Source organism: Dietzia sp. NPDC055877, from assembly GCF_053615975.1.
In genome coordinates, this window is record NZ_JBSHCV010000011.1 from 1 (window position 1) to 103165 (window position 103165).

Below are 103165 nucleotides of genomic sequence, written 5' to 3' on the forward strand. Positions count from 1 at the left end.
AACCGCCGCCCTCCCGGGCAACTTCTCCAGCCTAGCAGCAACAACTCCCAGTTCCAAAACCGGGGGTTCCGCTTGCTCCTGGAGCACGTCTACTTTGAGCGACCCCGTTCCTTTCGGTCCGGGCTCGCTCTCGGCGACGTCCATTAAGTTACGCAGACATGAACTGAAACGCAAACCCGCTGGTTAACGGCCCCAAAAACACGATCACGCCGGCATGGCCGGCGTGATCGTGGTCGGAATCGCGAGGAATCAGCGGATGCGGATTCCGGCGAAGCTCTTCTTGCCCCGGCGCAGAACCACCCAGCTGCCGTGGAGCAGGTCGTCGGTGGACGGCGTCCACTCGGGATCGGAGATGCGCTCGTTGTTCACGTACGCACCTCCCTCTCCCACCGCACGCCGGGCGGCGCCCTTACTCGAGCAGAGCCCGCCGGCCACCAGGAGATCCGTGATCGTCCGTGGATCGTCCGGGGCGATCTCGGCCACGCCGGCATCGTCGAGCGCCGCCGCCAGAGTGGCCTCATCGAGCTGGCCGAGTTCGCCGCGCCCGAACAGTGCCTGGGCCGCGGCCTGAACGGACTCGGTGGCCGCGACCCCGTGAACGAGCGTTGTCATCTCCTCTGCCAGCCGCTTCTGGGCAGCGCGCAGATGCGGCTTCTCGGCGGTGAGGACCTCGAGTTCCTCGATCTCCTCCCTGCCGAGGAACGAGAACCAGCGCAGGTAGCGGACCACGTCGGCATCCGCCGTATTGAGGAAGTACTGGTACCACGTGTACGGGCTCGTCATGGCGGCGTCGAGCCATAGGCTGCCGCCGCCGGTCGACTTGCCGAACTTCTTGCCGTCGGACGAGGTCACCAGGGGCACGGTCATGGCATGGACCGCCTTGCCGTCGACACGACGGTTGAGGTCGACTCCGCCGACGATGTTGCCCCACTGGTCGGAGCCACCGATCTGGAGCGTGCACTCGTGATGACGTCGCAACTGCAGGAAGTCGTTGGCCTGCAGCAGCATGTACGAGAACTCGGTGTAGGAGATGCCGTCGCCATCCAACCGGCGCTTGACCGTGTCCCGACCGAGCATGGTGTTCAGCGAGAAGTGCTTGCCGACATCCCGCAGGAACTCGATCACCGAGAGGTGGCCGGTCCACTGCATGTTGTTGACGATGCGCGCCCCCGTGGGCCCCTCGGTGAGGTCGACGAAGCGCTCGAGCTGGCCGGAGATCCGCTCGGCCCAGTCCGCCACCGTGTCGGAGGTGTTCATGATGCGCTCCCCGACATCACGCGGGTCACCGATCATGCCGGTCGCGCCGCCGGCCAGAACGATGGGCCGGTGCCCGGCGAGCTGGAAGCGGCGCAACGTCAGGAGCGGGATGAGATGACCGGCGTGCAGGCTCGGCCCGGTGGGGTCGAAACCGCAATAGAGCGACACCATACTCTCGTCCAGATGGGCGCGGAGCGTGTCGAGGTCCGTCGACTGGGCGATCAGGCCACGCCACTGCAGGTCATCGAGGATGTTATTGGTCACGACGTTCATTGTCCCCCATCACCGGCCGGGGTCGAGCACTGGCCGCGTGACCGCGGGTGCCCTCGGGCTCCGTCGGTAGGCGGAGACCTCCCGGGCGCCGGCGACCCAGAACCGCCAGTGACGGTCGGCCTCGCGGGAGACGCCGACGCGGGGCCCGGAGCGGATCAGTTCGTCCGGAAGAGGGTCGGGACGGAAGGAGACCGACGACGACGAGTTGAGCACGTCCAGACCTCGGAACGACAGGTCGACCCCGAGTGTGCGGCCGAGATTGCCGGGTCCGCGTGCGAGCTTGTTGGACGTGATGCCCGGCCGGCGGGTCGCGACGACCTCGTGGCCTTCTTCGACGCGGGCTGCCCGGAGCAGTACGCCCCCGCCCTCACCGGGCGGCCGGCAGGTGATGTTCACGCACTGGTGGATGCCGTGACTGAGGTAGACGTACAGGTGGCCGGCGTCGCCGAACATGACCTGGTTGCGCGGCGTCGGGCCGGGCCAGGTGTGGGCCGCGGCATCGGGGTAGGCGGATCCGGCCGGCCCGCCATAGGCCTCGACCTCGAGAATGCGAACAGAAACCGGGCCGTGTGTCAGCGTCCCACCGAGCACGATCCGCGCGGCCTCGTCCGGCGCCGCCTCCCGCAGCAGCTCTCTGAGCGGGTCGGTGACGCCGGACCGGGCCCCGTGGTCGGTGTGAGGGTTGCTCACTCCGGGGACGAGCCCTCTCCGGCGCCCGCCTTGGCGAGTAACTCCGCGTGCTCGGCCTCGTCGACCTGCCGGGATTCGTCGACCAGCAGCACGGGGATGCCGTCGTCGATCCGGTAGGCGCGGCGCAGACGCTGGTTGTACAGCGTGTCGTCACCAGCGAGCAGGAGCGGGCCCTTGTCCTCGGGGCAGGCCAGGATCGACAGCAGTCGTTCGTCTAGGACGGACATGCCGTTCACCCTACCCAGGCGGCGAGCTCGTCACGGAACTCGGCTAGCCGCCCGCGCTGCTTCGCGACAGCCTCACCGGCGGTGCCGCCGCGGGCGTTCCGGGACGCGATCGATCCCGTGACGGTCAGCACCTCGCGAACCTCGGGCGTCAACGCGGGGTCGACGGCGGCGAGCTCGTCGTCGTCGAGCTCATCCAGTCCCACCCCACGTCCCTCGGCGATGCGCACGCACTCCCCCGCCGCCTCGTGGGCGACCCGGAACGGGACGCCCTGCCGGACCATCCACTCCGCGATGTCCGTGGCGAGGGTGTATCCCGCCGGGGCGAGCTCCGCGAGCCGTTCGGGGTGGAACTCGAGGGTGTCGACCAGACCGGCCATCGCCGGGAGCAGCAGGTCGAGCTGGGCCACCGAGTCGAAGACCGGCTCCTTGTCCTCCTGCAGATCCCGGTTGTAGGCCAGCGGCTGTGCCTTGAGCGTCGCCATGAGCCCGGTCAGATTGCCGATGAGCCGGCCGGTCTTGCCGCGCATCAGTTCGGCGACGTCCGGGTTCTTCTTCTGGGGCATGATCGAGCTGCCCGTGGACCACTCGTCGGCCAGGGTGACGTAGCCGAACTCGGGCGTCGACCAGGCGATGATCTCCTCCGCCAGACGCGAGAGATCCACCGCGATCTGGGCGAGCACGTAGGAGGCCTCGGCCGCGAAGTCACGCGAACTCGTGGCGTCGATCGAGTTGTCGGCGGCGCGGTCGAAACCGAGCTCGGCCGCGATCGCGTCCGGGTCCAGACCGAGCGACGAGCCGGCCAGTGCGCCGGAGCCGTACGGTGAGACCGCCAGGCGCCGGTCCAGATCACGGATCCGGTCGAGGTCGCGCAGCAACGGCTGGGCGTGCGCGAGCAGCTGGTGGGAGAGCAGGACCGGCTGGGCCGCCTGGAAGTGGGTCTTGCCCGGCATGACCGTCTCCGGGTGCGCATCGGCCTGCGCCACGAGTGCGTCGACCACATCGAGCACACCCGCGGCCACCGCGCGCACGGCATCCCGCAGCCACATTCGGAACAGGGTGGCCACCTGGTCATTGCGCGAGCGGCCGGCACGCAACCGTCCGCCGACCTCGGGACCGACCCGCTCGATCAGGCCTCGCTCCAGGGCGCCGTGCACGTCCTCGTCGGACTCGGCGGGCACGAACTCCCCGGAGTCGACGTCGGCGGCGAGTCGATCCAGACCGTCGAGCATCGTGTCCAGGTCGGCACCCGTGAGCAGGTCGGCGCGATGCAGCACCCGGGCGTGCGCCTTGGACGCCCGGATGTCGTACGGCGCCAGATCCCAGTCGAAGTGGGTGGACTTGCTCAGGGCCGCCATCGCCTCGGCGGGGCCGCCGGCGAATCGGCCGCCCCACAGGGCCCCGGTGTTGGTCCCGTGCCGGTCGTCCCGGCCCTGCTCGTCGCTCACAGTCCCAGGTCCCGCTTCGCGGCGATCTTGGAGCTCAGGCCATGGAGGTTGACGAAGCCCTTGGCGTAGCTCTGGTCGAACGAGTCACCCTCGTCGTAGGTAGCCAGGTTGAAGTCGTACAGCGACTTGTCGGAGCGGCGGCCGTTGACGGTGATCGAGCCACCGTGCAGCACGAGTCGGATATCGCCCGAGACGTGTTCCTGGGTGTTGTCGATGAAGGCGTCCAGGGCGTACTTCAGCGGCGAGAACCAGAGACCGTCGTAGACGGCGTTGGACCAGGTGTCCGAGACGCCGGACTTGTAGCGGGCCAGCTCCCGCTCGAGGGTGACGTCCTCGAGGGCCTTGTGCGCGGTGATGAGCACCATCGCGCCCGGGGCCTCGTAGACCTCGCGGCTCTTGATACCGACGAGACGGTCCTCGACCATGTCCAGTCGACCGACGCCCTGGGCGCCGCCGCGACGGTTGAGCTCTTCGATCGCCTCGAGGACGGAGACCCTACGGCCGTCGATGGCGACCGGAACGCCGGCCTCGAAGGTGATGGTGACCTCGTCCGGGGCGGCGAAGTTGATCGTCGGGTCCTCGGTGTAGTCGTAGACGTCCTTGGTCGGCGCGTTCCACAGGTCCTCGAGGAAGCCGGTCTCGACCGCGCGGCCCCACACGTTCTGATCGATCGAGAACGGCGACTTCTTGGTGACGTTGATCGGGATCGCGTTCTCCTCGGCGAACTCGATGGCCTTCTCACGGGTCCAGGCGTAGTCGCGGACGGGGGCGATCACGTCCAGGTCGGGAGCGAGCGCGCCGAAGCCCACCTCGAAGCGCACCTGGTCGTTGCCCTTGCCCGTGCAGCCGTGGGCCACGGCCGTACCGCCGTGCATCTTCGCGGCGGTCACCAGGTGCTTGACAATCAGCGGGCGGGAGATCGCCGACACCAGCGGGTACTCGCGCATGTACAGGCCGTTGGCCTTGATGGTCGGCGCACAGTAGTCGTTCGCGAACTCGTCGCGGGCATCCACGACGATCGACTCGACCGCGCCGCAGTCGAGGGCGCGCTGGCGGATGGAGTCCATGTCCTCTCCGCCCTGTCCCAGGTCGATGGCCACGGCGACGACCTCGGCACCGGTCTCCTTGCCGATCCAGCTGATGGCGACGGAGGTGTCCAGTCCACCCGAGTAGGCGAGGACGACGCGATCGGTCATGGTGTTTCTCCTTGGTTGTTGTTCAGGTGTTGTCTATCGGCCCGGGGCCGCGTCAGAGTTGGCGCCGGGCCAACGCTGCGAGGCGGCCCGCCAGCTCTTCTCCGCGCACGGGTTCGCGGGCCATCACGAATATGGTGTCATCCCCGGCGATCGTGCCGACCACGTCGTCGAGATTCGCACGGTCCAGGGCACTGGCGAGAAAGTTCGCCGCCCCGGGCGGCGTGCGCAGGACCGCCGTGTTCCCACTGTGGTCGGCGGACACGAGCAGCTCACCCAGAAGGCGTCCCACCCGGTCCGTTCCGCCGGGGATGCCCGGGACCTGACTGCCGTCCTCCGGGATGACATAGCGGCCGGCACCGCCGTCGGCAGCGCGGAGCTTGACCGCGCCGAGCTCATCGAGATCGCGACTGAGAGTGGCCACCGCGATAGCGATCCCCTCACCGGCCAACGCGTCGGCCAGTTCGGTCTGACTGCGCACGGGCCGGTCCCGGAGGATCTCGGCGATGCGCGCGTGACGAGCCGTCCGACTGACCGCGCCGACGGAGGTCACGATCGCTCCAGCAGCCAGACGAGTAGCGCCTTCTGTGCGTGCAGCCGGTTCTCCGCCTCGTCGAACACCCGGCTGCGGGGACCGTCGATGACCTCGCCGGTGATCTCCTTCTCGCGATACGCGGGCAGGCAGTGCAGGACGATCACATCGTCGGAGGCCTTGTCGACCGCGTCCCGGCCCAGCTGGTAGTCGGCGAGATCGCGCAGACGCTCGGTGGCCGAGTCCTCCATCCCCATCGACACCCAGGTGTCGGTGATGAGGACATCGGCGTCGATCACGGCCGTGTCGACCTCGGTCGTGATGGTGACCGAACCGCCGGTCTCCGCCGCGATCCGTTCGGCGTCACCCACCACCTGTCCGGTCGGCTGGTAGCCGGCCGGCGCCGCGATGGTGATGTGCATCCCCGCAGTGGCGAACCCGACGAGGTACGAGTGCCCCATGTTGTTCGCGCCGTCGCCGAGGTAGACCGCCCGCAGGCCCGCGGTGCGTCCGAAGTTCTCCCGGATCGTCAGCAGGTCGGCGAGGATCTGACAGGGGTGGAAGTCGTCGGTGAGCGCGTTGACGACAGGCACGGCCGAATCCGCCGCGAGCTCGGCCAGTCCGGCCTGCGAGTACGTCCGCCACACGATCGCCTCGACGTAGCGGGACATCACCATCGCGGTATCGGAGAGCGTCTCGCCCTTGCCCATCTGGGTGGACCCGGATTCCACCACGATCGCATTGCCACCGAGTTGTGCGATGCCCGCGTCGAAGGAGAAGCGGGTCCGCGTGGAGGTCTTGTCGAAGATCACCGCGACCGACTTCGGCCCCTCCAGCGGGCGCGCCGAGAACGGCTCCGCCTTGAGCCTGAGCCCGAGCTCCAGCACCTCGGCCTGCTCCGCGGGACTGAGATCGTCGTCTCGGAGAAAGTGACGCGGGGTCGGGCTTCCCGGGGCTGTCGTCGTGGACGACGGCGAGGTCGTACCGGTCATGACGAGGTCTCCTTCTCCGACGCGGCGTCGAGGATCGGGGGCAGGGCGGTCACGAACTGCGCGACCTGGTCTTCGGTGAGGATGAGCGGCGGGGCCAGCCGGACGACGTCCGTGCCGGTGGCGCCCACGAGGTAGCCCGCGGCGCGCGCGGCCTCCTCGACCTCCTTCGCCCGCGGCGCGGTCAGCACCACTCCGAGCAGGAGTCCGCGGCCCCGGACATGATCGACCAGCGGGTGATCCAGGCACTCGATCTCGGCGGCGAGTAACTTGCCGAGCCTGTCGACGTGGGCGACGAGGTCGTCGGTGTCGATCGTTCTCAGGACCGCCACCGCGGCCGCGCACGCGACGGGGTTACCACCGAAGGTGGTGCCGTGCTGCCCGGCGGTGAGCAACTCCCCCGCCCGGCCGATGCCCAGACACGCGCCGATGGGCAGCCCGCCGCCGAGCCCCTTCGCCAGGGTGATCACATCCGGAACCACCCCGGCCTTGCGGGACGCGAACATCGCGCCGGTGCGGGCGATCCCGGTCTGGACCTCGTCGACGATCATCAGGATCCCGTGTTCGGTGCACAGTTCCCGCACGTCCGCGAGGAAGCCCTCGGGCGGTTCCACGACGCCGCCCTCCCCCTGCACCGGTTCGACGATGACGGCGGCGGTGTCCGCCGGGGCCTGCTCGACGAGCGCCCGGAGCGCCGCGGTGTCCCCGTAGGGGAAGTACTCGACGCCGGCGGGCATCGGCTCGAACGGCGCACGCTTGGCGGGCTGACCGGTCATCGCCAGCGCCCCCATGGTCCGACCGTGGAAGCCGTTCTCCGCGGCGAGGATCCGTGAACGGCCGGTGCGGCGGGCAATCTTGAACGCCGCCTCGTTGGCCTCGGCGCCGGAGTTGCAGAAGAAGGCCCGTACCGGCGCCTCCACCGCGAGAAGTGATTCGAGACGCTCCGCCAACTCCACGACAACCGGGTGGACATAGAGATTCGACACGTGCCCCAGTTCGGCGACCTGACTGCTGACCGCCTCGACGACGGCGGGGTGGGCGTGCCCCAGGGAATTGACCGCGATGCCGGCCAGCAGATCGAGGTACTCGCGACCGTCGGCGTCGGTCACGGTCACGCCCCGGCCCGAGACGAGTTCGAGCGGAGGGGTGCCGTAGTTGCGCATCAGCGCGGTGTCCCACCGTGAGGTGAGATCAGTGGTGTCCTGCGGGCTCACTGTGCTTCTCCTACTGCTGAACGTGTCTCGTGGTCACCCTCGGTGACCATCGTTCCGATGCCGCCCTCCGTGAGGATCTCGAGCAGCACCGAGTGCTCGACGCGGCCATCGATGACGTGCGCTGCGCCGACGCCGCCCCGCACGGCGGCCAGACACGCCTCCATCTTTGGAACCATGCCGCTCTCCAGCGACGGCAGCAGTGCCTCCAGCGGCGTGGTGCCCAGGTGCGTGACGAGCGACGAGCGATCCGGCCAGTCGGTGTACAGGCCCTCGACGTCGGTGAGGACGACGAGCTTCTCCGCTCCGAGTGCCGCGGCGAGTGCGCCCGCGGCCGAATCCGCGTTGATGTTGTGGACGACGCCGTCGGCATCGGGGGCGATCGTGGACACGACCGGGATGCGTCCGGCCTCGATGAGGTCGATGACCGCCCCGGGATCGACCGCGGCGACGTCCCCGACGAGTCCGATGTCGGTGGCCTCCCCGTCGACCATCGCCGTCCGACGGACCGCGGTAAACAGACCCGCGTCCTCGCCCGAGATCCCCACCGCGTACGGGCCGTGCGCGTTGATCAGCCCGACGAGTTCGCGGCCGACCTGGCCGAACAACACCATTCGCACGACATCCATCACCTCGGGCGTCGTGACACGGAAACCGCCCCGGAACTCGCCCTCCATGCCCAGCCGACCGAGCATCGCGGTGATCTGGGGACCACCGCCGTGCACCACGACCGGCTTGAGGCCACAGGTGCGGAGGAACACCATGTCGGCGGCGAACGCGGCCTTGAGCCTCTCGTCGACCATCGCGTTACCGCCGTACTTCACCACGACGATCTTGTCGTGGAACTCCTTGAGCCACGGCAGTGCCTCGGCGAGGACGTGCGCGCGGACGAACGGCGACAGTTCGGTCGACCCGTCGTTCATCAATGTGGGCATATCAGTCGCCTCCGGCGGTGATGGGGATGGTCAGGGTCAGGTGGATCTGTGCGCCGCCGCGGTGGCGGAAGCGGAACGCGGCGCCGGCCTCGGTGGCCGCGGGTCCGGGCCACGGCCCGAGTTCGGTGTCGGGCCGCAAGACTAGGACCTCAACCGGCCCGGCCTCGACCCCCGTGCGGACGCCCACGAATCCGGCGACGCCCTCGGCGACACCGTGCACGAACGTGAAGTCCGCGCCAGGATCGCCGGATCCGGGTCCGTCGAGCAGCACGACCGCGCGGGTCGACGGCACCTGGGCGCTGAGCGCGCTCCACTGCAGCTCGACCGCGTCGGCCCCACCACCCGATACGTCGAGTGCGGCCGTCGCACCCGAGGGAGCCAGCCAGATCCCGGCGATGTTCCGGGCCGGATCCGTCCACAGTTCGAGCCCGTGATCGTGCCCGACCAACGTCGCCCCGGGCAGGACCTCCGCGCTCAAGGGGCCAGGCCGACCGTGCTGAGACCGGCGGTCTCGGGCAGCCCGAGCGCGAGGTTCATCGACTGGATGGCACCGCCGGCGGTGCCCTTGGCCAGGTTGTCGATCGCGGCGGTGAACACGGCCCGACCGGTGCGCGCGTCGACCTCGATACCCAGCTGCACGGCGTTGGAGCCGAGCACCGAGGCGGTCATGGGCTGCACCCCGGCCGGTAGGAGGTGGACGAACGGCTCATCACCGAAGGCCTCCGCATAGACCTCACGCAGCTCGTCCGCAGAGGCCGTGGTGGGCACGACCGCCGTGGTGAGGATGCCGCGCGCCATGGGGGCGAGCACGGGCGTGAAGCTGACCGACACCTCGGCGTCGGTCACCGCCCGGAGGTTCTGCGTGATCTCCGGGGTGTGACGGTGGGTGGCGACCCCGTACGCCTTGGTCGAGCCCATCACCTCGGACGCGAGCATGGGCACCTTGGCCGCCTTGCCCGCGCCGGATGCCCCTGTCACCGAGACGATGGTGATGTTCGACGCATCGACGAGCCCCTTGGCCACTGCCGGGAACAGCGCCAGGGTCGCCCCCGTCGGAAAACAGCCCGGGACCGCGACCCGCCGGGTCGACCGCAGCGCCTCGCGCGCTCCGGGGAGCTCGGGCAGCCCGTACGGCCACGTACCCGCGTGCGGGGAGCCGTAGAAGGCCTCCCAGTCACCGGCGTCCGTCAGACGGAAGTCCGCCCCGAGATCGATCACCAGCACGTCCGGCCCGAGCTGTTCGGCGATCGCCGCGGAGTGGCCATGCGGGAGGCCGAGGACCACCACATCATGACCGGACAGCGACTCGGCGCTGGTCTCCGAGAGAACCCGGTCCGCCAACGGCAGCAGGTGCGGATGGTGCCGATCCAGCGTCTGGCCGGCGTTTGACCCCGCCGCCAGGACTCCGATCTCCAGCTCATCCGAGAGGTACGAGGGATGTGCGAGGAGGAGTCTGAGGAACTCCCCGCCCGCGTAACCCGATGCACCTGCGACAGCTACCTTGATTGCCATACGCACGAGTATGCATCACGTTGCAATCTTTTGCACACAAGGTCCGTCGGCGAGCCTCGCGTTCAACCGGGAGCCGGTCCGATCACCAGCACATCCAGGTTATGCCCCGATCTGCCGTGGCGCACCGCCGAAACGCTGTTGCCCCAGGTCGACCGAACCGCCCATGCGACGCCCCTCATCGAGGCCGGACGTGCCGACGCGGCGCCTGGAACTCTTGACGGTGCGGGGGAAACGGCGACGCAGCTCCGCCTCGGCGCACTGTGAATCCGTACGCAGGACCAGCCCAGCCCCTGCCGCATCCGAACTCTCGGACACCGCCTCGGCCTCGGCCGCGGCGAGGCGCCGGCCCACTTCGAAGGCGAACCCGGTCATGAACGATTTGCGGTGGGTCACCGCTGATACCCCCGGCGCCGGGCGCTGCCGCGCGGCGCCGGCCAACATGATCCCGGTCAGCGCACCGGCCAGCATCGACACGCGCTCGACGTGTCGACGGACCCCGACGATATACACGATCCGACCCCCGTCCGCCCGCCTCGATGACACCGCCCTGCAGTGCATAGCCACCGCCAGCGACGCGACGAGACCGATCTGGTCGGGTTGGTACTTTCCGAGCACCACGTGCTCGTGGACCACCACCTCGGCCGCCGCCTGATCCGGACCGGATCTGGCCAGCGCCTCGTCGACCCCGTACTTCGCGAGCAGCGCGTAGGCCCGCTCGAGTAGCACCTCCGCCTCCGGCGTCCCGGCCACGCTCTCGGCCTTGGCGAACAGCTTGCGGACCCGGTCGAAGGCCTTCTCCGAGGAGAGCGCTGACGCGGCGCCGCCCCCGTTCTGGCCGGTCGCGCGGGAGTTGTCGGAACGAGTGTGGGTCATGGCCTGCTCCTGATCGTCTCAGCATTGATGTCGAGACGGATGTTCGCACACACGTACGACAGGGCTGTGTCGACGCCGCCGGACAGCCGCCCGGGTCGATGACCCCGGTCCGATCAGCGGTGGAGGAACCAGGTGTGGTCGAGCGGGCCGGCACCCTGCCCCACGTCGAGGGACAACCCGCCGTGCAGGGCCCCGTCCATCCATGGCCGGACCCGTCGGTACGCCGCTTCCCAATCGGGCGCACCGACACGCGCGGTGGCCAGTGCCGAGGACAGCGAGCATCCGGTGCCGTGGGTGTGCGGCGTCTCGACGCGGACGAACGGCAACCGGAGTGTCGTGCGACGGTCCGTCTCGGACTCGACCATCACGTCCTCGGCGCTGCCGTCCTCGAGGTCGCCGGTCGTCGCGAGAACCGCGCTATCGGTCTGCTCGTGGACCAGCTCCGCCTGACTGACGATCCCCTCGATGTCGGTCGCGGTGTCTGTACCGCAGAGCACACCGAGCTCGGGCACGTTCGGGGTGACGAGGTCGACGAGCGGTACGAGGTCGCGCAGCATGGACGCGGCATCCTCGCTCGCGAGACGCCCGCCGGTGGTCGCGACCATGACGGGGTCCAGGACGATGTGAGGAGGGCGACGACGACGAAGCCACGCCCCGACCGCTTCGACGAGTGAAGCCTCTCCGAGCATGCCGATCTTGACGGCGTCGATCTGGACGTCATCGGCGACCGCGTCCAGCTGGGCGATCACCGTATCGACCGGCACCGCGTGGACGCCGGCCACGCCGCGGGTGTTCTGCACCGTGACGGCGGTGACCACGCCCATCGCGTAGCCGCCCATCGCCGTGACGGACTTGGTGTCGGCCAGCAGGCCGGCACCACCCGACGGGTCGGTGCCGGCGATGCAGAGAATGCGGGGCACCCGCACCGCGTCAGCCACGAAGGCTCGCTCCCACGGCCCGTGCTGCCGCGTCCACCGCGGCCGTGCGCCACTCGCTGGCCTCGTCCTCCGTCAGCGTCCGGTCGTCGGCGCGGAAGGTGAGCGCGTACGCGAGCGACTTCCTGCCCTCACCGAGCTGGCTGCCGGTGTAGATGTCGAACAGGCGGACGCTCTCGAGCAGGTCGCCGCCTCCCGAGATGAGGGCCGCCTCCACCGCGGATGCCGGGACCACCTCATCCACGACGAGAGCGACATCCTGATTCACCGACGGGTAGGAGGAGATCGCCGGCGCGGGCAGGACCTCGCGCGTGCCGATGGCGGTCAGGTCGAGCTCCATCGCGCATGTCCGCGCGGGAAGCTCCAGACGCTCGCACGCCGCGGGGTGCAACTCACCGGCGTGGCCGACCACCGCGCCGTCGACGACGATCTCGGCGCAGCGGCCCGGGTGCCAGGGTGCGTACTCCCCCGACCTCACCTCGACCTCGACGCCGAGCGCGGCGCCGACAGTCCGGGCCGCCTCGACCGCGTCGAGCGCGTCGGCGTCGCGGCCCGGATCGAGATGGCCGGCCGGCACTCGTCTACCGGTGTAGAGGGCGGCCGTGTGCAGCGGCTGCGCGGGCAGCGAATCGCCGAGCCGCTTCTGCTCGTCCGCGGTGGGCTCACGGTCCACGGGCAGCATGTCCACCCCGGAGGTCGCGGGCGTGTGGAACGCGACCTGGGCGATCGAGAAGAGCGCGAGGTCGCGGGTCCCGCGGGTGAGGTTGCGCCGGGCGATCTCCACCATCGACGGCAACAGGGTCGTCGCGAGATGCGCCTTGTCGCTCTCCAGGGGATTGACCACGGACATCGTGTGGCGACGCTCGTCGTCGTCGCGGAGCCCCATCGCGTCGAACACGGACGGATCGCAGAACGGCGACGTGAGCACCTCGACGTGCCCGGACGCGGCGAGGGCCCGCCCCACGGCCCGGCGGCCGCGCTGGGTGGCCGTCAGGCCCCGACCGGCGGGGGCCGTGGGCAGCACGGACGGGATGTCCTCCAGCCCCTCGAGTCGCAGGACCTCCTCGACCAGGTCGGCAGGCATCGTCAGATCGGGGCGCCACGTGGGTGGGGTGACCTCGAGCAGGACGGCGTCGTCGCCGGCCACCGTGGCCCCGATCTGCTCCAGGCGCCGGCGGGTGGTCCCGACCGGGTACCCGAGCCCCGCGACCCGCGAGGGCCGGTCCGGGTCGAAGGCGATCGTGGGTGGGACGGGCGCGGCGCCGACGTCGGTGAGCGACGCCTCGACGGTGCCGCCGGTGATCTCGGCGAGCAGCGTGGCCGCGCGATCCAGCGCGGCGACGGAAGCCGCTGCGTCCACCCCTCGCTCGTAGCGCTTCCCGGCCTCACTGGGCAGCTTGTGTCGGCGGATGGTCCGGAACACGGCCAGGGTGTCCCACACGGCGGCCTCGAGCAGCACGTCGGTGGTCGTGTCCGAGACCTCTGTGCTGGCGCCGCCCATGACGCCGGCCAGCGAGACCGGGCCGGTTTCGTCGCAGATCACCACGTCCTCCGGGTCGAGCGAGCGCTCCGCGCCATCCAGGGTGGTCAGCGTCTCCCCCGCCCGAGCGCGACGCACGGTGAGCCCGCCCGTGAGCGTGGCGGCGTCGAAGGCGTGCATCGGATGGCCGAGTTCGAGCATGACGTAGTTGGTGACGTCGACGGCCGGGGAGATGGGCCGCACACCCGACATCAGCAGGCGACGGGCCAGCCACCAGGGGGTCCTGGCCGACGGGTCGACGCCGGTGACCCGGCGCAGCGCGAACCGCTGGGCGCCGGACTCCCCGCTGACCTCGAGCGGCCAGGTCTCCTTCCCCGACGGCAGCCCGAGTTCGGTGGCCGGGTCCGCGAAGTCCAGGTCGAAGCCGCACGCGAGCTCGCGGGCCAGACCGCGGGCCGACAGGCAGTAGCCGCGGTCCGGGGTCACGTTGAGTTCGAAGACCGTGTCCCGCTCGGGGGCACCGGCGGCGAGGACCGGCCCGGCCGGGGTGCCCGGCTCGGCGGTGCCCGGCGCGAGCACGATGATGCCGCTGTGATCCGACCCGATCCCGAGTTCGGACGCCGAGCAGATCATGCCCTCACTGGGCCTGCCGTAGGTCTTGCGCTTGCCGATCTCGAAGCCACCGGGCAGGACCGTACCGGGCAGTGCCACCACCACGAGGTCGCCCTCGGAGAAGTTCCGCGCGCCGCACACGATCTGCTGCGGCTCGTCGCCGCCGACGTCGACGAGGCAGAAGCGGATCGGCTTCTTGAAGCCCTCGAGTTCCTCGATGCTGCTGACCCGGCCGACGGTGAGCGGGCCGGTGATCTCCGGGAGCGTCTGCGGCTCCCCCTCCACCTCGAGGCCGACGCGCACGAACCCGGCGTCGAGTTCGGCCGGCGACACCGACCAGCCGTCGTTGGCCCGCTGCAGGATCTCGGTCAGCCAGGACTGCGCAATTAGCACTGTGGGGTCCTTCGTAGTTCTCGGTGGTCGGGTGAGCTCTGGGATCGGGCGGGCGGGGCATCGGCCCGGGCCCCGGCGGCGGCCGCCGCCCGGGCCGGTACGCCGATCAGTACCGGATGCCGAAGGGCAGCGAGAACCGCACGTCGCCCTCGACCATGTCGCGCATATCGGACAGCCCGTTGCGGAACTGCAGCGTGCGCTCGAGGCCCATCCCGAACGCGAAGCCGGAGTACACCTCGGGGTCGATGCCGCAGGCGATCAGCACATTGGGATGCACCATTCCACAACCGCCCCACTCGACCCAGCCGGCGCCGCCCTTCTTGTTAGGGAACCAGACGTCGACCTCGGCGGAGGGCTCGGTGAACGGGAAGTAGTTGGGCCGCATACGGGTGCGGGTCTCCGGCCCGAAGAGCGCGCGTGCGAAGGCGTCCAGCGCGCCGCGCAGGTGCGCCATCGTCAGTCCCTTGTCGATGGCCAGCCCCTCGACCTGATGGAAGACCGGGGTGTGGGTGGCGTCGAGCTCGTCGGTGCGGAAGGTCCGGCCCGGGCAGGCGACGTAGATCGGCGGCTCGCGATCGAGCATGGTCCGGATCTGCACCGGCGAGGTGTGGGTCCGCAGCACCTGCCGACTGCCCTCGGGTGCCACGTGGAAGGTGTCCTGGAGCGTGCGCGCGGGGTGGTCGGGGAGGAAGTTGAGCGCGTCGAAGTTGTAGTGCTCGGCCTCGATCTCCGGCCCTTCGGCGATCTCCCAGCCCATCCCGACGAACACGTCCGCCACCTGCTCGGTGATGATCGTGATGGGATGCTGGGCCCCGACCGGCGATCGACCAGACGGCACCGTCAGGTCGAGTGTCTCAGCCACCAGGACCGCCGCGTCGCGCTCGGCCTGCAGCTGCCCGAGCCGCGCCTCGTACGCCTTCTGGACACGGCCGCGCGCCACGTTGACGGCCTTGCCCGCGGAGGCCTTCTGCTCCTTCGGGAGCGAGCCGAGTGTCCGCCGACCCAGTGCGATGGGACTCCGGTCGCCCAGGTGGGCCGTCTTGGCCGCGGCCAGTGCGTCGAGGTCCGCGGCCGTGGCGAACGCGCCCTCCGCGTCCGTGGCGTATCCCGCCAGGGACTCCTCGTCGATCCCGACCTCGGCCGCGCCTCTGTCTTCGCTCACCTGTGCTGCGTCCTCCCCGTCCCGGTCAGCTCCGGCGACCGCCGGGTGCATCGCCGGACAGCCTAGTCGATTAGCGTTTGCGCCCCCTGCCCCGTGTCCTGCTCAGACCACCCCGTTCTCGTAGGCGTACACGACCACCTGAGCGCGGTCCCGCAGCCGCAGTTTCTGCAGGACCCGCCGTACGTGGGTCTTGACGGTCTCCTCCGAGATGAACAGCACCCCGGCGATCTCGGCATTGGACCGCCCGGTGGCGATCTGCTCGACGGTCTCGCGTTCCCGCGGCGTGAGGGAGGTGAGTTCCGCCGGCTCGCGGCGCGGGCGGCGGCCCCGGGTCACCACGTCCTCGATCAGCCGGCGGGTGACGGTCGGCGCCAGCAGCGCCTCACCGGTGACGGCGACCCGGACGGCCCGGAACAGCTCCTCGGCGGGCGCGTCCTTGAGCAGGAATCCGGAGCATCCGATCCGCAGCGCCTCGTACACGTAGTCGTCGAGATCGAAGGTGGTGAGCATGATGATCCGCGGGGCCGGGTCGATCCCGGAACCGAGTATGCGCCGCGCGGCCTCGAGCCCGTCCATCTCCGGCATGCGGACGTCCATGAACACCACGTCGGGGCGGAGCGCCTCCACTTTCCCGACCGCCTCGGCGCCGTCCGCCGCGTCGCCGGTGACCCTGATGTCCGGCTGCGACCCGAGCAGCGCGGCGAAACCCTGTCGCACCATCGCCTGGTCGTCGGCGATCAGCACGGAGATGGTCATACGGATCAGCCTAGACGCGACCGGGTCCGCGTCCCGGGCCCCGTCCCGTCCCTGAGCGGAACCGTCGCGGTGACGGTGAAGCCACCGTCGGAAGCCGGGAGGGCCGCGAACGCCCCGCCGACGGCCCGGACCCGGGCGGACATCCCCGCGATCCCGGACCCGCCGCCCTCACCGGGCGCGACGAGGGCGCCCGGCGCCGCCGGGCCGCTGTCCACCTCGAGGGTCACCGCGGGTGGCGCCCCGTCCGCGTCGACCGTGGAGACCGCGAGGGAGACGACGACGAGCCCGCCCGGCGCATGGCGGGCGGCATTGGCCAGACTCTCCTGGAGCACGCGGTGCAGGACCACGCCGGCGGTCTCGTCAATCGTGTCCATCTGCCCGCCGAGCTGCCAGGTGATGTCGACGCCCGAGCGGCGTGCGGCGCGGAGGGTGGGCTCGATCTGCTCGACCCCGACGGGTTCCACCATCGGGTTCTCCGCGTCTGTGCGCAGCACCCCCAGAAGGCCCCGCACCTCGTCGAGCGCCGCGCGGGCCGTCTCGGCGATCGAGTCGAACTCGGCGTGGACGGCCGGCGTGACGCCCTGGAGTCGGTACGGCGCCGACTGGGACTGGACCACGATCATGGACATCTGGTGGGCCACCACATCGTGCAGATCCCGCGCGAGGTGGTTGCGTTCCTCGGCCAGCAAGCGCAGTTCGGACTGCCGGAGGGTCCGCTCGGACTCTCGTGCCAGGCGCAGGTTCGAGTTCTCCAGCTGGCGGCGCGATACCGCCAACCACCGCACGAGGAGTACCACCGCCGAGAAGACCGCGGCCCCGATCATCCAGCCCACGGACACCTCCGCGCCGGGATTGAGCGCCATGAGCAGGATGGTCACCCCGACCGCGACCGCGACCCGCACCGGTCGTTCGACGAGGATCACCGCGGCCAGACACACGGCCAGCGCGAGATGGAACACTACCGGCCAGCCCAGGGCAAATGTCGACTCGGCCCGCAGCGGCACCGACACCGCACACGCAACGGCGACCGCACCCCAGGCGAGGAACGGCGCACGGCGCGCCGCCGCCACCGGGAGGGCCCCCAGCGCGGCGATGATCGGCACGAGCACCGTCCACGCCGAGTGGGTGATGAAGTAGGTGGGCCAGGCCACCGCGAAGAAGACGAGCGCGAGCACGACGAGGGCGAGGTCCCAGGCGTAAGGTCGCAGCACGCCGACGAGGCCGGCACGGCGACCCCGGGCGTGGGCCTCCACTGTGCGGGGCCCCGCGTTGTCGGGTTCGGCGGCGGGCCTGTCGTCTTCTGATCGCATGGCCATGACGGTATGCGTGACCTCCGTACCCGGGCATCCCCCTGCGGAGTGACCTCGCCGTCCCCCGAGCGGGCTACCCCCGGAGAGTGACCTCGAGATCACCTCCGGGGGGGATCCGCCCGGCGGGCCGGTGTTCCTAGTTTCGCCCTCATGACCCCACCTCCGAAGCACCCGAACCCGCCCGCCGTCCCGCGCACCTCGAACCGGCCGGCCGGTGACCACCGCTCGGGCACCGCGAGCCGGTCCCGCGGACCGGGGTCCCGCGCCGTTGTCGGTGTAGGTGCGGCGGTGGCGGGCGTTGTCGTCGTCATCGGGCTCTTCGCCGGTACCGTCGCCGAGGCCGCACCGGCGCCCGCGGCCGCGGGCCACGCCGCGCACACCGACCTCACCCGCCCGCACGGCACCGACGCCGACGCCGACAGCGACACGGCGATCGCCGCCCTGGCCGCCGCGCGGAAGATCGCGGACGGCACCCCGGGCGCCGACATGGTGGTCCCCGCCGTGGTTGTCGACCTCGGCTACGAACCGGTGGTGGAGCAGGCGTCGGCCGCCAAGCGCACAGGCGACTGCTCGTCCCCGGTGCCGCTCCCGCGGTCGTTCGAACCCGCCTGCCGCGTCCACGACCTGGGCTACGACCTTCTGCGCGTGGCGCACCGACACCAGGTCCCGATCCCACCCGGGCTCCGGTCCGACCTCGACGCCCTCCTCGCGCGGCAGCTGCACGACTCGTGCGAGGGGCGCACGGCGTGCACGGTGATGGCCGACATCGCCCACGCGGCCGTCCAGCTCAACACCGTGCGCCAGAGGCACGGTGCGCCCGTCGAGGAAACGCTGCCGTGGTGACCCGGGTCGTCGCGCGGGTCACGCTCGACGCCGTGATCGTGTACGCGATCGTCGGCGCGCTGGGCTCCGCCCTGTGGTGGGCACTCGACTCGGGGCCGTTGGCAGCTGATCCGCGACTCGTCCTGAACGACCGGGCCGCGTCGTCGGCCATCCGCGTATACGGCGACCACCCCGGTCTCGACCCGGACCACGCGGCGCGGCTGACCACCGACGCCCTCGTCGGCGCCGGCGGATTCGACCGGTCCGTCCTGCTGGTGACCATCCCCACCGGATCGGGTTGGGTGGACCCGGCGCAGGTGACGGCGATCGAGGACTGGTCCGGGGGCGACGTGGCGACGGTGGCGATGCGTTACTCGTCCGCGCCCTCGGCGGCCGTGTACTCGCTCCGGCCGGAGTTGGCGGCCGACTCCGCGCACGCGATCCTCGCCGAGATCACGTCGCGGCTCCGTGCACTCCCCCACGACGACCGTCCGAAACTGGTGGTCCACGGGGTGAGCCTGGGGGCGCAAGCCGGAGTGGCGGCGCTGCGTGACCCCGCGGTCGCCGGGCTCGTCGACGTCGCACTCTGGCAGGGCCGTCCCGGGTCGGCTGCGATGGCCACGGCATCAGCGGCACCGTCTGCGGCAGCAGCGCCCTCCGCGGCAACTCCGGCCGGATCCGAACCGTTGGCCCGCTGCACGGTCAGCGAGGTCAATCCCGACGACCCGGTCGCCGAGCTCGGTCGGGACCTCCTCCGCAACCCGGTGCGGGCTCTCCGTGTGCTCTCCGCACTTCCGGGGTCCGACTCCGCGGCCCCGGGGGTCCGGCACCGCTACCGGCCGGTCCTCCCGCCCTCCGGGTGTGTCTCGCCCGGCCTCTGACCGGCGGCTGTCTCAGCTCACGAGCATCCACCCGCCGCCGGGTCAGCGTTGCTCGCGGACGGTGCCCGCGTCCACCAGGAGCTCACGAGTCGACCGGAAGGCATCACGCATACGCCGGTCATGCGTCACCAGCAGGACGGTGCCGTCGAAGTTCTCGACCGCCTCCTCGAGCTGCTCGATGGCGGGGAGATCTAGGTGGTTGGTGGGTTCGTCCAGCACCAGCAGGTTCACGCCGCGGTGCTGCAGGAGAGCCAGCGCCGCGCGGGTCCGCTCACCCGGTGAGAGTGAATCGCACAGTCGCGACACGTGCTCGCCGCCGAGACCGAACTTGGCGAGCAGCGTCCGGGCCTCGGTGGGGTCGGCCCCGTCCGGGTCAGCAGCGGCGCAGAAGACGTCGAGGAGCTCATCCGGACCGGCGAACGCGGCGCGCGCCTGATCAACCCGCCCCGCCTCGACGGAGGAACCGAGGGTGACCCGCCCGGACCCCGGCGTGCGATCGCCCAGGAGGAGCGAGAGCAGTGTCGACTTGCCGGACCCGTTGGCGCCGCTGATGAGGACCCGGTCGCCGGCATCGATCTGCAGCGTCACCGGGCCCAGCACGAAGTCGCCCTGTCGGGCGAGCGCCTCGTCGAGCACGGCCACCACCGAGCCGGAACGCGGCGCCGACGCGATCTCCATCCGCAGCTCCCACTCCTTGCGGGGCTCGGCCACCACCTCGAGCCGCTCCATGGCCCGCTCGGACTGCGCGATCTTGGCCGCCTGCTTCTCCGAGCGCTGCCCGGCCCGGTTGCGGATGTGTTTGTCGCGCTCAGCGTCTCTACCGCCGGACTTGCGCATCGTGTTTCGCACGCCCTTGTCCAGCCACGTCTTCTGCGTCTGGATGCGGCTGGCGAGCTGATCAACCCGCCCCGCGTACTCCTCATACGCCTCGCGGGCGCGCTGACGCGACAGGACCCGTTCGGCAAGGTAGGACTCGTATCCGCCGTCGAACACGGTGATCTGTCGCTGCGCCGCATCGAGCTCGACAATCCCCGTGACGCAGCGGGCGAGGAACTCACGGTCATGACTGACCACGACCATCGGCCGCCGCTCGGATCGCATAAACTCCTCGAGCACGTCGAGCCCCGCCAGGTCGAGGTCGTTGGTCGGCTCGTCCAACAGCAGGATGTCGTACTGACTGAGCAGTACCGCCGCGAGGTTGACCCGGGCCGCCTGCCCACCGGACAGCGCCGCGACCGGAAGGCCCAGAACCTGCTCGTCGAGCCCGAGTCGTGCGGCCACAACCGGGATCCGATCGTCCAGGTCGCCGCCTCCGAGGGCCAGCCATCGCTCGAGGGCATCCCCGTAGGCCTCGGCGGCCGCGTCCGACTCCGCCATCTGCTCGGCCAAACCGTCCATGAGCGTCTGGGCTCGCGCCACACCGGTCACCCGGTGCAGGAGTGAACGGACGAGCTCGTCGTCGTCGCTCTCCACCTCCTGGCGCAACACTCCGACGGTCGCCTCCGGTGGGCTCACGGTGATCCGACCGGACATCTCCGCATCGGGAGCACCGGCGAGCGCGTGGAGCAGCGTGGATTTACCGGCACCGTTGGGGCCGGTCAGTCCCCAGACGTCACCGGCGGCGACGACGAGATCGAGCCCGTCGAAGAGTGTTCGTGCACCGCGGGTGGCCCCGACCCCACGTGCCGTCAACGTGGCCGTCACAACCCGGCGCCCTGCAGACGGGCGCTGGTGTGGAGACAGATCGAGGCGGCGGTGACGATGTTCAGGCTCTCCGCTCGCCCGCGGATCGGAATGCGGACCCGCACGTCGGCGGCCGCGGCCAGCGCAGCGGGCACCCCGTGCGCCTCATTGCCGAAGACCCAGGCGGTCGGGCGCGACAGGATCTCGTCGGCGTGCTCGATGTCCACCTCGCCGTCGGCGGTCGCCACGGCGATCTGTAACCCACTGGCGTGGGCGCGCGCAACCAGCCCCGACTCGGCGATGCCCCGCACGACCGGTAGATGGAAAAGACTCCCCGCGGACGCGCGGACCGCCTTGGGGTTCTCGGGATCCACCGAGCCCTCGGTGAGCCATACCGCGTCGGCGCCGAGCGCATCCGAGACGCGGATGAGGGTGCCGACGTTGCCGGGTTCGGCCAGGGCCTGCCCGATCGCCACGAGCCGTGCCGGGTGCGACCCGGCGGTGTCGGCCGGATCGTGCCCGGATTCGACAACGAGGGTCCGACACAGCGCGACGATCCCGGACGGCGTCACGGTATCCGCGAGGGACCGCATCGCCCGCGCGGTCACCATGGAGACCCGAACGCCGCGTCCGCGGGCAGTGTCGATGAGGGCGGAGAACCGATCGGCAGCGTCCTCGTCGCAGAAGACCTCCAGCGCACGGTCGGTCGCCAGGGCCGCCTCGACCGAGTTCGCGCCCTCCGCGAGGAAGCGGCCGGCCTTACGTCTGGATGCCGCCCGGTGGAGCTTCGACGCAGAAACGACCCGCGGGGTCCGTTCGGTGAACGGATCCGCGGGTCGTCGCTGCGTGCCCTGCTCGGGCGAGGTGTGATGCGTCAATTGGCGGACGTCAGGCCGCCGGAGCGTTGACGTCGGCCGGGAGGGCCTTGCGCGCGACCTCGACCAGCGCCGTGAAGGCGGCCGGGTCGGTGACGGCGAGATCGGCGAGGACCTTGCGGTCGACCTCGACGCCGGCGAGCTTGAGGCCCTGGACGAAGCGGTTGTACGTCATGTCGTTGGCGCGGGCCGCCGCGTTGATGCGCGAGATCCACAGCTTGCGGAAGTCGCCCTTGCGCTGGCGACGATCGCGGTAGCTGTAGTTCATCGAGTGGAGCATCTGCTCCTTGGCCTTGCGGTACAGCCGCGAACGCTGCCCGCGGTAGCCCTTGGTGGACTCGAGTACGGTCCGACGCTTCTTCTGGCCGTTGACGGCCCTCTTCACGCGTGCCACTGGTCAATCCTCACTGGTCTGGGGTGGCCACCTGCTGCGGTGACCGAAAGTTCTACGTATGGGAAGGGGCTCAGAGCCCGAGGAGCCGCTTGATGCGGGGCACGTCGGCCGGGGCGACGTCGGTGCGGCCGTCGAGACGACGGGTGCGCTTGGTGGGCTTCTTCTCCATGATGTGGCGGCGGTTGGCCTGCTGGCGGACCAGCTTGCCGGTTCCGGTCTTCCGGAAACGCTTGGCGGTGCCCTTGTGGGTCTTCATCTTCGGCATGATCGGTCTTCCTCACATGGTTCGTCCCGGGACCCGGTGGGGTCTCGGGGGGCGGACGGCGGACGTCCGGGGTCTGGTTCGGCGTTTCAGAGCCGGGCGGACTACTCCGAAGCGGGGTCGGTGACCTTCGAGTCCTGCGCCTTGGCGCGGGTCTTCGCGCCGCGATGGGGGGCCACGACCATCGTCATGTTGCGGCCGTCCTGCTTGGCGCTGGTCTCGACGTATCCGTAGTCGGTGATGTCGTCCGCGAGCCGCTGCAGCAGACGGAACCCGAGCTCGGGCCGTGACTGCTCACGGCCGCGGAACATGATCGTGACCTTGACCTTGGAGCCCTTCTCCAGGAAACGGACGACGTTCCCCTTCTTGGTCTCGTAGTCATGCGTATCGATCTTCGGACGGAGCTTCTGCTCCTTCACGACGGTCTGCTGCTGGTTCTTCCGGGCCTCGCGTTCCTTCTGCGCGGCCTCGTACTTGAACTTGCCGTAGTCCATGATCTTGCAGACCGGCGGGCGGGCGTTGGGCGCGACCTCAACGAGGTCCAGATCGGCCTCCAGGGCCAGACGAAGTGCATCCTCGACGCGAACGATCCCCACCTGCTCGCCCCCGGGGCCGACGAGTCGGACTTCGGGGACACGGATTCGTTCGTTGATACGTGCTTCGGCGCTGATGGGCCCTCCTCGGTAGTAACGGTGCGTGTGTGCTGTCGACCACTCGCGTGATCGCACCTGCGCCCTCGAGGGACCCCGGTCGCCCCGACGAACGTCGGGAAAACCGAGAAGGCCCCACGGTACGAATACCCGGGGCCTCTCACTCCTCACCCTCGTCGAAGACACGTCTGCCATACTTCGCAGACCCCTCGCCGGGGGTGGTGACCATCAAACAACCCTACTGGCGTCGGATGGTGGGAGATCAGGCTCCTCTTGGACGATGGACCCCATTGCTTAACGGGATCCCACAGTCGAGGTAGAGACTACCAGGTTCGGCGGGGACCCCCAAACCGGTGCCCGTGCACGCGCGACCGGGCCGTCCGTGGGACAGTATTCGCCATGACCACCGACCAGCCAGCATCCGCCGACCAGGCCTCGGACAGCCCCCTCGAGGAGCACGTCGATGCCCGTGAGGTCGAGATCGTCGATCTGGCCGACGTCTCCGCTCAGGAAGTCATCTTCCGGTCCATCGTCGTTCTCATGAGCGCGGCCGCGGAGAAGCTCGGACTCTCCGACGATGAGCCGACGGCCAGCGCCCACCTCGATCTCGACGAGGCCCGCAAGCTCGTCACCGCCCTGGCCGGCCTCGTCGCCGGGTCCGCCGAGCACCTCGGCCCGCAGGCGAGCGTGGTGCGCGACGGCCTGCAGGGCCTGCAGCGCGCCTTCCGCGAGGCCAGCGCCTACCCCGATCCGCCCGGCGAGGGACCCGGAGAGAAGTTCACCGGCCCCGTCTACTGACTCACTTCCCGCGGGACCGTGATCCCGCCCACGCACATCAGGGCCGCCCCGGGACAGAAACGCCCCGGGGCGGCCCTTGCGTGTCAGCGAAGCGACCTGGCCTTTCGCGCGGCCTTGGCCGCGGTCTTCTGCGCCGGGGTCTTCTGCGCCGAGGTCTTCTGCCCTGCCGACTTCGTTGAAGTGGACTTCTTGGGTGTCGCCTTGGCCGCGGACTTTTTCGCCGCGGTCTTGGCCGCCGGCTTCGTGGCCGGGCCCGGCGCTGAATCGCCCGCTGCGTCCTCACCGCTCGGCGATCCGGCGGGCAGGATCTCGGCGAGGAAGCGCCCAGTGTGACTCTCCGGCACCCGCGCCACCTGTTCAGGCGTGCCCTCGGCGACCACCATTCCGCCGCCTGCACCACCCTCGGGCCCCATGTCGATCACCCAGTCGGCGCTCTTGATGACATCGAGGTTGTGCTCGATGACGATCACCGTGTTGCCCTTGTCCACCAGCCCCTGGATGACCAGGAGAAGCTTGGTGATGTCCTCGAAGTGCAGGCCCGTGGTGGGCTCGTCGAGGATGTAGACGGTCCGTCCGCTGGATCGCTTCTGCAGCTCGGCGGCGAGCTTGACGCGTTGCGCCTCGCCTCCGGACAGTGTGGGTGCGGACTGACCGAGCCGCACGTATCCGAGACCGACCTGGGTGAGCGTCTTGAGGTAGCGGTGGATCGAGGTGATCGGCTCGAAGAACTCACAAGCCTCCTCGATCGGCATGTCCAGCACCTCGGCGATGGTCTTGCCCTTGTAGTGCACCTCGAGGGTCTCGCGGTTGTACCGCGCTCCGTGGCAGACCTCGCACGGGACGTAGACGTCCGGCAGGAAGTTCATCTCGATCTTCAACGTGCCGTCGCCCTGGCACGCCTCGCAGCGGCCGCCCTTGACGTTGAACGAGAACCGCCCCTGCTTGTAGCCCCGGACCTTGGCCTCTGTGGTGGCGGCGAAAAGGGTGCGGATCTTGTCGAACACGCCCGTGTAGGTGGCCGGGTTGGACCGGGGTGTCCGGCCGATCGGCGACTGGTCCACCTGCACCAACTTGTCGAACGACTCCACGCCGTCGATCCCGGAGTGCCTCCCCGGGACCTGCCGGGCCCGGTTGAGCTGGTTGGCCAGCGCCGTCGCGAGGATGTCGTTGACCAGGGTCGACTTGCCCGATCCGGATACTCCCGTGACCGCACACAGCACGCCGCCGGGGAACACCACGTCCACGTTCCTGAGGTTGTTCTCGCGGGCGCCACGCACCCGCAACTGCTTGTCCGGATCGCGTTCACGGCGAGACTGCGGGAGCGCGATGGAGCGTCGACCAGCGAGGTAGTCACCGGTGAGTGATTCGGTGTTGGCCAGCAGCCCCTCGTAGTCACCGGAGTGGACGACCCGGCCACCGTGCTCGCCGGCGAGAGGTCCGATATCGACGATCCAGTCGGCGGCCCTGATCGTGTCCTCGTCGTGTTCGACCACCAGGAGGGTGTTCCCGAGGTCCCTCAGACGCACCAGGGTGTCGATGAGGCGTCGGTTGTCGCGCTGGTGGAGCCCGATGGACGGCTCGTCGAGCACGTAGAGCACCCCCGCCAGACCCGAACCGATTTGGGTGGCCAACCGGATGCGCTGTGCCTCGCCGCCCGACAGGCTTCCGGCAACGCGGTCGAGCGACAGGTAGTCCAGCCCGACGTCGAGCAGGAAGCCCATGCGCGCCTGGATCTCCTTGAGCACGCGGCCGGCGATCATGGCCTGCCGGGCGTTCAGTTCGAGCCCGTCGAGGAAGGCTGCGCAGTCCGCGACGGACATCCTGCTGATATCGGCGATCGAGCGCTCGTGCCCGCCGTGACCGCTCAGGGTCACCGCGAGGATCTCGGGCTTGAGACGGGTGCCCTCGCACGCGGGACACGGCACCTCGCGCATGTAGCCCTGGTACCGCTCCTTCTGCGACTCCGATTCGGTCTGCTCGAGCCGGCGCTTGAGGAACGACATGACGCCCTCGAACTTGGCGTCGTACGTCCGCACCCGCCCGTAGCGGTTGCGGTAGCGCACGCGGACCTTGGTCGAGGCACCGCCGAGAACGGCCTTACGCACCTTCGCGGGCAGCTCCTGCCACGGGGTGCGGAGGTCGAAACCCATGTCGTCAGCAAGTCCGGTCAGGAGTTGCTGGAAGTAGTCCGCGCTCTGGCCGCCCGCCCACGGGGCGATCGCACCGTCCGCGAGAGAGACCTCCGGATCGGGTACCACCAGGTCCGGATCGACCTCGAGGTGCGATCCGAGACCGTCACACACCGGGCACGCACCGTACGGCGAGTTGAACGAGAACGCCCGGGGCTCCATGTCGTCCAGGGCGATGGGGTGACCGTTGGGGCAGGCCATGTGCTCGGAGAAGCGCCGACGCCGGCCCGGGTCCGATTCCTCGAGATCCACGTAGTCGATCACGATCACACCGTCCGCGAGGCCGAGCGCGGTCTCCACGGAATCGGTGAGCCGCTGCCGTGCGGACGGCTTGGCGGCGAGACGGTCCACCACCACCTCGATGTCGTGCTTCTCCTGCTTCTTCAGCGTCGGGGGCTCCGCGAGGGTGTGCAGTTCCCCGTCCACCCGGACGCGGCTGTACCCGTCAGCGGCGAGCTGGGCGAAGAGGTCCACGAACTCGCCCTTGCGTGTACGGACCACCGGCGCCAGGACCTGGAAGCGGACGCCCTCCTCGCCCTCCAGGATCTGGTCGACGATCTGCTGGGGCGTCTGCCGCGACACCTCCTCACCACAGGTGGGACAGTGCGGGACGCCGGCCCGGGCGTACAGCAACCGGAGGTAGTCGTACACCTCGGTGATGGTGCCGACGGTCGAGCGCGGGTTCCGGTTGGTGGACTTCTGGTCGATCGACACCGCCGGGGAGAGACCCTCGATGAAGTCGACATCCGGCTTGTCCATCTGGCCGAGGAACATCCGCGCATACGCCGAGAGGGACTCGACATAGCGCCGCTGCCCCTCCGCGAAGATCGTGTCGAACGCCAGCGAGGATTTGCCCGACCCCGACAGACCGGTGAACACGATCAACGCCTCTCGGGGGACGTCGATATCCACGCCCTTGAGGTTGTGCTCACGCGCGCCGCGGACGACCAGCCGGTCCACCATGGGGGTTCTCCTTCCGGGGGGAGGTCGCCACATTGCCGTACGTGCCGCATGGCCGCCGTTCCCGCACACGAAGGTACCAACGTCGTCCGACATGTTTCCGGTCCCCGACCACCGGCAGCGTCGGTAGCCTGCAGCTATGTCGACTTCCACCACGCCAATCCCTGACCGAATCACCCTCACCGAGGGTTACACCGGCCGTCTCGACGGCCGTCTCACCGGCGAGCGCTGGACCGTGGGTCCTGCCCGCCTGACCAAGATCTCCGTCGGCGAGATGGACAACAACGTGTACATCGTCGAGTCGGTCGCGACGGGCGACGTCCTCCTCGTCGACGCGGCCAACGACGCGCCTCAGCTGATCGCCCACCTGCGTGAGCACGCCCCGTCGCTCAAGGAGGTGCTCACGACCCACCTGCACGCCGACCACTGGATCGGGCTCGCGGAGACGGTGGAGGCGCTCGGTCTCACCACCATCGCCTCCCCTGGTGACGCCGGGTCGATCGACATCCCCACCGATCGTCATGCGTCCCATGGGGACCAGCTCACCGTCGGCGATCTGCGGCTCGAGGTGATCGGGTTGCGCGGGCACACCCCGGACGGCATCGCCCTGCTGCTGAGGACGGACGAGGGCACCCACCTGATCTCGGGTGATTCGCTGTTCCCAGGCGGCCCGGGCAAGACCGGCTCACCGGAGGACTTCGACCGTCTCATGAGCGACCTGGAGTCGCGGGTGTTCGCGGAGCTCGAGGACGACGTGGTGGTCCACCCCGGGCACGGCGACGACACCACCGTGGGGGCCGAGCGCCCGCACCTGGCCGAGTGGCGGGACCGCGGCTGGTGACGGGAGAAGGACATCGGTGATCGCCGCTCCAGCCGCCCGACCGAACCGTCGCGACGGCCATATCCGAATCGTTATCAATCCCACTCGTCACACGATTCCCGCAGCCCATCCCCTGTCGGACATCGTCGACACCGACCCGGGATGACGCGATCGGAGGCGCGGCACCCGAGTTCGCACTAGGTTCGAGCACGCACTCCCACTGATTCAGGAGGAACGATGATCCGACGACTCGCACGACCAATGCTCGCCTCGGTTTTCGTCATCGACGGCATCGAGACGTTGCGTAATCCCCAGGCCCATGTCGCCGATGCGGCCCCGCTGGTCGACCAGGCCACCCCGCTGGTGGAGAAGGGGGAGCAGGCGGTCAACGAGCGCGTCAACACGACCGTGCCGCCCGTCCCCAAGGACACCGAGACCCTCGTCAAGGCACTCGCCGGGGTCAAGATCGGCGCGGGCGCTCTCTTCGCGCTGGGCAAGGCGCCGCGGTTGTCGGCCCTCGCCCTGACCGCGTCACACGTGCCCTCGACGGTCAGTCGTCACGCGTTCTGGACGGAGTCCGATCCGGCGGCGCGCAGCCGTAAGACGACCGGCCTGGCAACCGATGTCGCACTGCTCGGCGCACTGCTGATCGCCTCCGCCGACACCGCCGGCCAGCCGGGGCTGGCCTGGCGCGCCGGCAAGGCCAGGGACAAGGTCGCGGCCAGGTTGCCCGGGGCGAAGGCGGAGGCCCTCACCGCCGGCTCGGCTGTCGCCGGGGTGGCGCACACCGTGGCCGACCAGGCGCGCGACGCAGCCGACACCGTCCGCGACAAGGCGCCCGAGGTGGCCGAACAGGTCCGCGAGCGGGCCCCCGAGGTGGCCGAGCAGGTTCGTGACCAGGCGTCGGGCATCGCCGGACTGGTGAAGTCCAAGGCCCCTGTCATCGCCGCTCAGGTGCGCGACCGCGTCGCCGACGCCCGTGAGCAGGTCGCCCCGTACGCGGCAGAGGCACGAGAGCGCGCCACCACCGCCGCACACCTCGCCGCGGAGGAGGCCGGACCGCTCGCCGCGCAGGCGCGTGACCGCGCCGGGTCCGTGGCGGCGAACGTGGCCGACCGGGTCGAGGAGATCGACACCTCGGCCGTGCGCAAGACCGCGAAGGACGCCCGCAAGGCGGCCGAGAAGCGGGGCGGCAAGACCGAGAAGCGCGCCCGCAAGGCCGGCGCCGACGCCCGGAAGAAGAGCGACAAACTGCGCAAGAAGGCGGCCAGGGCCATCGCGCCCTGACGCCACTCCGGCCCACCCTGGGGCCGCCCGGGTCCAGTGACGACCCCGCCCGTCGACGGGCGGGGTCGTCGTCGTCGGTCCTGTCGCGAATACCGGTAGCCTGGACGTCCTGCCCAGAGCCGTCCACCAGGGAAGGAGCGCCCGTGACGGGAAACGATGCCCTCGCCGAGGAGCAAGAACACCTCGGTCGACTCCTCGACCGGCTCGAGGAGTTGCGCAAGGACACCCGCGCGCGGCTCGACGCCGTTCTCCGCGGGACCGGAGGGACGCCCCAGGCCCGATCCGAGCGCGAGTCGTTCGCCCGCCTGTACTCGTCGGAGCTCGCGTCCTTCAACGCCGCCAACCTGGGCCTGTACTTCGGGCGCCTGGACATGGAGGACGGCGAGGTCCGCCGGATCGGCCGCGTGGGACTGAGGGACGACGACGAGGACCTCACGACGCTTCTCCTCGACTGGCGCGCCGACCACAGCCGGCCCTTCTACCTGGCCACGACGGCCCGCCCGGAGGGGGCCCACCGGCGTCGCCATCTGCGCACGATCGGCCGCCGGGTGATCGGCGTGCACGATGAGTTCCTCACCGCCCCGGTGGACGGCGACGTGCCGGAGGACCACGACGACGTGGTGGGTGAGTCCGCGCTGCTCGAGGCGCTGGACGCGGCCCGTTCCGGCCACATGACGGACATCGTCGCCACCATCCAGCGCGAGCAGGACGAGATCATCCGTAACCCACACTCCGGGGTCCTGGTGGTCCAGGGTGGCCCCGGCACCGGGAAGACCGCGGTGGCGCTTCATCGCGCCGCCTACCTGCTCTACACCCATCGCCAGCGGCTGGACCGCAGCGGCGTGCTCATCGTGGGCCCGAACCCGCGGTTCCTCGACTACATCGCCCGCGTCCTCCCGTCCCTCGGCGAGTCGGGGGTCGTTCTGCGGACTCTCGGGGACCTCTACCCCGGGGTGAGGGCGACCGGTCCCGAGTCCCTGCGCGGCGAAGAGGTCAAGGGCTCGGAGGCGATGGTCGACATCCTCAGGGCCGCGGTGCGGGCACGCCAGCTCGCCCCCGCGGACGAGGTGGAGGTCCACGTCGACGGCCACCGGCTGGTCCTGGAACCGGCGACGGTCCGTGCCGCGCGCGGCCGGGCCCGGATGACGCGCCGCCCGCACAATCAGGCGCGGGACGCGTTCGCGACGCGGATCACGGAGGCACTGACCGAGCAGTACATGGCCGCCCTGACCGATCCCGTGGGTGACGCGGAGGACGAGGCGTGGGCACCCCGGGGCGACGGCCTGGGCGATCTGGGCGATCCGGCCCGCCCCCTGTTGGACGCCGAGGACCGGGCCGCTCTCCGGACGGAAGTCGAGGAGTCCGTCGAGGTGGGCGAGGCCATCGACGAGTGGTGGCCGGTACTGCGACCCGAGCGGCTTCTCGCGGAGCTCCTGTCGAGTCGTGAGCGGATCACCGAGGCCGCCGGCGACTATGTGGCAGAGGACCAGGAGGCGCTGTTCCGCGAGGACGGTTACGCCTTCTCGGTGGCCGACGTCCCGCTGTTGGACGAGCTGGCGGAGCTCCTCGGCGACGACCCGTCGGAGGAGGGCACCGAGGCCGATCGCGCGTGGGCCGAGCAGGTCCGTCAGGCGGAGGAGGCACTCGAGATCCTCACCGGTTCCGCGGTCCAGGACATCGAGGATGATCTCGACCCCGAGGTGCTCATGGCGTACGACGTGGTGGATGCGGAGTCGCTGGCCCGTCGGCACAGCGCGGATTCCGATCTCACCGTCGCCGACCGCGCCGGTGCTGACCGGACGTGGGCGTTCGGGCACGTGATCGTCGACGAGGCGCAGGAGCTGTCGGCGATGGCGTGGCGCACTCTCATGCGCCGCTCCCCCAACCGCTGGATGACCCTGGTGGGCGATGTGGCCCAGACGTCGAGCCCGGCGGGTATCGACTCGTGGGGCGACGCGCTGTCGCCGTATGTGGACGACCGGTGGGTGCTGTGCGAGCTCACCGTCAACTACCGGACCCCGGCGACCGTGTCGGCGGTGGCCGAGGCGTTGCTCGCCGAGATCGACCCCGCGGCGACGTCGCCGCGTCCGGTCCGTCAGGGCCGGCACCCGGTGGAGTGGGCGGAACCGGACGCCGCGTCGTTGGTGGATCTGGTGGTGCAGCGGGTCACCGCCGTATCGCCCGAGCGGGCCGTGGCGGTGGTGGTCCCGGATGGGAACGAGTACGACGACGACAACGACGTCCACTCGGAGGACGGTCACGGCACAGCGGACGGTGGTCGTGTGAACGATTCCGCCGCGTCGACCGGTTATCCGGATCTTCGCGAGGCGGTCGAGCGCGTCCGCCCGGGCACGTCCGTGTTGCCGCTGGCGTTGGCCAAGGGGCTCGAGTTCGACGTGGTGGTGGTGATCGATCCCGAACAGATCCTGGCACGCTCGCCCCAGGGTCTCCAGGACCTCTACGTGGGTACGACCCGGGCGACGCAGGAGCTGGTCCTGGCCCAGCCAGGAGGTTTCGGCCCCCTGCTCGCGGAGATCCGGGACACGCTGGCCGGCAGCAGAGAGGAACTCACCGCATGAGGTCCGTTCCGGATCGCGTCCGGGTGGTGCCGGCCCTCCTCATCCTCGCGCTGGCCGCCGGCGGGTGCGGTCAGGCGGCCGAGGTGGCGTCGGAGACCGCCGCCGACTCCCCCACCTCCGTGAAGGCGAACAGCGCGCCGGCACCTGCCGACCCCGCACCGGAGACGAGGACCGACGCCGAGCAGGCGTTTCTCGATGATCTCGCGGAGTTCGGGCTGCCGACCGGCATGAGCGCCGAAACCACTGTCGAGGTGGGGATCGGGATCTGCGAGAACACCGCGGAAGGTGTCGACACCGAGACCATTCTCGACCAGATCCGCCCCCTCAGCAGCGCGATCGCCACACAGAGCAGGGACCAGGACACCGACCGCGTCGGTCGCACCATCGTGGAGGCCAGCCGGGCTCACCTCTGCGACTGATCCGGCCGGCCTCGATGCAAGACGAGCGCCCCGCCCCCGGAGTTCCGTGCCGAACGATGCCCACGGTTCCCTGGCCGGGCGTGCTGCTAGGTGGTGTGGACGATGAGCACGTCGCAGGTGGCGCGACGCGCGGCGTCGGCGGGCACCGAACCCAGGAGCCGACCGGTGAGCGAGTTGAGACCCTTGTTGCCCACGACCAGCAGGTCGGCGCCGGTCTCCTCCGCCAGGGAGATGAGCGACTCGACCGGGGCGCCCTTGACGGTGCGCACCTCGATCTCGGTGGCGCCCGCGGCGTGGGCCCTGTCCTTGGCGCCGCGGACGATGTCCTCGGCGGGATTGTCGCCACGGATCTGGTAGGCGTCCTCGCCCATCTGATCCGCCACCTGGCTGACCGACCGCTGATCGGCCGGCACGTACGCGCAGGCCACCACCAGGGTCGCAGACGCGTCGGCCGCCAGAACCGCGGCACGTTCGACCGCACGGTACGACGACTCGGACCCGTCCGTCCCCACGATCACCTTGGTGTAGGCGCTCATTCTCAGTCCTCTCCTAGGGAACACGTTTCATCCAGCGTAGACGGCAGAGGCCGCCACCGTAGGGGGTAAGCGTGTCACATCACAGATGAGCTATCACTCGATACCGGCCTCGCGCATACCCTTGAGTTCCTTACGGAGCTCGGCGATCTCGTCCCGGAGGCGTCCGGCCAGCTCAAACCGCAGATCTGTAGCCGCAGAAACCATCTGCTCGGTCATCTCCTCGATGAGCTTCTCCAACTCCTGCCGAGGACGGGCGGCATCGCCCACCGCGCGGGCGCCGACGAGTTCGGGGCGCTCCTGGGCATCGCCCGTCAGGGGCCGATCCTCCCCGACCCGATCGAGGATGTCGGCGATCTTCTTGCGCAGCGGCTGCGGGTCGATCCCGTGCTCGGCGTTGTAGGCGAGTTGCTTCTCGCGGCGCCGATCGGTCTCCTCCATCGCGTGCTGCATGGAGTCGGTGATCCGGTCCGCGTACATGTGGACCTCGCCGGAGACGTTTCGCGCGGCACGACCGATGGTCTGGATGAGCGAGGTGCTCGACCGGAGGAAGCCCTCCTTGTCCGCGTCGAGGATCGCCACCAGCGAGACCTCCGGCAGGTCGAGTCCCTCGCGGAGGAGGTTGATGCCCACCAGCACGTCGTACTCGCCGCGCCGGAGATCACGCAGCAACTCCACACGCTGCAGCGTGTCGATCTCCGAGTGCAGGTAGCGCACGCGAACGCCCAGTTCGAGCAGGTAGTCGGTGAGATCCTCGGCCATCTTCTTGGTCAGCGTGGTGACCAGCACCCGCTCGTCCCGTTCGGCGCGCGCCCTGATCTCCCCCACCAGGTCATCGATCTGGCCCTTGGTCGGCTTGACCACCACCTTCGGGTCGACCAGCCCGGTCGGACGGATCACCTGCTCGACGAACTCGCCGCCGGTCTGCCCCATCTCGTAGTTGCCCGGCGTGGCGGACAGGTAAACGGTCTGCCCCACCCGCTCGGAGAACTCCTCCCAGGTGAGCGGCCGGTTGTCCAGCGCGGACGGCAGCCGGAACCCGAAATCCACGAGATTGCGCTTGCGGGAGGCGTCGCCCTCGTACATCGCCCCGATCTGGGGGACGGTCACATGGGACTCGTCGATCACCGTGAGGAAGTCCTCCGGGAAGTAGTCGATCAGTGTCGCCGGCGAACTGCCCGCCGCGCGCCCGTCGATGTGCCTCGAGTAGTTCTCGATGCCGGAGCAGAAGCCGACCTGCTGCATCATCTCGATGTCGTAGGTGGTGCGCATGCGAAGCCGCTGGGCCTCGAGCAGCTTGCCCTGGTTCTCCAGTTCCGCGAGCCGCCCCTCCAGTTCCTCCTCGATGGAGGCGATCGCCCTGGCCATGCGCTCCGGACCCGCGACGTAGTGGGTGGCCGGGAAGATGCGCACCTCGTCGACCTTGCGCACCACGTCCCCGGTGAGCGGGTGGATGTAGTACAGGGCGTCGACCTCGTCGCCGAAGAACTCGATGCGGACGGCGAGTTCCTCGTAGGTGGGGATGATGTCGACGGTGTCGCCCTTGGCCCGGAACGTCCCGCGGGTCATCGAGACGTCGTTACGCTCGTACTGCACGTCGACGAGGAGCCGGAGCAGCTGGTCGCGGTCGACCTCCTGCCCGACGGACAGCGCCACTGAGCGGTCGAGGTAGGACTGCGGGGTGCCCAGGCCGTAGATACAGGAGACGGAACTGACGACGACGACGTCGCGGCGAGACAACAGCGAGGACGTGGCCGAATGCCGGAGCCGCTCCACATCGTCGTTGATGGAGGAGTCCTTCTCGATGAAGGTGTCCGTCTGGGCGATGTACGCCTCGGGTTGGTAGTAGTCGTAATAGGACACGAAGTACTCGACCGCGTTGTTGGGCAGCATCTCCCTCAACTCGTTGGCGAGCTGCGCCGCGAGCGTCTTGTTGGGGGCCATCACCAGTGTCGGCCGCTGCACCTGCTCGATGAGCCACGCCGTGGTGGCGGACTTGCCGGTACCGGTCGCGCCGAGCAGGACCGTATCCCGCTCGCCCCGGCCCAGCCGCTCGGCCAGCTCTGCGATCGCCGTGGGCTGGTCGCCCGACGGCGTGAACTCGCTGACCACCTCGAAACGGTCCGTACTGCGCTCGATATCGCCGATCGGACGGAACTCCGAGTAGGACAGGACAGTCGGGTCGACGGGGATCCCGTCGTCGGGGATCTCGGTCGCGAAAGCCATGACATCCAGGATACGAGCCTGCGACGCGTCCCGCTCGTCTAGTGTTTACGCCTCCACCGCCCGCATCGCCGCCCCGTCCATGAATCGGCGTGAATCGTGCTCGTCCGTCTGGAGTCGCCCTGTGTTCAATGAACCTCGTCGTCGTCGTACTTCCCACCGCCCCGGATACCGCATCGGGCGCCGACCCGCGGCGATGGCCACCGCCACCGCCCTCGCGGCGGGGACCCTCACCCTCGCCGCGCCGATCGCGGCCGCAGCCCCCTGCGACCCCTGGCCGCCGTCGGGTGCCGGCGGCGGGGGCGGCGGGGGCGGCTCGAGCAGCCTCGGCGGTTCGTCCGCGGCGCCGTCGAACCCCGCCACCCCGTGGCACAACGGCGAGTCGGGATACATCCCCGTGCTGGAGGGCCGCACCACCACCGTCGAGCTCCTGACCGGGCCCACCAGCCCCAACGACACCGTGGACCGCTTCGCGATAACCGGCACCGACCTGGGCATACTCTGGGAGAATGGCAACGCCGACGGGAAGAACCAGGTGCACATGGCGCTCGGCGACACCATGGGCGACTGCAGCGTCGACGGCGACCAGTGGCGCAGCAACATCCTCTTCCGCTCCTCGGACCGCGACCTCTCCGATGGCATGCGCATCGACGACGCCCCGATGGAACGCGCGGGCATCGCCAAGTCGATCCTGCCCCGGCAGAACGTCCCGGGTGAGACCACGGTGATCCCGACCGCGGGCGTCGCCGTGGGGACGACCCAGTACGTGCGCTACATGTCCGTGCGGACGTGGGGCGCACCCGGCGAGTGGACCACCAACTACTCGGCCCTGGCAAAGTCCACAGACAACGGCGAAATCTGGACCGAGGTCGCCGGCACCGCCCGTACGGGGACAGGCGATCCGGCGCTGGTCCCGTCCGCTCTCGGGGAACCGCACTCCGCACACACCGCCGGGCAGATGAGCGCCTTCCTCAAACACGACGGTCACGTCTACGAGTACCTGACCCCGTCGGGCCGCAACGGCTCGGCGATCCTCGCCCGCGTCGACGAGGCCTCGATCGAGGACATGGACGCCTACGAATTCTGGGACGGCACCGGCTGGGTGGCGGATCAGGACGCCGCGACGGTGGTGCTCGACGGCCGGGTGAGCGAACTATCGGTCTCCTGGAGCGAGCACCTCGGACAGTTCATCTCGCTGTACACCGACCAGAACAACGACGTCGTCATGCGCCGGGCCCCGACGCCCCAGGGACCGTGGTCGGGCAGGGACATCCTCCTGTCGTACGACCATCTCCCCACCCTTTACGGGGCGTTCGCGCACCCCTGGAGTCCCGCGATCAAGACGAACGGGGATGATCTGTATTTCACGCTGTCCACGTGGGACGCCTACAACGTCTTCCTCATGAAGACGGATCTCGATGAGCTCCCCGCGCGGACGGCGCCGTCCGCGGCGGCCCGCATGCGCGCCGCCGACGACAGCTGGACCCGCGACACCCCCGACCCCGCAGACACCGGCGAGACCGTTCTCGTCGACCGAATCCCCCTCCCGGAGGCCTAGTACATGACCCGCCCCCTCACCCCCTCCCTCGCCCGGCGCCTCGCCTCGGCGGCCGCTGTCACCGTGACCGCCGCCGCCACGGTGACGGCCGTCAGCACACTCGGCGCGGGCACGGCCGACGCCGGACCCTGTAGCGAGATGTTCGGCAACTTCGGCTCGCTACTCGAACACCGGACCGGCGCAGGGATGGCCACCGGCTCCCTCGGGTCGCTCGGCTCAACCGGCGACTCCGGGTCGCTGGGCTCGGCTTCCGGGTCGCTGGGGTCAGCGGACCGGTCCGGGTCGCTCGTGCAGGAGCTCGAGACCGGGTCGGTCGGCAACGGTCTCTCCGGATCGCTCGATCCGCTCGTGGGCTCCGTCTACGGGATGCCGCCGTGGATCACCGGCGAGGAGGGCACCGTGCCCGTCCTCCGCGGCCCCACCCAGTTCCTGCAGCTGGTCACCGGCCCGACCAGCCCCTCCGAGTCCCTCGCCGAGTACGGGGTCGGGGGAACCGACCTGGGCATCATGTGGGACAACGGCGACGCCGATGATCGCGAGATCCTCATGGCCTTCGGCGACACCATGGGCGACTGCTCCGTGCCCGGCAACCAGTGGCGCTCCAACGTCCTGTTCCGCTCCGGCGACGCCGTGCTGGACGACGGCATCACCATAGACTCCGCCGCGATGGGGGCCGACGGGCTCGCCAAGTCGATCGTGCCCCGGGCCGACCAGCCCGGCGAGGTGACGATCATCCCCACCGCGGGCATCTCCGTCAACGGGGTGCAGTACCTGCGCTACATGTCGGTGGCGCACTGGGGACAGCCGGGATCGTGGACGACGAACTACTCGGGCATCGCCTACTCCACCGACAACGGCGAGAACTGGACCCCCGTGCCCGAGATGGCCCGGCCGATCACCGACGCGGTGCCCGTCGGCGACGGCGCGCCCGCCGTCGACAGCTCCTGGCGCGGAGCGCAGATGAGCTCGTTCGTCAAGGGCCAGGACGACGACTACCTGTACGAGTATCTGACGCCCTCGGGCCGGCAGGGCGCGGTGATCCTGGCGCGGGTGGCGACGGGCGACTCCCCCACCGCTGCCGAACTCGGCGACGACGACCTCACCGACGACACACTTCTCACGGGCGTGCTCGATCCGGCGGGTTACGACTACTGGGACGGGGATGCGAAGGCGTGGGTGCCCGATATCGAGGACGCCTCCGTCGTGATGCCCGCCCCCGCCAGCGAGCTGTCGACCATGTGGAACGAGCATCTGGGAAAGTACACGGCGATGTACTCCAAGGGGTTCGACTCGATCGTCATGCGCACCGCGGACCACCCGGAGGGGCCGTGGAGCGACACCACCGCCCTGATCGACTACTCGATGCTGCCGGGCGTATACGGGGGCTTCATGCACCCGTGGGCACAGGGTGGCGATCTGTATTACCTGGTCACCACCTGGAACGCATACAACGTGTTCCTCGTGCGCACCGACCTGAACGAGCTGTTCCCGGCCCCCTCCGCTCTGCGGACCGCGAGGGCCGCGTCGCCCGCACAGTCCGAGGTCGTGCGACAGGTTCCGGTCGCCGAACTGGTGAACGGGGTAGTCCCGACCGAGTGATCCGATGAAGACACCTGAAGGCCCGGCGAAAGCCGGGCCTTCAGGTGTCCGGTCCTCGGCTACTCAGGACCGCGCGGCAGCGTTCCTTGTCAGGACCGCGCAGACGCGCATCGCGCGCGCTCCCACTGCCGCGTCTCGTCGCGATCCGCGCGTCGAAGGATGCCGGCGTACTCCTCGCGGGCCGCGGGATCATCGGCGATCACCTCCGACATGAGTAAAGAGAACTCGTGTTCCGGGTCGTCCTCCGCGATGACCGACACCTCGACGGGCCGCGCGGGATCGCACCAGTGGAACAGCGGGCGTTCGCTCGAACGGTCCCTCACCCAGCCCGCGGCGGTGAGCGCGCGCAGTGCCGCGTCCCGGCCCGCCTCATCACGGACCGTCACCTGGATATCGATGATGTCCGGCGCATCGAGTCCGCCCACCGAGGTCGGACCGACGTGGTCGATCCGCACGGCGACCTCCCCCAGGACGTGGCCCAGCCGCGCCGACGCCCGCTCCGCCTCGCCCGCCCACTCGGGACGGAACGGCACGACCGCCCGATCCCCTATCACCGGCGTGCCGGTCCGGAGATTGTGCTCGAACGGCAGCAGCCGGGACTCGACGAGCGATCGCGTCAGATCCGCGACGACCTGACGCTCCCCCGAGTTGTCGAGCAGGACGTCGGCGACCGCTCGCCGCTGCTCGTCGGTGGCCTGCCGGGACATGCGGGCCCGTGCGTCGTCCTCGGGCATTCCGCGCTGCTCGACGAGTCGCTGTAGGCGGATATCGGCGGGCGTGTCCACCACGATCACCAGGTTGTATCCCGGGGTCATCCCGCCCTCGACGAGCAACGGCATGTCGTGCACGACGATCGCGTCCTCCGGCGCCGTGCCGAACAGTTCGGCGGTGCGCTGGCCGATCAACGGGTGCGTGATCGCGTTGAGCGCGGCGGTGCGCCCCGCGTCCACGAACGCCAGCCCCGCCAGGGCCGCCCGGTCCAATGCCCCGTCCACGCCGAGGATCTGCTCGCCGAACTCGGCGACGAGCATGGCCAGGCCCGGAGTGCCCGGCTCCACGACCTCACGTGCGATCCGGTCCGCGTCGACGATCACCGCCCCGGCCTCAGCGAGCACCGCGGTCACCGTCGACTTACCGGCACCGATCCCTCCGGTCAGACCCACCATCAACATGCCTGGAGTGTAAGTGACCCATCAATGTGCACCCCAATAACCACTTCCCCTAAACTCCCCCTTATGCGTCGTCGTTCAGCGATCAACTCGCTTCTCCTCACCGTGCCCGTGGCCGTCATGTCGGTATCCCTCGTGGCCCCGGTCACCGCCGCCGCCCAGTCCTCGGGCTCGCTCGGCTCCGCTGGACTGCCCGGGTCGAGTGGCTCAGCGGGATCGACCGGATCGACGGGGTCCCAGAGCGGGCCGTGCAACAACTTCCTCGGCAACTTCCCTCCCGCCTCGCTGGGCTTGAACCTCACCACCGGTTCACTCGCCGACGCCGCGAACTCCGTGGCCGGTGTCGCGGCCTCCTCCGTGCGCGACTTCCCGCGGTGGATCACCAGTGACCAGGGCACGATCCCCGTACTCAAGGGCGCCACGTCCGTACTCCAGCTGGTCACCGGCCCCACCAGCCCCGCCAAGACCGATTCCGCGTACAACATCCACGGCACGGACCTCGGGATCATGTTCGAGCACGGCGACGAGACGATGGTGATGTTCGGGGACACTTTCGGCGACTGCACCCTGACGGACAACAGCTGGCGGTCCAACGTCATGCTCACGGCGCAGTCCGGCACACCCACGAACGGTCTGAGGATCACCGGCGCGCGGCCCTCCGACGGGAAGCAGGCAACCGCGCTGGTCCAGGGCGCCCACCAGGCGAACGGCGTGGGCGAGGTGACGGTGATACCCACCGCCGCGATCAGCGTCGGCGACACCATGTACATGCGCGTCATGTCCGTGCGGGACTGGAACGCCCCGGGTGGCTGGAACACCAACTACTCCGCACTGGTGAAGTCGGAGGACGACGGCGCCACCTGGACCGTCCTCACCGACTCGATGCGCCGCGTCACCAACTTCACTGATTGGAACCAGTCGGTGAAGTTCGATACGCCACACACCGCTGAGAACCTGCCCGCAGTCGACCAGGACCGCTGGTACGGCATGCAGATGAGCGCCTTCCTCGAGGCCGACGGCCACCTGTACGAGTACATGACCCCGTCCGGGCGTCGCGGGCTGGCCACGCTCGCGCGTGTCGATCTCGACAAGATCGAGGACCCCACCGCATACGAGTGGTACGCGGGAGAAGGCGCCTGGGCCAACGAGCCGACCGACTACGAGGTCCTTCCGCGACCGGTCGAGGAGCTTTCCGTGGCGTACAACGAGCACCTGGACAAGTACGTGTCCCTGACCTCGATGGCGAGCGGCGTCGTCTCGATGCGGGTCGCAAACGAACCACAGGGCCCCTGGTCCGAGCCCCAGACTCTGGTCAACCGGCGCATGTTCCCCAACGCCTACGCACCGATGATCCACCCGGAGTCGATCACGTCGGGCGGGAGGTACCTCTACTACACACTCTCCACGTGGGATGCCTACAACGTCTTCCTGCTGCGCACCGACCTCGACCAGTTCGACTTCAGCGCACCCACCGCAGACACCAAGACCGACGTGCAGTCCCGTATCACCGTGGGCGAGGCGGTGAAGGCCGGCGCCATCAACGACGAGGGCGTGATCGACGAGCAGCGCCTGGAGGAGGCCGCCGAGACCGCACCGGCCGCACCCGAGCCGATCACGGAACCGGCGGGCCGCTGAACCGCCCTCGGGCGGTGAACCGCGGTCCCACAGCCGTGCGCGTCTGAAGGGCGCGTACGACGAACACCCACCGGCGTCGGAGCTATATGCCTCCGACGCCGGTGAGTTCATTTCGAGCAACCGTCCGGGAACGCCGCTGCGCCCTCGCCGGCTCCTCCCCGCCTCAGTCACCCCTCGGGCAGAGCGCGGAGGACGGGCCCCGGCTGTGGGCATCCTCGGCGACCGATGACCTCGTCGTCGTATACCACCACCCGGCCACGTTGACAGGCGCCGGGAGGCGCCCTGGCTACGTTCGCTACCGCGACGCGTCACACGCCCACTCCGGCTGTGCAACGATCGCCCGAACCCGCGGGCGGGCGGCAAATAGGCGACGGCCCCGGCCGCTCTCCCTTTCAGGGAGCGCGGCCGGGGCCGTGCATAGTGCTACGAGACGGCTAGCGCCTCAGGGCAGCGAGGATCACTCGCCGCCGGCCAGCTTCGCGCGCAGGGCGGCGAGCTGCTCGTCCGACGCCAGCGAACCGCTGGTCGACTCGGCCTGGCTGGCCTCGGCGGCCGGACGCGAGGCCGGAGCGGACTCCGACGAGTAGTTGGTCGGCGCGGCCTCGGCGGCCTCCGCGGCGGCGGCGCGTCCCTTCTCGATCTGGGCGGTGTGCATCTTGTGACGACGCTCGGCCTCGGCGTAGCGGGCCTCCCACTCCTCACGCTGCTTCTCGAAGCCCTCGAGCCACTCGTTGGTCTCGGGATCGAAGCCCTCGGGGAAGATGTAGTTGCCGGCCTCGTCGTAGCTGTCGGCCATGCCGTACTTCGACGGGTCGAACTCCTCGGTGTAGTCCTCGTCCGCCTGCTTCAGCGAGAGCGAGATACGACGACGATCGAGGTCGATGTCGATGACCTTGACCATGGCGTCGTCGCCCACGGTCACAACCTGGTCCGGGACCTCCACGTGGCGCTCGGCCAGCTCGGAGATGTGCACCAGGCCCTCGATGCCCTCCTCGACGCGCACGAACGCGCCGAAGGGAACGAGCTTGGTGACCTTGCCCGGGACGATCTGGCCGATCGCGTGGGTCCGAGCGAAGTGCCGCCACGGATCCTCCTGCGTCGCCTTGAGCGACAGGGAAACGCGCTCGCGATCCAGGTCGACGTCGAGAACCTCGACGGTGACCTCCTGACCGACCTCGACGACCTCGGACGGGTGATCGATGTGCTTCCAGGACAGCTCGGAGACGTGGACGAGGCCGTCGACGCCGCCGAGGTCCACGAACGCACCGAAGTTGACGATCGAGGACACGACGCCCTTGCGGACCTGGCCCTTCTGCAGCTGGTGCAGGAACTCGGAGCGGACCTCGGACTGGGTCTGCTCGAGCCATGCACGGCGCGAGAGCACGACGTTGTTGCGGTTCTTGTCCAGCTCGATGATCTTCGCCTCGAGCTCCTTGCCCACATACGGCAGGAGGTCGCGGACGCGGCGCATCTCCACCAGCGAGGCGGGGAGGAAGCCACGGAGGCCGATATCGAGGATGAGGCCGCCCTTGACGACCTCGATGACGGTGCCCTTGACGGCCTCGTCCTTCTCCTTGAGCTCCTCGATGGTGCCCCAGGCACGCTCGTACTGGGCGCGCTTCTTGGACAGGATCAGACGTCCGTCCTTGTCCTCCTTGGTGAGGACCAGAGCCTCGACCTCATCGCCCACCTCGACGACCTCACCCGGGTCGACATCGTGCTTGATGGACAGCTCACGCGAGGGGATGACGCCCTCGGTCTTGTAGCCGATGTCGAGCAGAACCTCGTCGCGGTCAACCTTGACGATCGTGCCCTCGACGATGTCACCATCGTTGAAGTACTTGATCGTGGCGTCGATGGCGGCGAGGAAGTCCTCGGCGGAGCCGATGTCGTTGACGGCTACCTGCGGGGACGTGGTGTTGGTGGTCATATGGTGGGGTGCTCCGAGGTGGATAGGAATCGTAGGTGGGCGGGAAAAACGCGAGCGTGTACGCACGCGACCGTCAACTGTACGCTTCCAGCGTGACGTCCACAAACCCCCCTGGACATGGAGAGTCTGTCCGCGCCTCCCGCACGTGGTGGGATTCCGAGGCCACCGATTATCACGCCACCCACGGGGACTTTCTCGGCGCCCACTCCCCCGACGGCGAGTTCGTCTGGTGCCCGGAAGGCCTGCACGAGGGCGACTGGCGGTTGCTGGGCGAGGTCGAGGGCCGCGATGTCCTCGAGATCGGTAGCGGCTCGGCGCCCTGCGCTCGCTGGATCGCCGGCCGCGGCGCCCGGGCCGTGGCGGTCGACCTCTCCGCGGGGATGCTCCGCGTGGGCGCGGAGGCCGCGAGCAGGTCCACCGGCCCGGCCGCATCGGTCCCTCTGATCCAGGCCGACGCCGGGCGGCTCCCTTTCGCCGACGACAGCTTCGATGTGGCGTTCTCCGCCTTCGGCGCGATCCCGTTCGTCGCGGATTCGGCGGGCGTGATGGCCGAGGCCGCCAGGGTGCTCCGTCCGGGAGGGCGCTTCGTGTTCTCCGTCAACCATCCGATGCGGTGGATCTTCCGCGACGACCCGGGGGTCGACGGGCTCGTCGCCGTCTTCCCGTACTTCGACCGGTCGCCCTACACGGAGTACGACGACGGTGAGCTCACCTACGTCGAACACCATCGGACCGTGGGCGACCGGATCCGGGAGCTGGTCGCGGCCGGATTCGTCGTCCGGGATCTCATCGAGCCGGAATGGCCCGAGTGGCTGGACCGGGAGTGGGGCCAGTGGAGTCCTCTGCGCGGGAGCATCTTCCCCGGCACCGCGATCTTCGTGGCCACCCTGCCCTGACCTCGCGACGCCACCCGTTCGGTGGCCACCCGCGGTCCTGATACACGCGTCCCCTCGCGGGCGACAGCACACGAGGGGACGCGATCAGGCGGCATCGGCGGTCACAGGATCTTCGACAGGAAGTCCTTCGTCCGCTGCTGGGCGGGCGCCCCGAGCACGTCGGCGGGCTTGCCGGACTCGACCACGACCCCGTTGTCCATGAACGCGACGGTGTCGGCGACCTCTCTGGCGAAACCCATCTCGTGGGTCACCACGACCATGGTCATCCCGGCCTCGGCGAGATCCCGCATCACGGCGAGCACCTCGCCGACCAGCTCCGGGTCGAGTGCCGAGGTGGGCTCGTCGAACAGCATGAGCTTCGGCTCCATCGCCAGCGCTCGGGCAATGGCCACCCGCTGCTGCTGCCCGCCCGAGAGCTGGGCCGGGTAGGCGCCGGCCTTGGCCGCGAGCCCGACCGTCTCCAGCAGTCTCCGGGCCCGCTCGGTGGCCGTCGCGCGGGATTCGCCCTTCACCAGCATCGGCGCCTCGATGATGTTCTCGAGGGCGGTGCGATGCGGGAAGAGGTTGAAGTGCTGGAACACCATCCCGATCTCGCGGCGCTGCCGGGCGGCCTCCTTGGGTGAGATCTCGTAGAGCTTGTCGCCCTTCTGCCGGTATCCGACCAGCGCGCCGTCGACGTACAGGCGTCCCGCATCGACCTTCTCCAGGTGGTTGATGCACCGCAGGAACGTCGACTTGCCCGATCCGGACGGACCGACGAGACACAGCACCTCACCGGCGCCCACCTCGAGGTCGATACCCTTGAGGACCTCCAGCGACCCGAAGTTCTTCACTACCTGGTCGGCCTTGACCATCGGCGTCATCGGTTCCCCCCGGGCTGGTCGGTGACGGTCGGACCCGCGGCCCCGCTGGCGGCCAGTGACGACGGGGTCAGCCCCTCGGCATCGGCCAATGCCCGCAGCTGCTTGCCGGTCAGCTTCCGGGTCGCACCGCGGGAGAACCGCTTCTCGAGGTAGTGCTGGCCCACCATGAGGACGCTGGTGATCACCAGGTACCAGGTGGCCGCCACGAGCAGCAACGGGATGGGCTGGAAGTTGACCCCGGAGATGTCGCGGGCCTGCCCGTACAACTCCCCGGAGAACGGGATCGCCACCACCAGCGAGGTCGTCTTGAGCATCGAGATGAACTCGTTGCCCGTCGGCGGGATGATCACCCGCATCGCCTGCGGGAGGATCGTCCGACGCATCGTCTGACCCCAGGACATACCCAGCGCCGTGGACGCCTCGGCCTGCCCTTCCGGAACTGACGAGATGCCGGCGCGGACGATCTCCGCCATGTAGGCGGCCTCGTTCATCGCCAGACCGATCACGGCGAGCCAGAAGGCCGAGTAGAGGACCATCGTGTCGTCGAACCGGATGAACTGGATGTCGGTGAACGGGATCCCGAACTGGACCTGCCGGTAGATCGTGAAGACCAGACCCCAGAACAGCAGCTGGACGTAGACCGGTGTCCCACGGAAGATCCACAGGTAGACCCAGGCGACCGACTTGAGCACCGGATTGCTGCTCATCCGCATCACCGACAGGATGATGCCGAGGACCACCGCGAGGATCATCGACAGCAGCGTCAGCGCGATCGTGTAGAACGCCGCGGTACCGAACCGGGTGTCGAACAGGTACCGGCCGTAGGTGTCCCACCCGTAGGCGGGATTGGTGGCGGCGCCCCAGATGAACAGGAACACCAGGATCAGGACGACGACCGCGGAGACCCATCGCCAGGGATGCCGCAGCGGCACCGCCTTGATCGGTGTGGGCGCCGACCCCGAGGGTGTCCCGGTGCCCATTTCCGTGCTGCTCACGGAGCGGTCACTCCCGGATCTCGGACTGGGAGATCAGCCCGTTCTCGACGCCCCAGTTGGTGGCGATGGTCTCGAAGTCACCGGATTCGATGAGCTCGTTCGCGGCCGCCTGAAGGGCCACGGCCAGCTCGTTGCCCTTACGCACGGGCCAGCCGTACGGCGCGGAGTCGAACACCTCGCCGACGAGCTGCATCTTTCCGTCGGACTGCTTGACCGCGTACGCCGAGATCGGGGAGTCCGCCGACATGGCGTCGACCTTGCCCAGCGCGACGGCGGTGGAGGCCTCGTCCTGGGTGTCGAACTGGACCTTCGTGATCGCGGGCTTGCCCGCGGCGACACAGGCTTCGCTGCGTGCGGGCACATCCTCCTGGTCGGAGACGGTCGTGCGCTGGACGGCGACCCGCAGCCCGCACGCGTCATCCGGATTCACGTCGCTGCCCGCGGCGGCGGCCCACTGTATCCCGGCCTCGAAGTAGGTCACGAAGTCGACGGTCTCGAGCCGCTCGGCGTTGACCGTGAACGAGGAGGCGCCCATGTCCATGGTGCCGCCCTCGATGGCGGGGATGATCTTCTCGAAATCCGACTCGCGGAAATCCGCCTCCAGGCCCATGACCGCGGCGACGGCGTCCATCACGTCGATGTCGAACCCGACGATCTCGCCGTTCTCGTCCTTGAACTCGTTGGGCGCGTACGGGGTGTTGGTGCCGATCACGATGACCCCCCGCTCGCGTAGTTCCGCCGGGACGAGCGCGGCGATCTCGTCGTTCACCTCGACGGCCACCTCCTCACGCGGTTCACCGGAGTCTTCCGGCCCCTCGGTGTTGGTGGTGCAACCGGTGAGCACGAGGGCCGCGGTGGCGGACATGGCCAGGGCGGCACGCAGTCCGCGCCGTGAAGTGAAGGTCATGACAGGCCTTTCAGGCGTTGTTTAGCCGAATCTGCAATGAACCTAGGGCATCCGGGGACCGGCACAAAATGAATCGGCCGTATCGGATCAGGGTCAGTACGGGATCTGAACGTGGATGGATCGGGGACCCGTCCGGGGTTCAGTGCGCGGCCTCGTCCCAGTCGGGCCCTGTGCCGGTGGACACGTCGAGCGGCACGTCCAGCTCGATGGCCGAGTACATACGATCCACCACCAGGTCTCGCACCTCGTCGAGCTCCCCCTCGGCGACCTCCACCACGAGCTCGTCGTGTACCTGCAGCAGGAGCCGGCTCTTCAGCCCGCGCTCGGTGAGGTCGGCATCGACCCGAAGCATGGCAGCCTTGATGATGTCGGCGGCGGTGCCCTGGATCGGCGCATTGAGTGCGGCCCGCTCGGCGTTCTCCCGCTTGAGCCTGTTGTCCGAGTTGAGCTCGGGCAGGTACCGGCGGCGACCGAACAGGGTCTCGGTGTAGCCGTCCCGCCGCGCCTGTTCGACAACGGCCTTCAGGTAGTCGCGGACCCCGCCGAACCGTGCGAAGTAGGCGTCCATCTGCTCGCGCGCGTCCGCCTGGCTGATCCCGAGCTGCGCGGCCAGACCGAACGCGCTGAGGCCGTAGGCCAGTCCGTAGCTCATGGCCTTGACCCGGCGCCGGAGCTCCGGCGTCACCTCGTCGATCGGCACGCCGAACGCGCGCGATCCGACGAACGAGTGGAGGTCCTCGCCGGTCCGGAACGCCTCGATCAACCCCTCGTCACCGGACAGGTGTGCCATCACGCGCATCTCGATCTGGCTGTAATCCGCGGTGAGCAGGCAGTCGTATCCCTCTCCCACGACGAACGACTGTCGGATGCGGCGCCCGTCCTCGGTACGGACGGGGATGTTCTGCAGGTTGGGGTCCGTCGAGGACAGCCGCCCGGTGGCGGCGACGGTCTGGTTGAAGGTGGTGTGGATGCGCCGGTCGTCGCCGATGGTCTTGATGAGCCCCTCGACGGTGGTGCGCATCTTGGTGGTCTCGCGGTAGAGCAGCAGCGCCTCGAGGAACGCCCGGCCGGGGGTCTCGCCGGTCTCCTTCGCCAGCAACTCCTCAAGCGCCTTGGCGTCGGTGGTGTAGCCGGTCTTGGTCTTCTTGGTCTTGGGCATGCCGAGTGTCTCGAACAGCACGACCTGCAGCTGCTTGGGCGAGCCGAGGTTGATCTGCTCACCGCCGATGGCCGCGTACGCCGCCTCCTGCGCCTGCCGGCCACGGTCGGCGAACCCGTCGCGCAGCTCGTCCAGTGCGGCACCGTCCACCGCGATCCCGAGCGACTCCATCCGCGCCAGCACCGGTACCAGCGGAAGTTCCATCTCGGCGAGCAGCCGGGCGCCGTGCACCTGATCGAGCTCCACGTCGAGACGGTCCGCCAGATCGACCACCGCGCGGGCGCGGGTCGCGGCCGCGTCGGCGTTCTTCTGCTCGACCTCGGCGTCGTCCTCCTCGTCGAGCAGCGACAGTTGCTTCTCCCCCGCCTCGACCTCGGGCAGCTCCCGCTGAAGGTGGCGCTGGTACAACTCGGCCAGCCCGTAGCTCCGTTGGCCGGGGCGCACCAGGTAGGCGGCGAGTGCCACGTCCATCGTGACCCCGCCCAGGGCGAGACCGCGCCCGGCGAGGGCGTGGGTGGCGGCCTTGGCGTCGTGGAGGGCCTTGGCCACCGCCTCGTCCGAGAGCCACGCCTGTAGAGCCTGCTCGTCGGCGGGGCCGATCGCCGCGAGGTCGAGGTGACCGGAGGCGCCGCCCGCGGCGGCGATGGTGATGGTCTGCGCGTCGCCCGCGCCGGGCTTGGACGGTCCGACGACGACGACGCCATGCCGCTGCCCGGCCGGCGCGTGCGCGGCCAGCCAGTCGGAGACCTCACCGGCGTGCAGGACCGAGGCCTGCTCGAGTGCGACCTCGGCGACCGGCTCGGGTGCCCCCTCCGGCAGGAACGCCTTGAGGAAGCGGTCGCGGGCCTGCGGCCCGAACTCCAGGCGGTCGAACAGCGCGTTGACGTCCGCTCGCTCCGGGGAGTGGCGGACCAGATCCGGGAGCCCGACGCCGAGGTCCAGGTCGCGGGTCAGTTCGGTGATCCGGCGATTGAGCTGCACCTGCGGCAGATGCTCGCGGAAGCTCTCGCCGACCTTGCCCTTGACCTCGTCGGCGTGGGCGATGAGCTCGGACAGTGATCCGTACTGGGTGATCCACTTTGCCGCCGTCTTGTCCCCGACCTTGGGCACGCCCGGCAGGTTGTCGGAGGTGTCGCCACGCAGCGCGGCGACGTCCGGGTACTGGGCGGGGGTCACGCCGTACTTCGCCTCGACGGACTCCGGTGTGTACCGGGCGAGCTCCGAGACCCCCTTGACCGGATACAGGACCGTCACCGCGTCCGTGACGAGCTGGAGAGCGTCCCGATCGCCGGTGCAGATGAACGTGCTCGAGCCCGGGGCCGCCGCGACGGTCTGGGTGGCGAGGGTGGCGATGATGTCGTCCGCCTCGTGGCCCTCGAGCGACAGGGTCCGCACCCCGAGCGCGGCGAGCGCCTCCTGGATGAGCTCGACCTGCCCCTTGAACTCCTCGGGGGCGGCGGACCGGGTCGACTTGTACTCCGGGTACTCGGCCGTGCGGTGCAGCGTCGCACGGGAGACGTCGAACGCCACCGCGAGGTGCGTCGGCTCCTCCTCCGTCACGAGATTCGCCACCATGGACAAGAAGCCGTAGACGGCGTTGGTGTGCTGCCCCGATGCGGTGGAGAAGTTCTCCGCCGGCAGCGCGTAGAACGCCCGGAACGCCAGCGAGTGCCCGTCCAGGAGGAGCAGACGCGCGGGCCCGTCCTCGACGACGGCGGTTGACGGGGTACTGGCTTCGACGGTCTGACTCGTGGTGCTCACACCGCCACTCTAGGGCGGGCGTCGGACAGACGCTCGACGGTCGTCGGTTAGACTTTCCGACCAGCGGCTCGCCGCGCCCGCCCCCGTAGCCCAATTGGCAGAGGCAACGGATTCAAAACCCGTCCAGTGTCGGTTCGAGTCCGACCGGGGGCACCACGTACGGCCGACCCTCTCCCGCCCTGTCCCTCAGACGTGTCCCCCGGACCGTCATTCGACGTCGGACGGCATGGACCCCACATATACTCGCGTGGCATCCGGCTGCTCCCCGCCGTTCTCTGCGGGGCGCCGCTTCCCGGATCCCTGATCCGTAAGAGGAGACTCGTTGACGACCCCGAAATCCGTGGCACCCGACACAGGCGACGACCGCGGTGGTACCGACCAGAGTGGTTCCGACGGCAGTGAACTGAGCCGCAGACAGATACTCGTCATCCTCGCCGGCCTCATGGCCGCGATGTTCCTGTCCAGCCTCGACCAGACCGTGGTCTCGACGGCGATCCGGACCATCGCCGACGACCTGGACGGGCTCAGCGCCCAGGCATGGGTCACCACGGCGTACCTGCTGACGTCGACCATCTCGACACCCCTGTACGGGAAGTTGTCCGACATCTACGGACGCAAGCCGTTCTTCATCGTGGGCATCATCATCTTCGTGGCCGGTTCGATACTGAGCTCGTCCTCCACGTCGATGTACGAACTCGCCGCGTTCCGCGGTTTCCAGGGCCTCGGCGCGGGCGCCCTGATGTCGCTGTCGCTGGCCATTCTCGGTGACATCCTCCCGCCCCGCGAGCGCGCCAAGTACCAGGGCTACATGCTGGCGGTCTTCGCCACGTCGTCGGTGCTCGGCCCGCTCATCGGCGGGTTCTTCGCCGGTACGAGTTCCATCCTGGGCATCGCCGGGTGGCGGTGGGTCTTCCTGGTCAACGTCCCGATCGGGGCGATCGCACTGACCATGGTCATCCTCACCCTCAACGTGAAGAACGTGCGGGTGCAGCAGCGGGTGGACTGGGCGGGCGCGGCCGCCATCATCGTGGCGCTCGTCCCGCTGCTGGTCGTCGCCGAGCAGGGCAGCACGTGGGGTTGGGGCTCGCCCATCGCGCTGGTGTGCTACATCGTCGGTGTTCTGGGCATCGGCGTGTTCGTCATCGTCGAGGCCCGCGCCGGCGACCACGCCCTGATCCCCTTGAGGCTGTTCCGCGATCGCACGTTCACGATCATCACCATCGGCAGCGTCATCGTGGGCATGGCCATGTTCGGGGGGCTGATGACCCTGCCGCTGTACATGCAGATCGTGCACGGCGCCGACCCCATGAAGTCCGGTCTCATGATGCTGCCGCTCGTGGTGGGCATGATGGGCGCCTCGATCGTCTCGGGCCAGCTCATCTCCAAGACCGGCTACATCCGCGGGTACCCGATCGCCGGTACCGCCATCGCCGCGGTGGGGCTGTTCCTGCTGTCGACCATCGATGCCCACACCTCGCTGTGGCTGGTGATGACCTACATGTTCATCATGGGGATCGGCCTGGGTAACTGCATGCAGCCGCTGACCCTGATCATCCAGAACACGGCGAGACCACAGGAGATCGGCGTGGCCACCGCCGCGGCGACGTTCTTCCGTCAGCTCGGCGGCACCGCCGGCGTCGCGGTCTTCCTGTCCATCCTGTTCAGCCGCGTCGGAGGGGCGATCCGCGACCAGCTCGAGATCGCGGAGAAGAACGGCAGCCTCGCACGCGGGATCCGGGAAGGTCTGGCCGACCCGTCACTGCGGCAGGACAAGGAGGCCTACTCGATCCTGGAGGCCCTCGCGGATCCCGGCGGCGGGGCGGCGGCCGGCGCGCTCGAGGCCGCGACCAAGGATTCCGCCGTGATCAACCGTCTCCCCGCTGCCGTCGCGTACCCGTTCGAGCAGGGCTACGCGCTGAGCATGTCCAGCATCTACCTGGTGGCCGGGATCCTGGCCGTCATCGCCACGGTGGTCCTGTTCTTCCTGCCCCGCATCGTGCTGCGGACGACCTCACCGCAGGCGGACGCCGCCCGGGCCGCTGCAGCGGCCGCGGCCTCCGGCACACATCCGGAGGCCGCGGAGGTCGCCGCCACTCCAGCCCCGGTCGTGGCGGACGGTCCGGAGACTCCGGACGTGGGCGGAGCGACCGACCCCCGCGGGGCCGGAGGGGCGACGACGACGAGCAGTTCCCCGCCCGACCCGGCCCGCTGAGGCGCGGACACCCGGCGGGCCTGCCCGGGCCCCGACCGAGCAGGCCCGCCGACCGGACGAACGCTACCGTCCGGCGGGCTCCCCGTTCTGACTGCGCACCCTACTTCTCGGCGTCGGCCTTGAGGTTGGTCAGCAGCTCGTGCTGGATCCGCTTGAGGCCGGCCGGGGCGAAGGTGCGCTCGAAGAAGCCACCGACTCCCCCGGCGCCGTCCCACGAGGTGGTCATCTCGACCAGCGAACCGCCGGTGGCCTCCCGCACGGTGTAGGTCGTGGCCATGGAGGAGTTCGCGTCCTGCTCCACGAGTGACCAGTGTCCGGCGGCGTCCTCGACCGTGACGCTCACCTTGACGTCGCGGCTGCGCTTCTTGGTGGCCTGGAGGTGCCAGGCGGCGACGGTGCCCTGGCCCTGCCCGCCCTCGATAAGCCGGTAGGCGCTGAACTGCTCGGGCTGGATGCGTGGGCGCACGCCCGCATAGTCGGCGATAGCCGTGGTCACGGCCTCGACTGGCGCCTCGATGACGATGGTGTTGGTGGCGGTGACCCTGGCCATGTGTGGTGTTCCTCCTCGCGAGGCCCGACCTGGTCGCGGACCGGTGTTCGCCGGGCCGGCACCCACGGACGGGCGCGTCGGACAGGAACCATCCTGCCCGACGCGCCCGTCACTGTGCGAGGTGCGGATCAGTGCCCGCGTCGGATCCACTCCTCCAGGTGCGGGGACTCGTCCCCGACCTTGGTGCCGTCGCCGTGGCCGGTGTGCACGAGCGTCTCGGCTGGCAGGGTGAGGATGCGCTCCCGAATCGAGGTGATGATGGTCGGGAAGTCCGAATACGAACGCCCGGTGGCGCCCGGCCCCCCGGAGAACAGGGTGTCACCGGAGAACAGGACTCCCGCCTCGGGGACATGGAAAACACATGATCCCGGCGAATGACCGGGGGTGTTCATGACGTCGACCCGCGTGCCCGCGATCTCCAGCTTCTGGCCGTCCGCGAGGTCTCCGTGGGACACGTCGGGATGGGTCTCGTCCCACAGCATCTGGTCGCCGGGGTGCACCAGAATCGGGGCGTCGAGTTTCTCGGACAACTCGGGGGCCACCGTGATGTGGTCGTTGTGGGCGTGCGAACACAGGATGCCCTTGACCTTGCGTCCGGCCACCGCGTCGATGATCGGCTGAGCGGTGTGGGCGGCGTCGATCACGAACACCTCGGAATCGTCACCGAGGATCCAGATGTTGTTGTCCACCTCCCATTCGCCCCCGTCGAGCGCGAAGATCCCGCTCGTGACGACCTTCTCGATACGCAGCCCGCCGGTGTGACCGGCACTGGTGTAGGTCTCGCTCACAACGTCACCACCGATCGCAGGACAGAACCCGCCTTCATCGCATCGAACGCCGCCTCGACCGCGTCGATACCGATCCGCTCCGAGACGAACTTGTCCAACGGCAGACGACCCTGCAGGTGCAGATCGACGAGCATCGGGAAGTCGCGCTCCGGAAGGCAGTCCCCGTACCACGAGGACTTGAGGGAGCCGCCACGACCGAAGAAGTCGAGCAACGGCATCTCGAGTCGCATCTCCGGGGTCGGGACGCCGACCAGGACCACGGTCCCGGCGAGGTCTCGCGCGTAGAAGGCCTGCTCGTAGGTCTCCGGGCGACCGACCGCATCGATCACCACGTCCGCGCCGAACCCTCCGGTGAGCTCCTGGATCGTCGTCACCGGGTCCGTCCCTCGCGAGTTGACCGTGTGGGTGGCGCCGAAGTCCTTGGCCCATTCGAGCTTGGTGTCATCGATATCGACCGCCACGATCGTCGAGGCGCCGGCGAGCCGGGCGCCGACGATGGCCGCGACGCCCACTCCGCCACACCCGATGACCGCGACCGACTGGCCACGGCTCACGCCGCCGGTGTTGACGGCGGCGCCGATGCCGGCCATCACGCCGCATCCGAGCAGGCCCGCCACGGCCGGATCGGCCGACGGGTCCACCTTGGTGCACTGGCCCTCGTGCACGATCGTCTTGTCGATGAACGCGCCGATACCGAGCGCGGGCGTGAGCTCGGTGCCGTCGGTCAGCGTCATCTTCCCGGAGGCGTTGTGGGTCGCGAAGCAGTACTGCTGCTGGCCGCGCTTACAGGCCCGGCACTCGCCGCACACCGCGCGCCAGTTGAGAACCACGAAATCGCCCTCGGCCACGTGCGTGACGCGCTCGCCCACGGTCTCCACGATGCCCGCGGCCTCGTGGCCGAGCAGGAACGGGTACTCGTCGTTGATCCCGCCGTCGCGGTACGCGAGGTCCGTATGGCAGACCCCACACGCCTGCACGCGGACGATGACGTCGTTCGGTCCGGGGTCGGGGACCACGATGTCGACCAGCTCGACCTCGGCCCCCTTGCTGCGGGCGATGACGCCCTTGACGGTCTGCGACATTGATCGCCTCTCCGCTAGATCTGAATACTCCCGCACCACTGTGTCAGAAAGCCCGACCGGTGGCGCGACAACAGCTCGCGCCCCGCCTCCCGGGTGGGAGACGGGGCGCGAGATCAGGTGTCGAGCCGGGCCGAAGTATCAGACGACGACGCCGTTGCCGCGCAGCCACGGCACCGGATCGATCCACTGGCCGGCGGCGTTGCGGACGCCGAAGTGCAGGTGCGGGCCGGTCGAGTATCCGCGGTTGCCGACGGTGCCGATGACCTGGCCGGCGTTGACGCGCTGGCCGACGGAGACGTAGTTCGTGTCGTTGTGGCCGTACTCCAGCAGCTCGCCGTCATCGGTCTGGATCCGGATCCACAGGCCGTAACCGGACGCGGGCCCTGCGGCGACGACCTGGCCGGACTTGGCGGCGTACATCGGGGTGCCGATGGGCGCCCCGAAGTCGGTGCCGTTGTGGAACGTGCCCCACCGCGGGCCGAAGCCCGAGGTGATGGGGCCGTGGGTGGGTGCGTGTGCGCCCCCGACGCCCGGGACGCCCAGCGAGCCGAGCATGGACGGATCGATCGCGAAGTCGTTCGCGTAGTCGCGCAGCTGCTGCTCGTTCAGCCCGATGCCCTGGATCACACCCTGTGCCATCTCGGCGAGCTGGTCGGGATTGACCTCCGCCGACTGGGCGGAGGCGGCGGGAGCGGCGGCCATGGCGACGCCACCGGAGAGAGCTGCACCGGCGACGGCGCCGGCGACGAGGCGACCCATCCGGGCCGACGAACGAACTGCACGGTGACGGCCGGTGGCCGCAACGGAGCCATCGACACCGAGCCGGTCGGCGAGCTCGGCGAAGGGGATGCGAGTGGCGTCGGTCATCAGGGAAACCTCAAAGTCTGTTGCGGGGTAGAGCAGAGGGCCGACCGGCTTCCCCGGTGGCCTCCAAAAAGGTAACAGAACTGTATCGGTGCTGTCACGCCAAAAAAACAAATAGGCGCAAAGATGCCGGTCAGCGAACTGCTGACCGGCACCTACGCGACGTTATCCGACAGTGATCAGTGGTCGGCCTCGCCCATCCGGTGGACCAGGATGAAGTTCGTCGACCCCTCGACGCCCGGCACGTTCCCGGCCACGAGCACGATGAGATCGTCCTCGTTGTAGCCCTCGAGCGGGAGCAACATCTCATCGGTGACCTTGACGACCTCCGCGGTGTCGTTGATCCGGTCGGTGAGGAACGTCTCGGTGCCCCACGTCAACGCCAGCTGGCTGCGGATCCTCGGGTCGCCGGTGATCGCGATGAGCGGCAGGTGACTGTGCAGACGCGCCAACCGCCGCACGGTGTCACCGGTGGAGGTGACCGCGACCAGAGCCTTCGCCCCCAGCCGCTCGCCGATCTCCTTGGCCGAGTACGAGATCACGCCGCGCTTCGTGCGCGGGATGTGGACGAGGTCCGGCGCCGCGGTGGAGTCCGACTCGACGGCGAGGGCGATCGACGACATCGTCCGCACCGCGTCGATCGGGTACTTGCCCACGGAGGTCTCCCCGGACAGCATCACCGCGTCCGCGCCGTCGAGCACCGCGTTGGCCACGTCAGACGCCTCCGCCCGAGTCGGCCGGGAGTTCCCGATCATCGACTCCAGCATCTGGGTCGCGACGATCACGGGCTTGGCGTTCTCACGGGCGATCTGGATGGCCCGCTTCTGGACGAGCGGCACCTCCTGGAGCGGCAACTCCACGCCGAGATCACCACGGGCGACCATGATCGCGTCGAACGCCAGCACGATGGCTTCGAGGTTCTTGATGGCCTCGGGCTTCTCCAGCTTGGCGATGACCGGCGCATGGATGCCGACTTCATCCATGATCTCGTGCACCAGGTCGACGTCGGCCGGGGAACGGACGAACGACAACGCGATGAAGTCCACGCCCAACTCGAGCGCGAAACGCAGGTCCGCGATGTCCTTCTCACTCAGCGCGGGGACCGAGACGTTCATTCCGGGCAGGGAGACGCCCTTGTTGTTGGAGACCGTGCCGCCCTCCGTGACCAGGCAGTGCACATCCTCTCCCTCGACCCGCTCGACGGTGAGGCCGATGTTGCCGTCATCCACGAGCAGACGGTCGCCGGGGCGCGCGTCATCCGCGAGCCCCTTGTAGGTGGTGGAGACGCGCTCCTTGGTGCCCTCGACCTCCGCGACGGTGATGACCACGCGGTCGCCCTCCGCCCAGACGTGGCTGCCCTCGATGAAGCGGCCGAGCCGGATCTTGGGCCCCTGGAGGTCGGCGAGCACGCCCACGGCGCGGCCGGACTCGTCCGAGGCCTTACGGACCCAGCGGTAGTTCGTCTCGTGATCGGAATGCTCGCCGTGACTGAAATTCAGTCGCGCGACGTCCATTCCGGCGTCGACGAGTTCACGGATGCCGGCTTCGGAGGCGACGGCGGGACCCAGGGTGCAGACGATCTTCGTACGACGGTTCACCCGGACCAATCTAGTCCCCTCGGTCGGACTGCCGGTGAACCGGACGTCAACGACCGGCCAACGGGGGTGCTTCCCCCGACTATCCGGTGTTGTCGCCTCCCGCCGGGCGGTGCGAGTCGGCGCCGGCACGGCCGGGTGCCGGGTCGTCGGCGTTGTCCGAGGGGACGGTGTTGTCCGAGGCGACAGTGTTGTCCGAGGCGACGGTGTCGGCCTCGTCCGCAGCCCGCAGCTCCGCGGGTTCCTCGCGGCCCCGACGGGCCCGCCAGACGTAGATCAACGCCACCACCATCACGACCACCGAGACGATGGTGTTGATGCGGAGACCGAACACCAGTGTCGCTTCGTCGGCGCGCATGAGCTCCACCCAGAACCGACCGAAGCAGTACAGCGCCACGTACAGGGCGAAGACCCGGCCGTGGCCGAGCCGGAACCGGCGGTCGACCAATACCAGGACGACCGCCACGAGAACGTTCCACACCAGCTCGTAGAGGAACGTGGGATGGACGGTCGCGAGCACCTGGCCGGTGGATCGCCCGATGGTCTCGGAGTAGCCGTAGGTCTCGTCGTAACGTTGGTAGATCTCCAACGCCCACGGCACATCGGTCTCGCGACCGTAGAGCTCCTGGTTGAAGTAGTTGCCCAGTCGGCCGATGCCCTGCGCCAACACGATGCCGGGCGCCACGGAGTCGCCGAACGCGCCGATGGCACGGATGCCCTGTTGCCGCAGGCCGATGTAGGCACCGAGCGCGCCGAACAGGACGGCGCCCCAGATCCCGAGGCCGCCGTCCCAGATCTTCAGCGCGTCGACGGGGTTCTTCCCCTCACCGAAGTAGCGGTACCAGTCGGTCGCGACGTGATAGACGCGGCCGCCGATCAGTCCGAAGGGAATGGCCCACAACGCGGTGTCGATGACCACGCCGGCCCGACCGCCGCGGGAGACCCAGCGCTTCTCGCCCCACCAGATCGCCACGACGATCCCGAGGATGATCCACAGCGCATAGGCGCGCAGCGGCAGCGGCCCGATCTCCCACACCCCCTGCGGCGGACTGGGGATCATGACGGACGCCCCGGCCGGCGCACGCCCTCGGCGAGCTCGGCGGTGAGTCGGCCCAGTTCCCCGAGTCCCTCCGACGCGGCGGTGATCAACGCGGAACCGACGATCACGCCGTCGGCGTACGAGGCGATCTCCGCGGCCTGGTCGCCGTTGCGGACCCCGAGTCCGACGCCACAGGCCAGACCCGAGAGCTCGCGCACACGGGCCGTGAGCACCTCGGGGGCGTCCGTGACGACGTCACGGGCGCCGGTCACACCCATGACCGCCTGGACATATACGAACCCGCCGGTCTGCGCCAGCGTCATGGCGAGGCGCTCCGGCGTGGACGATGGCGCGACCAGGAATACCCTGTCCACGCCATGCGCATCGGTGGCCGCGATCCACTCGTCCGCCTCGTCCGGGATCAGGTCCGGGGTGATCACTCCGGCTCCACCGGCCTCGGCGAAGTCGGCGGCGAACCGCTCCACGCCGTACTGCAGGATCGGATTCCAGTAGCTCATCACCGCCGGCACGGCGCCGGCCTCGGCGACGGCGCGGACCACCTCGAAGGTGTCGCGAACCCGGAAGCCGGCCTCGAGCGCGGTGTTGGCGGCCGCCTGGATGGTCGGGCCGTCCATCATCGGGTCGGAGTACGGGATACCCACCTCGACGACATCGCACCCATTGGCCACCATCGTGCGCACGGCCTCGATCGATCCCTCGAGTGTCGGATACCCGGCCGGGTAGTACCCGATGAGCGCGGCCCGGTCCTCGGCCCGGCACCGCTCGAACACGTCACTGAGAACGCTCATCCCTCGACTCCCCCGTCCGCGTACGCACCCTCGCCGTCGTCGTCGGTCTGGCGTGAATCAACCCCGGCCTCGGGCGGGGCGCCCCCGTCCAACAAGCCGAACCACCGGGCGGCGGTGTCGACGTCCTTGTCTCCTCGACCCGACACGTTGACCAGGATCAGCCCGACGCCCTCGGCGGCGAGCTGGGCCGCGCCCGCGACCGCGTGCGCGGACTCGATCGCCGGGATGATGCCCTCGGTGCGGCACAGCTGGGCGAAGGCATCCATGGCCTGCGAGTCCGTGACCGGGCGGTACTCGGCCCGGCCGACCTCGGACAGGTGTGAGTGCTCCGGCCCGACACCGGGGTAGTCCAAACCCGCGGAGATGGAATGCGACTCGATGGTCTGGCCGTCCGCGTCCTGCATCAGGTGCGCGTACGAGCCCTGGAAGACGCCCGGGCGGCCGGCGTTGACGGTGGCCGCGGTCCGCCCGGTGTCCACACCGTCCCCGCCGGCCTCGCAGCCCACGAGTCGTACCGAGGCGTCGTCGATGAACGGATGGAACAGGCCGATCGCGTTGGAGCCGCCGCCGACGCACGCGACCGCCGCGTCAGGGAGCCTGCCGGCCTGGTCGAGCATCTGCGCTCGCGCTTCCGTTCCCACGATCCGCTGGAAATCACGGACCATCGCCGGGAACGGGTGGGGCCCGGCTGCCGTGCCGAAGGCGTAGTAGGTGTCATCCGCACGGGACACCCAGTCCCGCATGGCCTCGTTGATGGCGTCCTTGAGCGTGGCCGAGCCGATCTCCACCGCCTCGACCTCCGCGCCCAGCAGCCGCATCCGGGCCACGTTCAGCGCCTGGCGCCGCACGTCGACCGCGCCCATGTAGACCTTGCACTCGAGCCCCAGCAGCGCGCACGCGGTGGCCGTGGCGACACCGTGCTGACCGGCGCCCGTCTCGGCGATCACCCGCGACTTGCCCATCCGCTGGGCCAGCAGCGCCTGCCCGAGAACGTTGTTGATCTTGTGCGAGCCCGTGTGGTTGAGATCCTCACGCTTGAGGAACACGCGGGCGCCCACCTCGGCACCGAACCGCTCCGCCTCGTACAGCGGTGACGGGCGTCCGGAGTAGTGACGCTGCAACCGGTCCAGCTCCCCGAGGTATCCCTCGTCTGCGCGCGCCTTGCCGTAGGCGTCGGTCACCTCGTCGATCACCGCCATGAGCGCCTCGGGGACATAGCGTCCGCCGAACAGCCCCCAGTGGCCCTTCTGATCGGGCTCGTGGTCGGTGGGGGTACGCAGAACGTCCCCCATCGTGGGAAGTGGTGGCAGATCGTAGGAATTCACGGTCCCAGTCTGCCGGAAGCCTGCGCAGAAGGCCTACCGGGGTCCCTGCGGGCAGGAGGGGTGCGCACCCGCCGTGGCCAGCGAGTTGCACGCCGCCCGCGGATCGCCCTGGGTCACCAGGCCCTCGCCCACGAGGACCGCGTCCGCGCCCACACTCGCGTACGCCAGCAGATCCGAGGCGTCGCGAACGCCGGACTCCGCGATCTTCACGACACCCGACGGCAGGCCAGGTGCGATGCGGGAGAACACGTCACGGTCGACCTCGAGGGTCTTGAGGTTGCGGGCGTTGACCCCGATGACCGTGGCACCGGCCTCGAGAGCGCGGTCCGCCTCCTCCTCGGTGTGCACCTCCACCAGTGCGGTCATGCCCAGGGACTCCGTACGGTCGAGCAGCGAGACCAGCGCCTCCTGCTCGAGCGCCGCGACGATGAGCAGGACCAGGTCCGCTCCGTGCGCCCGGGCCTCGTGGATCTGGTACGGACCCACGACGAAGTCCTTACGCAGCACGGGGATGTCCACGGCACGGCGCACGGCGTCGAGATCCGCCAGGCTGCCGTTGAACCGGCGCTCCTCGGTCAGGCAGGAGATGATCCGCGCGCCACCGTCCTCGTACATCCGGGCCAGCACGGCGGGATCCGGGATGTCGGCGAGCTGCCCCTTGGACGGGCTCGCCCGCTTCACTTCGGCGATGACCCCGACACCAGGGTCACGCAGCACCTTGAGCGCGTCGCGCGGTGCGGGGGCGGATTTGGCCGCCTTCTTCACCGACTCCAGGTCGATAACCGCCTCGCGGGCCGCGACGTCCTCGCGGACCCCGTCGAGAATCGAGTCGAGCACGGTGCCCACCGTGACCTCCCTCAGTAGAAATGGGGGAAAAGTGTGATCGAGATCAACAATAGAGGTCCGCGGCGAGGTTCCCGAATCGGGTCCGCCCCGCGGGTCCGTCACACTGTCGGATCGCGCCCGTCATCCAGGTCCTGCCACAGGTCACGGCCGGAGTCGGGATCCGACTCAACAGTCGTAGCGGCGTCCTGTCGACGGGCGGCGGGCGTGACGTACCGATCGTCGCGGCTCACCGCCCGCGCCGGCCGGAGGATGACGACGACGCCGGCGGCCAGGAGCGCGAACGCGCCAGCGCCGGTCGCCGCGGGGCCTGCCGCCCGCGCGGAGATCTCGGTGATCTGCGACCACTCCGGGACCGCTGCCGCCCCCTCGGCACCCGGTCCCGCGTCCGTACGGGCCTGCCCCTCGCTGCTCGTGACGACCGAGTGGGCTCGATCAGTGTCGATGTCGCCCACGCCGGAGAGCACCAGCAACACCGCTGCGAGGCCCAGCAGTGCGATGACCGCGCCGATAACCCGTGCACCGATTCCCCGCACCAGGGCGACGGCGGCGATCGCCGCTACCGCACCGAGCGCCAAGGGCACCAGGGCGGGCTGCCAATCGCTCCCGGTCAGGCTCCGGACGACCTCGCCCGACTGGTCGTTGAAGGCCACCACCTCGAGCCAGGTGGCCCGGGAGGCCAGCCACAACAGAACCGCGGCCACGAGAAGCAGGACGACGGGGACCAGAAGGCGGGCACGCTGCGTCACCGCGACTCCCCCTCGTCGATCCGGTCCGCGGAGCCCGGGTCCGCGGCGTCCCGCAGCGTCTCCGCGGACGCCACGGCGCGCAGGACCGCCATCGCCTTGTTGCGGCACTCCTCGTCCTCGGCGGCCGCCACGGAGTCCGCGACGATCCCCGCGCCCGCCTGGACGTAGGCGGTGCCGTCCTTGATCACCGCCGACCGGATAGCGATCGCCTGATCGGTGTTGCCCGCGAAATCGACGTATCCGACCACTCCCCCGTACACCCCACGGCGGGTGTCCTCGAGATCCTCGATGATCTGCAGTGCACGCGGCTTGGGCGAGCCGGAGAGGGTGCCGGCCGGGAAGCAGGCGGTCACCGCGTCGATGCCCGAACGTCCGTCGGCCAGCCTCCCGGTCACCGTGGACACGAGGTGCATGACGTGGCTGTACCGCTCCACCTGACGGAACTCGGTCACGGTCACCGTGCCCGGCTCGCAGACCCGGCCCAGGTCGTTCCGGCCGAGGTCGACGAGCATGAGGTGCTCGGCATTCTCCTTGGCGTCGTCCACCAGATCCTTGGCGAGCAGGGCGTCGTGCTCGTCGTCGTCGCCCCGGGGCCTCGTTCCCGCGATCGGGTGCGTCGTCGCCATCCGGTCGGTGACCGTCACCAACGCCTCGGGACTCGAGCCGACGATCGTGAACGCCGTGCCACCGAACCCGTCCTCGCCGGAGCCGTCCGGGATGGTCATCAGGAACATGTACGGGCTGGGGTTGGTGGTACGCAGGATCCGGTAGACGTCCCGCGGCGAGGCCGAGGTGTCCACCTCGAACCGCTGGCTGATCACCACCTGGAACGACTCGCCGGCGTGGATCTGCTCGATGATGTTCGCGACGCGGGAGTGGTAGGTCTGCTCATCGGTGCGGCGTCGGACCTCGGGCGTCGCGGCGTCGAACACGCTGACCCCGCCGCTCCCGGGAGCGGCGAGTCGGGCCGTCATCGACTCCACTCTGGCCACCGCGTCCTCGTAGGCCTGCTCGATCCGCTCATCGCTACCGTCCCAGTTGACGGCGTTGGCGATGAGATGGATGCGCCCCTCGTGGTGATCGAACGCGGCCAGGTCCGTGGCCAGCAACTGCACCAGTTCGGGCACCTGCAGGTCGTCTGTCGTGTCCGGCTCGATCCGTTCGAGCCTGCGCACGATGTCGTAACCGAGATAGCCCACCATGCCGGAGGTCAGCGGCGGCAGGCCCTCGATCTGGTCCGTACGCAGCAGTTCGAGAGTGCGGCGCAGCGCCGTCAACGGGTCGCCGCCCGTCGGCGCCCCGGCGGGCACGCTCCCCCACCAGGTCGCCTCACCCGCCTCATCGACCGTCAGCGCAGCGGCCGCACCGCAGCCGATGAACGACCACCGCGACCACGACCTGCCGTGCTCGGCCGACTCGAGCAGGAACGTGCCCGGCCTGTCGTCGGCGAGCTTGGCGTAGGCCGACAGCGGGGTCTCGGAATCGGCGAGGACCGTACGGACGACCGGCACCACACGGTGTCCGGCCGCCAGGGCCCGGAACTGCTCGAGGGTCGTGGTCCGGGTGCTCATCCGAGAACCCTGCCCCCCACGCCGAAGGAGTCGTGAGGCATGTCGGCGACATGGACCCACACCTTGGCAGCGTCCTTGCCCGCTGCCTCGGCGTAGGCCGCGGTCACCGCGTCGATGACACGGGCTTTGTCCGCGGCGGGCATGCCGGCGAGCTGGTTGATCTGGATGAAGGGCACTGGGCTCAGTCCTCCCGGAGAAGTGTGGCGGTGTCGAAGCAGCTGGTGGTGCCGTTGTGGCAGGCCGCACCCGTCTGGTCCACGCGCAGCAGCACGGTGTCGCCGTCGCAGTCGATCTCGACGCTGCGCACGGCCTGGACGTGCCCGGAGGTCTCGCCCTTCACCCACCGCTGCCCGCGGGAGCGCGAGAAGTACACCCCGCGACGGGTCGCGAGGGTCTCGGCGAGGGCGGCGTCGTCCATCCAGGCCATCATGAGCACGCGATTCGACGTCGCGTCCTGGACGACCGCCGCGACAAGGCCGTCTTCCGTGCGGGAGAGTCGCCCGGCGATCGCCGGGTCGAGGACGTGGTCGCTCATCGGACCGTGATCCCCTCGGCCGCCATCGCCTTCTTGACGTCCCCGACGGTCATGTCCCCGAAGTGGAACACGCTGGCCGCGAGCACCGCATCGGCGCCCGCGTGGACGGCGGGCGCGAAGTGCTCCACCGCCCCGGCCCCGCCCGAGGCGATGACGGGGATGCTGACCGCCTCGCGGACCGCGCGCAGCATCGCCAGATCGAAGCCCGCCTTGGTGCCGTCCGCGTCCATCGAGTTGAGCAGGATCTCGCCCACTCCGAGCTCCTGGCCACGCTTCGCCCACTCGACCGCGTCGATGCCGGTCCCCCGGCGCCCGCCGTGGGTGGTGACCTCCCAACCGGACGGGGTGGGCTGCTCACCCTCCGGCACGGTGCGTGCGTCGACCGACAGGACGATGCACTGCGAGCCGAAGCGGCGGCTGAGCTCACCGAGCAGCTCGGGGCGGGCGATGGCGGCGGTGTTGACGCTGACCTTGTCGGCGCCGGCGCGCAGCAGCTGGTTCACGTCGTCCCCGGTCCGGACGCCGCCCCCGACGGTGAGCGGGATGAAGATCTGCTCGGCGGTCCGCCTGACCACGTCGATCATGGTGCCGCGCCCGGACGACGACGCGGTCACGTCGAGAAACGTCAGCTCGTCGGCTCCCTGCTCGCCGTAGGCGGCCGCCAACTCGACCGGGTCGCCGGCGTCTCGCAGGTCCAGGAAGTTGACCCCCTTGACCACACGGCCCGCGTCGACGTCCAGACAGGGGATCACTCGGGTTGCAAGAGTCATGATCGGTTCACCGTCCTCCCTCGAGCCACGGACGAGGGCTCTCGGGTTCCGGGGCCGCCCGTCGACGACCCGCTTCGAAGAAATTGCCCGGCTCGCCGAGCTGCGTGACTGTATCCAGGACCTCGGCATGGGCCCGCGGGGACGCCGCCAGGATCGACTGCGACCGGGTGGACCACTGCTCGCCCGCCAGGTCCGTGACCACACCCCCGGCGGCCCGGATATGCGACGCGCCCGCCGCGTTGTCCCAGGCGTAGTTCCCGAAGCTCACCGCGGCCGACAGCCTGCCCGAGCCCACGAACGCGAGGTCCACCCCGGTGGAACCGAACTTCCGTGTCCGGGCGGCGGCCAGTGTAAGCTGCTCGAAGACCTCGCGGCGGTAGGCCGGAGGGTAGGTGGCCCGGGCCCCGGTGTTGAGGGAGCCCAGACCGAGCGCGACGTCGCGGATCGACACGTCGGGCAGGGCGGGCACGATCTCGTCGTTCTCCCGGAGCGGGCCGCCGGCCACGGACGTGAAACGCAACCCCAGCAGTGGCAGCCACGTCAGGCCCAGAACCGGCTGGCTCTCGTGGACCAGCGAGACCAGGATTCCCGTCGTGGGGATGCCGAGTGAATAGTTGGCGGTGCCGTCGATCGGGTCGACGACCCACAGCGTGCCCGTGTTGATGGGAGGGCCGCCGTACTCCTCCCCGTGGACCTCGAGCCCGGTGCCTTCACGCAGTTCATCGGAGATGCGGCGCTCGAGCTCCAGATCGAACTCGGTGGCGAAGTCGGTGCGACTGCTCTTGGTCTGGACCCCCGGCGCTCCGAGGCCCTCGATGAACCGGGGCGTGGCCTCGTCGAGGACCCGGGTGGCGAGCGCGAGCGCCTCGACCGGGTCGACGGCGAGATCCGTCGGCAGGGTGTTTCCGGGCTGATCTTCCATCTCGGGCCTCCTGCTCGAGGTCATGCTGCGGGTGCCTACCAGGTGGTCGGGGCGCTCAGCGGGTGCTCACCGCGGCGAGTGCCTCAGGCAGCGTGAAGCGGCCGGCGTACAACGCCTTCCCGACGATCGCCCCTTCGACGCCCTGCGGGACGAGCGAGGCGATCGCCTCGAGGTCCGCGACCGAGGACACGCCACCGGAGGCGACGACCGGCGCGTCGGTGGCGGCGCACACCTGCGAGAGCATCTCGAGGTTGGGGCCGCCCAGCATGCCGTCCTTGGAGACGTCCGTCACGACGTAGCGTGCGCACCCGTCACGGTCCAGGCGCTCGAGCACCTCCCAGAGGTTGCCGCCGTCGGAGACCCACCCGCGGCCACGCAGCCGGGGGTCCCCGTCCACGACTCGGACATCCAGCCCCACGGCGATCCGGTCACCGTGGCGGGCGATCGCCGAACGGCACCAGTCGGGGTTCTCCAGGGCGGCCGTGCCCAGGTTCACGCGCGCGCAGCCGGTCGCCAGAGCGGCCTCCAACGACTCGTCGTCGCGGATACCGCCGGACATCTCGACCTTGACGTCGAGCGTGCCCACCACCTCGGCGAGGATTTCCCGGTTACTCCCGCGGCCGAACGCCGCATCGAGGTCGACGAGGTGCACCCACTCGGCTCCATCGCGCTGCCACTGCATCGCGGCATCCAGCGGCGATCCGTAGGAGGTCTCTGTCCCCGCCTCGCCCTGGACGAGGCGGACGGCCTGCCCGTCAGCGACATCGACAGCGGGCAGGAGTTCGAGGTAAGAAGCGTTGCTCACGGGGGTCAGCCTAGTCCGTGCGGGCCGGGGTCACCGTCATCGGCCACCTCGCCCGTGGAGACGTCCCCGTACTCCGCGCGGATCGCGCGGTCGGTGACTCTGCTCGACGCCACACCCATCGCCACGATGGTCAGGACGATCCCGGCGAGCGCCGCCACCGCACGGCCGACCGGGCCTACCGGGAGCACCGCCACCACGACCGCGGTGAGTGCGAGCCCGAGCACGCCCGCGCCCGCCACCCACAGCGCGAGCGCGGCGAAAGACACCGGCGCCGGGGACCTTCCTCCCCTAGCCAATGGCGCGGATCCAGTTCTCGAGAAGCTGCAGTCCGGCATCCCCGGATTTCTCCGGGTGGAACTGGGTGGCGGTCAGTGGTCCGTTCTCCACCGCGGCCACGAACCGGGTCCCGTGCGCCGCCCAGGTGACGTCGGGCGCGCGGAGGTGATCGGACGGCTCCATCACCCAGTCCCTGACCCCGTAGGAGTGGACGAAATAGAAGCGCTCGTCGGCAGGCATGCCGGCGAACAGGACGGAGTGCTCCGCCGCCTCGACCGTGTTCCAGCCCATGTGCGGCAGGACGGGCGCCTCGAGCCTCTCGACGACCCCCGGCCATTCCCCGCAGCCCGCGGCCCCGGCGGACTCCGCGTGCTCACCGTCGGCGAACTCCAGCCCGCGGTCGAACATCACCTGCATACCCACACAGATCCCCAGGACCGGGCGGGAGCCGGCGAGACGCTCGCCGATGATCCGAGGGCCTCTGACGGCCTCCAGACCCTGCATGCACGCGGCGAACGCACCGACACCCGGGACAACCAGCGCCTCTGCCTCGGTGGCCACACGCGGATCGGAGGTGACGTCGACGGTCGCTCCGACACGCTCGAGGGCGCGCCGGGCCGACAGCAGGTTGCCGGATCCGTAGTCCAGAATCGCCACCCGCGTGGCCGTTGAGCTCATCCGTTCACCTTATCGCCGGAATCGGGCAGGGGCAGTTCGCGAGGGGGTCTGGTGCGCCTGGCGTTCACGGCGGCGGGGCCGCCCACGACCAGGACGATCCCGGCGGCCACGGTGAACAGGACCACGTAGCCGAAGCCCGCGAGCCCGCCCATGACGATCGAACCGAGACCGGTCCCCGTGTCGAACGAGATGTTCCACGAGGCCGACGCCGTCCCCAGCCGGGACCGCGGCATCCGTTCGAACGAGCCGACCAGGGCGTCGTTCTGTACCGCGCCGAACCCGAGTCCGAAGACCACGGTGGGCACGAGGAACCACCACGGATTCACCCCGATCGACAGCAGCACGGCGATGCCGGCCATGCCGAGAGCCGCGAAGCCCAGCCCCGGCCAGACCAGGGCGCCCGGGCCCTGCCGGTCCGAGATCAGCCCCGCGAAGGTGCGACCGATGATCACACCGACCCCGAGGAGACCGAGTCCCACACCGGCGACGACCGCCCCGCTGCCATGGACGATCTCGTCGAGCGCGGGAGACAGGAACGAGGCCGCGGCCCCGTAGGGAAGAGAGACCGCGAGCATCACCAGGAACGGCCCGGCCAGAAGCACGAGGACCTGTCTCGAACTCATGGCGGCGAGGTCCGACGGCTCCGGTGGGGTCGGGTAGACCCGCGGCAGGCGGGCCGCGGCAACCAGCCCGACGACCCCGAACGCCGTCGCGCTCCAGGCGACCGCAGGGAGACCGAACCCATCGAGAAGCCACAGTCCCGCCGGGAGGAACAGCGCCTCGGAGATCCCGATCGCCAGGCCGATCAGCGAGGTGGCTCGGCCGAGCATGCCCGGCGGTGCGAGTTCGGCCACCAGGGCCGAGCCGGCGACGGTCATCATGCCGAAACCGGCCCCGCGGACCCCGCTGATCGCGAGAACCGCGAACGGACCGTCGAACACCGCCAACAGCCCGGAGGGCAGACCGAGGAGCGAACTACCGATCGCGAGAACCCAGCGATAGCCGATCGCCGCGGTGATCCTCGGGGTGATCAGCTGGAACAGGACGGTGACCGTCATGAACACGCCGGTCGTCGCGCCGGCGACGACCTCACTGCCGCCACCGCGGACCACCGCGAGCGGCACGACGGGCAGCAGCAGCGAGAACCCACCGAAGGCCAGCAGGACCAGGGCGAAGGCCGCGAGGACCCCGGGGGTCCGGGTCAGTTGCGACAACGCACCCGGTTTGGCGGCACGCGGGGTCACGCCGGCATCACAGTGCACCCTTGGTGGACGGGATGCCGGTGATGCGCGGATCGGGCTCGACGGCCGCGCGCAGCGCGCGGGCCACCGCCTTGTACTCGGCCTCGGTGATGTGGTGCGGATCGCGGCCGTAGTGGACGCGGACGTGCAGTGCGATCCGGGCGTTGTAGGCCAGTGTCTCGAAGACGTGCTTGTTGAGCACGGTGCCGTACGGCGCGCTGTCGTGGCCGATCACGACGTAGCCGATCATCATGTCGGGCTCGCCGGTGTGGACGCAGTAGGGACGCCCCGAGACGTCGACGACGGCCTCGGCGAGCGTCTCGTCCATCGGCAGGGAGCACTGTCCGAACCGACGGATCCCGCGCTTGTCGCCCAGCGCCCGGCCGAGGGCCTGGCCCAGCACGATGGCGGTGTCCTCCACGGTGTGGTGGGCCTCGATGTCGACGTCACCGGTCGCCCGGACGGTCAGATCGAACGCGCCGTGCTGGCCGAAGGCGGTGAGCATGTGGTCGAAGAACGGGACCCCCGTGGAGATGTCCGTCTGTCCGGTCCCGTCGAGGTCGATATCCACGACGATCGACGACTCCCTGGTCGTCCTCTCGACCCGGCCCCGCCGCGTGGTCTGCTCACTCATCGCTTCTCCTCTGTCAGTGGCCCGAGTTCCTCGGCCGCCAGGTTGGCGCTCACCTGCAGCAGCCGGTCGTTCTCTTTCTCGAGCCCGATGGTCGCACGAAGTCGTCCGGGGATGCCCACGTCGCGGATGAGCACGCCGGCGTCGAGATACCGCTGCCACGCGCGCGCGGCGTCGGTGAAGGGGCCGTAGAGCACGAAGTTGGCCTCGCTCGGCAGCACCTCGTACCCCTGTTCCTCGAGGCCTGCGGTCACCCGCTTGCGTTCGTCGGCCAGCAGCGCGACGGAGGCGAGCGTCTCCTCCGCGTGACGTAGCGCGGCACGTGCGGCCGCCTGCGTGACCATCGACAGGTGGTACGGCAGCCGCACCAACAGCACGGCCTCCACGAAGGAGGGGTCCGCGGCGAAGTAGCCGAGCCGCCCGCCGGCGAACGCGAACGCCTTGCTCATCGTCCGCGAGACCACCAGCTTGGCCGGGTATTCGGCCAGCAGAGTGCACGCGCTCGGCGACGGCGAGAACTCGGCGTACGCCTCGTCCACCACCACGATCCCCGGCGCCGCGTCGAGCAGGCGCCGCAGGTCGTCGAGGTCCACGACGTGCCCGGTCGGATTGTTGGGGGTCGTCACGAACAGCACGTCGGGGCGGCACTCCACGAGGGCGGCCTCCGCGGCGTCGATGTCGATCGACAGATCCGCGGCGCGCTCGACCGGGATCCACCGGGTGTTGGTGCCGGCCGCCAGGATCGGGTGCATCGAGTAACTGGGGACGAATCCCATGGCGCTGCGGCCCGGCCCGCCGAACGCCTGGAGCAACTGCTGCAGGATCTCGTTGGAGCCGTTGGCCGCCCACACCATGTCCGCATCAAGCGGCACCCCGGTCTGGCGGGCAAGGTACCCGGCCAGATCGGTGCGCAGCCCCACCGCGTCCCGGTCCGGGTAGCGGTTGAGATCGGCGGCCGCCTCGGAGACGGCGGCGGCGATGTCCGCGACCAGCTCCGCACTCGGCGGGTGCGGGTTCTCGTTGGTGTTGAGCTGTACCGGGACCTCGAGCTGCGGGGCGCCGTAGGCACTGCCACCCCGGAGGTTGTCCCGCAGCGGGAGGGCGTCCAACCCGACGCCCGGGCGGGGCGCGGCGGTCACTGCTCCTCCCCTGCGGTGAGGTCCTCGAACCGCGCGCGGACGGCTTCGCCGTGCGCGGGCAATCGCTCGGCGTCGGCGAGCGCGATCACGGTGGGCGCGATCTCCTTGAGCGCCGCCTGGTCGTAGTCCACGACGTGGATCCCTCGGAGGAAGGTCTGCACGCTCAGTCCCGAAGAGTGACGGGCGGTGCCGGAGGTGGGCAGGACGTGGTTCGAGCCGGCGGCGTAGTCCCCGAGCGGCACCGGCGAGTAGGCGCCGACGAAGATCGCGCCGGCGTTGCGCACCCGGGCGGCGTCGGCCGCGGAGTTGCGCGTCTGGACCTCGAGGTGCTCGGCGGCGTACGCGTCGACCACCTTCACTCCGCTATCGATGCCGTCGACCAGCACGATGGCCGACTGGGGCCCCTCGAGGGCCTCGCGGACGCGGTCGGCGTTGAGGGTGACCTCGTAGCGGGCCTCGATCTCACGGTCGACCGCGTCGGCGAAGGCCTGGGAATCGGTCACCAGGACGCTGGCCGCGTTCGGGTCGTGCTCGGCCTGGCTGATGAGGTCGTACGCCACGTGCACCGGGTCCGCCGACTCGTCGGCGAGCACCGCGATCTCGGTCGGGCCCGCCTCGGAGTCGATCCCCACCACGCTGCGGCACAGCCGCTTGGCCGCGGTCACGTAGACGTTGCCGGGCCCGGTGACGATGTCGACCGGCTCCAACTGCGCCCCCTCGGGGTCCTGCCCGCCGTAGGCCATCAGCGCGACCGCCTGCGCACCGCCGACGGCCCACACCTCGTCGACCCCCAGCAGCGAGCACGCCGCGAGAATCGTGGGGTGCGGCCATCCGTCGAAGTCCGCCTGCGGCGGCGAGGACACGACGAGCGACCCGACGCCTGCGACCTGGGCGGGGACGACGTTCATGATGACGCTGGACGGGTAGACAGCCTTGCCGCCCGGCACGTAGAGCCCCACGCGCTCGACCGGCACCCAGCGCTCGGTCACGAAGCCACCGGGGGCGACCTCGGTGACGGTGTCGGTGCGCTTCTGGGCCGAGTGGACGATGCGCGCGCGACGGATGGCCTCGACGAGCGCGTCACGGATATCCCTGTCCAGTTCCCCGGCCGCGCGGGCGATGACGTCCGCGGGCACCCGCACCGACCGCGGGCGGACGCCGTCGAACTTCTCGCCGTAGTCGAGCGCGGCCGTGGGGCCGTGCTCCCTGACCGCCTCGACCACCGGGCGCACCGTGTCGATCACCGAGTCGACATCGGCGGCGCCGCGCGGGAGTGTGCGACGCAACTCGGCGGTGCCGAGCGTGCGACCGCGCAGGTCGATGCGGGAGAGCATGGGCATGGCCTTTCCTCGGGTTCACCAGGTCACGGGCGGCCCCGGGTCGGTCGAGATCCGGGAGGCCGGCGCGAAGCGCCCACGAGGCACGCGACCACCGCGAAACAGTCTAGTTGCGCTGTCGGCCATCGCGATCCGGCACACCTGAGAGGGTGCCCGGGGACGGTGGTCCCGTCAGACCACGGCTCCGTCGACGAGCCCCACCTGCGCATCGCACCGTGCGGCGTTGCGCGCGTCGTGGGTGACCAGCATCAGGGCCACGTCGAACTCGCGCGCGGTCCCCAGCAGGAGGTCCATGACCGCCTCACCGGATTCTGAATCCAGGGCGCTCGTCGGCTCGTCGGCCAGGAGCAGGGACGGCCGCCCCATCAGCGCGCGGGCGACCGCGACCCGCTGCCGCTGCCCGCCGGACAGCGCTCCGACGGATCGCCCGGCGGCGCCGCCGAGACCCACCACGTCGAGCAGCTCGTCGGCCCGACGCCGTGCGGCACGACGTGTCCGACCCGTCGGCCGGGCACCCAACCAGACCATGGCCTCGAGCTGTTCGCGCGCGGTGAGCGAGTCGATGAGGTTGGCCTGCTGGAACACGATCCCGATCTCGGTGCGTCGCAGCTCGGCGGCGCGGGCGCGGTCGACCATCGCCAGGTCGATGAGCGAGTCGGAGGTCCGGAGCCACACCTGTCCGGAGTCGGGGCGGGTCAGCGTGGCGGCCACCGCGAGCATGCTGGACTTGCCCGATCCCGAGGGGCCGGTCACCGCCAGGCTGCGGCCGCGATCGATCTCCAGGCTCACGTGGTCGACGGCGGTGACGCGTCCCTGTCCGTCCGGGTAGGTCAGGACGACGTCCTCCATCCGGAGGGTGGGGCCGGTGTCACCGGCCCGGTCTGTGGGGGCGGCGGTCGCGGCGTAGGCGGTGGTCATGGCGGTTCTCCTGATGGTGTCGATGGACGAGGAGTGGGTCGGGGAAGGTGAGGTGGGGCGCGACGGGGTGGCATGCGACGACGACAACGACGACGTCTGCAGCCGGCCTGCAGGGACCGGACTCATCGCGCGGCGCCCAGGGCGGAGTTGGGGTCGGCGGTCACGACGGGCCGCAGCGACACGGCGGCTCCGGCCAGGCCGAGGGCCACGAGGATCGCGGCCGGGAGCAGGGTCGTTCGGGCGGACACCACGAACGGCACGGCTCCGCCCACCGCGAGTCCGAAGAGCGCGGCGATCGCGACCCCGCCGCCCACTCCCACGACCAGCACGATCGCGGCCTGTCCGACCGAGTCCCTGACCACCGCGACGGTGGACGCGCCGAGGGCCTTGAGCACGGCCACGTCCCGGCGCCGCTGCATCCCCCACACGGCGAAGAACGCACCGACGACCAGTGCGGTCACGGCCAGCAGCATGTAGGTCATCGTGGTGAGCGAGGTGTTCTCGGCCCGGTGCGAGGGCAGTGCGCCTACGAGCCCGTCGCCGTCGACGAGCGCCAGCCCCGAACTATCGACCACCAGGTCCGGGTCGACCGCGTCCGCGTTCACCGCCACCGCCGTGGCGGGCCCGCCCCTGGGGGCCAGGCCGCGCCAGGTCTCGAGATCGGTCACCACGACCGGGGTGTGTGAATGCCAGAGGTCACCGGCCTGACCGGCCACTGCGAGGTCCGTTCCGTCGGCTCCGATCGAGCGGACGTCCGCGCCCAGCTCGTCGTCGATCCCGTCGGAGACCAGGGCCTGGCCACCTGCGGGCGGAGACACCGATCCCACCGGTGCGGACAGACCCACGGCGACGGCCGAGACGCCCGTCTCCGTCCCGTCGTCCAGGTTGATCCGCGCGATCCCCACGGGCACCGCGGTGGGGTCCGACGCGGTGACGGCGTCGATCTGCTCGTCGGTGAGGGCGGCGCGGTCGAGATCGACGGGCCCGGACTCGTCGGCCGGGAGCACGAACGACGCGCCGCCCGATCCGAGAGACCGGAGCGCGGACACGCTCTGGTTGGCCAGGCCGGCGGTGAGGCCGAGAAGGCCGGCGACGAGGACGGACAGCAGCAGGACGACGCCCGTGATGAGGGCGAAGCGCCACCGGGCAGTTCGCAGGTCACGCAGTGCGAAGAACATCGGGTTTCCTCTCGTGAAGGTCTGTCTCCACCCTCGTCGCGTCCGCGCGGATCCGAATCGGCCGTGGGGTTGGTTCCGCGGGCACGAACGGAGGACGCCCCGCTCCACCTTTCGATGGATGCGCGGGCCTCGCCGAAGCGACTAGCGTCGTCGGCGTGACCTCTGTGCCCGCGCCCGACATGGAGCTCCCGCCCGAATCCGCGGGGGTGCGCGCGGTGTTGGCGCAGCTGCAGGTGGCGTTGCACACGTTGGTGGCCGCGTTGCTGGTCCTCACGCTGGTCAGCGCGCATCGTGACGCAGCCGGCGAGCCCAATCTCCCGGCCGTGGCCGCGGCGATCGGGTTTGCGGCCGCGTACGTGGCCGGGACGGTGTGGGAGCGGCGGCGGCACACCGGCCGTGCCGCCCGGCTCGGATGGTTGGCCGCCGTCCTCGCCTTGTGGGCGGCATTGGTGGTGCAGGTCCCGGAGGCCGCCTACCTGGTTTTCCCGCTGTTCTTCCTCGCGCTGTTCCTGCTCGGTTCCTGGGCCGGGGCGGCGGCGGTCGCGGGCCTGGCCGCGGTCGCGGTGGTCGCACTGGGCGTGCATAACGGCTTCACACCCGCCGGCGTGGTGGGGCCCGTCGTCGGCGCACTCGTCGCCCTGGGGCTGGCCGCCGGGGTCCGGGCGCTGTACCGCGAGTCCCAGGCACGTCGCGAGGTGATCGCCGAACTGGTGGCCGCCCGATCCGAGCTCGCCTCGAGGGAGCGGGAGGTGGGCCGTGAGACCGAGCGGGCCCGTCTGGCGGGCGAGATCCATGACACCGTGGCGCAGGGCCTGGCCAGCATCGGGATGCTGCTGCACGCCGCCGAGCGCGCCGACCCGGGGCATCCCGCGATCGAGCAGATCCGCCTGGCCCGCGAGGTGGCCGGTGAGAACCTCACCGAGACCCGGCGGCTGATCGAGGCACTGCGACCGGCACCGCTGGAGGGGGTCTCGCTCGACGGCGCGCTGCACCGGGTGGCCGGGCGGGTCCGTGCGGAACACCCGCGGGTGGAGGTGTCGGTGACGGGCGAACTGCCCGCGGAGCCGCCGGCCGAACTCGCTGCGGTGTCAGTGCGTGTGGCGCAGGAGGCCCTGACCAATGCGGTCAAGCACGGTACGCCTTCGCGGATCGGGATGACGATCGCCGAATCCGCCGACCACATCGCGCTGACGGTCACGGACGACGGCCGCGGATTCGACCCGGAGGCCCCGCGGGCGGCCGCCTCCTTCGGCCTCGACGGTATGGCGCGTCGCGTGGCCGACCTGGGCGGGACGCTCACCGTCGACTCCGAGGTGGGCCGGGGCACGACGGTGCGAGCGGTGTTGCCGTTGCCGGTGGAGAGGACGAGATGACGACGACGATCCGGATTCTGATCGCCGACGATCACGCGGTGGTACGCACCGGCCTGCGGGCGCTGCTGGCGTCCGACCCGGCGATCGAGGTGCTGGCCGACGTCTCCGAGGCTTCAGCCGCGGTGGAACGTTCGCGGGTCGGGGACGTGGACGTGGTCCTCATGGATCTGCGATTCGCCGGCGATGCCACCGCCGGCGTCCGCGCCACGGCCAGTCTCCGCGAACTGCCCGACCCGCCGCAGGTATTGGTGTTGACCAGCCACGACACCGATGCAGACATCGTGGGCGCGATCGAGGCAGGGGCGTGCGGATACCTGCTCAAGGACGCCGGGCCCGACGAGCTCCTCGGCGCGGTCCACGCCGCGGCGGCCGGGGAGAGTGCGCTCTCCCCCACCGTCGCGGCGACTCTCATGGGCCGGTTACGCAACCCCCGGCCGGCCCTGACCGAGCGCGAGGCGGAGGTCCTGCACGCGGTGGCCGAGGGGTCGACCAACCGGCAGGTGGCGGCCTCTCTACATGTGTCGGAGGCGACCGTGAAGACCCATCTGGTGCATGTTTTCGACAAGCTCGGGGTGACGTCTCGGACGGCCGCGGTGGCCCGGGCCCGCGAACTCGGCCTGCTGTAGGCGGCTCCTAGGCGATCGTAAGCGACAATGCCGACCCCGATCGTCAGCATGCCCCGCCCGTCAGGCCGGGCATCATCGGTGCGAGCCTGTCGGCCATCGTGGTCAGCGCCGCGGCCCCGGCCTCGAATGTGGGGGCCTCGACGGCCATTGCCACCGCCAGATCGCCGCCTGCACCGGGCACCACGCCGAACTGCCGGACGAGATACCCGCCATCGTCGCCCGGCCCCCATCCACCCTTGAAACGGGCCCCTGGGATCCCGCCAAGCCCCCAGCGCTGATCAGATGAGATCTGCGCCATCAGATCCACGACGCGGGCGGAGCCCTCGAGGCATGGCAGTCCCGCCGCGAATCGGGCCTGGTCGACCAGCGACCACCGGGTCTGACCGAAAATCGAGTAGCCGGCGCGGATAGGGACCGACGGCACCTGTGAGACCGTGTCCCCACCTTCTGCCAGAACGGCCATGAGGGTCGAGGCCGCAGATTGCCCCCCGCCGAGAGCGGACCACAGCGATTCAGCGGCCTGGTTGTCCGACGTCGTGATCGTCGACGCCGACCATTCCAACAACTGTGGGTCGGAGCGAGCGACCGCGACGGCGAGCGGCACCTTGATGGTCGACCAGGCGACCCCTGTCTGCCATGTCCCCGCAGCAGTGACCCCTCCGTGGTCGCCAACCGGAGCAACAGCCACTCCGGCCGGGAGAGAGATCGGAGCCACCACCGTCGCGAGCTCGGCATCGACCACATCGGCCGACGGAGCGGGTGTGGGCCCGCCGGTCGCAGAGGGCACCACCGGCGGGGTCTCCGCGAATTCCGCCGGAGCGCCCACTCCACCCTGGACCGGGGCTCCCGTCACGGTGGCCACGGTCTCGGTGACCACCACGGGCTCCCCCGAGCCGCCGGGGCCGGCACAGCCCGCGGAAGCGAGAACTGCGGCCAGGGCGAGCGCCACTGCGCGATTATGGGGCATCAGTAGATGTAGACGACCGCGTTGTTCCCGCCGGTGCACGTGACGACGGCACCGCCGGAGCAGGACATCGTGTATCCGGATCCGGTCACCGGACTGTATGCCCGAACGGTCATGGACCCGCCGTTGCCGCCAGACCCGATGTACTCTCCCCAGACCGATTCGGCGAACTCGCACGAGGTCACTGACGAGCCCACGGCCACGGAGTTATATCCGGCCGACCCGCTGGTCCAGCACTCGTATGCACCCGCCGGCCGACCCGCCGGCGCCGGCCGGGCGGGCTGGACGGGCTGTGCGGGCTGGACGGTCGGTGCCGATTCCCCGCCGGGCTCACCCGCCGACTCAGCGGGCGCGGTCGCCGTCACGGAAACCGTCGAGGTGGCCGCCCCCTCCGAGCTGCCCATGAGACGTGAGGTGACGAAGAACGCCGCGGCGACCAGCAGACCGACCAACAGCGCGACGAGCAGAGTGATCACCACGACCACCGGGGTCGACATCCCCGGCCTGGGCGGCAGTGGCCCGTACCCCTGCGGATTCTGCTGCACGGGACCGAACTCGGACGTGGGCGGGTTGTTGTTCGGCCCACCGGACTGGCCGTTCCACCCCTCCGACGAGTATTGGTTCATGTCGTTGCTCCCTGTCTACGGTCGTGCACCGACCCGGGGACCGGGAGCAGCGCCGTCGATGACCGACCTCTTACGAAAAATGAGCTTATGTCAGCAGGGTATATAGGACATTGCAACTGCCATTTCGGCGGCGGAACTGCGGTCTATCCAGCCGGGCGTCGCGGCCCGGACCAGGACCGATTGTTAGGCTCGGTGCACGCGTTTCCGTTCTGACCAGTCATCCCGGGAGCCATCTGATGCCGATGTTGACGACCCCGTCTCGTGTCGCAGCATGGCGCATCACCGCGTTCGCCATCGCGGTGACGGCCGCCGCGGGGGTGGGACGGGTGGGCTTCTATCAGGAATCCGGTCTCGCGCTCTACTGGCCCGCCGCGGGAGTGATCGTCCTCTGGGCTCTCACCATCAGGTCCAGGATCGAATACGTCGCCTTCGTGGCTCTCACGATGGTGATCCTGTCGATACTCAATCTCCGGACCGGGTTCGAGCTCTCGGAGGCGCTGCTGCTGTCGCTGTCGAACGTGGCGCTGGGCCTGATCACCCGATGGACCTCGCTGGCATTAGTTCCGCTCGGTCGACGTTTCGGGCTGCGGGCCGCGGTGCCCAGCTCGGATCGCTCGCACACGATCATCGCCCGGATGGCGGTCACCTACGACGTGTTCCGACTCTTCGGCGCCGCCTTCGTGGGGGCGTCGCTCGCCTGGGGCGTCACAGCGCTCGGCCTCATCGCCGACGGCAGAAGCCCGACGTTCGTCGACGGCGCGGTCTGGGTGGTCCGGAGCCTGGCCTCCGTCATGCTCATCACCAGTACCGGGCTCGCCCTGATGCATCGTCCCGGATACCGGCGCGAAACCAAGGCCGTCGATACGATTTTCGCGTTCGCCCTCACGATCGTGTTCGCCGCCATCGCACAGGTGATGAGCCCGTATCTCCCGTTGGCGATGATGATCCTGATCCCCCTCTTCTGGAGTGGGGTCCGCTCCACCACGTCGGTGGCCGCGCTGCACGCCGTTTTCACCACGGTGACCCTCCTCGCGATGGTCGCAGGCACCCGTGGCGCCGTGTTCGGACTCGAGTACAGCACGCTGGCGTTGTCGGCCCGCCTGCATCTGATGGTGATCCTGACATTCCTCATCTCCCTGGTGGTGGCCACGGCGGTCAACGAGTTCGTCCGGCTCAACGCCGATCTGACCGCTCTCGCGGACACGGCCGGTCGCCGCGAGACCGCACTGCGGACCGTCACCGAGACGATCCCGGACGCACTGCTGACGGTTGACCAGCACGGCAGGGCCACCCCGCTCAACACGAGCGGCACGACGTTCGTCCGCGCTGACGGTGAAGGGCACCTGCAGCTCGTATCCTGGCCAGGGCACCGTCCCGCAGAACAGCCGGACCTCACTCCCTCAGCGCGCGCGCTCCGCGGTGAGACCGTGGTAGCCGAACCGTTCATCTTCACCGACAGGTCCGGGACACAGCGGACCTTCGAGCTGACCGCCGCGCCGCTGTTGCCGGAGGAGAGTGAAGATTCCGAGCGGGCGCTGCTCCTCATCCGGGACGTCTCGGAGAACCATCGGTTCCTGAGCGAGCTCGAACGACTTGCCAACAGTGACCCGTTGACGGGGCTGCCCAACCGCCGACGCTTCGACAAGGCCCTCGCGGAGCACATCGCCGACCGGGGCCCCACCGGCGGAGTGCTCGTCTTCGACCTGGACGGCTTCAAGAACATCAATGACACCTTCGGTCACGCCTTCGGCGACGGAGTGTTGATCGATATCGCCGGAATCCTCACAGACACGACCGACGACGCCGACGTCCTCACCCGTCTCGGAGGCGATGAGTTCGCCATCCTGGTCCCCGACGGCGACAGAGAACGCCTCGAGTCGCTCGCCACCGCGCTGGTCGACCGGACCCGGGAGTACTCGCGCACCCTGGACGGGGCGGGCCGGGAACTGTCCGTCTCCGTGGGCGGGGTGACGATCGCCTCCGCCATGGCGAGAGGGGTCGCGCCGTTGGTGGCGGCCGACCGGCTCATGTACGACGTCAAATACTCGGGTCGAGACAACATCGTGATCCTCGGCGACCACGATGCGCCGGAGGACCGGATAACCTCGCCGTACGAGTGGAAGGTGCGGCTGGAGAAGGCACTACTCGGCGACGATCTGCAGCTGCACCTCCAGCCGATACTCGACGTCGAATCGGGCCGGATCGTGGGTGCGGAAGCCCTCGTCCGCCTGCTCGACGACGGCCGGGTGGTCCCACCGTCCCAGTTCGTTCCGATCGCGGAACGATCCGGAATCATCACGCAGATGGACATCTGGGTGGTCAGAGAGGCCATCCGCATGATCGCGCGGCTCCGGGAGCTCGACGAGGACCTGTCCATCTGGATCAACTTCTCTGCCCACTCGATCGGCAGCACCGACCTCGAGCGGGTGTTGTTCGAGGAGTCCGACGCGCGCGGTGTTCCGCCGTCCGCGGTGGTGCTCGAGCTCACGGAGACGGCGAAGCTCGACGAAGTAGCGGCAGCTCGGACCTATGCGAAACGCGTGCGCGACCGCGGGTTCCGGCTCGCGATCGATGACTTCGGTACCGGCTTCGGCTCGCTGCTCTACATGAAGATCATGCTCTTCGACTACGTGAAGATCGACGGAGAGTTCATCGCCAACCTTGATTCGTCCGCGACGGACAGGGCGATCGTGCGTTCACTTGTCGATCTGGCCGGCAAGCTCGGCATGGACGTGGTGGCCGAGCACGTGGGCTCGGACGCCGTCCTCGACGTGGTCCGAGACGAGGGGATCCACCTCGCCCAGGGCTTCGGGATCGGCCACCCCTACCCCGAAGCCGAATTCGTGCGCAGATTCCTACAGGGCCGCTGATACCCACACCTCATTCATGTCCCGGGCAGTCCGATACCGCCGGTGGACACCACGACGAGAACGTCCGTCGCCCGGGACAGCCCGACGTAGACGCGCTCGCGCAGGCTGTCCATGCCCGCGTGGTGGTTGCACACCAGGACCACGGCGGGGCGCTCGAGACCCTTGAAGCCCAGGACGTGACCGTAGAAGATGTCCTCGCCGTCCCAGAAGGTCTCCCAGTAGGCGTCGTTTCCCTCCTGCTGGAGTTCCACCTGCATCGGGTGGCGGGATCCGGTGGTCAGCAATGCCACATCACGTGGCTGCCAGCCCCCGTCGAGCAGTCGTATCGCCTCGTCATCCGCCGCGGCGATGAGGTCCCGGCCCTCGGGCACGTCGACGTGCCTCACCGCCGGCCCCGTTCCTCCGCGTAGCTCCATCCGCTGTCCGACAAGCGGCAGGAATTCCGAGGCGATCTGGCGGGTGTTCCGCAGGTTGTGGTCGAGCACCAACGGCACCAGGTCGACGGGCGGGCGACCGGGGCGCTCGAACACGCTCTGACCGGCGTCACCGACGATCATCAGCCGACCGTTCTCCCGGTCCCGGAGTGCGCCGATGACGGGCCGCCACCACTCATCGGCGAAGTCCTGGGCCTCGTCGACGATCACCGCGTCGAACTTCTTGCCCTCGGGCAGCCGGTCGGCGAGCTCCGCCATCAGTCGCGGAAGTTCCACCTCCCACCAGTGCACGGTCTCCTCCGAGCGGACGCGCTCGTCGGGACCGGCGGGCGCGCCCCACTCCACGCCGAGCGCATGGAATTCGCCCACGTAGGCGGGCTGCTCACGCCGACGCCACCCGGCGGTGACGCGCTTGAGGTAACCGGCCAGGCCGTGCGAGTAGCAGATCAGGGCGACCCGCTGCCCCGACCGCGACAGCCGTCGAGCCTGTTCCAGCGCGAGAAAGGTCTTGCCGCTCCCGGCCCCGCCGCGTATCTCCACGCGCGGCAACGCATCGACGGCCCGGAGCAGCACCGACTGTTCGCGGGTGAGGGCATCCGCGATGTCGGCGTTCTCCGAAGCCCTGGCCACCACGTCACGCTGCGGCAGCCCTCGTCCGCCGAGCACCTCCGCGAGACGGTCGACCGTGGCCGGCTCCAGGAACGGTCTGTCCTGGGGACCCGAGTCCCGGGCGAGGCGGTAGGCGATGGTCGCGACGTGATCCAGCTGGCCGCGGTCGGCGATCCGGTTGCGTTGGATCTCGGGAAGAGCGAAATCGTCGGGGATCGAGGCGTTGGGGAACACGAGCATGTGGGTCCAACGCTGATACTGATCCGGCCACCGGGGGTCGGCGCTGACGAAGCCCCGGAGCGCATACAGCGCGTCCCTGCACTGCGTGACCGGATCGATCAGGTACTGCTTGGTGCCGCTCCCCTGCACCCACCGTCCGTCCTCCACCGTGATCTGGCCGGCCTTGACCTCCATCGCGACGATCCCCGCGCCGGGCATCGCGACAAGGATGTCGACTTCGTGTTCCTTCTCGTCCGTGGAGATGCGCTGGCCCACGATGACGAGACTGTCCTCGGACAACTGATTTCTCAGGAGCTCGACGACCGTCTCCTCGGACGGATGACCGTAGACGGGATGAGCGGGAAGGACTCGAGCCATACAACAGGGATACCCCAGCCCTGCCCGGTGGCGCCGTGGCGCCGTGAACTCCTCAGCTACGTCGGGTGGCCCTGACGACGACGTCGTGCACCGTCACCGCACGCCCTCCGGGACCTCGCATCTCGCGCGGCCCCTCCTCCGCGGTGGCGATCACCCAGCGGTCGGCTGTCAGCCGCTCGGCGATCGCGGCCCCGGACGCCGAGGCCTCGGCGGGCGGGGTCGACTCGCCTTCGTGGCCATGCCCGCCGCTTCGGCTGTGGTTGTGGCCGTCGCCATGGCCGTGCCCGTGCCCGTGCCCATGGCCGTGGCCGTGGCCGTGATCTTCCCGGTGCAGATGCCCCACGATGAACAGTGTCCCGCCGGGCTTGACCCAGTCCGCGATCCGCTCGTAGAAGTCGAGCTGCGGCATCGCCGGATGCGCATAGTGGGTGGTGACCAGATCGAAACGAGTCCCAGGCTCCCACGTCGACAGGTCCGCCCGCACCCAGGAGATGCGGTCCCCGGCATCGGTGCCCGCGGCGCGAACGGCTGCCCGCTCGAGCGCTTCGGCGGCGATGTCGGCCGCAGTGACCTGCCATCCCTGCGAAGCCAGCCAGATGGCTTCCGCGCCGGCCCCGCATCCGGCTTCGAGCGCCGACCCCGGGCGCAGCCCCGAGACCTCGCGGATCAGATGCGGATTGGGCGCGCTGCCGGTCATCACCGACGCTCGACCATCATCCTCGCCGCCCGACCAGACGTCGTCCCAGTACTGACGATCGAAGTCGTGTGTCATCGGTGTGCCCCACTTCCCCGTGCCTCGACGGCGCGCTCGAGATCAGCCATGATCAGCATGGCGTTGATGTGCTGCGCCGCCCGGGTGCCCTGCGCGGCCGACAGTCCGACCTGCGCCATGACGTCCGCACAGTTTCCGGCGGCCCAGACTCCGGGTACCGAGGTGGCGCCGAAGTCGTCGACCTTGATGAACGAACCCACCGGGTGATCGTCCACCTCCAGCCCCAGAGCGCCGAAGGAATCGGTCCGGACGTCCAGCCGGGTGCTGACCACCACCGCGTCGAGGTCTGTCACCCCGCCCTCGGCGGTGTCGTCGTCGACCCTGACGCCGACCACGCGCCCACCGTCGGACTCCACCCGCGAGATCTCCCCCTCGACGATCGGGATCCCCAGCGCCTCCATGTTGCGGCGGTCCCCGTCGTCGACCGGTCGGCCGCCGGCGAAGTAGGTGACGCGGGGACTCCACTGGTGGAACATCACGGCCTGGTGACCGGACATCGGGCCGGTCGCCAGGACACCGATCCGCCGGTCGCGGACCTCCCAGCCGTGGCAGTAGGGGCAGTGCAGGACCCCGTTGCCCCACTGCTCGCGCAACCCCGGGATCGCGGGCAGCTCGTCCGCGACGCCGGTCGCGATGAGCAGGGTCCGGGCCGGCAGGACGGTGCCGTCACGCAGGGACACCTCGAAACCGTCACCGACGGCGCGGGCGTCGACAACCTCACCGGCGCGGATCTCGCCGCCGTACCCCTCGACCTCCTCACGGCCGCGCGCGACGAACTCGGACGGGTTCATCCCCTCCCGCGCGAGCAGCCCGTGCACGCCTTCGGCCGGAGCGTTGCGCGGCTCGCCCGCGTCCACCACCGTCACACTGCGGCGAGCGCGCGCCAGTGTGACCGCTCCGCTCAACCCCGCAGCGCCTCCGCCGATCACCACCACATCCCTGGTTTCGTCTCCCCTGCCAGACATAGACACTCCCGTCACCCTGGGCCGCCTGATGCGCGCCGCTCCACTGACAATGGCCCGCGTAGCCAGAATGTGCAAGATCCCTTGCCGGAGTGGCAAACTGTCAGCATGAGCGCCATTGACGACAGGTCAGGCCCCGCCACGGGCGACCCGGACATCCGGACCCTCGACGCGGTGGGACCGCGCCTCAAGCAGTTGAGACAGCGCCGGAACCTCACCCTCTCCGACCTCACCGAACGGACCGGAATCTCCAGCAGCACGCTGTCCCGGCTCGAATCCGGCGGACGCAGGCCCACCCTCGAACTCCTCCTCCCGCTGGCCCGCGCGCACGGCGTCACCCTGGACGAGCTCGTCGACGCCCCGCCCACCGGCGACCCACGCGTGAACATGCGCCCCATCGCGACCGACTACGGCGCGACCGTGATCCCCCTTAGCCGGCGGCCCGGCGGGATCCAGGCCTACAAGTTCGTACTACCGCGGGGAAGGGACGACGACGAGCCGCATATGCATGTGCATGACGGATACGACTGGGTGTTCGTCCTCGACGGGCGCCTCCGGCTGGTCCTGGGTGAGCACGATCTGATCCTCAAGCCCGGCGAAGCCGCCGAGTTCGACACCCGCACCCCGCACTGGTTCGGCGCCACCAGCGCGGGCCCCGTGGAGTTTCTCAGCCTCATCGGCAAGCAGGGCGAACGGGCCCACGTGCGCGCTTCCCCGGCACACTGATCGCGGCCGGGGCGCGGCGATGCGTCAGCCCGACGGATCCACCCCGGATGTGCGCTGCACCACTGCATCCTGACACAATGAACACTGTTCAGGTCGCGCCGCGGCCGCCACGCGTCCAAGGAGTGTCATGAGCATGTCGATCGACAGGGCTCCCGCCCGCAGCGCCACCCGCGATCTCGCGCAGATCGCGGTGTTCGCCGCCCTCATCGTCGTCCTCGGCCTCCCCGGCCAGATCAGCATCGGCTCGGCAGGCGTCCCCATCACCCTCCAGACGCTCGGCGTGATGCTGGCCGGCTCATTGCTCGGCTGGCGGAAGGGAGTGCTCTCGGTTCTCGCCGTGATGGTGATCGGCCTGGCACTGCCCGTGCTCGCCGGCGGCCGCACGACGCTGACGTCCCTTGCCAGCCCGACCGCTGGCTTCCTCATCGGCTGGATCCCCGCGGTCATCGTGATCGGTCTGCTGACCGCCTGGCTCATGCCGCGCTACCGCCTCATCCCGGGCCTGCTCATCAACATCCTCGGCGGCATCGTCGTGATCTACGCCTTCGGTGTGGCCGGCATGCTGCTGCGCACCGACCTCACGATGGGCGCCGCCATCGCCGCGAACGGCGTGTTCCTGCCCGGCGACCTGGCCAAGGCGATCGTCACCGCGGTGGTGGCCCAGCAGGTCCACAAGGCGCGCCCGGGTCTCATCGCGCCGCTGCGGCGACGCCGCCCGGCGGCGGCGTAACGTACCCGGCGTGACCGATCCCAGCTCGCCGCGGCCCGCGTCGTCGAATCAGGCGGAACCGACGGACACCGGGGTCGAGATCCGGTTCAGCGACGTCGGCCACGACTACGGCGACCGCACGGTCCTGTCCGGCGTCGACCTGAGCCTGGCCGAGCGCCGAATCGGGATCGTCGGCGTCAACGGCGGCGGCAAGTCCACCCTGGCGCGGATGATCAACGGACTCGTCGTCCCCACCTCCGGCACCGTCACCGTCGATGGACTCGACACCCGCCGCAAAGGCGCGAAGGTCCGTCGCAAGGTGGGCTTCTGCTTCACGGATCCGGACACCCAGATCGTCATGCCCACGGTGGCGGAGGACGTGGATTTCTCCCTCCGCCGTTCGGGATTGTCGAAGGAGGAGCGACGACGACGCGTCGACCGGGTACTCGACACCTACGGCCTGGCCGGGCACGCCGACCATCCCTGCCATCTGCTCTCCGGCGGCCAGAAACAGCTGCTCGCCCTGGCCGCGGTCCTGGTCATGGAGCCCGCGCTGGTCGTTGCGGACGAGCCCACCACGCTGCTCGACCTACGCAACCGGGCGCTGGTCGCGGAAACGTTCGCCGCCCTGCCCCAGCAGCTGGTCGTGGTCACGCACGACCTGGACCTGGTCGCCGACTTCGACCGCGTTCTTGTGGTCGACGGCGGGCGCGTGGTGATCGACGATTTCCCCGGCCCGGCGCTGGCCGGGTATCGCCGCATCGCGCTGGAGCGCTAGATGTTCGCCACCTACCAGCCGGGGAACTCGCTTCTGCACCGGCTTCCGGCGGGATGGAAGATCCTGCTGGTGTGCCTCCTGATCGTGGCGGTCTCGGTCATGGTCCGCGAGCCCTGGCATGTCCTCCCCGCCCTGGCCATGACGGTGGCGTTGTACGCGATCGGTCGGATCCCGCCGCGCGCCGCATGGGACCAGGTTCGCCCCGTGCTGCCGATGCTCATCGCGATCCTCGCTCTGCAGTGGATCGTCGCCGATCTCGATACCGCCCTTCGCGTGACCGGGGCACTGCTGGTCGCGGTCGCGGTTGCGGGGCTCGTGGCGCTGACGACCCGCGTCTCGGACATGCTCGATGCCGTCACCCGCGCAGCCGGGCCGCTTCGCCACGTCGGCGCCTCCCCGGACCGGGTCGCCCTCGTACTCGTCCTGACGATCCGCGCGATCCCGCTACTGGCTCGGCAGCTACGCCAGGTCACCGAGGCCCGGAAGGCCCGCGGCCTGGGGATGTCGATCCGTGCGCTCGTCGTTCCCACCGTTCTCGGCGCGCTCACCACCGCGGATCAGCTGGGCGATGCGCTGGCCGCGCGCGGCGTCGACGACTGAACCTCCTCGGCCGCCGAGCCTGACCGGTGTCCTTTCACACGAGGCAGGCCTACCGTGGGATGTGACTGAACTCACTGGAAAGGCGACCGGCGGCTCGGAGACCCCGGCCGCCCCGGCTGTCGCCGGACGCATGGAAGGTGGACGTGCGATGTCACTGAACAAGGCGGAAGCAGGGCCCGACAGCTTCGGGGCCCGAGGCGAACTCTCGGTCGGTGGGACCTCCTACGAGATCCACCGGCTCGACCGGATCGAGGGTTCCGGGCGACTCCCGTATTCACTGAAGGTCATGCTCGAGAACCTCGTGCGCAACGAAGACGGACGCCTGGTGACCGCCGCGCAGATCGAGGCGCTCCGCGACTGGCAGCCGGAATCCGAGCGCAATCCCGAGGTCCAGTTCACACCGGCACGTGTGCTCATGCAGGACTTCACCGGCGTGCCCTGCGTGGTCGACCTGGTCGCCATGCGCGACGCGATGACCGAACTCGGCGGGGAGCCGTCCACGATCAATCCGCAGATCCCGGCCGAGCTGGTCATCGACCACTCCGTGATCGCCGATTCGTTCGCCAGGCCCGACTCTTTCGGCATCAACGCCCAACTCGAATTCGAGCGCAACCAGGAGCGGTACCAGCTACTGCGCTGGGGGCAGCAGTCCTTCGACGACTTCCTCGTGGTTCCGCCCGACACCGGCATCTGTCACCAGGTCAACCTCGAGTACCTGTCCCGCGTCGTCTTCACCCGAGAGGGAGCCGGGAAGCGGCAGGCGTATCCGGACACCCTCGTGGGCACCGACTCACACACCCCGATGGTCAACGGTCTGGGAGTGCTGGGCTGGGGTGTCGGCGGCATCGAGGCCGAGGCGGCCATGCTCGGACAGCCCATGAGCATGCTGATCCCCCAGGTCGTCGGTATCCGGCTCAGCGGCGAGCTGCAGGAGGGCACCACCGCGACCGATCTCGTACTCACGGTCGCCGAGCTTCTGCGCGGTCTCGGTGTGGTCGGCAAGTTCGTCGAGTTCTTCGGGCCCGGTGTCGCCAATGTCCCGCTCGCCACGCGAGCCACCATCGGCAACATGAGTCCGGAGTACGGCTCCACGGCCACGATGTTCCCCGTCGACGCCGAGACGCTCGACTACCTGCGCCTGACCGGCCGTGAGGACCACCAGATCGAGCTGGTCGAAGCCTACGCACGCGAGCAGGGCCTGTGGCACGACCCCGACCACGTACCCGATTTCACGCGCGTGGTGGACCTGGACCTGGCGACCGTCGAGCCGTCCATCTCCGGTCCTCGACGCCCCGAGGACCGCATCCCCCTCGGCGACGCCCCCCGGACTGTCCTCGGACTGCTCGCGGGCGAGTACGAGAAGTCCGACTACGACGAAGGCGGCGTCGACGACACGTCGGCCGACTCCTTCCCTGCCTCCGATCCGGTCTCCCCGGGCGCCAAGCCCGGAAGAGACGCGCCTCCCCGGCACCTGTCCGAGGAGCAGCTCACCGCGAACGAGAAGCTCGGTTGGCCGAGCGACCCGACCGAGGTGGTCATCGACGGCACCGAGGCGATCGTCGACCACGGAGACGTGGTGATCGCCGCAATCACCTCGTGCACGAACACGTCCAACCCGTCGGTCATGCTCGGTGCGGCCCTGCTGGCGAAGAAAGCCGTCGAGCGCGGACTGCGGACCCGGCCGTGGGTCAAGACCACCCTCGCGCCGGGCTCACGCGTCGTCACCGACTACTTCGAGCGCTCCGGGCTCACGCCGTATCTCGAGGAGCTCGGATTCCACCTGGTCGGCTACGGCTGCACCACGTGCATCGGAAACTCCGGACCGCTCATCCCCGAGGTCAGCGCCGCCGTCAACGACAAAGACCTCAACGTCTCGTCGGTACTGTCGGGAAACCGCAACTTCGAGGGTCGGATACACCCCGAGGTCAAGATGAACTTCCTCGCCTCCCCGCCGCTGGTGATCGCCTATGCACTCGCCGGCAGTCTGCACACCGACCTCCTCACCGAGCCGCTCGGCAGGAACAACGACGGCGAGGAGGTGTACCTCCGCGACATCTGGCCCAGCAGCGCGGAGATCAAGGAGGCTGTCGAGGCCAACGTCGAGGCGGCGATGTTCACCGAGGGCTACTCGGATGTCTACGCCGGTGACGACAACTGGCGCGGCATGCACATCCATGAGGGGGACGTCTACGACTGGGACGACACGTCCACCTATATCCAGCGGCCGCCGTACTTCGACGGGATGGAGGCCGAGCCGGCACCGATCCGCGACATCGCTGGCGCACGGGTGCTCGCCAAGCTGGGTGATTCGGTGACCACTGACCACATCTCCCCGGCCGGCGCGATCAAACGTGACAGCCCGGCCGGGAGGTATCTCATCGACCAGGGCGTCGACCCGAAGGACTTCAACTCCTACGGTTCGCGCCGCGGCAACCACCACGTGATGATCCGCGGCACGTTCGCGAACATCCGGCTCCGCAACGAGCTCGTCCCGGGTGTCGAGGGCGGCGTCACCAAGCACTGGACCAGCGGCGATCAGATGAGCATCTTCGACGCCGCAATGGCCTACCAGGACGAGGACGTCCCCCTGGTCATTATCGCGGGCGCCGACTACGGCTCCGGTTCCTCCCGTGACTGGGCCGCCAAGGGGACCACCCTGCTCGGCGTCAGAGCGGTACTCGCGGTCTCCTACGAGCGCATCCATCGTTCCAACCTCATCGGGATGGGAGTGCTGCCGCTGCAGTTCCCCGACGGGCAGGACGCGGAGTCGCTGGGACTCACCGGCGACGAGGTGTATTCCGTCACCGGACTGGAAGGTGCCGACGGCGTCCCGGACGAGGTCACGGTCACCGTCGAGAAGGACGGGCAGTCCCGCGAGTTCTCGGCCACCGTGCGGATCGATACCCCGGCCGAGGAGGCGTCCTACGTCAACGGCGGCATCCTGCCCTACGTGGTGCGTCAGCTGCTCCGCGCGTGACCTGAGCCGACCGGCTCCACCGCCGGCCGGCTCCACCGCGGCCCGCGCAGCTCGCTGTCGCGGTTACGTGCCACGTCGTCGTCCCGGGCTGTCGCTCACCCCGCCCGCGCCGCCGGCGCCACGAACTCGAGCGGCGCATCGTGGTGGTTGTGCTCGTACGGGGCGAGAGCCTCGTCAGCGCCGCGAGCCGCGAGCTGGTCCGCATACTGCTCGAGCGGCGTGCGCGGATCGCCGAACTTCTTGCGTGCCTCCGAAGGCGAATAGACGCTCGAGGACTCGGCCGGCAGCCCACGGATATGGCCCGTGAGCACCGGGCCCCCGCGCGGGGCGACCCGTTCGAGGAACCACATCTGTACCCGTGGACTGCGGGCGAGGGCGGCCATCCCGGGCCGGATCACAGCGGTCACGGCGGTGTCGGCGAGCCTCGACTGCCGCACGCCCATGAGCGGCCGCATCCACCGCGGGTACGTGGCGATCACGCCGGAGCGGATCACCGGTCCCAGCACCGCCCGCATCGGTGCCGGCAGCGCGGCGAAGATGGTCCGCATGCCATCGAGGATGAAGTCGATGTTGTGCACCGCGATCTCCGACGAGGCGAGCCGGTCGCGCCAGTCGTCGAAGTACTTCTGGACCTCGCCCCGGGACGTCGGGACGTCGTCGAGGCGGATGGGCTGCACGGCAGCGGCGATCGCGCACTCTCGCCAGTACTCGGTCTCCTCGGCGCGGGAGAGCCTGCCGGGGCCGTACTTCTCGTAGACGTAGAGGATCGAGTGCCAGGCCGTCATGTGGATCCACAGCTGGGAGTCCGGGTCGTTGGAGTCGAATGTCCCGCCGGTCACGGGGTTCGGGCCGTGGGCGCGGGCGTGGACCTTCATGAGGACGTCCGAGGACTTGATCACCGACGCGGCGTCCCCGAACAAGACCGTGGCGAAGTACTGCACGGTCCGGTCGTAGCGCAGTGCGGGCCGCTGGAGCACCTGGCCACTGGCGTCGACCGCCGCGGTGAGATCGGGATCGAGGTGCTCGATGGTGACCGCGCGGATGAAGCCGAGCAAAGCGGAGGTCGGGTACGCCCACACCCGGCGCGCCACCGAATCGGCGGGGAAGAGGCCTTCGTCCGGGCGAAGGTACTGACTCGTCATGGTTGACACCACCCTAGGTTTTGTCCAGACGGTCACGTGACCGTAGCACCGTGGAGTGGTCTACGCCACTACTCGCGCCACTACTCCCACCACTGGCCGGGCCCCCTAGGACTCGGCGGCACCGCGCCGCCAGTAGCCCATGAAAGCCACAGAGCCCTTTGCGATCCCGGCCGCGTCCACGGCGAGCCTGCGCATCGCCTTGACCAGCCCGGCCTCGCCGGCGAGGAACACATACGGGTCGCCCTCCGACACGGCCGTGGCCGGCTGCCACTCACGCTCGGAGGGCCGGTGACCACCCATCACGGTCTCGACGCACCCCGCGCTCAGATCGAGGACGCCCGCCAGGTGACGGAGCACTGCCTCACCGGGCTCACCCGACCGTGCCAGGACAGTGACGAACCCGGGCGCGCCGTCCGCCATCGCGACCACATCACCCTCGGTGGGCACCTCGATCACGATGCTCACCTGGCGCGCAGCCGAGGCGCCGGCATGCTCGGTCCCGGCCGGTCCTGCCGCGAGCTCGTCGGCGATCGCCAGCAATGCGGGCGCGGCGGTCTCGTCCCCCGCGCACACGATGCTTCCTGCCTGTCCGGGCGCCCAGGCGGCCCACGGCGCGTGCCCCCGCCCGGGGCCGGCGATCCGCAGCTCGTCCCCTACCGCGACGCCGCGTGCCCAGCCGGAGCCGGGCCCCTCGTCGTCACCGGGGTGGACAACCATATCGATGGTCAGGGCGGGCACCTGCTCGCCGTCGAGGTCCACCGTGTCGGCCCGCCGCACCGTGTACGTACGCATCCAGCCCCGCTCTGCCTCCGGCAGGGCGAGCCAGGCCCGGATGTCCTCCGGATTTGGAACGACCCCGGGCCCGCCCGGCGGCGGGATGAAGAGCTTGACGTACGCGTCGGCCACGGTTCCCGGGTCCACCACATCGGCGGACCACCTCAGCAGGTCGGGACCGGCCACGACGAGCCGGATGTACGACTGACCCATACGTCGCACGTCGATCACCCGGGTCTCCGAGCACACGATCGGCGCCTCTACAGCCATAGCGGTCATGCTGTCCCCTTCCGTCGGCTCCGTGGCAGCACCACGGGATGTCCCGTCACCGGGTCGGTGATGATGTCTGCGTCGAGGTCGAACACCCTGCGCAGGGTCTCGCGCGTGATCACCTCGTCGGGCGGCCCGGCGGCCACCACGCCGCCCTCGGCGACCGCCACGAGATGATCCGCGACGCGCGCGGCGAGACTGAGCTCGTGCAGGACGGCCACCACGGTTCGCCGTCCGGCACCGGGCTCGCGCGACCCGCCGGGCATCGGCAGATCGTGGACCAGGTCCAACACGTCGAGCTGGTGCGCGAGATCCAGGAACGAGCACGGCTCGTCCAGCAACAAGGTGGGCGTCGACTGGGCCAGCACGAGCGCCACCCAGACGCGCTGCCGCTGCCCGCCGGACAGCTCATCGACCCGGCGATGCGCCAGTCCGGCCGTGTCGGTCAGCGTCAGCGCTTCGGCGACGACCCCCTCGTCGTCGTCACCACCTCCCCACCACCGGCGGTGAGGATGCCGCCCCCGGGCGACCAACTCGGCGACCGTGAGCCCCTCCGGCACCAACGGCGACTGCGGCAGGAACGCCACCGACCGGGCATGCTCGCGCGCCTTGATCCTGGCCAGGTCCCGCCCGGCGACCTCGATCGTTCCCGACATCGGGTGCAGATGGCGGCCCAGCGCGCGCAGGATGGTGGACTTGCCGCAGCCGTTGGCGCCGATGAGGACGGTGGTCCGGCCTGCGGGGATATCGAGGTCGAGATCGCGGATCACCGGGTCTGCGCCGTATCCGAGCGTCAGACCCCGCATGCGGAAAGCGGGCTGTGCCTCCGGCCCGGCCGCGGATGCCGGACGAGAGGATGTCTCTGCGACGGGCGTGGACGTCGGCGCGCGGTCGGCGGTGTTCGCGGGAAGGGTCATCAGACCACCTTTCTCGAGCGCAGGAGGATCCACAGCATGGCGGGGGCGCCGAGTGCGCCGGTCACCACGCCGGTGGGCAGGTCGACGGTGCTCAACGCCTCGGAGGCCACGATGTCGGCTGCCACGACGATCACAGCGCCGACCAGCGCGGCGGTGAGCAGGCGGGGCCGTCCGCGGCCGAGCGCACCGGCGATGGGGGTGGACAGTAGTGCGACGAAGGCGAGCGGCCCCGCTACAGCTGTAGCGGCAGCGGCGAGCATCGTGCCCACCCCGAGGGCCGCGGCGCGGGTCGGCGCGGGGCGTGAGCCCAGGCCCACGGCGAGTTCGGGGCCCAACTCGGCGGGCCGGAGCGCCGAGTGCAGCCACACCCCCGCAGGGATGAGCAGGACCAACGTCGCGGCGAGCCAGGTGATCCGCTGGCCGGAGGCACCGGAGAGCGATCCGACCGTCCACACCGCGGCCTCCTGAGCGCCGCTGAGTGTCAGACGGGCGATGAGCTGGGTGACCACGGCGGTGCCGAGCGCGGCGACGGCCACGCCGCCCAGCAGGAACCGTTGGCCGACGATCCCGGTGTGCCTGCCGGCGGAGGCGGCCAGCACGATCGCCAGCGCCACGCCCGAGCCGACCAGCGCCGCGGGCACGATCGCGATCCCGCGTAGGCCCCACAGGGCCATGCCGGCGACCGCACCGGCCGAGGCCCCGTGCGCGATGCCGAGGATGTCCGGGCTGGCCAGGGGGTTGCCGAGCACGCGGCGGAACAGCGCTCCGGACGCGCCGAACGCGAACCCGGCGAGCGCTCCGAGAACAGCACGCGGAAGCTTGTCCTCCATGACGACGAATGTCGCGCCGGGGATCTGCGCCCCGCCGAGTATCGCCAGGAAGTCGGGGATGGTGACGGTGTAGCGGCCGAGCAGGATCCGCACCGCCATGACGGCGAGGAGTACCACGAGCAGACCGACGACGACACGGAACGCGTGACGCCGTCGGCGCGCGGAGAGCGCGCGGACGATCTGAGCCGTATCGGCGTGCGTCGTCGGCTTGTCGAGTACTGCGGTCACGAGGTGCTCACCCCCTGGCCGGCGCGAAGGAGGGCGATGAGGAACGGGACGCCGATCGCGACGGTCATCACGCCCACCGCGATCTCACCGGGCGGGGCGATGACCCGCCCGGCGGTGTCCGCGATGAGCAGGACGACGGGTCCGACGATCACCGACAGCCCCAGGACCACGCGGTTGCCGACACCCACCAGGCGACGGAGCAGGTGCGGGACGAGCAGTCCGAGGAACGCGATCGGGCCGGCGAGCGCGGTGGCGACCCCGGACAGGATCACCACCCCGGACAGCACGACCGCCCGGCCGGCGGCCGGGCCCACGCCGAGCCCGCGGGCGAGGTCGTCGCCGAGCGCGAGCGCGTCGAGAGTGGCGGCCCCGGCCAGGACCAACACCAGGCCGAGCAGGATGAACGGCAGGGCGGCCCCGATCTCCGGGATCCCGGAGCGGTCCACCGACCCGAGGCCCCAGAAGCGGAAGCGGTCGAGAACTGCGGGCAGGGCGATGACCAGTGACGAGGTCACGGCCGTGCAGCCGGCGGTCACCGCGGCCCCGGCCAGTACGAGACCTGTGCCCGAGTCCGCCCCGAGCCTTCCCGCGCCGGTCACCACCAGTCCGGCGGCGAGGGCGCCCGCAACGGCGAACAGGGAGACGGCCGACGGCGCTGCGGCGGGCGCGAGAGCGAGCCCCAGCACCACTCCGAGCGCGGCGCCGGCGGTGAGGCCGAGCAGCCCCGGGTCACCGAGTGGGTTCCGGGTGGCGCCCTGGAGGCCGGCCCCGGCTACCGCGAGCGCCGCTCCCACGAGGATGGCGGTGATCGTGCGCGGCACCCGTGCGGCCACCACGACCTCGTCCATCGAGGCGTTCGAACCGGGAGCCAGCGCCGCGGCCAGATCGCCGGAGAGCACCTGACCCGGCAGGGCGGTGAGGGCCGACCACACCACCACCGGGTCGACCGTGCGGGCACCGATGAACAGCGACCCCGCGATCGCAACGGCGAGCAACGCCACCGACACCACCGTGCCCACCACTGCCCGACTCGGGCCGTGGTGTGGCGGCCGCGCGGTCACCGGTGTGGTGACCGACGGCGTGGTGGGATCGTCGATGGTGGTCACGTGATCAGGACTGCTGTGCTGCGGTGATGATGTCGGGAACAACGTTGTCGAGCGCCCACGGCAGGCTCAGCGGGGATGCCGCGGAGATCGAGAGCACCTGCTGCTCGTCGGTCTGGAGGACCATCCGACCGGCCTCGACGGCGGGGATCCGGCCGAGCAGCGGGTCGGACTCGATCGCCTCACGCACCTGGGGCGAGGTCGCGTATGTCACGAGGATGTCCGACTCCAGCTCGTCAGCGCGCTCGGGCGACCAGGACACGGCGAACTCGTCGGGCGACCCGCTGGAGGCCTCGGAGACCACCGGGGACTGGACCATCCCCAGCTCGGTGAGGAATCGGGGGCGGTTGTCGACGTCGGTGAAGGCGTAGATCTTCTCAGCGGCCTCGGGGTCGACGGTTCCATACACGAAGGTCGTCCCCTGGATGTCCGGGTTATCCGTCGCGACCTGCTCGATCTGGGATTCGACATCGGTGATGAGCTCCTCGGCCGCCTCGGACCGCCCGAGGGCCTCACCGATGAGCCGGGTGGAGTCCTGCCACGCGGTGCCGAACGCCACATCGCCCTCGGGCATCGCGATTGTGGGGGCGATCTTGGAGAGCGTCTCGTACTCTTCGGCCGTCATACCGGAGTAGGCGCCCAGGATGAGGTCGGGCTGCAGTGCGGCGATCGCCTCGGTGTTGATGCCGTCGGTCTCGGAGTACAGCTCGGGCATCGTGCCGCCCATCTCCTCGAGCTTCGAGTCGAACCAGTCCGTCGAGCCGGCGGCGTTGGCCCCGAACGAGTTGCGGGGCATCCCGACCGGGACGACGCCCAGCGCGAGCGAGGTGTCGGCGTTGACCCACGAGACGGTGGCGACGCGGGTCGGCGCCTCCGGGATCTCGGTCTCGCCGTAGGCGTGGGTGACGGTCCGTGGGAAGCTCCCCTGGCGCTCGACATCTCCCGTCACCGCCTGGTCACCGCCACCGTCGACCGCACCGGTCGAGCAGCCAGCCACCAGCGCGATGAGGGCGACCATCACACCGAGAACGAGCAGGATGACCCGCCCGCCGGGGCGCGCGGCGCCGGATGGGGCGACGTCGAGCCGGGATCGTGCGGCGGGTGTGGTCATGGGTTCTCCGTCCCTGAGTGTCGCAGCCAGTCCGCTTAGGCTTGGCTAACCTTGGTGTGCGAAACAGTAGAGGCCAGACGGCGCCCGACGCAAGCGCCTTAATGCGCATTCCCACTTCACCTCCCCAATAATGTGATTCATCCCACCCCACCCTTGCTTAGGCAAGCCTAACCTCCCTACCGTTCGCCGGTATCCAAGTCCCCGAGTAGGTCGGAGAGCCTGTGAACGATCCATTGTTGAGCCGCCACAGCCGCGAGGAGCATGCCGCTGCCCTGGCCGCGGCAACCGCTGAAGTGGGTCGATATCTCGATGACCGGGCGACTCCCCGGTCCGCGGCGTCGCCGTCGCACCTGGCCGCACGCACCGCCGCCGTCGACCTCTCGGTACCGCTCGGCACTCTCGACAAGGCCTTCGAGGAGGTGCGCGAACTCTATCTCGACCACGCGGTGGGATATCACCATCCGCGCTACCTGGCCCACCTCAACTGCCCCATCACCATTCCGGCCATCGCCGCGGAGGCTCTCGCCACCTCGGTCAACACCGCGGTCGAGACTTGGGACCAGGGGACATCGGCCTGTCTCATCGAACAGAAGCTCATCGACTGGGTCGCCGACCTCATCGGATTCGAATCCCGGGAGGGGACGACCTCGCCGGACGGGGTGTTCACCACCGGCGGCACCGCCTCCAATCTGCAGGCGTTGTTCACCGCCCGCGAGAACCGGCTCGGACGCTCGGGCGACCGCTGCTCGAGGCTCGCCCACCTGCGCATCGTCACCGGCGAGCACGCCCACCTCAGCGTGGTCAAGGCCGCCCGACTACTCGGACTGGCACCCGACGCGGTGATCGCCCTGCCCGGCGACGGCGACCGCATGGATCCGGCGACCCTCGACCGCACTCTGGCCTCACTCGCCGACGCCGGTCACGAGGTCGCGGCCGTCGTGGCCCTGGCCGGCACCACCGACCACGGCGCGATCGATCCGCTCCGTGCGATCGGCGAGGTCTGCGACCGACACGACGTGTGGCTGCACGTGGACGCGGCCTACGGCGGCGGGCTACTCGTCTCCCCCGCACACCGTGCACTCCTGGACGGGATCGGCGCCGCCGACTCGGTGACGGTCGACTTCCACAAGACCTTCTTCCTCCCCGTCGCCGCCTCCGCTCTCCTCCTGCGCGACGGTGCCGGCTTCCGCCACTCCACCGTGAGCGCCGACTATCTCAACCCGGCTGACGGCGACCACCACGCCTCGGGCAGCGGAGATCTCGCCGCCGTCGACAAATCGCTGCAGACCACCCGCCGCTTCGATGCCCTCAAGCTCTGGATGACGCTGCGGGTACTGGGCGCCGACGGCATCGGACGCCTACTCGACGCATCGATCGATTCGGCCCGCAGAATCGCGCGGATCATCGAGGAGGATCCCGAGCTGGAACTGGTGCGCCGGCCGGACCTGTCGACCGTGCTGTTCCGGCCGTGCCCGCGACCCGACGGCCCCCTCGACTCCCTGGTCCGCCCGGTGCGCGACATCCTCTTCGCCGAGGGTCACTCGCTCGTCGCGGCGACGGTGGTCGACGGCCGCCCCTGCCTCAAGCTCACCGTGCTGGACCCGAATCTGACCGACGTCGATGTCGAGATCGTCCTCGCCGATGTCCGCGCCGCCGCCCGCCGCATCGCCGACGGACTGCGCCCGGCCCCGGCCGCGGAGGTGCTCACGTGAGCGAGAAGATCCACGACCTTTTGGGAATCGGCGTCGGCCCGTTCAACCTCGGCCTGGCCTGCCTCGCGGAACCACTGGGCCTGGACGCCGTATTCCTCGACGCCCGCGACGGTTTCGCCTGGCACCACGGGCTCATGTTCGACGACGCGACCATCCAGGTGCCGTTTCTCGCCGACCTGGTCACCCTGGCCGACCCGACATCGCCGTACTCGTTCCTGGCCTACCTCAAGCAGGCCGGCCGACTGTACCCCTTCTACATCCGTGAAGACTTCCAGCCGCTGCGCGCCGAGTACGACGCCTACTGCCGCTGGGCCGCCGAGCGTGTGGGTGGCCTGCGCTGGGGGCGGGAGGTGGTCGACGTCCGCCGCGAGGATGAGCCCACTGCACCGGGCGAGAACAATGATGACGACGGTTATGACGACGACAACCGCGTCGACCCGGCGCCCGTCTACCGGGTCACGGCCATCACCTCCGAGGGCACCGAGGTCTATCGGACCCGGCATCTGGTGCTGGGAATCGGCACCACCCCGTGGACCCCGATCGACCCGACCCCGCTGGACACCGGTGGGGCGGTGGCACTGCACGCCTCCGACTACCTCCACCGGCGCGATGAACTGCTGGCGCTGGAGTCGGTGACCGTGGTGGGCAGCGGCCAGTCCGCAGCGGAGGTCTACCACGATCTGTTGTCCGCGTCCGGCGGTGGTCCGCACTCCGACGCAGGAGGTCCACGCGTGGACTGGGTGACCCGCTCCCCGAGGTTCTTCCCGATGGAGTACACCAAGCTCACCCTCGAGATGACCTCTCCGGAGTACATCGACCACTTCCACGCCCTGCCCGTCGACCGGCGGGACCGCATGCTGCGCGAGCAGCGCTCGCTCTACAAGGGCATCGACTCCGATCTGATCAATCGAATCCACGACCTGCTCTACCAGCGGTCCGTCCACGGACTGGAGCCCGGCCTCCTGGCGGCCGCCACCACGCTCGACGGAGCCGGGGTGGACCGATCGATCCGGCTCGACCTGCACTGCAACGACACAGGTCGACAGTGGTCACACCACACCGCCGGGCTCGTGCTGGCCACGGGTTACTCCCCCACGCCGCCGCGATTTCTCGAAGGTATCGCCTCCGACATCGACCGCGAGCCCTCAGCAGACGCCGGCCCCGGCCGCTACCGCGTGGCCCGGGATCACACCATCGACCGCGCGCACTCCTTTATCCACGTCCAGAACGCGGAGGAGCACACCCACGGGCTGACAGCACCGGATCTGGGCATGGGCGCCATGCGCAACAGCATCATCCTGCGCACCATCTGCGGCCACGAGGTGTACCCGATCGAAACCAGCATCGCGTTCCAGCAGTTCGGCGCACCCGCTGCGGAACCCGGCCGGCAGCGCGCCCCGTCCTTCGTTCCGGCGACCCGACCCCAGGAGGTCCGATGAGCATCACCGACCAGACCGACGCCGCCCCGCTTCGCGCCACGCACCGCCCCGCGGGCGGCAACCCGGTCAGCGCGCACCGCACGCCGGCGGGCATCGTCACACTCGAACCCCTGGACCTCACCCGCCCCGACGGCACGGTACGCACCCTGCACGCCTGGCTGAACCACCCCGAGTCCGAGTACTGGGGGATGCGCGGTACGACGCCCGAGCAGGTCGAGGAGTTCTTCGCGGACTGGACCGCCTCGCCCCACCGTCGGGTACACGTGGTCCGGATCGACGGCCTGCGTGTGGGCCTGGCCGTCTTCTACGACCCGGCGATCCTCGAGCTCGCGGGCCACTATCCGCACCAGCCGGGCGACCTCGGGATGCACCTGCTGGTCGCGCCTACCCGCACCCCGGTGCCCGGCACCACGGCCGCCGTCATGGGGGCGATCTGCGGCACCGCGTTCGCGGAGGCCCCCGCTTCCGAGCATGCCGGTGCGCCGGATCATGCCGCCGCGCCCGATCCCGCGATCCCGGTCGGGCCGCCTGTCCGCCGGCTGGTGGTCGAGCCAGACCTCCGGAACACCGCAGTGCACCGGCTCAACGCCCGGGCCGGCTTCCGGGAGGAAGGACCGGTGGCCCTGCCCGACAAGACCGCCCTACTCTCCGTTTGTAGAGACGACGATTTCGCGCGGTCCGAGATCGGGCGCGGGACGTGGCCGTTGGTGCCGGGGGCGACGTTGTCGTCGTCGTACTCACACGCGCCGTCACACACCCACCTGACGGGCCACGCGATGCGGCGCGCCCACCGCCACCTGTGCGCGAAGATCCTCGCCGAGTTCTCCCACGAACGGCTCCTCTCGCCCACGCCCATCGCCGAGGCTGCCGCCGGAACCTGCCGGTACGAGGTCCGCGCCGGTGACGAGCGCTGGACCTTTCTCGCCCGGCTGTTGCCGCTGGAACACTGGGTGATCGACGCCGGATCACTGCGCCGCGAAGTCGACGGTGGCGGCGCTGCAGATCTGGGACCCGGAGCTGATTCCGGGATCGGAGACGGCGCCGTTGCCGAACCGGATGCGCAGGCGCTGGTGATCGCGCTCGCGCCGTCGCTGGGGATCCCCGCCGATCTGATGGGCACCTACCTCGAGGAGATCGCTGCCACCCTCGGCTCGGCCGCGTTCTGCCTGCACCACCGCGACCGGCCCGCCCAGGAGCTCGCCGAGGCCGGGCTTCAGGAGGTCGAGGCGGCGATGACCGAGGGACACCCGGGGTTCGTGGCCAACAACGCGCGGATCGGGCTCGGGCTCGGCGACCGGCACCGCCTGACCCCGGAGTCCCCCGCCCCGACGCGCCTGGTGTGGCTGGCCGCGCGCCGCGACCTGAGCCACCTGGCGACCGTCGACGGCCTCGACGAGGACACCCACTACCGGCGCGAGTTCGGCGACGACACCCTGGATCGCTGCCACGGACACCTCCGGGCGCTGGGCCTGGACCCCGGCCACTACCGGCTCCTGCCGGTCCACCCGTGGCAGTGGGAGCACAAGATCGCCGTGGCGTTCGCGCCGGAACTGGCCCGGCGTGACCTCGTCCACCTGGGCGAGTCCAAACACGAGTATCGGCCCCAGCAGTCCGTGCGCACATTCTTCGACGTCACCGACCCGCGGCGCGGCTACGTCAAGACCGCGCTGGCGGTGCAGAACATGGGCTTCACGCGCGGGCTGTCGCCGAAGTACATGCGCGACACCCCGGCGGTCAACGACTGGGTGGCCGACATCGTCGACTCCGACCCCGTGCTGCGACGGCTCGGACTCGGGCTCCTGCGCGAGGTCGCGGCCGTCGGCTACACCGGCGACGCCTACCACCGGGCCGCCGCGGCCGGCGTCTCCGACGAGGGGCCCCACACCAAGATGATCGCCGCCCTCTGGCGTGAGAGTCCGATCCCTCGGCTGGCCCGGGGCGAGCGTGCGTTCACACTGGCCTCGCTCCTGCACGTGGACCTCCATGGGCGGCCGCTCGTCGTCGAACACATCGAGCGTTCCAACCTGCCCGCGCGCACGTGGGTGCGGGCGCTGCTCGACGCCTACCTCGCCCCGGTCGCCCGCTGCCTGCTCGCGCACGGGCTCGTGTTCATGCCGCACGGCGAGAACGTGATCCTGGTGATCGACTCCGCGCATCGGCCGAGGCGCGCGCTGTTCAAGGACATCGGCGAGGAGGTGGCCGTGGTGCGCGAGCGGGACCTGCCCGAGCGGATCGGCCGGATCAAGCACGTGCTGGACGCCGAGACCGCCGCGCTCTCGGTCCACACCGACGTGATGGACGGGGTACTGCGCCACCTGGCGGGAATCCTGGACGGCGCCGGTGTGCTCGCCGCCGACGCCTTCTGGGACGAGGCACGGCGGTGCCTGGAGGATCTCGACGACGACGACGGACGCGTGCATGAACCCACACGCGACGCGCTCTTCTCGCCACGGTTCGAGCACTCGTGCCTCAACCGGCTGCAGCTGCGCAACACCCGACAGATGGTCGACCTCACCGACCAGGCGGGCTCACTCCAGTTCGCGGGGCATCTCGACAACCCGTTGGCCCGGTTGGGTGCCGTAACCTCCTAGGCCATGAACGGACAGGAACTCCAGCGTCGGGCGGCGGAGCGGGCACGCGAGCTACCCGCCTCCACGTTGGAGTTCCCGTTCGGGTCCGAATACGAGGTGTACAAGGTCGCCGGGAAGATCTTCCTGTTCCTGGTTGACCACCGCGGTGAACCGATCGTCACCCTCAAGGCGCTACCGTCGGACAGCATGGCGCTGCGCGAGGCCCACGCCGACATCACGCCCGGTTATCACATGAACAAGCGGCATTGGATCTCGCTGCGTCCGGGCGGGTCCCTGACAGCCGACGAGGTGTCCGAACTCGTGACCGAGTCCTACCGACTGGTCGTGGCGGCTCTACCCCGGGCGAAGCAGCCGGTTGAGCCGCACGCCTTCGGCCGGGGCCAGCGCTAGACGCGACTCGGGAACACCCGATCGCGTCACGTTTTCTGACCGAGCCCGCCCCGCGGCGCCCCTAGCTACCGGGCAGCTGGGAGGAGATCGAGTCGAACGAGAGCTGCCCCGTCGTGCCGCCGGACCCCTGGTTCGCCGCGGTCCCCACGGCGTCGACCGCCGAATCGGTGGGCACCACCTCCGCCAGGAGGCTGCCGACGTACGGCACTCCGCTGATCATGGTCTCCACGGACCCCTGGTGGTCACCGTTCATGAAGTGGTCGATCGACTCGCCGATCGCCGGCCCGACCATACAGACGGGCTGGACGCTTCCCGGCACGCCGACTCCCGCGAGGCCGGCGACGCTACCGGCGTTGCAGACCGCGGTGGCGACGGAGCCGACCGGCCCGGTGGCGTAGCCCGGCAGCGATCCGGTCACCGATCCCGGGAGAACCTCACCCATCGAGCCCAGGTAGTCGTCTGGGACATCCGAAGAGAGCTGGGCGTGTGCTGGCGCGCTGGACAGCGCGAGTAGGCCCGCTGCTATGGCTCCTACAACCGCGGTGGATCTGAACATGGTCGACCTCCAGGTGGAACATTCTGTGTGCGACCCCAGGTGTGGACCGCACCTGACCTGGACCAACCCTAATCAGACCCCGCCACAATGAACAGTGTTTTACTGTTTTGAGGTAGCCGGACGGCCGCCGGGCCAAACGGGCCCGGCGGTTGCCGATACGACTTTCGTTGAGTCAGTTCTGCGGTGACAGCGAGGTCTCCGCGAGGGACCCGAGACGGTCACCCACGATCTCCTCGACCTGCTCGGTCACCGAGGAGGTGTCCACGTGCTTCGTGACCGAGGTGCCGACGACCGGGACGCCCCCGATCACCGCGTCGACCGATCCCTGGGTGTCGCCACCCATGAGGGCATCTCCCGACTTCGCCAACGGGTTGACGACCGAGCAGATACCACTGATCGGGATCGGCAGCGGCACGCCGGCCAGCCCGGCGGCAGCGGTCGCGGCGGATCCGACGTTGCACGTGAGAGTGGCCGTGGAACCGAGGACGCCGGTCGCGTAGCCGGGAAGCGAGCCGGTCACCGACGCCGGAGCCATCTCACCGACCGAGCCCAGGTAGTCACCGTCCATGTTGGACGAGCCCATCAGTGATCCCAGCGACCCCGATTCCAACCCGGAATCGGACCCGGACACCGATCCGGTCGCCGACCCGATCAACTCGGAGCTCTGTGCGCCCGCGGTTCCCGCCGAGGCGACGAGCAGCGCGGCGGCGAGTGCGCCGACATAAGCGGTGGTCTTGGACATGGACTGGGACATGGACTGCCTCCGTTGTGGGAATTCGGGACGTCCGCCCCGGCTCGCAAAATATTAGGCCCACCACATATACCTCAGCACAAGCTGACCGTTACCCATACAGCCGAACTCAGCCCCCACACGGACTCCAAATAACCATTGCACAGCACGAGCGAGGGGCGTAGACTAGAACACACATTCGATATAGGTGCGAAGCGGGACGGAGGTGGGGGCTGATGGAGAGGGATGACGACGACAAG

General features: G+C 69.7%; 92 protein-coding genes and 1 tRNA gene. 25 read left to right on the forward strand and 68 right to left on the reverse strand.

Annotation, left to right across the window (positions count from 1 at the left end; genetic code table 11):
- Positions 1–249: 249 nt before the first annotated feature.
- The 17 genes from tyrS to ACWGLC_RS12095 all read right to left on the reverse strand — a co-directional run bounded on the left by tyrS (position 250) and on the right by ACWGLC_RS12095 (position 17785).
- Positions 250–1521 (reverse strand): tyrosine--tRNA ligase, encoded by a 1272-nt coding sequence (gene tyrS / locus ACWGLC_RS12015; RefSeq protein WP_452100125.1) that lies wholly within the window; start codon positions 1519–1521, stop codon positions 250–252.
- Between the two features lie 18 nt (positions 1522–1539).
- Positions 1540–2220, reverse strand: a complete 681-nt coding sequence (locus tag ACWGLC_RS12020) for a DNA-3-methyladenine glycosylase (protein ID WP_452100126.1) — start codon at positions 2218–2220, stop codon at positions 1540–1542.
- Positions 2217–2447, reverse strand: a complete 231-nt coding sequence (locus ACWGLC_RS12025) for a Trm112 family protein (protein ID WP_230931353.1) — start codon at positions 2445–2447, stop codon at positions 2217–2219. Before ACWGLC_RS12025 ends, ACWGLC_RS12020 begins: the two co-directional genes overlap by 4 nt.
- Positions 2448–2452: 5 nt before the next feature.
- Entirely contained in the window at positions 2453–3892 is a 1440-nt protein-coding gene (gene argH / locus ACWGLC_RS12030) for an argininosuccinate lyase (RefSeq protein ID WP_452100127.1), read from the reverse strand.
- Positions 3889–5088 (reverse strand): argininosuccinate synthase, encoded by a 1200-nt coding sequence (locus tag ACWGLC_RS12035; RefSeq protein WP_230931351.1) that lies wholly within the window; start codon positions 5086–5088, stop codon positions 3889–3891. Before ACWGLC_RS12035 ends, argH begins: the two co-directional genes overlap by 4 nt.
- A 52-nt stretch (positions 5089–5140) precedes the next feature.
- Positions 5141–5638 carry an arginine repressor gene (locus ACWGLC_RS12040; RefSeq protein WP_230931350.1) on the reverse strand — a complete coding sequence of 166 codons (498 nt, stop codon included), beginning with the start codon at positions 5636–5638 and terminating at the stop codon, positions 5141–5143.
- Positions 5635–6609, reverse strand: coding sequence for an ornithine carbamoyltransferase (gene argF / locus ACWGLC_RS12045; RefSeq protein ID WP_452100128.1), 975 nt, complete (start codon positions 6607–6609; stop codon positions 5635–5637). Before argF ends, ACWGLC_RS12040 begins: the two co-directional genes overlap by 4 nt.
- Complete coding sequence (locus ACWGLC_RS12050; protein WP_452100129.1) at positions 6606–7820, reverse strand: acetylornithine transaminase; 1215 nt, start codon at positions 7818–7820, stop codon at positions 6606–6608. Before ACWGLC_RS12050 ends, argF begins: the two co-directional genes overlap by 4 nt.
- The gene (gene argB / locus ACWGLC_RS12055) at positions 7817–8752 is read right to left on the reverse strand and encodes an acetylglutamate kinase (protein ID WP_452100130.1); all 936 of its coding nucleotides are present in this window, start codon (positions 8750–8752) and stop codon (positions 7817–7819) included. Before argB ends, ACWGLC_RS12050 begins: the two co-directional genes overlap by 4 nt.
- A 1-nt stretch (position 8753) precedes the next feature.
- Entirely contained in the window at positions 8754–9230 is a 477-nt protein-coding gene (locus ACWGLC_RS12060; protein WP_452100131.1) for a hypothetical protein, read from the reverse strand.
- Complete coding sequence (gene argC, locus ACWGLC_RS12065; protein ID WP_452100132.1) at positions 9227–10264, reverse strand: N-acetyl-gamma-glutamyl-phosphate reductase; 1038 nt, start codon at positions 10262–10264, stop codon at positions 9227–9229. Before argC ends, ACWGLC_RS12060 begins: the two co-directional genes overlap by 4 nt.
- A gap of 99 nt (positions 10265–10363) precedes the next feature.
- Complete coding sequence (locus tag ACWGLC_RS12070; protein WP_452100133.1) at positions 10364–11137, reverse strand: DUF2786 domain-containing protein; 774 nt, start codon at positions 11135–11137, stop codon at positions 10364–10366.
- A gap of 113 nt (positions 11138–11250) precedes the next feature.
- Positions 11251–12075 carry a bifunctional hydroxymethylpyrimidine kinase/phosphomethylpyrimidine kinase gene (thiD, locus tag ACWGLC_RS12075; RefSeq protein WP_452100134.1) on the reverse strand — a complete coding sequence of 275 codons (825 nt, stop codon included), beginning with the start codon at positions 12073–12075 and terminating at the stop codon, positions 11251–11253.
- Complete coding sequence (gene pheT, locus ACWGLC_RS12080) at positions 12068–14557, reverse strand: phenylalanine--tRNA ligase subunit beta (RefSeq protein WP_452100135.1); 2490 nt, start codon at positions 14555–14557, stop codon at positions 12068–12070. The genes thiD and pheT overlap by 8 nt, the downstream gene beginning before the upstream one ends.
- 106 nt (positions 14558–14663) lie before the next feature.
- Entirely contained in the window at positions 14664–15770 is a 1107-nt protein-coding gene (gene pheS / locus ACWGLC_RS12085; RefSeq protein ID WP_452100136.1) for a phenylalanine--tRNA ligase subunit alpha, read from the reverse strand.
- A 51-nt stretch (positions 15771–15821) separates the two neighbouring features.
- On the reverse strand, positions 15822–16475 hold the full coding sequence (locus ACWGLC_RS12090; RefSeq protein WP_452100137.1) for a response regulator: 654 nt from the start codon (positions 16473–16475) through the stop codon (positions 15822–15824).
- Positions 16476–16480: 5 nt separating this feature from the next.
- The gene (locus ACWGLC_RS12095; protein WP_452100138.1) at positions 16481–17785 is read right to left on the reverse strand and encodes a sensor histidine kinase; all 1305 of its coding nucleotides are present in this window, start codon (positions 17783–17785) and stop codon (positions 16481–16483) included.
- A gap of 150 nt (positions 17786–17935) precedes the next feature.
- Here ACWGLC_RS12095 and ACWGLC_RS12100 point away from each other — a divergent pair, with 150 nt between their 5' ends.
- Together ACWGLC_RS12100 and ACWGLC_RS12105 are read left to right on the forward strand one after the other, a co-directional pair.
- Positions 17936–18628 (forward strand): hypothetical protein, encoded by a 693-nt coding sequence (locus tag ACWGLC_RS12100; RefSeq protein WP_452100139.1) that lies wholly within the window; start codon positions 17936–17938, stop codon positions 18626–18628.
- Positions 18622–19488: an alpha/beta-hydrolase family protein gene (locus ACWGLC_RS12105; RefSeq protein ID WP_452100140.1), complete on the forward strand. Its 867-nt coding sequence runs from the start codon at positions 18622–18624 to the stop codon at positions 19486–19488. The genes ACWGLC_RS12100 and ACWGLC_RS12105 overlap by 7 nt, the downstream gene beginning before the upstream one ends.
- Before the next feature lie 42 nt (positions 19489–19530).
- Here the strand turns inward: ACWGLC_RS12105 and ACWGLC_RS12110 are convergent, their stop codons facing one another.
- The 5 genes from ACWGLC_RS12110 to infC form a co-directional block, all read right to left on the reverse strand.
- Complete coding sequence (locus ACWGLC_RS12110; protein ID WP_452100141.1) at positions 19531–21192, reverse strand: ABC-F family ATP-binding cassette domain-containing protein; 1662 nt, start codon at positions 21190–21192, stop codon at positions 19531–19533.
- Positions 21189–22049 (reverse strand): TrmH family RNA methyltransferase, encoded by an 861-nt coding sequence (locus tag ACWGLC_RS12115; protein ID WP_452100142.1) that lies wholly within the window; start codon positions 22047–22049, stop codon positions 21189–21191. Before ACWGLC_RS12115 ends, ACWGLC_RS12110 begins: the two co-directional genes overlap by 4 nt.
- 10 nt (positions 22050–22059) lie before the next feature.
- Complete coding sequence (rplT, locus tag ACWGLC_RS12120; protein ID WP_182632080.1) at positions 22060–22440, reverse strand: 50S ribosomal protein L20; 381 nt, start codon at positions 22438–22440, stop codon at positions 22060–22062.
- A 70-nt stretch (positions 22441–22510) separates the two neighbouring features.
- The gene (rpmI, locus tag ACWGLC_RS12125) at positions 22511–22705 is read right to left on the reverse strand and encodes a 50S ribosomal protein L35 (protein ID WP_007630819.1); all 195 of its coding nucleotides are present in this window, start codon (positions 22703–22705) and stop codon (positions 22511–22513) included.
- 101 nt (positions 22706–22806) lie between these two features.
- Entirely contained in the window at positions 22807–23430 is a 624-nt protein-coding gene (infC, locus tag ACWGLC_RS12130) for a translation initiation factor IF-3 (RefSeq protein ID WP_230931334.1), read from the reverse strand.
- 321 nt (positions 23431–23751) lie between these two features.
- Here infC and ACWGLC_RS12135 point away from each other — a divergent pair, with 321 nt between their 5' ends.
- Positions 23752–24150: a DUF1844 domain-containing protein gene (locus ACWGLC_RS12135; protein WP_230931333.1), complete on the forward strand. Its 399-nt coding sequence runs from the start codon at positions 23752–23754 to the stop codon at positions 24148–24150.
- Positions 24151–24233: 83 nt separating this feature from the next.
- Here ACWGLC_RS12135 and uvrA read toward each other — a convergent pair whose 3' ends face one another.
- Positions 24234–27302: an excinuclease ABC subunit UvrA gene (gene uvrA, locus ACWGLC_RS12140; RefSeq protein WP_452100143.1), complete on the reverse strand. Its 3069-nt coding sequence runs from the start codon at positions 27300–27302 to the stop codon at positions 24234–24236.
- 136 nt (positions 27303–27438) lie between these two features.
- Here uvrA and ACWGLC_RS12145 point away from each other — a divergent pair, with 136 nt between their 5' ends.
- From ACWGLC_RS12145 to ACWGLC_RS12160, 4 genes are all read left to right on the forward strand, one after another.
- The gene (locus tag ACWGLC_RS12145; protein WP_452100145.1) at positions 27439–28140 is read left to right on the forward strand and encodes an MBL fold metallo-hydrolase; all 702 of its coding nucleotides are present in this window, start codon (positions 27439–27441) and stop codon (positions 28138–28140) included.
- Positions 28141–28356: 216 nt separating this feature from the next.
- Positions 28357–29406, forward strand: a complete 1050-nt coding sequence (locus ACWGLC_RS12150; RefSeq protein WP_452100146.1) for a DoxX family protein — start codon at positions 28357–28359, stop codon at positions 29404–29406.
- A gap of 143 nt (positions 29407–29549) precedes the next feature.
- Positions 29550–31985, forward strand: coding sequence for a HelD family protein (locus ACWGLC_RS12155; protein WP_452100147.1), 2436 nt, complete (start codon positions 29550–29552; stop codon positions 31983–31985).
- Positions 31982–32404, forward strand: coding sequence for a DUF732 domain-containing protein (locus tag ACWGLC_RS12160; RefSeq protein WP_452100148.1), 423 nt, complete (start codon positions 31982–31984; stop codon positions 32402–32404). The genes ACWGLC_RS12155 and ACWGLC_RS12160 overlap by 4 nt, the downstream gene beginning before the upstream one ends.
- A gap of 86 nt (positions 32405–32490) precedes the next feature.
- On the opposite strand, the gene ACWGLC_RS12165 is transcribed toward ACWGLC_RS12160, so the two are convergent.
- Positions 32491–32940, reverse strand: coding sequence for a universal stress protein (locus tag ACWGLC_RS12165; RefSeq protein ID WP_230931327.1), 450 nt, complete (start codon positions 32938–32940; stop codon positions 32491–32493).
- Positions 32941–33033: 93 nt separating this feature from the next.
- Positions 33034–35163, reverse strand: a complete 2130-nt coding sequence (gene uvrB / locus ACWGLC_RS12170) for an excinuclease ABC subunit UvrB (RefSeq protein WP_452100149.1) — start codon at positions 35161–35163, stop codon at positions 33034–33036.
- Between the two features lie 121 nt (positions 35164–35284).
- Here uvrB and ACWGLC_RS12175 point away from each other — a divergent pair, with 121 nt between their 5' ends.
- Positions 35285–36718: a DUF4185 domain-containing protein gene (locus ACWGLC_RS12175; protein WP_452100150.1), complete on the forward strand. Its 1434-nt coding sequence runs from the start codon at positions 35285–35287 to the stop codon at positions 36716–36718.
- A gap of 3 nt (positions 36719–36721) precedes the next feature.
- Positions 36722–38317, forward strand: coding sequence for a DUF4185 domain-containing protein (locus tag ACWGLC_RS12180; protein ID WP_452100151.1), 1596 nt, complete (start codon positions 36722–36724; stop codon positions 38315–38317).
- Positions 38318–38406: 89 nt separating this feature from the next.
- Here the strand turns inward: ACWGLC_RS12180 and coaE are convergent, their stop codons facing one another.
- Positions 38407–39489 (reverse strand): dephospho-CoA kinase, encoded by a 1083-nt coding sequence (gene coaE, locus ACWGLC_RS12185; protein ID WP_452100152.1) that lies wholly within the window; start codon positions 39487–39489, stop codon positions 38407–38409.
- Between the two features lie 63 nt (positions 39490–39552).
- Between coaE and ACWGLC_RS12190 the strand changes: the two genes are divergently transcribed.
- Positions 39553–41121, forward strand: a complete 1569-nt coding sequence (locus tag ACWGLC_RS12190; protein WP_452100153.1) for a DUF4185 domain-containing protein — start codon at positions 39553–39555, stop codon at positions 41119–41121.
- A gap of 457 nt (positions 41122–41578) precedes the next feature.
- On the opposite strand, the gene rpsA is transcribed toward ACWGLC_RS12190, so the two are convergent.
- The gene (gene rpsA / locus ACWGLC_RS12195; protein ID WP_452100154.1) at positions 41579–43051 is read right to left on the reverse strand and encodes a 30S ribosomal protein S1; all 1473 of its coding nucleotides are present in this window, start codon (positions 43049–43051) and stop codon (positions 41579–41581) included.
- Positions 43052–43143: 92 nt separating this feature from the next.
- Between rpsA and ACWGLC_RS12200 the strand changes: the two genes are divergently transcribed.
- Positions 43144–43947 carry a class I SAM-dependent methyltransferase gene (locus ACWGLC_RS12200; RefSeq protein ID WP_452100155.1) on the forward strand — a complete coding sequence of 268 codons (804 nt, stop codon included), beginning with the start codon at positions 43144–43146 and terminating at the stop codon, positions 43945–43947.
- Between the two features lie 101 nt (positions 43948–44048).
- Here ACWGLC_RS12200 and ACWGLC_RS12205 read toward each other — a convergent pair whose 3' ends face one another.
- The 4 genes from ACWGLC_RS12205 to polA form a co-directional block, all read right to left on the reverse strand.
- Positions 44049–44810 carry an amino acid ABC transporter ATP-binding protein gene (locus tag ACWGLC_RS12205; RefSeq protein ID WP_452100156.1) on the reverse strand — a complete coding sequence of 254 codons (762 nt, stop codon included), beginning with the start codon at positions 44808–44810 and terminating at the stop codon, positions 44049–44051.
- Positions 44807–45790, reverse strand: coding sequence for an amino acid ABC transporter permease (locus ACWGLC_RS12210; RefSeq protein WP_452100202.1), 984 nt, complete (start codon positions 45788–45790; stop codon positions 44807–44809). Before ACWGLC_RS12210 ends, ACWGLC_RS12205 begins: the two co-directional genes overlap by 4 nt.
- 22 nt (positions 45791–45812) lie before the next feature.
- Positions 45813–46712, reverse strand: a complete 900-nt coding sequence (locus ACWGLC_RS12215; protein ID WP_452100157.1) for an ABC transporter substrate-binding protein — start codon at positions 46710–46712, stop codon at positions 45813–45815.
- A gap of 139 nt (positions 46713–46851) precedes the next feature.
- Entirely contained in the window at positions 46852–49632 is a 2781-nt protein-coding gene (gene polA / locus ACWGLC_RS12220) for a DNA polymerase I (RefSeq protein ID WP_452100158.1), read from the reverse strand.
- A 79-nt stretch (positions 49633–49711) separates the two neighbouring features.
- Between polA and ACWGLC_RS12225 the strand changes: the two genes are divergently transcribed.
- Both ACWGLC_RS12225 and ACWGLC_RS12230 read left to right on the forward strand, forming a co-directional pair.
- Positions 49712–49788 (forward strand) — tRNA-Leu (locus tag ACWGLC_RS12225).
- A 247-nt stretch (positions 49789–50035) separates the two neighbouring features.
- Positions 50036–51844 carry an MDR family MFS transporter gene (locus tag ACWGLC_RS12230; protein WP_452100203.1) on the forward strand — a complete coding sequence of 603 codons (1809 nt, stop codon included), beginning with the start codon at positions 50036–50038 and terminating at the stop codon, positions 51842–51844.
- A gap of 100 nt (positions 51845–51944) precedes the next feature.
- On the opposite strand, the gene ACWGLC_RS12235 is transcribed toward ACWGLC_RS12230, so the two are convergent.
- The 24 genes from ACWGLC_RS12235 to ACWGLC_RS12350 all read right to left on the reverse strand — a co-directional run bounded on the left by ACWGLC_RS12235 (position 51945) and on the right by ACWGLC_RS12350 (position 73489).
- Positions 51945–52394 (reverse strand): SRPBCC family protein, encoded by a 450-nt coding sequence (locus ACWGLC_RS12235; RefSeq protein ID WP_230931270.1) that lies wholly within the window; start codon positions 52392–52394, stop codon positions 51945–51947.
- Positions 52395–52522: 128 nt separating this feature from the next.
- Entirely contained in the window at positions 52523–53182 is a 660-nt protein-coding gene (locus tag ACWGLC_RS12240) for an MBL fold metallo-hydrolase (protein ID WP_295651611.1), read from the reverse strand.
- The gene (locus ACWGLC_RS12245) at positions 53179–54264 is read right to left on the reverse strand and encodes an S-(hydroxymethyl)mycothiol dehydrogenase (RefSeq protein WP_452100159.1); all 1086 of its coding nucleotides are present in this window, start codon (positions 54262–54264) and stop codon (positions 53179–53181) included. Before ACWGLC_RS12245 ends, ACWGLC_RS12240 begins: the two co-directional genes overlap by 4 nt.
- A 138-nt stretch (positions 54265–54402) precedes the next feature.
- On the reverse strand, positions 54403–55131 hold the full coding sequence (locus ACWGLC_RS12250; RefSeq protein WP_452100160.1) for a M23 family metallopeptidase: 729 nt from the start codon (positions 55129–55131) through the stop codon (positions 54403–54405).
- 176 nt (positions 55132–55307) lie between these two features.
- Entirely contained in the window at positions 55308–56726 is a 1419-nt protein-coding gene (gene pyk, locus ACWGLC_RS12255) for a pyruvate kinase (protein WP_452100161.1), read from the reverse strand.
- Positions 56727–56805: 79 nt separating this feature from the next.
- Positions 56806–57783, reverse strand: coding sequence for a prolipoprotein diacylglyceryl transferase (lgt, locus tag ACWGLC_RS12260; protein WP_452100162.1), 978 nt, complete (start codon positions 57781–57783; stop codon positions 56806–56808).
- A complete protein-coding gene (trpA, locus tag ACWGLC_RS12265) occupies positions 57780–58571 on the reverse strand; it encodes a tryptophan synthase subunit alpha (protein WP_452100163.1) in 792 nt (263 codons plus the stop codon). The genes lgt and trpA overlap by 4 nt, the downstream gene beginning before the upstream one ends.
- The gene (trpB, locus tag ACWGLC_RS12270; protein WP_452100204.1) at positions 58568–59863 is read right to left on the reverse strand and encodes a tryptophan synthase subunit beta; all 1296 of its coding nucleotides are present in this window, start codon (positions 59861–59863) and stop codon (positions 58568–58570) included. Before trpB ends, trpA begins: the two co-directional genes overlap by 4 nt.
- 66 nt (positions 59864–59929) lie before the next feature.
- Positions 59930–60742 carry an indole-3-glycerol phosphate synthase TrpC gene (trpC, locus tag ACWGLC_RS12275; protein WP_230931277.1) on the reverse strand — a complete coding sequence of 271 codons (813 nt, stop codon included), beginning with the start codon at positions 60740–60742 and terminating at the stop codon, positions 59930–59932.
- A gap of 98 nt (positions 60743–60840) precedes the next feature.
- Entirely contained in the window at positions 60841–61488 is a 648-nt protein-coding gene (locus tag ACWGLC_RS12280) for a TIGR02234 family membrane protein (protein ID WP_452100165.1), read from the reverse strand.
- Entirely contained in the window at positions 61485–63059 is a 1575-nt protein-coding gene (locus tag ACWGLC_RS12285; protein ID WP_452100166.1) for an anthranilate synthase component I, read from the reverse strand. The genes ACWGLC_RS12280 and ACWGLC_RS12285 overlap by 4 nt, the downstream gene beginning before the upstream one ends.
- Positions 63056–63235 carry a tautomerase family protein gene (locus tag ACWGLC_RS12290; protein WP_230931280.1) on the reverse strand — a complete coding sequence of 60 codons (180 nt, stop codon included), beginning with the start codon at positions 63233–63235 and terminating at the stop codon, positions 63056–63058. Before ACWGLC_RS12290 ends, ACWGLC_RS12285 begins: the two co-directional genes overlap by 4 nt.
- A gap of 5 nt (positions 63236–63240) precedes the next feature.
- Positions 63241–63594, reverse strand: a complete 354-nt coding sequence (gene hisI, locus ACWGLC_RS12295; RefSeq protein ID WP_452100167.1) for a phosphoribosyl-AMP cyclohydrolase — start codon at positions 63592–63594, stop codon at positions 63241–63243.
- Positions 63591–64364: an imidazole glycerol phosphate synthase subunit HisF gene (gene hisF, locus ACWGLC_RS12300; RefSeq protein ID WP_452100168.1), complete on the reverse strand. Its 774-nt coding sequence runs from the start codon at positions 64362–64364 to the stop codon at positions 63591–63593. Before hisF ends, hisI begins: the two co-directional genes overlap by 4 nt.
- Positions 64365–64371: 7 nt before the next feature.
- Positions 64372–65286 carry an inositol monophosphatase family protein gene (locus tag ACWGLC_RS12305; RefSeq protein ID WP_452100169.1) on the reverse strand — a complete coding sequence of 305 codons (915 nt, stop codon included), beginning with the start codon at positions 65284–65286 and terminating at the stop codon, positions 64372–64374.
- Between the two features lie 55 nt (positions 65287–65341).
- Positions 65342–66091 (reverse strand): bifunctional 1-(5-phosphoribosyl)-5-((5-phosphoribosylamino)methylideneamino)imidazole-4-carboxamide isomerase/phosphoribosylanthranilate isomerase PriA, encoded by a 750-nt coding sequence (priA, locus tag ACWGLC_RS12310; protein ID WP_452100170.1) that lies wholly within the window; start codon positions 66089–66091, stop codon positions 65342–65344.
- Between the two features lie 5 nt (positions 66092–66096).
- Positions 66097–66357 (reverse strand): hypothetical protein, encoded by a 261-nt coding sequence (locus ACWGLC_RS12315; RefSeq protein WP_452100171.1) that lies wholly within the window; start codon positions 66355–66357, stop codon positions 66097–66099.
- Positions 66358–66379: 22 nt separating this feature from the next.
- On the reverse strand, positions 66380–67045 hold the full coding sequence (gene hisH, locus ACWGLC_RS12320) for an imidazole glycerol phosphate synthase subunit HisH (RefSeq protein ID WP_452100172.1): 666 nt from the start codon (positions 67043–67045) through the stop codon (positions 66380–66382).
- Entirely contained in the window at positions 67042–68289 is a 1248-nt protein-coding gene (locus ACWGLC_RS12325; protein ID WP_452100173.1) for an MFS transporter, read from the reverse strand. The genes hisH and ACWGLC_RS12325 overlap by 4 nt, the downstream gene beginning before the upstream one ends.
- A gap of 7 nt (positions 68290–68296) precedes the next feature.
- Positions 68297–68920 (reverse strand): imidazoleglycerol-phosphate dehydratase HisB, encoded by a 624-nt coding sequence (gene hisB, locus ACWGLC_RS12330; protein WP_452100174.1) that lies wholly within the window; start codon positions 68918–68920, stop codon positions 68297–68299.
- Positions 68917–70056 carry a histidinol-phosphate transaminase gene (locus tag ACWGLC_RS12335; protein WP_452100175.1) on the reverse strand — a complete coding sequence of 380 codons (1140 nt, stop codon included), beginning with the start codon at positions 70054–70056 and terminating at the stop codon, positions 68917–68919. Before ACWGLC_RS12335 ends, hisB begins: the two co-directional genes overlap by 4 nt.
- Positions 70053–71390, reverse strand: coding sequence for a histidinol dehydrogenase (gene hisD, locus ACWGLC_RS12340; protein ID WP_452100205.1), 1338 nt, complete (start codon positions 71388–71390; stop codon positions 70053–70055). The genes ACWGLC_RS12335 and hisD overlap by 4 nt, the downstream gene beginning before the upstream one ends.
- 174 nt (positions 71391–71564) lie before the next feature.
- Entirely contained in the window at positions 71565–72311 is a 747-nt protein-coding gene (locus tag ACWGLC_RS12345) for an ABC transporter ATP-binding protein (RefSeq protein ID WP_452100176.1), read from the reverse strand.
- 122 nt (positions 72312–72433) lie between these two features.
- A complete protein-coding gene (locus ACWGLC_RS12350; RefSeq protein WP_452100177.1) occupies positions 72434–73489 on the reverse strand; it encodes an FtsX-like permease family protein in 1056 nt (351 codons plus the stop codon).
- 155 nt (positions 73490–73644) lie between these two features.
- On the opposite strand from ACWGLC_RS12350, the gene ACWGLC_RS12355 reads away from it, so the two are divergent.
- Together ACWGLC_RS12355 and ACWGLC_RS12360 are read left to right on the forward strand one after the other, a co-directional pair.
- Positions 73645–74862, forward strand: a complete 1218-nt coding sequence (locus tag ACWGLC_RS12355; protein ID WP_452100178.1) for a sensor histidine kinase — start codon at positions 73645–73647, stop codon at positions 74860–74862.
- Positions 74859–75488, forward strand: a complete 630-nt coding sequence (locus tag ACWGLC_RS12360; protein ID WP_452100179.1) for a response regulator — start codon at positions 74859–74861, stop codon at positions 75486–75488. The genes ACWGLC_RS12355 and ACWGLC_RS12360 overlap by 4 nt, the downstream gene beginning before the upstream one ends.
- A 43-nt stretch (positions 75489–75531) precedes the next feature.
- Here ACWGLC_RS12360 and ACWGLC_RS12365 read toward each other — a convergent pair whose 3' ends face one another.
- Together ACWGLC_RS12365 and ACWGLC_RS12370 are read right to left on the reverse strand one after the other, a co-directional pair.
- Positions 75532–76437, reverse strand: a complete 906-nt coding sequence (locus ACWGLC_RS12365) for a hypothetical protein (RefSeq protein ID WP_452100181.1) — start codon at positions 76435–76437, stop codon at positions 75532–75534.
- 17 nt (positions 76438–76454) lie between these two features.
- Complete coding sequence (locus ACWGLC_RS12370) at positions 76455–77078, reverse strand: hypothetical protein (RefSeq protein ID WP_452100182.1); 624 nt, start codon at positions 77076–77078, stop codon at positions 76455–76457.
- Positions 77079–77314: 236 nt separating this feature from the next.
- On the opposite strand from ACWGLC_RS12370, the gene ACWGLC_RS12375 reads away from it, so the two are divergent.
- The gene (locus tag ACWGLC_RS12375; RefSeq protein ID WP_452100183.1) at positions 77315–79948 is read left to right on the forward strand and encodes a putative bifunctional diguanylate cyclase/phosphodiesterase; all 2634 of its coding nucleotides are present in this window, start codon (positions 77315–77317) and stop codon (positions 79946–79948) included.
- A 14-nt stretch (positions 79949–79962) separates the two neighbouring features.
- Here the strand turns inward: ACWGLC_RS12375 and ACWGLC_RS12380 are convergent, their stop codons facing one another.
- From ACWGLC_RS12380 to ACWGLC_RS12390, 3 genes are read right to left on the reverse strand one after another with little or no spacing between them, the layout of a single operon-like run.
- Positions 79963–81588, reverse strand: a complete 1626-nt coding sequence (locus tag ACWGLC_RS12380) for an NERD domain-containing protein (protein WP_452100184.1) — start codon at positions 81586–81588, stop codon at positions 79963–79965.
- 52 nt (positions 81589–81640) lie between these two features.
- Positions 81641–82360 carry a class I SAM-dependent methyltransferase gene (locus ACWGLC_RS12385; RefSeq protein ID WP_452100185.1) on the reverse strand — a complete coding sequence of 240 codons (720 nt, stop codon included), beginning with the start codon at positions 82358–82360 and terminating at the stop codon, positions 81641–81643.
- Positions 82357–83325 (reverse strand): NAD(P)/FAD-dependent oxidoreductase, encoded by a 969-nt coding sequence (locus ACWGLC_RS12390; RefSeq protein WP_452100186.1) that lies wholly within the window; start codon positions 83323–83325, stop codon positions 82357–82359. Before ACWGLC_RS12390 ends, ACWGLC_RS12385 begins: the two co-directional genes overlap by 4 nt.
- 105 nt (positions 83326–83430) lie before the next feature.
- On the opposite strand from ACWGLC_RS12390, the gene ACWGLC_RS12395 reads away from it, so the two are divergent.
- From ACWGLC_RS12395 to acnA, 5 genes are all read left to right on the forward strand, one after another.
- Positions 83431–84048, forward strand: coding sequence for a helix-turn-helix domain-containing protein (locus ACWGLC_RS12395; protein ID WP_452100187.1), 618 nt, complete (start codon positions 83431–83433; stop codon positions 84046–84048).
- 127 nt (positions 84049–84175) lie between these two features.
- Positions 84176–84778, forward strand: coding sequence for a biotin transporter BioY (locus tag ACWGLC_RS12400; protein ID WP_452100188.1), 603 nt, complete (start codon positions 84176–84178; stop codon positions 84776–84778).
- 79 nt (positions 84779–84857) lie between these two features.
- On the forward strand, positions 84858–85535 hold the full coding sequence (locus tag ACWGLC_RS12405) for an energy-coupling factor ABC transporter ATP-binding protein (protein ID WP_452100206.1): 678 nt from the start codon (positions 84858–84860) through the stop codon (positions 85533–85535).
- Positions 85536–86135, forward strand: a complete 600-nt coding sequence (locus ACWGLC_RS12410) for an energy-coupling factor transporter transmembrane component T family protein (protein ID WP_452100189.1) — start codon at positions 85536–85538, stop codon at positions 86133–86135.
- 148 nt (positions 86136–86283) lie between these two features.
- Complete coding sequence (gene acnA, locus ACWGLC_RS12415; protein ID WP_452100190.1) at positions 86284–89112, forward strand: aconitate hydratase AcnA; 2829 nt, start codon at positions 86284–86286, stop codon at positions 89110–89112.
- 95 nt (positions 89113–89207) lie between these two features.
- Here acnA and ACWGLC_RS12420 read toward each other — a convergent pair whose 3' ends face one another.
- From ACWGLC_RS12420 to ACWGLC_RS12445, 6 genes are all read right to left on the reverse strand, one after another.
- A complete protein-coding gene (locus ACWGLC_RS12420; RefSeq protein ID WP_452100191.1) occupies positions 89208–90254 on the reverse strand; it encodes an oxygenase MpaB family protein in 1047 nt (348 codons plus the stop codon).
- A gap of 105 nt (positions 90255–90359) precedes the next feature.
- A complete protein-coding gene (locus ACWGLC_RS12425) occupies positions 90360–91307 on the reverse strand; it encodes a siderophore-interacting protein (RefSeq protein WP_452100192.1) in 948 nt (315 codons plus the stop codon).
- Entirely contained in the window at positions 91304–92104 is an 801-nt protein-coding gene (locus ACWGLC_RS12430) for an ABC transporter ATP-binding protein (protein ID WP_452100207.1), read from the reverse strand. Before ACWGLC_RS12430 ends, ACWGLC_RS12425 begins: the two co-directional genes overlap by 4 nt.
- Positions 92105–92214: 110 nt before the next feature.
- Complete coding sequence (locus tag ACWGLC_RS12435; RefSeq protein ID WP_452100193.1) at positions 92215–93273, reverse strand: FecCD family ABC transporter permease; 1059 nt, start codon at positions 93271–93273, stop codon at positions 92215–92217.
- Positions 93270–94379 carry a FecCD family ABC transporter permease gene (locus ACWGLC_RS12440; RefSeq protein ID WP_452100194.1) on the reverse strand — a complete coding sequence of 370 codons (1110 nt, stop codon included), beginning with the start codon at positions 94377–94379 and terminating at the stop codon, positions 93270–93272. The genes ACWGLC_RS12435 and ACWGLC_RS12440 overlap by 4 nt, the downstream gene beginning before the upstream one ends.
- 4 nt (positions 94380–94383) lie before the next feature.
- Positions 94384–95487 (reverse strand): iron-siderophore ABC transporter substrate-binding protein, encoded by a 1104-nt coding sequence (locus ACWGLC_RS12445; RefSeq protein ID WP_452100195.1) that lies wholly within the window; start codon positions 95485–95487, stop codon positions 94384–94386.
- Positions 95488–95708: 221 nt separating this feature from the next.
- On the opposite strand from ACWGLC_RS12445, the gene ACWGLC_RS12450 reads away from it, so the two are divergent.
- From ACWGLC_RS12450 to ACWGLC_RS12465, 4 genes are read left to right on the forward strand one after another with little or no spacing between them, the layout of a single operon-like run.
- Positions 95709–97199 carry a pyridoxal phosphate-dependent decarboxylase family protein gene (locus ACWGLC_RS12450; protein WP_452100196.1) on the forward strand — a complete coding sequence of 497 codons (1491 nt, stop codon included), beginning with the start codon at positions 95709–95711 and terminating at the stop codon, positions 97197–97199.
- The gene (locus tag ACWGLC_RS12455) at positions 97196–98638 is read left to right on the forward strand and encodes a lysine N(6)-hydroxylase/L-ornithine N(5)-oxygenase family protein (RefSeq protein WP_452100197.1); all 1443 of its coding nucleotides are present in this window, start codon (positions 97196–97198) and stop codon (positions 98636–98638) included. The genes ACWGLC_RS12450 and ACWGLC_RS12455 overlap by 4 nt, the downstream gene beginning before the upstream one ends.
- Positions 98635–101229 carry a GNAT family N-acetyltransferase gene (locus tag ACWGLC_RS12460; protein WP_452100198.1) on the forward strand — a complete coding sequence of 865 codons (2595 nt, stop codon included), beginning with the start codon at positions 98635–98637 and terminating at the stop codon, positions 101227–101229. Before ACWGLC_RS12455 ends, ACWGLC_RS12460 begins: the two co-directional genes overlap by 4 nt.
- 3 nt (positions 101230–101232) lie before the next feature.
- The gene (locus ACWGLC_RS12465) at positions 101233–101619 is read left to right on the forward strand and encodes an MmcQ/YjbR family DNA-binding protein (protein WP_452100199.1); all 387 of its coding nucleotides are present in this window, start codon (positions 101233–101235) and stop codon (positions 101617–101619) included.
- A 61-nt stretch (positions 101620–101680) separates the two neighbouring features.
- On the opposite strand, the gene ACWGLC_RS12470 is transcribed toward ACWGLC_RS12465, so the two are convergent.
- Positions 101681–102175 (reverse strand): hypothetical protein, encoded by a 495-nt coding sequence (locus ACWGLC_RS12470; RefSeq protein ID WP_452100200.1) that lies wholly within the window; start codon positions 102173–102175, stop codon positions 101681–101683.
- A 172-nt stretch (positions 102176–102347) separates the two neighbouring features.
- A complete protein-coding gene (locus ACWGLC_RS12475) occupies positions 102348–102929 on the reverse strand; it encodes a hypothetical protein (protein WP_452100201.1) in 582 nt (193 codons plus the stop codon).
- Positions 102930–103165 lie beyond the last annotated feature (236 nt).

What these genes read in the sequence shown, in the direction of transcription:
- ACWGLC_RS12025 (WP_230931353.1), bottom strand. Translation starts at nt 2,447, where the DNA reads ATGTCCGTCCTAGACGAACGACTGCTGTCGATCCTGGCCTGCCCCGAG.
- ACWGLC_RS12035 (WP_230931351.1), bottom strand. Translation starts at nt 5,088, where the DNA reads ATGACCGATCGCGTCGTCCTCGCCTACTCGGGTGGACTGGACACCTCC.
- argF (WP_452100128.1), bottom strand. Translation starts at nt 6,609, where the DNA reads ATGACCGGTACGACCTCGCCGTCGTCCACGACGACAGCCCCGGGAAGC.
- argB (WP_452100130.1), bottom strand. Translation starts at nt 8,752, where the DNA reads ATGCCCACATTGATGAACGACGGGTCGACCGAACTGTCGCCGTTCGTC.
- argC (WP_452100132.1), bottom strand. Translation starts at nt 10,264, where the DNA reads ATGGCAATCAAGGTAGCTGTCGCAGGTGCATCGGGTTACGCGGGCGGG.
- ACWGLC_RS12070 (WP_452100133.1), bottom strand. Translation starts at nt 11,137, where the DNA reads ATGACCCACACTCGTTCCGACAACTCCCGCGCGACCGGCCAGAACGGG.
- pheS (WP_452100136.1), bottom strand. Translation starts at nt 15,770, where the DNA reads ATGCACCCGGCGGTCGCCGGAGCTGACCGGGACGGGGAGGACGCAGCA.
- ACWGLC_RS12090 (WP_452100137.1), bottom strand. Translation starts at nt 16,475, where the DNA reads ATGACCATCTCCGTGCTGATCGCCGACGACCAGGCGATGGTGCGACAG.
- ACWGLC_RS12095 (WP_452100138.1), bottom strand. Translation starts at nt 17,785, where the DNA reads ATGCGATCAGAAGACGACAGGCCCGCCGCCGAACCCGACAACGCGGGG.
- ACWGLC_RS12100 (WP_452100139.1), top strand. Translation starts at nt 17,936, where the DNA reads ATGACCCCACCTCCGAAGCACCCGAACCCGCCCGCCGTCCCGCGCACC.
- rpmI (WP_007630819.1), bottom strand. Translation starts at nt 22,705, where the DNA reads ATGCCGAAGATGAAGACCCACAAGGGCACCGCCAAGCGTTTCCGGAAG.
- ACWGLC_RS12135 (WP_230931333.1), top strand. Translation starts at nt 23,752, where the DNA reads ATGACCACCGACCAGCCAGCATCCGCCGACCAGGCCTCGGACAGCCCC.
- uvrA (WP_452100143.1), bottom strand. Translation starts at nt 27,302, where the DNA reads ATGGTGGACCGGCTGGTCGTCCGCGGCGCGCGTGAGCACAACCTCAAG.
- ACWGLC_RS12145 (WP_452100145.1), top strand. Translation starts at nt 27,439, where the DNA reads ATGTCGACTTCCACCACGCCAATCCCTGACCGAATCACCCTCACCGAG.
- ACWGLC_RS12150 (WP_452100146.1), top strand. Translation starts at nt 28,357, where the DNA reads ATGATCCGACGACTCGCACGACCAATGCTCGCCTCGGTTTTCGTCATC.
- ACWGLC_RS12160 (WP_452100148.1), top strand. Translation starts at nt 31,982, where the DNA reads ATGAGGTCCGTTCCGGATCGCGTCCGGGTGGTGCCGGCCCTCCTCATC.
- ACWGLC_RS12165 (WP_230931327.1), bottom strand. Translation starts at nt 32,940, where the DNA reads ATGAGCGCCTACACCAAGGTGATCGTGGGGACGGACGGGTCCGAGTCG.
- uvrB (WP_452100149.1), bottom strand. Translation starts at nt 35,163, where the DNA reads ATGGCTTTCGCGACCGAGATCCCCGACGACGGGATCCCCGTCGACCCG.
- ACWGLC_RS12180 (WP_452100151.1), top strand. Translation starts at nt 36,722, where the DNA reads ATGACCCGCCCCCTCACCCCCTCCCTCGCCCGGCGCCTCGCCTCGGCG.
- coaE (WP_452100152.1), bottom strand. Translation starts at nt 39,489, where the DNA reads ATGTTGATGGTGGGTCTGACCGGAGGGATCGGTGCCGGTAAGTCGACG.
- ACWGLC_RS12190 (WP_452100153.1), top strand. Translation starts at nt 39,553, where the DNA reads ATGCGTCGTCGTTCAGCGATCAACTCGCTTCTCCTCACCGTGCCCGTG.
- rpsA (WP_452100154.1), bottom strand. Translation starts at nt 43,051, where the DNA reads ATGACCACCAACACCACGTCCCCGCAGGTAGCCGTCAACGACATCGGC.
- ACWGLC_RS12205 (WP_452100156.1), bottom strand. Translation starts at nt 44,810, where the DNA reads ATGACGCCGATGGTCAAGGCCGACCAGGTAGTGAAGAACTTCGGGTCG.
- ACWGLC_RS12210 (WP_452100202.1), bottom strand. Translation starts at nt 45,790, where the DNA reads ATGGGCACCGGGACACCCTCGGGGTCGGCGCCCACACCGATCAAGGCG.
- ACWGLC_RS12215 (WP_452100157.1), bottom strand. Translation starts at nt 46,712, where the DNA reads ATGACCTTCACTTCACGGCGCGGACTGCGTGCCGCCCTGGCCATGTCC.
- ACWGLC_RS12235 (WP_230931270.1), bottom strand. Translation starts at nt 52,394, where the DNA reads ATGGCCAGGGTCACCGCCACCAACACCATCGTCATCGAGGCGCCAGTC.
- ACWGLC_RS12245 (WP_452100159.1), bottom strand. Translation starts at nt 54,264, where the DNA reads ATGTCGCAGACCGTCAAGGGCGTCATCGCCCGCAGCAAGGGGGCCGAG.
- ACWGLC_RS12250 (WP_452100160.1), bottom strand. Translation starts at nt 55,131, where the DNA reads ATGACCGACGCCACTCGCATCCCCTTCGCCGAGCTCGCCGACCGGCTC.
- lgt (WP_452100162.1), bottom strand. Translation starts at nt 57,783, where the DNA reads ATGATCCCCAGTCCGCCGCAGGGGGTGTGGGAGATCGGGCCGCTGCCG.
- trpA (WP_452100163.1), bottom strand. Translation starts at nt 58,571, where the DNA reads ATGAGCGTTCTCAGTGACGTGTTCGAGCGGTGCCGGGCCGAGGACCGG.
- trpB (WP_452100204.1), bottom strand. Translation starts at nt 59,863, where the DNA reads ATGGGGGACGTTCTGCGTACCCCCACCGACCACGAGCCCGATCAGAAG.
- ACWGLC_RS12285 (WP_452100166.1), bottom strand. Translation starts at nt 63,059, where the DNA reads ATGAGCACCCGGACCACGACCCTCGAGCAGTTCCGGGCCCTGGCGGCC.
- hisI (WP_452100167.1), bottom strand. Translation starts at nt 63,594, where the DNA reads ATGAGCGACCACGTCCTCGACCCGGCGATCGCCGGGCGACTCTCCCGC.
- hisF (WP_452100168.1), bottom strand. Translation starts at nt 64,364, where the DNA reads ATGACTCTTGCAACCCGAGTGATCCCCTGTCTGGACGTCGACGCGGGC.
- ACWGLC_RS12305 (WP_452100169.1), bottom strand. Translation starts at nt 65,286, where the DNA reads ATGGAAGATCAGCCCGGAAACACCCTGCCGACGGATCTCGCCGTCGAC.
- hisH (WP_452100172.1), bottom strand. Translation starts at nt 67,045, where the DNA reads ATGAGCTCAACGGCCACGCGGGTGGCGATTCTGGACTACGGATCCGGC.
- hisB (WP_452100174.1), bottom strand. Translation starts at nt 68,920, where the DNA reads ATGAGTGAGCAGACCACGCGGCGGGGCCGGGTCGAGAGGACGACCAGG.
- hisD (WP_452100205.1), bottom strand. Translation starts at nt 71,390, where the DNA reads ATGCTCTCCCGCATCGACCTGCGCGGTCGCACGCTCGGCACCGCCGAG.
- ACWGLC_RS12345 (WP_452100176.1), bottom strand. Translation starts at nt 72,311, where the DNA reads ATGACCACCGCCTACGCCGCGACCGCCGCCCCCACAGACCGGGCCGGT.
- ACWGLC_RS12350 (WP_452100177.1), bottom strand. Translation starts at nt 73,489, where the DNA reads ATGTTCTTCGCACTGCGTGACCTGCGAACTGCCCGGTGGCGCTTCGCC.
- ACWGLC_RS12360 (WP_452100179.1), top strand. Translation starts at nt 74,859, where the DNA reads ATGACGACGACGATCCGGATTCTGATCGCCGACGATCACGCGGTGGTA.
- ACWGLC_RS12370 (WP_452100182.1), bottom strand. Translation starts at nt 77,078, where the DNA reads ATGAACCAATACTCGTCGGAGGGGTGGAACGGCCAGTCCGGTGGGCCG.
- ACWGLC_RS12375 (WP_452100183.1), top strand. Translation starts at nt 77,315, where the DNA reads ATGCCGATGTTGACGACCCCGTCTCGTGTCGCAGCATGGCGCATCACC.
- ACWGLC_RS12380 (WP_452100184.1), bottom strand. Translation starts at nt 81,588, where the DNA reads ATGGCTCGAGTCCTTCCCGCTCATCCCGTCTACGGTCATCCGTCCGAG.
- ACWGLC_RS12385 (WP_452100185.1), bottom strand. Translation starts at nt 82,360, where the DNA reads ATGACACACGACTTCGATCGTCAGTACTGGGACGACGTCTGGTCGGGC.
- ACWGLC_RS12390 (WP_452100186.1), bottom strand. Translation starts at nt 83,325, where the DNA reads ATGTCTGGCAGGGGAGACGAAACCAGGGATGTGGTGGTGATCGGCGGA.
- ACWGLC_RS12395 (WP_452100187.1), top strand. Translation starts at nt 83,431, where the DNA reads ATGAGCGCCATTGACGACAGGTCAGGCCCCGCCACGGGCGACCCGGAC.
- ACWGLC_RS12400 (WP_452100188.1), top strand. Translation starts at nt 84,176, where the DNA reads ATGAGCATGTCGATCGACAGGGCTCCCGCCCGCAGCGCCACCCGCGAT.
- ACWGLC_RS12410 (WP_452100189.1), top strand. Translation starts at nt 85,536, where the DNA reads ATGTTCGCCACCTACCAGCCGGGGAACTCGCTTCTGCACCGGCTTCCG.
- acnA (WP_452100190.1), top strand. Translation starts at nt 86,284, where the DNA reads ATGTCACTGAACAAGGCGGAAGCAGGGCCCGACAGCTTCGGGGCCCGA.
- ACWGLC_RS12420 (WP_452100191.1), bottom strand. Translation starts at nt 90,254, where the DNA reads ATGACGAGTCAGTACCTTCGCCCGGACGAAGGCCTCTTCCCCGCCGAT.
- ACWGLC_RS12425 (WP_452100192.1), bottom strand. Translation starts at nt 91,307, where the DNA reads ATGACCGCTATGGCTGTAGAGGCGCCGATCGTGTGCTCGGAGACCCGG.
- ACWGLC_RS12430 (WP_452100207.1), bottom strand. Translation starts at nt 92,104, where the DNA reads ATGCGGGGTCTGACGCTCGGATACGGCGCAGACCCGGTGATCCGCGAT.
- ACWGLC_RS12445 (WP_452100195.1), bottom strand. Translation starts at nt 95,487, where the DNA reads ATGACCACACCCGCCGCACGATCCCGGCTCGACGTCGCCCCATCCGGC.
- ACWGLC_RS12460 (WP_452100198.1), top strand. Translation starts at nt 98,635, where the DNA reads ATGAGCATCACCGACCAGACCGACGCCGCCCCGCTTCGCGCCACGCAC.
- ACWGLC_RS12465 (WP_452100199.1), top strand. Translation starts at nt 101,233, where the DNA reads ATGAACGGACAGGAACTCCAGCGTCGGGCGGCGGAGCGGGCACGCGAG.
- ACWGLC_RS12470 (WP_452100200.1), bottom strand. Translation starts at nt 102,175, where the DNA reads ATGTTCAGATCCACCGCGGTTGTAGGAGCCATAGCAGCGGGCCTACTC.
- ACWGLC_RS12475 (WP_452100201.1), bottom strand. Translation starts at nt 102,929, where the DNA reads ATGTCCCAGTCCATGTCCAAGACCACCGCTTATGTCGGCGCACTCGCC.